A 115,343-nucleotide genomic window follows, 5' to 3' on the forward strand; every position below is an offset into this window, starting at 1 on the left:
ATTAACTATTTGATAATAGTCAATTAACTATTTGATAATATGTAGTTAATGTTTTAATCTGATTTTAATGCGCTACGTAATGTAAATATGCTATTACCGTTAACAATGGCTGTTTTATGGCCCGTTCGGAATTGAACATTATTTGTATCAAAAATGAACAAATGTTATAATATGTTAATGTAATAAATGTTGATGCTGAAAAGTGTAAATACTGGCATTTACTTGGTGTTTTATAGCCGGCATTGTGAAACCCGGATCCATTTAATATTTTCAGCCTTTAAATTAACAGCTACAAATGTTCAGAAACTATCTCAAAATTGCGTGGCGTAATCTCTGGAGAAACAAGGTGTTTTCATTTATCAACGTAATGGGCCTGACAGTTGGCCTGACGGCCTGTTTCTTTATCTTTTTATATGTGCATTTTGAGTTGAGCTACGATTCCTTTCATACCAAAGGAGATCGTATTTATCGTTTAGCCTGTGACGTTAAGACACCCAGTGAAATAATTAAAGGCGGCAGCACGCCCTGGCCATTTGCCCCGAACCTGCAACATGATTTTCCCGAAGTGGAAGCTTTTACCAGGTTTAGCTTTGCCAACCTGCTGGTGAAAAAAGACAATGTTAGTTTTCAGGAAGAAAACACATTGTTTGCTGATTCTTCCTTGTTCAGGGTTTTTGATTTTAAGTTGGTAAAAGGTAATCCGCAAACGGCGCTGAAAGAGAAATGCAGTATTGTATTTAGCCGAACTGCAGCTAAGAAATATTTTGGAGATAAAGATCCCATCGGACAAACACTGCTACTCACAGGCGACTTGCTGCCCTGCACCGTAACAGGTATAATGGAAGATATGCCGGGTAACTCGCAGATAAAGGCGGATATGCTGGTGTCAATGTCTACCAACACAGAACGTTTTAATCCTGGTATAGATCAGCAGTGGGGCAATTTTGGCGCTATTACTTTTTTGCTGTTAAAGCCGCATACCAATATAGCCGCATTGGAGGCAAAGTTCCCTGACTTCATTGAGCGGCATAATGGTAAAGAGCGAAAGGCGGCACAAATGTTTTATACATTATTGCTGGAACCTTTGAAAGAAGTATACCTGCATTCTACACGGGATGGCTTTGAAAGCGGTAGCATCACTAATGTATATATCTTTTCTGTTATTGCCATATTCATTCTCTTTATTGCCTGTATTAATTTTATTAATCTTACTACTGCCAGGTCAGTAGAACGGGCCAAAGAAATAGGCATCCGCAAAGTAGTGGGTGCTACCAAAATGGAATTGATCAGGCAGTTTATTGGTGAATGTGTGTTGCTGTGTTTGATCGCCTTTGCATTAACCATCATATTGTTTGCGGCGTTGTTACCGATGTTTAACCTGCTGGCAGGTAAAACTATCAGTACTGGTATTTTTGAAAATCCCTGGTACATTGTTACGCTGCTGGTGGCGGCCATCGGCATCGGTTTGCTCGCGGGCTTCTACCCGGCATTGGTGCTGTCATCCTTTAAGCCGGTCACTGTATTAAAAGGACGATTTGCTACCGGTACCAAAGGAATTATATTGAGAAAGGGGCTGGTAGTAACACAGTTTGCTATTTCTATAGCCCTGATCATCGGTACTTTGGTGGTATACCTGCAGATGAATTATATGCACAGTAAAGACCTGGGCTTTAATAAAGCGCAGATGCTGGTGATAGACACACATGGAGATAATGCCAAAGAAGCCTTTAAACAGGCCATTAGTGGTCTTCCCAGGGTACAATTGGTGGCCACCTCCTCCAGCGTTCCGGGAGCAGCTAATTTCGGCGCTTATTCAGAAATAGAAAATAAACAGGGGGACATGCAGGTAGCTAACCTCGATCTTTATTCCATAGACTACGACTATCTTAAACAGTACCAGATAAAAGTAGTCGCCGGCCGTGCATTTTCCAGAGATTTTGGAACAGATACTGCGGAGGCAATGATCATGAATGAAGCGGCTGTAAAATTATTTGGCTATGCTTCTTCCGATGAAGCTATTGGTAAACATTTCCGGCAATGGGGCAGAGACGGGAAAATTATAGGCGTAATAAAAAACTTCCATTTCCGGTCCCTGCAGGAAGATATCAAACCGCTCACTATGCGTATCAAACCAAATGAATGTGATATGATATCTGTGAACGTAGCATCCGGTAATTTATCCGGTACTATTGCAGCAATAGAAGGTAAGTGGAAAGCGCTGCTTCCCAACCGGCCATTTAACTACTATTTCCTGGATGAATTTTTTGACAGGCAGTATCGTACAGAGGAAAGATTCGGTAAACTGTTTTTCAATTTTGCAGTACTTGCTATTTTTATTTCCTGTTTGGGTTTACTGGGATTAGCCTCCTACAGCGCATTGCAGCGCACCCGGGAAATAGGTATCCGCAAAGTAATGGGCGCTTCGGTAAGGGATATTGTAAATCTCTTATCAAAAGAGTTCTTAAAACTGGTATTTATCTCTTTTCTGATTGCCACACCAGTCGCATGGTATTTTATGCATCAATGGTTGCAGATATTTGCCTACAGGATAAGTATTACGTGGTGGGTATTTGCGGCAGCAGGCATTATTGCCTTACTGATTGCAATTGGTACCATCAGCTTTCAGGCAATTAAAGCAGCATTGGCAGATCCGGTGAAAAGTATGCGGGTGGAATAGTGTTAAATATAACAATAGGTTAATGTCAATATAACCCGCGTTTAAAAAGCTACTGATAGCTTTACAACAAATTTAAACGCGCTGATGAAGGTACTCCCTATGGTTACTGACATGGAACTTATTGCCGGCATTCAGGCTGACTGTGAGGAAAGTTATGAAGCGTTGTATAATAAGTATGCCAGCCAATTATATGTTTTCACCGCCCATAAATTGCACTCCAGGGAAATAGCAGAGGAACTGGTGCAGGATGTTTTTATTAAATTATGGGAGAAGCGTGCACAGCTTGATATTCAGACGAGTGTAACCGGTTATTTATTTAAAATGATGCGGAATGAAATACTACAATATTTCCGTTCTTTTAAAGATAATGAAGTATTTATAGAAGAGATGGCAGGATTTGATCTGAATACAAAATCACGTACCGATGATAGTATTCATTTCAAAGAGATGGAAATAAGCCTGAAGGCTATCATAAACGCGCTACCTCAAAAGTGTCGCGAAATATTTATCATGAGCCGTGACCAGGAGTTAACGGTGAAACAAATTGCAGGAAAACTGGACCTCTCTGATCAAACCGTGAAGAACCATATTACCAAGGCATTGGCCACACTTCGGAAGGAATTGAAACAAATAACCTATCTTTTCCTTACTGCTTTATTGCTGATAGTGATTTACAGCTACTCCCAATATTAAATCTCAGATTTATTTTATCTCCCACTAGTACCCCGGACAAAAAATTGCATCTTATATTCTAGCTGCGTAACATATCGTGCTACTTTATATGGATCAGGACCACCAGCATCGGATCAAACAATTACTTAAACAATATTTTGATGGTATTGATCATCCGGAAGCAGCAACGCATTTTGAGGAGTGGTACCGGCAGTTGTCATTGGATGAATCACTGGATCTTTCACAGGAAGAACTGGATCTGGCATTGGGCCGGATGGCCGAAAATATTCGTGTAAAAAAACAACCGCGTATGCGGATACTGAACAGGCGTATGCTGATTAATGTGTCTGCTGTAGCGGCTTCTGTGCTGTTGTTGGTAAGTTGTTTGTTGTCATTCAAACAAGGCACTTCTTTTTATAACCTATTCCACCCCATTAAAGAAATACAGCTGGCCACACTTGCAGGCCAATCTAAAACGCTTACACTGCCCGATGGAAGTATTATACACCTCAACGAAAATGCGGCTGTTACCTACACCAACAGATATGATCATGACGGGAAAAGAGAAATATTTTTATGGGGAGAAGCATTTTTTGAAGTGACAAAAAATCCGCAACATCCGTTTATTGTTATTGCCGGAAAAGCGAATATCACTGTACTGGGTACCAGTTTTAATGTGTCCGGTAACCAGGTGGATTCCACGGTGGTGGTGGCTGTGAGAGATGGCCGCGTGGCATTGCAGGACAGCCGGCATGCAGATAATGCAGCCATGGTACTCTCGGAAGGAGAAGCCGGCATATTAAGTAAGGAAGGTGCGCTGACACACTATACTTCTTCCAATGTAGCTAACTACCTGAGCTGGATGAATGGTCAGTTGACATTTAACCGGGCTGCACTGAAAGAGGTAGCGCTTGAACTGGAGCAAATATACCACGTTCCGATACGCCTGCAGGATACATCATTGGAAAAGATCCATTTAACCTTACAGTATCGCAGGACTGATCTGCCTGCGGTACTGGATTTGATTTGTAATTCACTTAACCTGGAACACACTACGCGCAATGGTGTTGTCTGGATTTCTAACATCCGTTAATAGTTAGTATAACTAACAATTTTATATTCTTTTTTCTGAAATAAATGTTATGAATTTAAAATTTACTAAAAGGTATTTTTTATTTTGGGGATTCCTATGCCTGGTATGCTCGTTATGGCTGCCACAGTTTGCAATAGCGCAAAGTAATAAGGTTATTACCATCAGGTCCACTGCCATTACCATCAGGGAAGCATTGCTGGTAATTGTAAACCAGGGCGGATTAGGAGTGGCCTATGATGCAGATCTGATACCTGAAAACACCATTGCCATTACGCTGGAACATGTGACAATAGAACAGGCCTTGGAAAAGGTATTAAATGGTACCAGGCTGAAAGCATTTGTTAGCGCAGATCATACGTTGACGATTAAAAAAAATACACTCCCCCCGGCCATGGGCGTCATAGAAGGAAACATCTACGACGCCGGAAATAAAGAAGTTTTGCCGGGTGCAGCCGTGATCATTAACGGTAAAGCATACACGACAAACGGAAGTGGACATTATCTGGGACATCTGCCTCCCGGCACTTATAATCTGGAGGTCCGCTATATTGGTTATCTCACAAAAAAAATATCCGGTATTGTCGTAAAAGAATCTATCTCTGCAACGCTGAATATTGGCCTGCAATCATCTTCCACCGCATTGAGAGAAGTAAAGGTAGAAGCAAGAAGGAGAGTAGCCAATGAAATTGCGATGCTGAATGAACGTAGAAATGCAGCAGTTGTTTCAGACGGTATTTCTGCACAGAATATTGAAAAAACGGCCAGCCTGAATACCACACAGGCATTGCAAAGGGTGACAGGTGTTACGATCACAGATGATAAATATGTAGCCATCCGTGGTTTAGGAGATCGTAGTGTAATTGCTGAATTAAATGGTGCCCGGCTTTCGTCTGCTAACCCGGAACGGAGTGCGGTACCGCTTGACCTGGTACCGGCGGCATTGCTGGATAATATTACAGTATACAAAACATTGAGCCCTGATCGTCCTGCGGATGCTTCTGCCGGTATTATTGAACTCAAAACGAAATCTATTCCGGAAAAACTCATCATGGAGTTTACCGCGCAGGTAGGATACAATTCAAATGTAGGGCTGGGAGGAAAGTATAACAGCTTTTATAACAGTGATCCGGGATTTTTCGGACAGAAAGTAAAAGAACATAATCTTTCAAAAGATTTCATCAACCTGGGAAATCAATACCCCGGCGGTTTGGTGCAGATACAGGATATGTTTATACAGAGCCGTAAAAGCCCTGCTGCTGCAGCGGAGGCTATGCACGTGAGTAACATCATGCAGGGATTTGATCCGGTACTCACCACTTCCTATCAGAAAGCAGATCCTAACCAGGTGTATACTGTGTCATTCGGCAACACTTACCGGTTTAAACATGACCGTGCTTTAGGAGTAGTAGTGAACGCAAATTATTACCAGCGTACAGAAGATATTTATAATGCGCAACGCAACCAGTATAGCCTCTTTCAGGGCGTAGTTACGGGTTCACCGGCAATCTTTGCACCACTGCATGTGCCCAATTTTATTACACCGGATTATCCGCGCCTGGGTAAATACCTGAGCTATACAGAGAATACCGGAAAAAAGACGCTGAACTACGGAGGGTTAATTGGCGTTACTTATCGCTTTAATGCACGTAATGAAATACAAGCCCAGTTCCTCGGCACCAGGGGCGCAGAAGTGGAAGCCAGTAACCTCACCGGCTCCTGGCAAAATACCGGATTGGTATTTCCTGTGTACAATGTTATCAATCAGCTGCGGCAATCCTATCGTACGTTTGATACTTATAATGTTCAGGGAGAACATCAGTTGTTTAATACTACCTGGTCGCCTAAATTAAGTTACAACCTGAGCTCTTCCAAAAGTTCCCAGAATGATCCGGATTTCCGCTCCAGTGATCTCGCTAACCTGCGCACAGTGCGCTATGCAGACCCCAACGGCGTTGGGATAGGTAGCGATACCTATGCATTTGTAACAGGACTGGTACACGGCGTAAGCGGCAATGATGCCAGTATCATTATTGCTGATCCCAACGGGCGGCAGTTCCGTAAACTGGAAGAAAATAATTACAACGCGAAAGTTGACCTGGTACAGTATTTCCGTATCGGAAAACAGCAACAGCAATTGAAGTTTGGTGGTAACTATCTGAAACGGGATCGCAGCTTTACAGAGAACATTCTCGGGATACCAGGTACTACTTTAGGTGGCGGCAATATCCAGGTAATGAACCAGGTAGGAGGTGATATCAATAAAGTGGTGTCTCCTGCTTATATCGGCCTGCAAAATCCATCAAGCTACGATGAAGAAGGACAGCCCCGCGTAGGTGGTTTCCTGTACCAGATCCGTAAGGCGCCTAATAATTACAACGGCTCCTATGAAACAAGGGCCTTTTATGGTATGCTGGATACGAAGCTGACCAGCACTCTGCGCTTTATTGGTGGGGTACGTTTTGAATCTACTGACATCAGCGCACATGTGGATACCGCTAACGTATACACGCCGTTAAACCTCAATGCATCTTCTGGTTTAAAAGGTAAGGTCAGTTACAACACCAACAGACCCGATACCCGCTATGTGGCCGACTATAAGCCTTATTATTCTTTTAACCTGGTGTATTCCCGCTTCAAAAATATGAACCTGCGCCTGGCCTACAGTACTTCGCTGGCCAGACCTGAATTACGGGAGCTGACTAATATCTACGAGTTTGATCCCTTCCAGTTTGCGGTGATTGGCGGTAATCCTGATCTGAAGAATCAGCTGACCCGGAGCATGGATTTTCGCTGGGAATGGTTTACTGCCCCCGGTGAAATTTTAGCCGCATCTGTGTTTACCAAATCGATAGAACATCCTTTGCAGCGTGTATTCATTTATAAGTCGCAGGGTAACCAGTCCACCGCCCCTGAATTCCCACTGATCATCTACCAGAATGATCCTAACAAAGGGCAGGTACATGGCATAGAACTGGAAGTACGCCGGGATCTGGGTAAACTCTGGCAACCATTGCAGCATTTATTTTTCGGTACCAATATTTTGATGGATGTAAGTACGATAGATAAAAATCCGGAACGCCTGGATGCCTCCCGTATCAATGATCGCCGCTCACCGGCTACCAGCCCGGTGTTTGAACAGGCACCCTATTCTATCAACACTTATATAGATTATGATAACAGCCGTACCGGCACTATTGTTACTGCTAGTTTTAATATGGTTGGAGCAAGACTGATACAGGTACAACTGGATGGTACACCGGATTTGTATGATCGGCCGGCTCCCATACTGGACCTGGTTTTCAGCCAGCATTTAGGTAAACGTTTTCTGCTCAAAGGCTTTGCAAAAAATATACTTGATCCTGCATTTAAGCAGGTGTACACGAATCCCGGTAATAATGGAAAATACCATGGTACCACATATATCTATCGCCAGTACAATAAAGGAAGTGAATTTTCATTGGGCCTCACTTATAAATTATTCTAGTACCATGACAAAAATAAAAACGATAACGGTACTGCTGTTACTCCTTTCAGGAATGTTATTGAACAGTTGTGTGAAAGATAAAGTTGATAACAGGATACCCTTGCTGGATGTGTCCAATAAGTCGGCATCTGCTATCCGCCTGTTCAATTTCTCCGGTACCAGTCTGGATGTTACGGTTAATAATATCCCACTTACGGCCTATTCTTCGGGGAATACCGGAAGCGCAGGGCAAAGTACACAAGTAGGATTATCTGTTTTCCCTACCGGCACATGGCCGAATGCAGATAATGGCAGTCCTTTTACAGTGCCCAACAGCTTACTGGATAAAAGCGGAAAGATTCACCTGCTGCTGCAACAACGGGCGTCTGATGTTAATTTTCCTTTTTCATTGGACACGATCATTGCCAATGATGTGTTACATCCGCTGGATTATTATGTACAGGCAGATGGTACTATCAGGGTGCTGAACAGGGATAATGTGCCGGCCAGCAACGGACAAAATTTTAAAGTACGTATCATCAATCTTGGAAGAGCAAGGGATGTGTTGGGACTAAATGGTCCGGTATCTTTAACTTATTCAGACGGGAGTAAAGTAAATGATCTGCTCAACAATATTGCGCAGGGAAGTATTTCGCCTTATGTAGAAATGCCTTATGGTGCTTACCAGTTTAAGCTTTTTGTTTCCGGAGGGATGAGTATTGATCCCACCAAACAATTGGCAGAATTGCCGCAGCTTCCTAATCAGAATCCCTGTGCTGCCGGTGTGTTATCACAGGAAGGTATTATTAGCCGGGTACGCACATTTAAACCAGGCGGCGTATACAGCATTGTGATCACACCTAATTTTTTTGAATATTTCTCCTGCGACAAGGCATCCAGATACGGCAGCATTGTTAATTCTTACCGCGTGATTACAGAAGTAGATCCCGGTGTAAACTACACCTATGCACGCATGCAGGCAGTGAATGCATTGCCTGGCAAACAGGTAACGGTACAGGTAGATGGACAACCAGCAGGCGGTGTACTGGATTATATAGGTAATACTGCGCAGGATATGGCACAACATCCTGCATATACTATTTACATCCAGGGTCATCACACGGTACAGGCAACAGATGCACAGGGAACAGTGCTGGCAACGGCTGATATCAATCTGTATCCTTATGATAACTACACCATCTGGGTATACGAAAAACCAGATGGAAAAACAGACCTGCTTTTTGAATCAAACGATATGACAGGAAGCCTGTACAGACCTAACAGTCCTAACAGCCCGGTGCCTGATGATGGTACCGATGGTACTATCCGCAGAACCAGGGATAATTATGCAGTGCAGACACGCTTTCTCAACCTGAGTCCTGATCTGCCCTATGCCACTTTTACCAATGACCAGCAATTTTTCCTGCCGGTATCGAACAATGGTTCGGATACTATCCGCTATCCCAGCGCATATATTGCACAGGCTACCGGAAGGATGCCGGAACGGAATCCTGCTATCATCTACTCACTGGGGCCATACCAGGAATTCTCTACACTTGGCGGACAACATTCAGATGGAGGGATCCTGCCCCGCCTGATCCGGGTGTTTAAGTCGGAACCCGGCAACCTGCCGGAGATACCGGGTACTTTGCTGAGCGGCATTGCCCCGCTGGATGCCACTAAAGCCTATATCAGCAATGCGGCGTTATATACACCCGGTAAACTGCCGTTGGGTGAAAATGGCGTGTATACAGTGGCGTTAGTTGGAAAAACATTTGGTAGCAGTGAGCCTGGTGCACATGCACGACTCGTGTTGATTAAACATAACAAGTAAGCCTATATGAAAAAATATATTATCCTGCATTTCCTGTGCCTGCTGACTATTGCCATGACAAGCTGTAAAAAATATGCAGAAGCTCCTTTGCTCTCTCATCCGGCATACCTGCGGGTATTCAATGACATGGCTTATAGTGTGGATTTTTTGCACAACGGACAGGGCGTGCCTTTCCTGACCTTCATTATGGACCCGCATACAGATGCTGCCGGTGTGGCAGATACAGGAGCCATTGTTGGAGACTTTTTAGGAACAAGGCAACTATTCAGTCTTTCTTATCCTATTAATGAAGCTAATAGCTCCAGTGGGCAGACAACCAACGACGGGCGCGGAGGCGTCGTAAACCTGAATCCGGTGAACTTTGAATATCCGGGTAATGCGCATGTATTAACAGCGCCGGCCATCAATGGTTTTGATCTTTCTGCCTGGGCACAGGTGCCTGCAGGCAAACACCGTATCCTGTTTGTGAACAGGCCGCAGAATAATACTTCTTTTCCAAATCTTTCTGCTACCATTCGCAGTAATGTACTGCTGGATACTACCGTTAATTTTGAAGAAGGAGAGGTGTATACGATGGAAGTAGTGGCGCGCGACCTGGATAATAATAAGTATGGCTTGTATTTGCGCCGGGAAGCCTTTGTTCATCAGTCTTTTGAAGAAAATAAGATCTATGCAGGATTTGTAAATCTTTCCGGTGTGCAGCCCAGGTCTTCACAGTATCATTTCAAGCCTGCTTTTTCAGATAATGTGAGCATCTATTATACTTATAATATTTACGATGATATTGCTTCAGACTTCAAACCCTTAGATCCTTCCTATAATCCGTTGCCGGGTTATAATAACATCTATTATACCACGCTGCAAACAAAAATGGATACTGTTATTCCGTACCTGGCGCTCCCAATGCTGCCCCGTAATTATTTTTTCCGGCAGGATACACTGCGTACCTATTTGGATAAAAGTGTTGTTTTAATAGGGGGAGGAGCTACCAGGTATGGATCCATGCCTCATGTACGTTTTGACCTGGCAGATGCCGCCAATGTAGGGCCAACGTTTCCGTTGATCTGTGCCGGTGATCCCACCATCTTTAATAATTACAATGTGAATACTACCTATATTAAAAAATTTACGCCCAATCTTAACCTGGTGGTGAATACCGGCAATGCCTTACACATTTACAGCACACTGAATATTATGGAAATGGTGTACGACAGAGTATACCTGATGCAGATACAGCGAGGATTCAATGAAGTGCCTAAAAACTAATAACATCATGCAAAAAATTTATATCATCCTGCTGGGGGTATTGCTGCTGCAGGCCTGTATTAAAAAAGACGATGTGTTGCCGCCCGTATCAAAAGATACACGGCCACTTGCTGCTGTATTGCAGAATAATTACACGTACGCTATGTTTTATACTGCCGTAGAGCGTGCCGGATTGGATCAGGTAATTACCGGCGATAGCCTGTATACATTGCTGGTACCGGATAACAGCGTTTTTGCCAGCGCCGGCATTACACCGGATAGTTTACAACATATGGATATAGCAGTGCTGAAAAAACTTATCAGCTATCACATATTACCGGGAGCTGTTACCATGGCTACTGTACCACAAACGATCGATTATCCTTTTAAAAGCATAGCAGGGCCCAATGTTTATTTTTCTGTACCTGTGAAGAATGGTGCCATACCTGCATTGCATATCAATGGTGCTACAGTGAAGAAAGCAGATATTATTGCAGGTAATGGTGTGATACATGCTATTGACCGTGTATTGGAATATCCGGCTGCTACCGTAAAGGAATACCTGGTGCGTACGCCAAGGTTTAGTCTTTATACACAGGCACTGAAACAATTTGGGTTGCTGGAAGGATTGACGGCTCCTGGCCCTTTTGTGGTGCTGGCACCTACCAATAAGGCATTTTTGCAACGTGGCTATGACTCAGCAGCTATTGCAGCCATGGATACCCTGCACTATAAAAAATGGTTGTTTGGTGCAGCCATCATGAAAACCGGTTTTTTCTTTAAAACAGATTTTAAGGACGCGCCACTGCCAAATGATGCACCGGTGTATGTAACCCCGGATTGCTTAATGGTATTCCGGTCTGATAAGATAGGCTTGGCACTTTTTGATTATATCCATATCATCAATAATTATACGCCTCCTTATTACGGTAATCCATTTGTATATGGAGATATGGTTACGCTGGATGACCCCGACCATCCCGCGTTGAATGGTGTAGTGCATGGAACAAATAAACTCCTGGCCTTACCGGATAGCCTGATCATTAAATAACTGCCAATACCGCTGAAAAAATATTTATGAAGACAATATTGCAACGCAAACATGTTATAAGTACCCTGCTGCTGTGTAGTCTGCTGTGTGCGTGGAGTGCCTGTTTGAAGCCATCGGATTCAGATATAATTATCTCACATTCTGCGCCCTTCAAAAATGGCGATATCAATAAAGCATTGGCAGGTGAGCCTTCTCTGAAATTATTCTACCAGGCATATACCCGGTTGGGATTATCTGCATGGATCGATTCTACCAAAGGGTATACCATCTTTGCTCCGGTAGATTCCGCGATGAAAGCTGCCGGGCTGGATGAAAACACCATCAGCAGCCTTTCTATTGACTCCCTGCGTAAACTCATCACCTATCATTTTGTTGCCGGCGCATTGGATGATCTGGCCATGACCAGCAGCGTATTAAGTATCAGAGCATTGTCTTTCCGCCAGGATACTGCTTTTGATCCCTATCGTGGACATACCGTATATACGGCACCGTTATACATCCAGGAGGCCGGTCAGCTTTTTTTAAACGGTTTCCCTGTCAGGAAAAATGCACCAGTGATTCCTGCTTCCAATGGTTTTATTTATCCCATCACCCGGCTATTACCGGCACTGCCTGAGCAGCATTTATATGATGTGATTGCTTCGCAGCCGGACCTGAGTTTATTTAAAGCGGCACTGATACTGGGCGATAGTATCCGCGGGGCTTACCTGCAATCATTGCAGGGTGTTAATGATTCGGCTACCAACGATGTTTATTGGCTTTCTCATCCAAAGTTGACAGCACAAGGTGGGAGCCTGCCTACTATACTGGCTCCTACCAATGCAGCATTTAATAAAGCAGGTTTTTTTACGGTAGATGATATCCGTAAATATGACCTGCGTACGCCCACCGGTTATGATCAGAATGCTCCAAAATTCAATTATCCGCCAATGGATAGCGTCGTGAAAAGACATATGCTGTACAACTATGGATTGTACGGAAATAAGATATTCAATGCCCTCCTATTATACAGCGATATGTTGCATCCGGCTATCAATAATAACATCTATAATATTTACGTGGGAAGGATTACAGGAGACCTGGGGAGCGGTGACACTAATATGAAATGGTTAACAGGATTACAGTTTTCCGGGCAACAGGGTGTTGCCAGTGTAAAGTGGAATTCAATAATTGTCAGCATTCCGCAGGATACTGATCCTGCACATCCGGTGCGCAATTTTGTGGCTACCAATGGTGCATTGTATAAAGTAGACCAGCTTTTTTATCCTAATAATTAAATTTTTTTAAGTAATACCACTGATGATGAAAAAGGGATTTATTACTCATCGCAACTGTATACATGCCATGTTGTTGTTTTGCATAACATGGACGATGCTGAGTTGCAGTAAAGATAAAGATGCACCTGCTCCCACTACAGATCCGGGATATAACAGCCGTATAAAATTTGTGTTGCAGGATAATTTTAATTTCAGCGTAGTCAATGTGTGCCTGATGTATGCTGGTTTACAGGATAGCCTGGCAGCACCCGGCCCGTTTACTTTTTTAGCACCGAATAATAATTCATGGGGAAATCTGGGTGTTGGTATCAACGTTACTGTGAATACATTTCTTTTTATCTCTTCGCAGCGGATGCGGAACATGATGCGGTATCATACGCTGTATGGCAGTTTTTCTTTCAGGGGATTGCCGGTAGGCACAGATACAGCTTACACTACTGTTAGCGGTGGTCATCTGTATGTAAAGAAGTTTGTGAATGTAAAAGACACGGTAGTCACTGTCAATGGTGTAAAAGTGGAAAGCCTGGATAATCCGGCCTCAAATGGTATGGTACAGGGACTCACAGCCGTGCTTAACCCTGAGATATATCCAACCATAGCAGGTTTTGTACACAATGAACCCAATCTTACGATGTTCAGTGCTGCACTGCAACGCAGCGGGTTGGATACTGCGCTGTTATCCGGCAATGATGTGTATACCGTGCTGGCGCCTTCCAATAAGGCTTTTATTAATTCGGCAGGTAAATTTCCTGGCATTGATATCAGCAGCATAGATGCCATTCTCCATGCAGCTCCTGATAAGCTGGCCGCCATTCTGAAATATCATATGATCAAAGGCCGGTTCTACCAGGGAGATCTTTACCGTGTTACTGCTACTGCACCCGGCAAAAGCATGATCATGTTAAACAATGGAAAGGTGGCAGTTAATGGTAACGCCTCCGCTTATAATGCCATCAGTTTTCTGGGCAGGGGAAACCAGGGAAATGCAGCCCGTATCTATACTCCGGCGGAGTATAATCCGGGTTTTGACTATGCCAGTATTACCTGCGGCAACGGCGTATTGTATGAAACAGATGCCGTATTAATTCCTTAACACTGTTTACAATAGCTGTATGAAAAATATTTACTTATATAAAAACGCTGCGCTGTATCATTTGCTGCTTTTATTGTTGCTGCTGACAGCCTGTAAAAAAGAGGAGCATACACTGGTAGTTACGGCTAAATCCACGCTGCTGCAGTATGTCAGCAAAGATCCGCAACTCACACTCTTTAAAGCAGCACTGGAACGGGCAGGTATGCTGAATGATACTACCTTTTCTAACGGTGGCCCCTATACGATATTTGCACCGGTAGATTCGGCTTTTAAAGTAGCCGGTCTTACCCTGGACAGGATCAACGCGTATGATCCCAAAGCACTGGCATTCATCCTGCAATATCATTTCGTATATGGTAACCTGAGCAGCAATAGCCTGATCGGGTTTTACACACAGGTGGCCATTTCCCGGAACCCTGTCTACCGGCCCACCATCACCAAAAACTATTTTGGCATTTTCCTGAATGGTATCCCGCTTACAACCGCGAATATTATTTTGGGAGATGGTATTGTGCATAAGCTGGGCAGGGTAGCCTTTCCGCCCGTCGGTAATATGGAAGACGTTATACAGCAGTCGCCGGACCTGACGCTGTTTACTGCCGCCACTCACCTGTTAGGATATGATACCATTTTTGTGAAAGCTAACCCGCTTCCTGGTTATCATGGCTTATATGTTAGCCTGACTGTACTGGCGCCTAATGATGCCGCTTTTGGGGCATATGGATTTGCTGATGTAAATGCTATTAAACAGGCAGACCCTGTGGTGCTGCGGAGCTTTATCCAGTTTTATTTTAAGCCCGGCACCAGTTTAACCTCTTCTTTTTTAGGCGGTACCATACTGGGTGATGCCTTGTTTGATCTTGTGAACCCCCGGATTTATAAGATACAGGCTGATGGTATTACGTTCACCACTTCCGGAAATGTAGTGCCCCCGCATATTGTTCGCCCTGATGTAATAGCCACCAATGGCGTAGTGCAGGTGGTAGACCAGGTGATCATTCCTTAAAATCATTTTTGCTTACTTTTTTTATACAACAAAAAATGAGAATTCATTTACCTAAATATCAGGTGTTAGTGTTATTCCTCTGGATACTATTGTGCGGACTACTTCCAGGGCATGTAATAGCACAGGAAACCAGTGGGGGACTGCGTGGTATGGTGAAAGACGGTACAGGACAACCACTCCCCGGAGCTATAGTAGTGGCAGTACACACCGCTTCCGGTACAACATACGGCACTGCTACCGGTGCTGATGGCCGCTACAATTTACCCGGTTTAAGAGTAGGAGGCCCTTATAGCATTGCTATAAAATTTCTGGGGATGAATACCGAAACCAGGAATATCCCGCAGGTTGCGCTGGGAGAAACACTCACCTTAAATGTAGTATTGACAGATAACACAAAATCACTCTCCGAAGTAGTAGTAAAAGGACAGAAAAAAGGACCAGCCGCTAATACCTATGGTACTGGTCAGAATATCTCCCGTGATCAGATTAATCAGTTACCTATGATCAACCGCAGCATCACTGATGTTACGAAACTGGTGCCACAGGGCTCAAAGGACAACTCTTTTGCAGGTACGAATTTCCGCTATAATAATGTGACCATTGATGGCGCTATCAATAACGATGCAATTGGGTTTAGCCCGTCAGTAGGCGGACAAACAGGTACTTCCGGCATGCCGGGGTCTTCTACCAGAACAAATCCTATTTCACTCGATGCCATTGAAGATATACAGGTATATATTGCTCCATACGATGTGAAGATCGGTAACTTCACCGGTGGTAGTATTAACGCTGTTACACGGGCAGGCACCAACGAAGTTCATGGGGCTGTATATGCCTATGGGCGCAATGCTTCCATAACCGGACCTGACCGCACAGGTACTGAATTAAATAAAAAACTGCCCGCTGCTTTTTACGACTATCAGACAGGTTTCAGGGCAGGCTTTCCTATTATGAAAAATAAGATCTTCTTTTTTACAAATGAAGAAATTACCCGCCGCCAGGAACCCGTGCTGCAGGTAGCCGGAAGCCCCGGTGCAGCCGCAGCATTAAGTTTGCAGGATGCAACAGATATCCGTGATCATAGTCTGCATGATTTGGGATTTGATCCCGGCACCTATGGCCAGTACAACAGCTACTCCCGTTCCAATAAATTTTTTAACCGCCTGGACTGGAACATCGGTACACGCAATCAATTGGCCATCCGCAACAATACTATTCATTCGGAGGCCATCAATATGGAACGTGACCAGTTTGATTTTCGTTTCGGAAGCATTGCCTACAAACAAACCAATAACCAAAGCTCTACTGTTGCAGAGTTTAAAACACGATTTAATAACCAGGTATCCAACAGCTTTGTAGCCGGTTACACAGCTATCCACGACTACCGCGATCCTACCAGTGATCCCGCATTTCCACAGGTACAGATTGTAGGCAGAACACCCGGTACTACCATCTTCCTGGGCACAGACCGTGAAGCAGCGATCTTTAATCAAAAACAACGGACCATCGAAATTACCGATAATATGGTGATCAATAAAGGCGCGCATACTATGACCTTTGGTACGCATAACGAATTATACAAGATCACCTACGGCTTTGTGAATGCGTGGAATGGCCGCGTTACTTACCAGAGTATCCATGATTTTTTAAGCAACAACCCGGAAAGGGTACAGGGCAACTATAATTATAATAATAACAACCGTGATTATATTTTATCTCATCCCGGAGCAGTATTCAACATCAATTTTTACAGTGCCTATGCACAGGATGAATACCAGGTAACAGACAAATTAAAATTTACTTACGGGTTAAGATTTGATTATGCAGATGTACCGCAGAAACAAGCGTTGAGCGAAAAAACACAAAACGCAAAAACGGATCCTTATCTCGGGAATACTTATTTGTATACGCCACTGAATAAGATCGGACAAAATTACCTGGGACAAATACAACTATCTCCCCGTTTGGGTTTCCGCTACGATTGGAGGGGCGATCAAAGCGGGATCCTGCGTGGGGGACTGGGTATGTTCACTTCCAGGATTCCGTTTGCATGGCTGGGATATGCTTATTATAACAACGGTGATACCTATGGCGCCTACGACCAGAAAACAGATGGTAACCCTCCGTATGTATTCCAGGGCAACCCATTGGTGCATGCACCCGGCAGTGCGCCCGGTATTGCGGGTTTTGCGGCTGCTAACGGACAGGAAGTTGGTAACCGGAATGCAGGTAAGACACAGATCGATGTGGTGGATAATGCTTTTAAAATGCCTAAAGTATTAAGAGGAAGTCTCGCCATTGATCTGAAGGATCAGCACGGACTGAAATATACATTGGAAGGCATTTACACTAAAACTATCAAAGATGTGAAATTTCAGCAGGTGAACCTGACGGATAATCCAACATACATGGCTTTTGATACAGCCGCCGCTTTCCGCAGACAACCTATTTTCCCCGGCCAGAATTCCTTGAATCCTAATCTGGCCAATGCGTATGAAATGAGTAATACTACATTGGGGTACCGTTATAGTCTTACCGCGCAGGTGTCGGGTAATTTTAATAACGGATTTGGATTTTCCGGAGCATACACCTACGGCCAGTCAAAAGACCTGGCCAACGGTATCCGTAATTCGATGGAATCTAACTGGCAATTGAACCAGGCACTGAACCCCAACAATCCTTCGCTGGCCAACTCCAATTTTGATATCCGGCACCGGATCGTTGTAAATGTGTCGTACCGTAAAGTATGGTCTAAAACATTTACCAGTAACTTTTCTTTGTTTATAACGGCGCAATCCGGCAGTCCCTTTACGTATGGTTTTGTAAACTACACGCCGCAGAACACGCCGCAGCAGATAGGATTGGCGTACATCCCTGCGCAAGGCGAAACAGCTAATTTTTTTGCACCTGTTTACGGAACAGATGGAAAAGTTATTGCTTCCCCGCAGCAACAGGCCGACGCATTTGATCAATTCATTGATGGTAATAAATACCTGCATTCCCGTCGTGGCAAGTTTACGGAACGCAATGAAGGACGTACTCCCTGGAATAATAATGCTGATTTTCATTTTTCACAGGAGATCTGCTTTAATGCCGGGAAGGCGAACGTATCTCCACATACGCTTACCTTTTCACTGGATATCATGAATCTGACTAACCTGATCAGCAAAGACCTGGGCAAAGTTTATTTCTCTTCCAATACCTATAACTCTACTGCCAGTGTGGGATTACAGCCTTACATTCCGGTGCGTAGTTCACAGGGATATCCACTCTATCAGTTTATAGATCCGGGAACACCATATTCTGTGGATCCGTTTGCCTCGCGCTGGCAAATGCAGCTGGGATTGAGGTATGGATTTTAATGTGTGTAAAAATCTTTTAAAAAGGCCGGGGACTTACGTTTCCGGCCTTTCTATTGTGGTTAGAAATTAACTACATCTGCAGGTGTAAACCTGTTTTTAAAAGTAAACGCAAAAGGTGTACTTCCATTATTTCTTAAATAAGTAAGCCGTTCCTGCGTATCAGCTATAGTGGGCAAATGCCCGGCAGGAACATACCACAGCCCCATGTGCATATCCGACATCTTTTCAAACCATTCCTTTTTTCTTTTGAAAATTTCTACATGATCTGATTGATAAGTGAATTGAAATAATGCATCCACATTTTTCCACACCGACAAATTGACCAGTAAATAGTCATCATCAAATATTTTTATGGAGGTGGCATTATTCTGATCATCTTTCAGTCGCCAGATAAACCCTTCACTGTTCTCTGCTATATGATTGATCCGATCCAGGTTGGCAACAAAGTCGGCCATAACCGGATTGTCAAGCGGGGCAAGCATCTTCGCTATGTTCACCTGGGCTAAATAGTATTCCATCTGTAATATTTTTAAAAATTAGTTATATTAGCTGTTATCTTTTGTAAAAGTAAAGGCAGGTGAAACATGAAACAAGAAGTTACTAAAAGGTTACTGGTAAAAAAGCAGGATGATACACTGGCAGACTATAGCTGTTCTGTGATTGCTACACTCAGAATATTTGCTACCAAATGGAAGCCATGTATTATCTGTTACCTTACAGAGGGACCACTGCGATATAACCAATTGTACAGGATCATACCGAATATCAGCAGGAAAGTGCTTTCGCAGCACTTATCAGAGCTGGAAAGGGATAACGTAATTATTCGTACACAATATGATCCTAAAAAGCAGCATGTGGAATATACGCTCTCTGAAACAGGACAATCTTTACTGCCGCTTTTAACGCAAATACAAAACTGGGGGCTAAATAATTTAACTGGCGTATTATCTATTGAGGAAATGCTCCATATACAAAGATAAAAGCGGCCTTTTGCTACAATACCAACTGACGATGCAGGCGGTTAAGCGTTTCCGCAGCATCTCCGCCACAAAAGCCCGGATGTACTTTTGATGTTTGTACCACACTGCTGCGCGTGGCCGTGAGCCAGCGAAAACGGGAAGCAATATCGAGTTTGCCAATGGGGCCTGCTTCCTTGCCACCATGGCATATTTCTACAAAGGCATCGAGGTAAGCTTTTACCTCTGCTATATCTGTATGAGGGGAAAAAGTGCGTAGCCGTTCTTCATCCAATGTGAATACTGCCTGTAAAAATCTTTGTTGTTTACAATAGAGAATCACTCCAACATTGAGAAATTCCTCACGTTCGACTCTTGGCACAATGCGTATAACGGCATACTCAAATAAGTGATTTTCTTGCATGTTGTGCTTCTTTTACAAAAATTTCGGAGCTGGAGATCCTGGATGTTAAAAATTCAATATAAACCTGTCTGTGTTCCTCTGGCGATTCGTGAGATGATCCGCTGATCAGCCATTCATCAGGGATTAAGGCCACTATGTTGCGGATGCGTTCAGGCGTAAGTATTAAACGAAACGCAGCATCCACCTTATCTATTTCGCTGGCCTGTGGCAGCAGCACATGGTCTTTCACCTGTACAAAAGGCCGTTTGGCCTGTTCTTCCCAGTTGTGCCACGAATGATGGAAATAGAGTGATGCACCATGGTCTATCAGCCATAATTCCTTGTGCCACATCAGCATATTGGTATTGCGGGGAGTACGGTCTACATTGGTGAGCAAACAGTCCAGCCATACAATCTTTGATGCCAGGTCAGGTGCTATTGTACTAACGGTGGGGTCAAAGGTGATAGCGCCCGAAAGGTAATGCAGCGCCATGTTTAAGCCCACGCTGGCTTTGAGCAGGTCCTGTATTTCTTCATCAGGTTCGGTACGGCCAAAGGCGCTGTCCAGTTCGGCAAATACCAGTTCCGGTACCTTCAAACCTACTGCCCTTGCTATTTCGCCACCAATCAATTCGGCGATGAGTGCTTTCACACCCTGTCCTGCGCCGCGAAACTTAAGTACATACAAAAAACCATCATCTGCTTCTGCAATAGCAGGGAGCGAGCCGCCTTCACGCAACGGCGTTACATAGCGGATCACCTGGACAGTCCTGAGTTGCAATTGAATATCATCTATCATTAGTATTCGGTGTTTATATCATCTCCGGAAAAAGATAACCGGAAAATTAGATCAATTTTTTAAGAAATTTGCTATAAATGATCTGTCACGATGCCTAAAAAGAACAAAATAGCTTTTTATGATGCCCCGGCATTCACCGCCAGGTTTATGTTATAGGGGAGCTAAAGACGATATTAAAAGGCCTGTTCTGGCAGTCATCGGTCACGTTGCAGTATACCAGGGCAAAGGGGAACATATTGCCATGCCTGGCCCACAAGAGAGCTTAATGCACAACACGGTTATCATTAATAAGATATTTTCTGATGTGGATAATGAGTAATCCGTTTAAGCTAAATCCACAAAACCGGGAACACAAAGAAAGGCTTCAGGTATAACAACTTTAAGTCTTCCAATTTTCTGTAACCTCAGGAATAGTTTACGATTGAATTGAAATACGGTTATTTAAATCTACCTGATCAACACTGTCAGCATTTTCTGCTGCGCCATGCACGAATATCAATCTTCACCTGACCAGTTCCCGTCTCTTACAAAAAATAAAAAATGTAAAAAGAATTGGGTGTTAATTTTTTTTATTTATATTTATTAGAGTTATTGTATTGAGATATGCTTAAAGTGTTTAGTTGACCAACTCTTATATACAATAAAAGATAAACCAAAATTTGAACTAACAACGGGTCCCTCGGCGAATTTGCAGTAATTGTACTTTATGTGTTAACCTAGTACCCTTTAAGTAATTATAATGCGAAAGAATCATTAATACTTATGATCTATTCAAAAAACAACAGCAGTTGCGCTAGAGATAGTGTGCGGATTCCTCATTGGCTACCAGAAAATAAATCACATGTTAGTAATATCTACCTCAAAAAAAGGACACTATTGTTTGTGTCTGTTTTCATTATTGTTTTTTTACTGAGTACTGTTAATACAGTGGCCCAAATTTCTATTAGCGGAAGGATAGTTGAAAAAGAAGAGAAAGGAATAAGTTTTGCCTCAGTAGAATGTCAGGAAGATTCAACAGTTTTATGTGTTGCCGTTTCGGATGAACAGGGTTATTATCATCTTATCTGCAATACTTCTTTTCCCCGTATGATGATTATAAAAGTAAGCAGGATAGGGTTTGTTAAAAAACAACGCGTGATAGAACCAGGAAGAGATCTTAAAGATACGGTCCTGGGTAATATCATATTGATAAGGGATTCAACCACCACACTTACAGGGGTAACTGTAAAAGCGCAACGACCTTTGTTTGAAAAGAAATCTGATCGCTTTGTTTTTAATTTAAATGGTAATCCCTTATTGTCGGGAAACAATGCCTGGGATATACTTAGACATGTTCCTCTCGTAAGTGCAAATGACCTTGGCGCCTTGTTTATTGCAGGCAAAAAAAATACAGTCGTATATATTAATGGCCGTAAAAATCTTATGGGACAGGAAGCGCTTTATTACCTCCTTAAAAATATGCCTGCTGATAATATCGCGAAGGTTGAAGTAATCACCAACCCTTCCAGTCTTTTTGATGCAGGCGACGGCGCCGGAATTATCAATATTGTTTTAAAGAAACCCGATACAGATGGCCTGCAAGGCCGGGTTTCTGTTACAGATGAACAGGCTGCTTACAACACCCAGCGTACCTTTAATAATATCAGTTACCGCCACGGCAAAATAGGGGCCTCTTTAAATGTCTGGGGCAATAGGATGAAGCACCTGAGAACAGAACATACAGCCGTATTATATAAAAAAAATAACGATGAAAATCTGAATGATATCACCCGGATTCAACCTAAAAATTTCTATGGTGGTACATTACAGTTAAATTATGACATCAATGCGAAACAAACTGCCGGGCTGATCATCAATACTATCAATAATGATCAGCATCACCGCGACTTTACCAGTACCCTTTACCGGCAAAAGGGGAGCGACCATGTGGACTCTTCTCTACAAACACAAACGCTTTCACAACTTAAGGGTCATTCTACCAATATTAATTTTAACTATCAGTTCAATATCGATTCCTTGGGAGGTTACTTAAGTGTGGATGTAGATTATTTTAATTATTATGATTTTATACAACAGGAAAATAAAATACGTACCAATAATAATTTCATTTCCAGGTTACCTCAGAAAATTGACAACTTATCCTGGAAAATTGACTACAAGTACGCTTTTAATGAAAACACTGACATCACTGCCGGTATTAAATATTTTAATACAAAGTCTGATAACAACCTGTTCTTTGGCTTGTGGAATACCGATACTTATAAACAGGACAGCACCAGGAGCAACCATTATAGATACCAGGAGCAGATCAACGCTGCTTTCGCTTCCTTACGCAAAAAATGGAATAGTAAATGGGAAACAACTGTTGGCCTGAGAGCTGAGAATACAAACATAGAAGGAGTTACAGTAAATCTCAATCAATCTTTTCGTAAAAAATACTGGAGTGTATTTCCTTCGTTGTTTATAAATTTTACACCTGCTGCCAACCACCAGTTTGCCTATAGCATTACTAATCATATTGGTCGCCCTGATTTCAATATACTCAACCCATTCCGCTTTTATACCAGCGCTGACATTTATGCAGAGGGAAACCCTTTCCTTCAGGCAGCTAAAGTAATTACACAGGAGCTTTCCTATACCTTATCGGGAAAGTATGTTTTTTTATTGAATCATAAATTCAGCCGGGATGATTATGACCAGTTTATTATTACGGATTCCGGCAATAATACCATGAAATATCAGTATTTCAATTTCGGGCAAAGTAATGACTATACACTCACCTCTTCCATTGCCCAATCATTTTGCAATGGTATAATTGAATCCAATTTTTCATTCACACTTGGATACAGGAAATATCAGGGAGCTGTACCCGGGCAGTATATAAACCGTGGTGCAATGTATGGCAGTGCCTATCTGGATAATACAATTTACATATCAAAGGAAAAAAAGCTGACGGGATACGTTGTATTCAGTTATAATACGCCGCAGGAAACAAGCATGGGCAAGGCAGGGCAAAGCGCAGCGCTGGAAATAAGTATCCGGAAAAAAATAAAGCAGTTCACCTTCACACTATTCTCCATTGACTTGTTGAATACCTCTGTACCCAGTACTGTATTTGATAATGACTATTCTCATAACCGGATCAAACAGGGAAATGATACCCGTGTACTAGGAATGGTAGTGAGTTATGGATTTGGAAATAAAAAAATGAAAACTGTGAAAAGCCGCAATACATCCAACCAGGAAATTATTGACCGGTCTTCACATTAAAAATATTGTTGCGCAACATAGGCGGTACCTGAAAAGCCTGATATTAAATAGAGTAAGGGTAATTGCAAATAAATATGGAAAATAAAAAACTCGAGGAATTACTGTCCTCACTCGAATCTATTGCAGAAAATCAACAAGGTATGTTAACTGGAGGCTTTGCTGCTATTCAGGCATCATCTGCAGTAGTCACTCTTGCCCCCCCTACGAATAACTGTAATGGTGGTAACTGTGCTGCTCATTGTGGTGTATGAGCATAGCTGTAATTCAATGATGATATCAGGACAAGGCTAAGCCCATGTCCTGATATCTTTTCCGGTATCCCTTTTTATAACCGTTAAACCCAGTTCAAATATGAAATATAGCCAGTTTAATACTGTTCTTCCATACAGTGATAAGATGCTGTTATATAATTCTTTTTCAAACCAGTTTTTAATTTTAGAACCCCTTTTAAAGGATTTATTATTTGCAGCTAAAGCGGAAGACATCGATGAATTAAGAAATGTGCACGCCACATTCTTTCAGGCCCTGATAGACGGTGGCTATTTAGTGGAAAATGAGCGGGATGAAGTAGAGGAAGTAAAGAAAGTAAGTCGTAAAACAGACCTTGATCAATCTGATTACAGACTTACCATCAATCCAACCATGAACTGTAATTTTAAATGCTGGTACTGCTATGAAACGCATATCAAGAGTTCCAGGATGAATGAGGATATTATTGAAAGGACAAATATTTTCATCAGCAATCTTGTATCCACCAGCCGTTCCCTGAAAAGAATTAATCTATCCTGGTTTGGCGGAGAACCATTGCTATATTTCTATGATATTGTGCAGCCTATTATGGAGCATTTCAATAAGGCATGCGCTGCGCATGATATTGCCGGTTCCATTACATTTACAACCAATGGCTTTCTGATCAATGAAAAGATGATAAAAATATTTGAAAAAGAGAAAGCTGCTCATTTTCAGATAACAATGGATGGTTTTGGTGAAGATCATGATAAAATACGGTATGTATCCGAAACGAGAGGCTCGTACAAGGAAATTATTCACAATATAAAATTGCTGATACGTAATAAGTTCAATGTTACTATGCGCATTAATTATACTGCTGATAACATTTTAAATTGCGATAGGATCATCGAAGATCTGATGGATCTTGATCAGGTGGATAAGAGCTATATGCTAGTTGATTTTCATAAAGTATGGCAGGAAACAGATGCTAATGCTGACCTTCATTTTATGCAAAAGGCTGATAATTTCCGTAATGCCGGATTTAGAGTATCCTCCCATCTTTCTCCAAATAATGTCCGCGATTCCTGCTATGCTGATAAATTAAACAGTGCGGTGATTAATTATAACGGAGAGGTGTTTAAATGCACTGCCAGGGATTTTACCACCGGTAAGAGAGAGGGATATATTAATGAATCCGGTGAAATAATTTGGGAAAAGGGTTCTCCCACAAGACGTATGGAGGCAAAATTTCATAATAAGCCTTGTCTGTCTTGCCGCATTTTACCACTATGCAATGGGGGATGTTCACAACATGCGATAGAACATCTTAACCTGGAAGACTATTGCGTATATTCCTTTGATGAAAAGGAAAAAGATAAAGTGGTACTTAATAAGTTCAAGGAAATAACTGCCGTACATTAAATGAAATTCCCTTTCTATCACCAGCTCGAGTCCATTGATTGTGGTCCTTCCTGCCTGCGCATGGTTGCTGCCTATTATAAAAAACATATCAGCTTGCAGGAATTGAAAACTTATTGCCAGGCAACGCGTGTAGGCATAACGCTTCAGGATATAGTAGCAGGGGCTACCCGGGCGGGGTTCCATTCATTTCCGGTAAAAATCACGATGGCGGAATTGCTTAAAATTCCGCTTCCTGCTATTTTGTTCTGGCGGCAGGAGCACTATGTAGTGCTCTATAAAATCCACCAGCAACGTAACGGTAAGAAAATATTTCATATTGCAGATCCGGGTTATGGCAAGATTCAGCTGGGGGAAGAGATTTTTTTAAAAGACTGGCAGGGAGACGAAGAAAAAGGAGTAGCGCTTATCCTGCAACCAGGAAACGAGTTTGCCAATAAAAAAGAAGAGGTATCCAGGTTGAAGAGCAGCTATGGTGAGGCTGTTACTGCCTTTGGTAGAATCCTGAATAAATATCGCTGGAATTTTTCAATTGCTTGTATCCTTTTTGCGCTGGCAATGGTCACCAATTGGGCTGCTCCATTATTATTCCAGCGAATGATTGATCAGGGCGTCATGTTAAAAAACATGCATATCGTATGGTTGATCATCCTGTCCCAGCTGATTCTATTTATTGGCAATTGTATCTTCGACAGCCTAAGCTCTGTTGTTTTGGTAAAACTGAACTTTAACATCAGCATCGGTTACCTGTCGCAATTTCTTCAGAAGCTGATCAGGTTGCCGGTTAGTTTTTTTGATACCAGGTTAAACACAGACTTGATTCAGCGGATAGACGACCAGGAAAGAATTCAAAGTTTTCTCACATACCGGCTGATACAATTCATCTTCGCTATTTTTAACCTGCTGGCTTTCTCCGCCATTTTGATTTATTTTAACAGGACGATCTTCGGTGTATTTTTATTATGTACACTCACCGCTGTAATCTGGATTGTTTTATTTCTTGGTAAAAGAAAGATATTGGATTATTCAAGATTTTCTTTATTGTCTGAGAATAAGAACAATGTTTATGAGCTTATCATGGGCATGCCCGAAATAAAGATTAATAATGCACAAACTGCAAAAATTCACCAGTGGAAACATATTCAACTGAAGATAAATAAAATAATTCTCCAGGCGCTTTACCTGAATTATTACCAACTTATAGGAGTAAATTTTATCAATAAGTTAAGAGATATTATTATAACAGGCATTTGCGCATGGATGGTCATAAATAACCAGATGACCATCGGTATTATGATGAGCATCAGTTTTGTAATCGGTCAATTAAGCGGTCCTGTAATGCAGATAATTGAATGTATACGGAGTATACAGGACGCGAAGCTTTCTCATGAAAGGATTGATGAGATACAAAAAAAAGAAGATGAGAATAATGCTTCAAAAATTATCCCCGCGGTAACCCACTATGGAATTAAGTTGAATAACATATCCTTCAAATACGATGGTAGTTTCAATCCTTATATTATCTCAAATCTAAGTTTGTTTGTTCCTAAAGGTAAAATTACAGCCATTGTGGGCAGTAGCGGCAGTGGCAAAACCACATTGATGAAACTGATGCTTGCCTTTTATAATCCTCAGCAAGGGGATATCCTGGTAGATAAAGTAAAATTGAGCGATATTAATACTGATGAATGGAGAAAAAAATGCGGTGTAGTGATGCAGGATGGTTGGATATACAGTGGCACTATTGCCAATAATATTGCCATTGCAGACGAAAATCCGGATATGAAGAAATTAGAGCTGGCAGCTGAAATAGCTTGTATCAAGGATTTTATTCATCATCTTCCTTTAAAATATAACACGAAGATCGGGAAGTCCGGTATTGAGCTGAGTGGCGGACAGAAACAGCGCATCCTCATTGCGAGGGCTGTTTATAAAGACCCTGAGTTAATGTTCTTTGATGAGGCTACAAGTAGCCTGGATGCAAAGAACGAGAAAGAGATCATGGACAATTTAAACGCATTCTTCAGGAACCGCACAGTGGTTATCATTGCTCATCGGCTGAGCACAGTTAAGCATGCCGATCAGATTATTGTTCTGGAGAAAGGAAAAATAATAGAAACTGGTGATCATGAATCCCTTGCCATACAAAAAGGGTTCTACTATGAGTTGGTAAAAAATCAACTGGAACTCGGGCATTGATAAGTTTTTTAAGGTCTTGCCTGGTGGCTGAATGAGAAAGGCCGCATAAATCGTAAGATTTATGCGGCTTTAGCTTTAAATGAAACAGATGAATTTTTAATCGCGCCAAGCGGAATTGAAATTCCCATCCACCTCGCAAGTATTTGCGGAATTATGTTTTTTTATATCGATAGAAAAATTTTATCCAGGATGTGAACAGATGCTATAATGATTTACCCAAAAAATCAGCATAGGCAGTGGTAGCCTTGGTTATAGCGGCAGCGGTAGTTTTATTGGTATTGTTAAACAGTTTTGTTTCGATGATTACCTTTTGCGTTTGTTCCGTACGTTTCCAGGTGCCGGCTATTTGTCCATCTATTACTATGGTTGGTTTAAAAATGCCATAACCTGTTTCTTCTATGTATTCCGGCCGGAGTATATCATTCCGGTCTTTATAGGCAACGGCATATTCATCATAGGAAGGTAGCAGGTAAGTGGTAGGTGTTTGTTTAGATGAGAATTTGGTATCGGCGGCCAACCAATATGCCTGGCCATTTACTACCATATGCGCCAACTGTTTTTTATTCAGTTCAATACCTTTTTTGGCGTCACTGATACTTAATCCGCTCCACCATGCAAGATCCTGCAAGGTTGCCGGTCCTCTGCTGAGGAAATATCTTTTGGATAATTCTGCAATGGCGGCATCTGTATCAATTAATTTAATGACGGGCGCTCTTTCTTCCAGCAGGGCATAAGTAAACTGTTTGCCTTGCCGCGGGCCGCTGCAGATAAGTCCGTCCAGTTCTGCATCCATGATCAGGAAGCTGATCCGGATATCATCTGTATTGATCTTTGCTTTTTTTAATAATACCAACAAGGCGGTGCGGGTAAGTTGTTTGTTGTTGGTTAATGCGGTGGTAATAATTTTTTTGCTGCGTTTGAGATCATTGTCGGTGATCTCCAGTTTAGCGTGTAGCCGTTTATTAAATGCTTTTATTTTAGGTGCTGTTAGTTGCAGCATCCAGCCAATATCTGCCGGTGTTACAAAATGCCAGGTGGGGCGCAGGATATGTGTACGAAGGATCTTTCCGTCGTTGAAGTCCTTTTCTATAGCCGCATCCGTTATACCTTTTATACGGTTGCCGATGCCCCATTTAGCGCCGGCAAAGTCCTGTGCCTGTATACAACCCATCCATCCCACCAACGCAGAAGGGTCTGTAAAATGTGAATCAACCATCTGCTGGTGAAAAAGGCGTTGATGAGCTATATCCTTGCTGGTCATATATTCAGGTGTTGTTTGAATACAAAGCTAACCCGGAGGTGTGACAACAGTATGTCAGTTGTAAAACAGGGCTAGGAGATTATTTCCAGCACCTCCAGCAGCCGGTCTTTGAGTAGTGTTTTTAAAGATGCCGGTTCTATAATAGAAGCCTGATCGGCAAAAGTGATGTACCACCTGGAAAAGGCTTCTATGCAGGGAGCGTTGAAAGTTAGGCGGGTATGGGTTTTGCCCTGTTTCTCGCTCACAAATCCATAGTTGAACTTTTGTTCCTGCAGGTAGCGTACCATCTCATTTTTTACGTCGATAACTGCCGGGAAAGAATGCTGTTGTTCCTTTTCCTTCTTTTCCAGGTACTCACTGAGGGAGGGGTGTTGCTTGTGGAAAGGCTTATTGGTAAAGGATATTGAAAAGATACGTTCCATCCTGAAATGACGATACACTTTTTGCAGATGACAAAATGCGATGGCATTCCAGGTACCGTGTTCATGGAAAATACCGATGGGTTCAATATCTCTTTCGGTGGTACCTTCTTCAGATGCATACTGCAAGTGGAGTGTTTTTTTCTCCCCTACGGCTTTAATAAGCTGGGGAAGGGTATCGTTTACCAGGTAATTATGTTCGGAGTTTTTATGTTTTACGGTAATGCTCTCTTCCAGGTCTTCGAGTACTTTCTTTTGTGCATTGCGTAAAACGGCCTTCACCTTGAACATGGCAGATTTGAATCTTTCGCTGTTTTGAAGGTCTGCATGATTTTCAAGGATTTTTTCTGCCATTAAAAAGGCAATCACTTCTTCTTCTGTAAACATCACCGGTGGCAGGCGATAGCCTTCCATAATGGAATAGCCGAGTCCTTTTTCGCCTATCACCGGTACCCCGGCCTGTTCCAGGGAGCGGATGTCGCGGTACACAGTACGTAAACTGATATCAAAGCGATCGGCCATTTCCTGAGCCAGTACCAGCTTCTTTGATTGCAGATGGATCAGGATAGCGGTTAAGCGGTCAAAACGGTTCATGATGCGGTTAATTGGTACGGTCGTTGGAATAGTATAACAGCGCCGAATTTAAGCCTTTTTAAGGGCAAAAGAATTGATCGGGGAAGATGCCCGGTTTATTTTTTCAGGCTTACATTGAGCTCCTGCAGTTTTTCTTCCTTATCAAAACGGTTGAACTGAACAGCTACCCTGTAACTGTTATGGTAGTAGTCTGATTCATCTTCCTCATAATAAGGCTTCTTAGGATCTCCATGGGCATTCTTAGGACCAAATAGTTGCTGCTGCCGTTTGCCGTTATCTTCCCATTGTAATCCGAATGGCAACAGGAGCGGTTTTTCAGGAACTTCAGGCTGGGAAAAAATATTATAGGCTTCAGGTTTGGAAAAAATAATATGGTCGAGGTAAAGCGGACCATCACCTACCGGGTTTTTAATACGGAAATCTTCCGGATTAAAATTGTGGCTGCCATCAGGATCGCTCCGGCGCAATTTCTCTGCCTGCTCCGGATAATCCCTTTCAAATACTAATGTAATACCCCGGTATCTGAAGTAGACCTGCTTCTTTTTATCCAGCTTTTTATCTGGTAAACTTAGATCGGGTAACTGGTGTATATCTATTTCCTGCGCTTCTAAAAACGCCAGCAGATCAGGATGATTAGAAGAATATCCCAGGTATTTTATGAGTTTATCACCATTCATGTTTTTGGGTCATTATAGTTATCCTTAATAAATTACATTTGCATCCGCATTTCAATGGACTTTCACAAAGTAAAGATAAAAGTACATGACCAATGCATAAAAACAATTTGATCTCTAATTTAAGCATGCATGAAACACCTGTTCCCCTTTTTGTTATTGAGTGTTAGCCTGGCCACCACCAGCTTCGCACAATCCGGCGATGAATCCCTGATAAAGAAAAACGTGAGTGACACCATTTTACAAAACCGTACGCTCACGGTGCCCGACCCTTTTGACGGACAAAAAGCTTTGCTACAGCTCTTTCCGGGTAAACATTATAAATTGGTGAGAAAAGATTACACCAATGAATTAATCAACTGGGAATGTAAAACCTGCAAGACTAAAATATACCCGGATGTGAATGAAGATGCCAATGGGGCCTTTCCTTATGAAGGGGGCGTAGCTACCCGTTTAATGAATGTGATGGATTTCAAAGATTCGTCGGGTATGCAATATAAGGTCATCAGCTTTAACCATTCTGCGTTTGATGAAGACGGTGCGCAGACTTCCCGTTTTACAGGTGGCTTGCTGGGGCTGGCAAAATTTGTTTTAACCGATAGTGGCTGGAAGCTAAGAATGTTTCAGCCAGCCATTGGGGCCTATGGTGCATTTTCGCAATGCCCGCACCCCAAACCTTTGCTGATTGGGCAGGACCAGTATGCCTTTATGATCAAGCACAGCAATGGCGGTGGTGGCGGCCCTTTTGACGGTGCTTATTTCCTGATTGCCGGCGCCAATGGTAGCTACCAGCAGGTAATGGCGGCTTATGGTATCGAAAAAACAGTTGATAGTGACCAACCAGACCTGTGTTCCTGGACAAGCGAATACAGCGTGCCGATGAGCGATAAAAAATATTTCCGGGATATTGTCATCACCATAAAAGGAATTTACAAATCTACCGATATCGAAAGTTTACCTGCTGAAATCCAAAGCCTGGTAAAGGGTAAGAAGAAAGGCAAGTTTACTATAGAACAACGATACGTGTATAAAGGCAGTAAAGGTTATGAATTGCAGTTGCCGGTAAAGGCAGCGGTGAATTAACTCACACATCATACAAGACAAAGCAGGCACGGATATACATCGGTGCCTGCTTCGTTTTGTATGATATTTTCCGGAAAGATTTGGAAGGGAAAACTGTGGGGCTTAACCTAAAAAGAAAGCTGCTTAATTTTTATCCGTCAGGGCCTGGATAAATGCAATGATATCTTTGGTTTCCTGTGATGAAAGTCCCAGCGGTTTGCCGGATAATGTTTGATCAGGAATAACCAGCCCCAGGCCAGCGCCACCACCTGCGTTGTAAAATTCCATTACCTTTTCCAGGTCCTTAAAGACGCCATTATGCATGTAAGGTGCTGTCATCGCTGCATTTCGAACGGTTGGTGTTTTAAAAGCACCCTGATAAAAACTAATGGAGAAGAAATCAAATCTTCCGGCGTCATTATCTTTTTGAGGATGCTGAAAATTATCATTTGCAGTAAGCCCTGTATTTTCATATTCTGTGAGCTGATATAGCGGAGGTGTTAGTCCATTGAAAAGCGGTGCAAAATGACAGGTGCCGCATTGTGCTTTCCCCATAAATAAATTGAACCCGTTTATTTGCTGTGGCGTTAATGCATTTTTATTGCCGGCAAAATAATCGTCCAATGGAGCGCTCATAGGAGCCAGGGTATTGATGAATGCTGCAATAGCAACAGATAAATTTTGCATGGTAACCGCATCTTCTGTAGCAGGGAATGCCTGTTTAAATGCCTGCTGATAACCAATACTATCTTTGATCCTGCCAATCACCACCTGGTGTATACCATTCATTTCCGTTGGGTTACGGATCACATTTTCTATCTGTCCGGTAAGATTTTTTTCTCTGCCATCCCAAAACTGTGCATACTGAAAGCCCGCATAATACAGGCTGGGTGCATTTCTCTTAACATGACTTTTCCCATCAAATGCAATGCTGGTTGGAAGGCCATCACTGAAGTATTTCTCCGGCTGATGGCAGGTGGCACAATTCCGGTGCAGGTTTCCGGATAGTGCTTTTTCGAAAAAGAGTTTTTTGCCTAATGCTACCAGCGGTTTGTTAGTGGGTAAAGCATTTGGGAAAGCCGTAGGGTTCAGTGCATTTTTACTGAATAAATTTTTAGCATCGTAATTTAAGGCGCTCCTGGTATGTAAGTATAGGTGCCGTGCCTGTATGAGTATACTAAGGTTTTCCTGCAATGGTAAGGCGAAGTCAGATAAAAATTCGAGCCGGTTAAAGGTGTCAAAATCCGGATGTTGCTGCAGGTATTGTATACATTGCGCGAGTCCTTCGGATACGCGTTTGGTTGCAGGGTCTGTTGCCTGCAAAAAAGGTTGTAAGCAGTATTGAATAGCTGTCATAGCCTGATACGCTTCCTGGATACCGCTTTTCAGTTCCGGCGCATCGTAGCCGGTAATGCTCAGTGTATAAATACGTACCAGTTCCAGCCGGAGGCTTTCCATGATTTCTTTGTCGGTGGCCGTAAACTGGTACAACAATGCACCAAGATCTTTTGAAGAAGAGGTGATTACCGCTGTCTGTGCCAGTAATTCCTCTTTTTTAGAAAAGGGATCTTTATCAAAGAGCAGTGCGGCTATTTGCTGGAGACCGGTGGGCTCCTGGTATTCCATGTAAGGTTCTTCCACTTCTATTTTGGGAGGTCTGTTATACACTAAAGACGAACTATAAAAGAAGTAGTCCATGAAACACTCCATCTTTTTATATTCCTGGCGGCATGCTCTCAGTGCATTTTTTGCGGAGGTGATGCTTTGGGGTTGATGCGCATCCATAGCGCTGATAGCATCCTGTAATTTCAGGGCAGCCGCCGCAAAAGTTGCGGAACCTGCCCTGAAATATTCAACTGTATTTGTAAGACCAATATTATCCTGCGTTGGCTTCAGTGTCCATGCCATACATAACACAGACAAAAAAAAGCAAGGCCAGATGATATTTTTTTTACTATTTGGAAACATATACGCTGAAGGTATCTTTTATATTGTTGAACTCATCTGCAACAGTGTATTTGGTGACGCCAGTACCGGGCGTTACCGTAATGCTGCGGGTATTAGCATTGCCATTGTTCCATTTGTATTTTCCAACAAATGAGGCCGTTAATACTGCCTGCTGGCCTTTTTTTATTTTGATATCCGTATGTTTATTTACGTTCTTCATCATGGTAAACTGATCGCGAACAGTACCATCTGCACAAATCCATTTCAGATCGAGGCGGTTGTCCTGTATTTCCAGCATGCTCGCCCCTCCGTGGTCTGCGTCAGAGAAATACATGGCATTATGCGGATAGGTGGTTTGTTTGCCGCCCAGCTTTCCTGCTGAACCGCTCACCACGTATACCGTTCCATTATTGTGCACACTATCCTTTACATAAGGAGCGGAATTATCTGCACCATCGTACCGGCCGGAAGATGCGCTGATATTGTGTTTGGCGGCATCAAAAGAAGCGGCGGGGCCATAATGTCCTTTCATCATTCTTGATCTTTCGTAATCGTGACTGTGCCCGTTCAGTACCAGGTCTACACCATATCGTTCCAGTATCTGAATAAAATTTTCACGGATCTTAATCAGTTCTTCTTCCTGATCAGAATTATGAGAACCCATGGTATATGGCGGATGATGCCAGTAAGCAATTACCCACCCTTTATTTTTATTTTCTGCCAGATCCTTTTTAATCCAGGTTACCTGTGGCCCGGTGGTGTCATACAGGCGGTAAGCGCTATCTTCTTTACCATAAGAATCCAGGGAGAGAAAATGTACATTGCCAAGATCAAAGGAATAGAACGCCTGCGTTTTGGAAGGTACGCCACCAGATTCGCCTTGGGCGGGCATGGAAAAATTTTGATAATAGGCTGTTTGATGTGTTTCCTGCGCATGTTGGGCAGATAGATCTGTATCATGATAATCATGGTTGCCCGGTGCGGGGAACAGTGGATTTCTCTTCAACAGATCATCTTTATAAATATTGAAAAATTTACTCTGGAATTCAGCATCTGTACCATCGGAGTAAGCATTGTCTCCCAGTAAGATCCAGGCATTCATATAATTATCTCCCAGGTATTTGATCACCTGCTCTTTTACCTGTCGCTGATTAATGGAGTTATCACCGCAATCACCTAATGCACCTATGCGATAAACACCAGTCTGGCCAGCCTCCGGTAAGGTGATGAAATAATTTTCATTGTCGCCTTGCAGCACATCCTGAAAGCCACCAATAGAATAATAATATTTTGTAGCAGGCTGCAGGTTGGTTAAACTCACCTTATGCTCTGTAACCAGGTTGGCATCATCCGCCTGTTGCGTTAACTGACCAGGCGCTGTACCATACTTAACGCGACTTCTGGAAGATACATCTGTGCGCCAGCGGATTAATATACTATGGCTGCTGGCCACCTGTAAATAGGGTCCCCGGATAAGATTTACCGAGGCGACACTTTTTGCTTTTTTCTCTCCGGTTTTAACGGCTGCTTCCTGCGCTTGTATGGTTGTTAATCCAGTGACGAGAAAAGAGAAAATAATTAAGATTGATTTCATATAGTGATAACTATTTTTTAGTTGTTTCTGAATAGCCGGTAGCTTTCAAAGGGAAGGTGTTTGGCAGCATTTCATGGTAGCGCACTATAATTAAACTTAAATGATCCACAAATAATGTTTTTTAGTATTAACTGTGTGTTATCAAATGGAAATTACTGGTTGGAGGGTTAATGTTGAGGGGTATTGAAAGAGGGGGAATAATTATTAGATTTGTTGGGAGGGATTTTTAACCGCACCAAGTGGAATTGAAATTTAAGTATCTTAAGAGCATAATAGATCTGTTTTTTCTTTTAATCGCACCAGTGGAATTGAAATATTATTAAAGGTTTTCAGCTTTGGCCACCGTTAGTCTTTTAATCGCACCAAGTGGAATTGAAATAGTTGGTTCGGGAGGGCAATGAGGAGGAGATGAAACTTTTAATCGCACCAAGAGGAATTGAAATTATAGCCCCGGATGCCCTTGATGATGACCAGTTAGCCTTTTTGATCGCATCAAGTGAAATCTCTAACTTAATGATTCGGTCGGGCAATTATCTATAAAAAATGCTTGCGATAGTATAATAATTTGTATATTATTGTGACCAGGATTCCACGTGTTTTGCCTTTGAGCAGGAAATTATGCCCGCCAGCGCATACTGGAACCTTTGCGTAAACAAGGAACTTAGTCCAGTTAAAAATAGATTATGAAAAGAAAATTCTTACTAACCTTGCTTTTAGCAGGGGGATTTTGTGCAGTAAATGCGCAGGAAAAGGCGAAGCCTGAAGATACAGAAGTATATACTCCTGTGCCTCCGGTAGTAACAGCAAGCAAACAATGTGGCGGTGCGCCATCAGATGCAATCATATTATTTAATGGCACCAACCTGGATCAGTGGGTAATGGCTGACGACAGGAATACCGAAGCCAAATGGAAAGTAGAGAAAGGACTACTCACTGTAAATAAGCAGGTGGGTAATATAGAAACGAAGAAGTCGTTCAATAATTACCAGCTGCATATCGAATGGCGTGTACCGGCAAATATCACCGGCAGCGGACAGGCGCGTGGTAACAGCGGTGTATTCCTGGCCTCCCTCGGCAAAGGCGATGCCGGCTATGAATTACAGGTATTGGATGCTTATAACAACAAGACCTACACCAATGGTATGGCCGGTAGTATTTACAAACAGTTTGTTCCACTGGCTAATCCCGCTGTTAAACCAGGTGAATGGCAAACCTATGATGTGATCTGGAATGCGCCCGTTTTTGGTGCAGACAGCGCATTGGTTAAACCAGCTCATGTAACGGTGATCTTTAACGGTGTAGTGGTACAGAACAACGTAGAGCTGAAAGGACCAACACAATACATCGGAGCACCGGCCTATCGTCAGGCACATGGTGCAAGTCCTATTAAACTGCAGGCACACGGTGATAAAAGTGAGCCGATCAGTTTCAGGAATATTTGGGTAAGAGAATTATAGGAGCGTATATATTGTATGATATTGAAGAGGAGTTACCAGTGATGGTAACTCCTTTTTTGTTAGCTGTTGGCCTTACCTTCAAATAATCTGATAGCATGTTTGCTGATGGTGGTTGGAAACCGGGCTTTTAATTTTTCCGGCACAGGATCCCGGTATGTACTTGACCGGCCTTCAATATGCAGCCATCCCGAAGGATCGAGCGTTACAAAGGCAAAAAGCGCATCTTTATAGAAATGTGCTCCGGAGTCGGTGTACACGTAGCTGGCGCTGTTCAGCAGGAAATAATGTACGCCGTTTCTTTCTCCATACCGGTCGTCGTGGTCAAGTGGAATTGAAATATAAAAGTGGGAACATTAAACACCCCCATCAATGCGCTTTTAATCGCACCAAGTGGAATTGAAATACCTCTTTGTAGATAGCCATCGCTTCATTCGTTTCTCTTTTAATCGCACCAAGTGGAATTGAAATGAGATACTAGCATCTAATAACTGTTGCCCGGTACTATCTTTTAATCGCACCAAGTGGAATTGAAATACGGATCTGGATGAAGCAATTCGAATACTTACTTTCTTTTAATCGCACCAAGTGGAATTGAAATACGGATCTGGATGAAGCAATTCGAATACTTACTTTCTTTTAATCGCACCAAGTGGAATTGAAATGAAAATAATTTACCATTGGCAAAAGCCAGTGTGTCCTTTTAATCGCACCAAGTGAATTGAAAAGATTCATAACAGAGTGCATTTACAGACGGCGGGGATGTAGTATATTTTAAATGCATTAAGAGGGAGAATAGGTAATGCACAAGCCGCAAGCATTGCATCCAGGGCAGAAAATTCAGCAATGTTAGCCACATATAAGTTGTATGCGAACAATCCAACGATTGGAGATATTACCTTGAGCCAATACTTTATAGCCCAAATGAATGAATATATGAGCACCTGGGGAGGTCGTGCAACAATTACACCTCCAATGAATCTTGGTGTTCCAATTAATTCGGCAGTATATGGCTGCCCAAATGGATTACCTTAGTGTATTAATTATTCTCAAATGAATATTATAAAAATATGTTTCCAATGTACATTTAAATATCTTCGTAAAGCGAGCTGCATTTGCATGATACTTTTAACGATATGCACCATATAAATCTATGGCACAAATTAAGATTACTAATTCCGGGATAAACGATATTAGGCTTGGAATGAATATTCAAGATGCCTCAAATATTATTCCGTTTAGCTCCTTCAAGGATAAAGGTTTATTTGTTACACGGCCAAATGATAGCTCATTTTATGTCTTACAAACATCAGATTCATTGATGCAATCGATCAGCATTCCATATATTTTCATTTCCACGAATGAAAATAAAATCATTAACAATATAATTCTCTTTGTAAATGATACAGACAATAAATTGGAGCAAGCAATAGTCAATCAATTTGGTCATGTCGGCATTAGAAATTACGATTCACCGGAAGAACCAAGGAACTTAGATTTACTTATATGGGCTATGAACGAAGAAAATACAATTGTCTTAGTACGAACTCCGAACGTAGATCCGGTTTTAAATTTTAGGGTCACAGAAGTGCATATTTACAAGACAAAATCCGTAGAATATTTTGGAAATTATTCTATAGAGACAAGAATGCCTTATCATGATTTTATGATAAAATAAAATGTAAGTTGCAAATTATCATATGTATAGAAAAATGCCTTCCCTATAAAGAAAAGACATCAAAAGTCCGAAATAGCTTATTTCAAAAAACGTTCATTATGGATATAGAAAAAATCGAAATTATTACGCACCCATTTTAATATGGATGACACCCACATTGAGCGCCTGCAGCCTGTTTTAAGTGCAGAAATTGATCAGGAAGAGTTGCAGCAAAAAATATCTGTAATCCACGCTTTAGTACGTGCCTCGGATGGAACAATCAGCAACATTCCTGAATATGTTGTTAAATCTATCCTCCACCATTTTTCATTACCTGAAATGTAGTGTTTATTACAATATTTCAAAAAACACTGGTTTTTTGAAACTATTTTTACCATCTGTGTAAGGTGAAGCCTGATCTAGTTTTTATTATTGTCAGGTCAAATATCGACTTTTACAACTAATGTTACTAACTTTTAATCGCACCAAGAGGAATTGAAAATCGGTTCCGGGAAATGGCCCGTAAGTCATATCAAACTTATAATCGCACCAAGAGGAATTGAAATGGTATAATACACGCGATATACACGATATACTTAAAACCTTATAATCGCACCAAGAGGAATTGAAATAACAATTCATTTGGGCGGGCCTGGCCTGCCAATGTCCTTATAATCGCACCAAGAGGAATTGAAATGGTTACCATGGTGGTGAGTATTACAGGCGGAACACCTTATAATCGCACCAAGAGGAATTGAAATAATTACAATGGGTCGTTTCATGGTAACCTGAAACGACTTATAATCGCACCAAGAGGAATTGAAATGAATAAATACAGAACTAATGCAACTTCCCGCAACACGAGCGCTCTGGCCTTAAAAAAAATTAGCTACCCTTTATAAAAAAGAATAGCCAATTAAACTGAAACTAAAACACTAAAAAATTAACAATCATACGTCCTGTGTGTTGTAGTGGTAAAGATCGTATGATCTTTGTTGATACCTTTCCCCTCGTTGGAGATGTTCAATTTGGCAACTTTAATTGAACCCAGTTTCATTTTTTTCTCGTTTTTCTTTTTCATACTAATATGTGTTTAGAGGATGTAGAAAATACGGAGAGATAATTTTAGCGGTTATTTTTTGCGGGTACCGGCTCTTTCGCCTGTTTTTTAAGGATGGCTGTCATAGAGTCATAGTACCTGCTGAGGAAATGATATATAACCAGCTCATGTTTGCGCTGGTTGGATAATAGTATTCTGTTAAGGAACATATGAATATAGCTGGAGAGCAGATCATCGCGGTTGATGATGCCTTTTTCAGCAAGTACTGTTTTTATTTGCTGAGATCTGATAGTGAAAAGTGCAATGGCTTCTTCTATGCCATTTTCCTCATCCTGGGAAGGATCAAGTATCCCACTCACTTTTCGCATCTCTTCCCGGTATTTGTCGTTTAGTTGGAGGAGTAAAGGTTTGCCGCCACCAAACTCGTCAAAGAAACCTTTTTGCAGCATTTTTAGTAATGCTGTTTTTTCGGTCAGAGAGTACCCAAAATCATTGAGCAGCATGTCTACGCCCCTGATAGCCAGCAGCCAGCGGTAATTTTCTCCTTCTTCTTCATCCAGCAGGTTGACGATATTAATTACAGCGGCACTGTCATAATAAAAAATGGTTTCACTGAATGCCATCGTGTTTGCGCCATAACGTTCTATTTCTCTTTCGTAGGTATCTGTTTGTATCCTGTATACCATGTCTTTGTCGGCAAAGTGTTGCATGGCATTGTACAATTTATCCAGTACTTCTTTCCAGAATTCTTTATTGGTATCATTGTGAAACCTGATCCGCAAATGATGTTCCGGGTCTGTATAGCGTAAGAAAAACCATTTATCAATGACGCCTGCTGCTATTAATTCACTTGTTAACGGACACAATACTTCTTTTAATATATTTTCTGCACTGCGGGTACCGCAATAAAGTTTTACGTATAGCCATTCGCTACCGGGAATGAATTGCCTGGCAGGCATTTCATGAGAAGACGTTATAACAGTACCAATGGATGGTTTATTGGTTTCCGGCGGAACATTTTTCAGCGGAATGATGAACTCGTTGGTATGTTTTCCGGCCGGACCAGTTATCCAGCAGTTTTCTTCCGTACTTAAAAATTCCTGTAGGGTAACCTGGTCTTTCTTGAGCAGGGTGGCGGCCAGCAGGTGAAGGGCCGCTTCGTTTTCCAGGTCAATCAATAGCTCATTATCTCCTTCCATAATCACTACATAACGGGGCAATTGCAGTTGGTGGCGTATCTCATCAAATATTTCCCTGTAAGGTTTGGTTTGTTCTTTGGAAAGTGCGGGATAATCTTTTTTGCGCAGTATCCAGGTGCATTTACTCAGGATAATTTTACCATAACGTACCTGCGGCAGGAAGACTTCTTCCGTGGGGAGCTGCCATTGCCAGCCGATGCCGGCATGGTAATCCTGGTATTGCAGGTCGCACAGGAATTTATATACCGGTAAGCCATTACGAAAGTTGTGTGCGGTACTGAGTCGGGGAATAATTATTTTATTCAGCCTTTTAGAACGCAATACGATTTTGTTGTTTTGTACACGTATCATCAGATCTGCCAGTGGGATCTGGTAGGCGTCGGGGGTATGACTGTTGGCTAAATATACAATTTCATAGTCCCGCAGCCGGGGACGCATGAGTATGTTGCCGGTGCGGGCCTCCGGCAAATGAATGATTTCCGCATAGATCTTATCGGGATCATTTGCTTCTTCTGCTTTAAGACAGGCCAGCACTTTATCTGTCAACGCCTCATCACCATGACAAAACCTGCCCAGCAGGTTGGCCGCTGAAGGGCCGCTGCAGCCAGTCATATCAAAAAGGTAATCACCAGCATCTATGGCCGTTGCGCTGCTGCCCAGGAGGCTGCCCATCAGGTACGTGCTGTATGGCAATGTAGGGACGTCTTTATCTTTCAGGTCTTCGAGTTGCTGATCTGTTATAACGATTTCCTTGTGCTGCTGCCGTAAACATTGCTGTAGTTGTGCTGCCTGAAATGCCTGTATTTTGTTCCGGGTAATTGTATCTGCTTTGGCTTCAGGTGTGGGGTAAATACCATCTACCAACGGAGTATGGTCTGTATTGCTGTTACTATGATCGGCATAACCTATACCTGATTCTGTATCCAGTGCCAGGCTAAGCGGTATTTCCCGTTCTTCATAACGCTGACGGAAAGCATTGCAGAAATTTTGCAGGTCGCTGTTGTTATTAGCCCTGGCAAGTTTCCATAGCTGTGCTGTTTGCGAAGTGATGTCGTTAATGATGGTGCTACTGAGCGTATTCTGTGTAGTAGACAGAAAGAGATCTGTTTGCACAAGATCTTTATTACTGGTATCCGTAACAATAGAGGTAACCAGTGAATGTGTGGTGGTATATTTTTCTATTCCTGCCTGCTGGTCACGTAGCAGTTCCTGTATACGATGCAGCGGAGCCTGGTATGCCGCAGTGTGTTGCAGGGTATCCAGCCTTTGAACAAGGTGGGAAAAAAATTCTTCTCCTGTAACGGTAGGTTCCAGTTCACTTACCAGCAGCTGGTTTTGCAACAGTTCATCTGTAAATGCGGCGGCCTCTTCTGCACTTATATTATCTTCTTCATTTACAATACTATTACGTATAGCCGGGAGCGTAGCTCCTTTTTCCGCTGTGCGCAGCATCTTATCGAGATAGTTGCTGCTGTTAACGGAGGTGAGGTAATAATTACGGATCTTATTTTTAATGGTGTATGCAGCATAACGATACCGGCTGCCTATTTTATACAAAGAGTTGTTAGGGAAATAAAGCAGTTGTTCTTTTATTTCAGGGATGGCAGTGATAGCAGCAGCTAATTCTGCTACATAGTTCATGTCCAGCCGGCAGTGTTTTTTATGCTGTTGGCGGCCAGCCAGTGTAATAGCAGAGTGGTTGCCCGGTGCGCCGGTGGCGCAGCCTGCAAAAAGCCCGTAAGGAGTACACCGGCTGCTCATACGCAGCAGATAGCGAAATAGCGCTGCCGCCAGTTTATTGATTTCTTTTTCATTTTTAAGTGAGCCCTGTTGCCATTTTTCCAGTTCCTGGTATAATTCAGGGGAGGCAATATAAATAGCTTCCTGCAGGTAAGCATCCTGAAAAATTTCTTTTATGGCAGCTGCAAGGGTAGTGTTGGAAACATTCTTTAACTGATCCGGAAGGCTAATTGATAAAAGTGGCGTTCTTACGATATAAAAATTTTCGGATTGGGTCATAGCTCAAGCGCAACATTAGTGGATGAAGGTAATTGTTTATACTGTTGAAGGATATCACGGAAAACCGGTAAATTCTGTGTTTTAACATACACATTTAAAAATCACGCTTTTCCGTGATCTATATTTTCTGACTTTCTACCTACATTTATAATGGAACCCGTTATTTATGTAAACCTATAATTTTTAATATCCTCAAAGAACCTGGCCTCGCTTTCTTTTATTATTCAACAAATAAATTTGTATCATGAGAAAAACACCTGAAAAAAAACTTGTACTTAGCAAAGTTAAAGTAGCAAAATTAAGTATCAGCAGCCTTGAAAAAGGAGATGGAAAAGCCCCAACCTACACTGGTTGCAGTCTTTTTATGAAGTGTACACCACCGATTTCAAAAGATCCATGTTTTTAAAAAATGATCAGGCATGAAAAAGCCATCTGAAAAAAAATTGTATCTCGGAAAAATTAAAGTGTCCGCTCTCAGCAAAACCCAAAGTGATGCCGTACAACTGACGACAACATGGAATTGTTCGCTGAAAATTATTTGTCACGGACCATCCAGGGATATTATTTGTATCGATTGAGTACCCGTAATTTTTAAAATATAAGTGTTATGAAAAAGCTATCCGAAAAAAAATTAAGTCTTGGCAAAATAAAAGTAGCCGGCCTTTCTAAATCAACAAAAAATGAACTGGCAGGATCTTTCGCCTGTGATTCATTCCGTATTTGCACGAATAATATGAGCCAGGGTGCCCCTATTTGCAGTGTGGATTCCTGTCGTTTCTAATTAATATTAAAAAACTTTTTACCCAATGGCAAAGCACGTACTTTTGAATAGTATGTGTTTTGCCATTACCTGTTTTTATAACGGCTTTTAATATATGGATCATAAAAAAGAAACAGCATCGCTGTTACAGCAGATCAGCGATGAACTGGACCAGTTTACAACAAACGATACCAACACAGGACTATTAGGTGGATATGCAGGCTGTGCCTTGTTTTACGCCTATTATTACCAGATCACCTCCCGGGATGAACACCTGGTTAAAGTACATGAAATTATACAAAAATGCCTGCAGGCATTATCTGAAGAACCCATGAATGGTTCTCACTGCAGTGGGATCGCAGGCGTGGCCTGGTGTATACAGCATCTCATTACAATGGGGTTCATTGAAGAAGATGATATGTCGGATGCCTTCGTGGATATCGATGTCATTGTCAGTGATTTTATGGAGGCAGAATTAAGCGTAGGCAGAAACGATTTCCTGCACCAGGGATTAGGCACCGCACTTTATTTCCTCGAAAGATTGCCGAACCCTACTGCGCAAACACATTTGGAAAAGATAGTATCGCATCTTAAAAATACAGCTATCACTGTACCCACGGGTATTACCTGGAAAGATCAGTTTTCAAGCAACAGCCTGGAACAAAAAGACCGCAACTTATTTAACATGGGGCTGGCCCATGGAGTGCCAGCCATTATAGCTGTACTGGCAAGGATCTATGAAAAGGGTATTGCGGTGGATACCATTGCCCCGCTTATTGAAGGCAGTGTAAAATGGTTGCTGGCTGCAAAAAAACCGGGTGGTGAAAAAGGACATTCTCTTTACCCTGTCATGGTAGATGATGCCAATGAAATTGTGAATGAGGCACATAGCCGGCTGGGCTGGTGTTACGGCGATCTTGGCATCGCTACAACGTTATGGGGTGCCGGTGAGCGCCTGCAGCGGAATGATTATAAAGAAGAAGCGCATAATATATTCAAAAATATTGCACAGTTCAGGGATGTAAAAAACGGGGCAGTACATGATGCCTGTATCTGCCACGGTAGCGCGGGTATTGCTCATATCCTGCAACAGGCTGCTATAGCTACCGGTGATCCTTTATTGAAAGAAGGCGCCACCGACTGGCTGCAAACAACCCTGCAAATGAATACCTGGACCGACGGCCCGGCAGGATTCAAGTTTTATCATCATCCTAACTATACCAACAGCTACAATGTACTGGAAGGAATTGCCGGTATTGGGTTATCCCTGATCAGCTTTCTTGATACAGACACTAAACCTGCCTGGGGAAACTGCTTACTCATATCTTAAACCTTTCATGAAGCGTTTGCCCTGAGATTTTTTTATTATATTACAGATACTAGTAAATGGACATTTTAATTGTGTTCACCCGTGATTGTTATGCCAAGACATACCAACATGCCAACGTTACAGCAAACCTGAAAAACCATGATCCGATTATATTTTGTTGATGATCATCCATTAATTTTGGAGGGGTTGCGCGCCTTACTCAGCCTGGAAAAAGATATCCAGCTGGCAGGGGAAACGCGTACCGGCGTATCATGCCTTAATTTTTTAGTAAACCATACAGCAGATGTTATTCTTTTAGACACCCTGTTACCGGATATCAGCGGTGCTGAACTATGCGCTATCATAAAAAAATTATACCCCGGAGTAGTAGTGCTGGGACTGAGTTATCATAAAGACTACAGCAACATCGCAGGGATGCTGGAAAGCGGTGCCAGCGGCTGCCTTATGAAAAACGCCGACAAAGAAGAACTGCTGAAGGCCATTCACGAAGTGTATGCCGGTCATACTTACCTCTCCGCTGAACTGGAACACGCACTGAAAGCAGAAGGCAGGGTCTCCAAAACACAACAACTACATATTACCAAAAGAGAAAAGGAAGTGTTGTGGCTCATCGCAAACGGACATACTAACCATGAAATCGCTGAGAAACTGTTTATCAGCGCAGATACGGTAGACAGCCACCGCAGGAACCTGCTGGGCAAGTTCCATGCCCGTAATACAGCCATGCTCATCAAATGTGCTATCGACTACAAACTACTGGCCCCCATGCAAACCTGATATTTTTTTTACCAGGCATTAGTTATACCTCCCGGTTTATTCGTCTTACTTATAGCGGATTACTTTTTTGCTGCGCATAAATTATGGTAAACGGGGATGTCAATGCATGGAAATTCCTGGTAGCACAATACCTGGACAATAAGATTTCGGAAGCCGATCTTAAGGAAATGTTGCGCAAAGCGGGACACGAAGAAGATATGGAAGTCCTGAGTGCTGTGCTGAAAGCACACTGGGAAGAGGCAAAAAACGTGGAAGATAAGAGTGGTATAGACTGGGACGAGAAATTCGCCACCATGATGGTGACTGCTCCCGGTACCCCGGTAAAGAAAAATATACGCAGGATACCGGGTATAGCTGTTGCAGCTTGTATTACCCTACTTATAGCCATCAGTGGTTATTGGCCGTTATTTAAAAAAACACCGGCACCACCGGTGACAGCTTCCGTAACTAAACAATTCGATATCGCTCCCGGCACAGTGGGAGGAGTGCTGATATTAGCCAACGGCAAACAAATTAAACTGGATAGCGCCGGTAACGGATTGCTGGCGGTGCAGGGCCAAACAAAAATCACTAACCGCCAGGGGCGTATTACTTACAATACCGCCGACAAAAACAATGAACAGTTATTATATAATACAATAACAACCCCAAGAAGCAAACAGTTTCAGCTGGTATTAGCTGATGGAAGCAGCGTTTGGTTAAATGCTGCTTCTTCTGTTCGCTTTCCCACGGCTTTTACCGGAGATGTAAGACGGGTAGAAATAACCGGGGAAGCCTATTTCGAAGTAGCTAAAGCCACCCGTAACGGAAAGAAAATTCCTTTTGTTGTACACGCCAATGGTATGGATGTGCAGGTACTGGGCACACACTTTAATGTGAGCGCCTATCCTGATGAGCATACTATCAAAACTACGCTACTGGAGGGAAGTGTGCTGGTATCCAAAGGCAATGCAAAACAACTTCTGAAACCAGGAGAACAAGCGCAATTAGACCAGGAAGGAAACTTGTCATTATATAAAGATATTGATACAGAAGGCGTAATGGCCTGGAGAAACGGTTATTTCTCCTTTGATCAGGCCGACTTACCCGGCGTTATGCGGCAAATAGCCCGCTGGTATGATGTAGATATTGTTTATGAAGGAAACATTGCCAACCGCCGCTTTGGTGGAGAGATTTCACGTAATACCAATGTTTCACAGGTATTAAAAATACTGGAAGAAAGTAAAATACATTTTAGAATTGAAGATAAAAAGATTGTCGTATTGCCTTAAATAGAAGAGCAGCTACTAAACGCTGCTTATAGATATAGACAACCAAAACGGAACAGACAACCAAAATACCGGGATTTCAAAATAAAAACCGCCCTGAGGTGAGAGTCAGGACGGTGGCTGGTTTTGATTCCCCAAATGTGACAATCATTTTGACAAACTGCATTATTGTTCAACCAAAACCTTTACAAAAGTATGCAAACTTCTCTTTGTATACGCCGGTATTTTGACCGTCGTACACTAACCAAAACACTGCTCTTTATGAAGTGCACAGCCATTATGCTATTGGCCGCCTGTCTGCAGGTGAGTGCTCATGCCTACTCTCAGAAGGTTACCCTTTCTGAGAAAAATGCTTCTCTCGGGAAGATTTTCCGCGGCATAAAAAAACAAACAGGTTACGCTTTCTTTTTTGATGAATTATCGATGAAGGAAGCAACCAGAGTGACAATAGAAGTAAAGGATGAAACGCTGGAGAAAGCACTGGATATGTGTTTTAAGGACCAGCCGTTTACCTATGCTATTGTAGGAAGTACAGTAGTAGTAAAAGAAAAAGATAAGATCTATAAAGAAAATCTTACCAACAGCATTTCCGTACGAAAGGAAATAACAGGGGTCATTACCGATAGAACGGATAATAAACCACTGGCTGGGGTGTCTATAAAAATTAAAGGCACTAATAAAGGAACCACCACCAATGTGAATGGTGAGTTTACCATCAACGCTAATCCCGGCGATGTGCTGGAAATTAGTTTTATCGGTTTCCAAAAACAGGAAATTAAGATAGGTGAAAGCAATAAGCTGTCGATAGCCCTGGAAGCCAGTACCAGCGGATTGGGAGAAGTTGTGGTAACGGCATTGGGTATTGCCAAACAGGACAAAAATTTAGGTTATGCCCTCACCACCGTTAAAGGAGAAGAACTGACACGTACCAACACCGTGAATCCGATTACGGCGTTGCAGGGTAAAGTGGCAGGTGTTAATGTGAGTGTAATGACAGCAGCCGGTGTACAAACTTCACCATTTATTCAAATCAGGGGCGCTAAGGTACTGGGTACTCCCGGCAATAACGTGAACCAGCCAATTTTTGTGGTAGATGGTAACGTGTTAAGTAATAATGTATCGGATGCAGATAATGCTGATGCCGGCTCACAACTAAAAAACTTAAATCCCGATGATTATGAGTCCATTACCGTATTAAAAGGGGCAGCCGCCACTTCTATTTATGGTTCAAGAGGTATAAATGGTGCCATTGTAATCACTACCAAGAGAGCAAAGGCCGGACAAGGTTTCCAGGTAGAAGTTAATTCTACTTACCAGACCCAAAGGATATACAAAGCGCCGATGGATTACCAGAATGTATATGGTCAGGGAGATTATTTTGAAAGAGAAGGTAATTTCAGACCAGATGGCACACAAACTAAAACAGACGCCAGCTGGGGCCCGGTAATGGATGGCAGCATGCACCCTGCTGCATATAATCCTAAGAGAATGTTGCCATATTCTCCACAGCCCAATAACTGGAAAACTTTTTATCAAAACGCCAATTACGTAAATAATAACGTTGCTATCAGCAGTGCTACAGAGAAATTTAATTATCGCTTGTCATATTCAAATAACTATACCAATGGATTATTGCCAAACAATGCGATGAAGAGAAATTCACTTGATTTAAAAGTGGGCGCCAAATTGAACAATGTATTTTCTACTGATTTTGGTATCAGCTATGCTAATACGGTTGCCAAAAATTTCTTCTCCCAGGGAAGGTACTACTATAGCGGCGGACAAAACCTCGCATTTAACAGCTATTATTTACCAAGAAATATAGATTTTGCGGATTGGCATAATACTTATCGTGCAGCAGATAACACACCGGATTTTGCTGATACATATGCCAACCTGGGAGCAGCTGTAAATGCTTTCTCCAGATTTGATAAAAATAATTATTACAGACACGAAAATTCATTCCTGGGATATCTGCAACTTAAAGCCCAGGTAAATCCATGGTTAGATTTTTCTGCCAGAGGTAATATCAATTTCTACAAAATACGGACAGAAGAAAAAGATTATGGCAATGGTACTAACAATGTTGGTGGCTACTATGCTTCCGGCGGTACCTATTCCGGAGATTACACCTTGTTATTTATGGCGCATGCCACTAAAGAAGTGATGAACAAGGATTTGAATATCGACTTAAGATTATACAATGAAGACTATGGCGATATGATGGGAGAAAATTATGGCGCCAGTATTAACGGGCAGCTGAGTGTTCCTAATCGCTTCTTCCTTGGCAACTCTTCCATGAATATTCAAAACCAGTATTATTATGGATATAATAGTATCCCCGGTCCTAAATATCCTTCTCAATTAACCATTGGGGTGGGAGGAATATTAAACCTGAACTATAAACAATTCTTAAACTTAGAAATAACAGGACGTAATGACTGGAGATCTACTTTAACTTATCCTGTAGCTGCAGTAGGAGCAAAAAATAACTACTCTATATTTTATCCTTCTGTCAACCTTTCGTATTCCTTCTATGACCAATTCCAGAAATGTATGCCAGGTTGGTTATCTTCCGGCAGACTGAGAGCTTCCTGGGCAAATGTAGGAAACTCTGGTATTGCAGGCCCTTATCAAACAGGTGTTGGTTATTCTCCGGCTACCATTTTTAATCAGAATGGTGCTTCCGTTGGTACAGCCACCCAATACAATGCTAATATCAAACCTAACCTCGATCTGAAAGCACAGATATCACGCACAATAGAATTGGGTACCAACTTCAGCCTGTTTAAAGACCTGATCAATGTAGATTTTGCCTGGTATAAAACAAATACCTTCCACCAGTTAATCAGCCTGGATGGTGTACCGGAAACAGGATACAGCCAGGTGTTCTTTAACGCTGGTAATATTCAGAATAAAGGATTGGAACTGCTCGTAAATGTATCGCCTATCCGTGGAAAAGACTGGGGACTGGATTTCGCTATTAACATGGCACATAACAAGAGCAAAATAATTGAATTTGGAAATGGCATTAAAGACTGGAACCTGAGTGGTAATTATGAAGGGGTAAGCGTACATGCCTATGAAGGCGGAGATTTTGGTGTGTTGACAACAAACATAGGTGATGCTGCTGCCAGTACCAAAAACGATCCTAAAACAGGGTGGCCGTTAATAACATTCGGAAACCGTTTTACAAATGCTGCCGGACAATATGACCTGGCTAATTACAACCTCACCCTGCTGCCTGCCGGTTCTGAGAACCCCCGCAAAGGCAAGGTGGAACCAGATCTGACAGGTGGTATCAGCGCTACTTTAAGATATAAAAACTTTAGTTTATTTACACAGGTAGATGGACGTTTTGGCGGATATGTATATTCAGAGTCCTATGCATACGCAATGGGTCAGGGAACACCATTGCAAACCCTGCAATTCCGCGATCAGGCACATGGAGGCGTAGCACGTACGGACCCTAACTGGGACGGTGGAAAACCAATTTATGATGGTGTTATTCCAAAAGCAGTATTTGATGAAGGACAAATGAGTCCTTTGCAGCCAACGGTTAGTATTGCCGGTATGACTTTCCAGGAAGCATATGATAAAAAATTAGTAGAGCCTTTTAAAGCCTCTTTATACTACAATACTTTTTACGGATGGGAAACAAATCTTAACAACAACGAATCTATCAGCAAAAATTCCTGGGTGATGTTACGTGAAATTACGCTGGGATACAGATTACCGGTTGCTATCATTAATAGAATCCATTTAAAAGGAGCAAGATTAACTTTAACGGCCCGTAATATTGGTTACATGTACAGAACATTAACAGGAGGTCAGAACCCGGAATCTATACAAAGTAATGATCCATTCAGGCCCTTCATTACAGGTGGAGTACCGTTCTCCCGTAATTATGCTGCTTCCATTCACATTACTCTGTAAAATGTTAAAGATGAAAAAGACTACTAATTATATACTAGGATTACTTGCACTGGCTACTTTAAGTCAGTCGTGCAAAAAAACACTGATCGACATTAACACCAATCCAAATTTGCTGCCTGATGTAAATCCGGAGTACCTGTTTACCGGCGCTACTGCTGATATTAACTTTGGTGATCGTGATCACGTATCCAAAAGATATGGAACTACTTTGTCTTATTTGCAATATGTTGTTCCTGATGCGGTAACCACCAGTAGCTTATCCGCTAAATATTGTGACCCGACAAAAGCAACAGGCGCCGATCCGGCATTGCCTTTTTATACCGATTATTTTAATTCCACCGGCAGAGATATGCACCGCATTATTGATAAAATTGACGGACTGCCGGATGCACAAAAAACTACTTACCAGGGACTCAAAGCAATTTGTGTTATTGTGGATGTTTATCACGCATGGCGGGTGGCAGACATTTTTGGTGCATTGCCCTACAGTCAGGCGTTTAATGATGCCAAGTATCCGCTCCCTGCATATGATTTTGATTATGATCTGTATAAAGTTTTTGATCAGAAATTAAAAGATGCAGCCACTTTGTTAAAGAATAACACAAATGGTCAGATCGCATTAGGCAACCAGGATTTGTTTTATGGAGGTGATTATGGTGAGTGGTATGGATTAGCGAATACATTGCGCATCAAAATTGCACAGCGTTACGAAAAACGCGATCCTGCCCAGTTACCGGCTGTATTAACTGATATCGCAACAAACTTCGACAGTAAGCTGATTGCACCGTCAGTAACAGATCCTACAAACGATGGCTCCTTCGCTATTAATCATACCCGCGACTGGATGAATAATGTGGATGATATTAATGTGATCCTCTTTAATTACAACGCTTGTTATTCATTTGTAGAGTTTTTGAAATCTACACATGACCCTCGTATTAACTTTATGTTGCGTCAGAATGATTTTGGAGATAACTCCAATCAATACCTGACAACGAAGGTAAACGGTAATGCAGCCACTCAGGCTGCTTTAGCGCTACCGGAAAACAAGGTGCGTTACTGGGGTAAACATGCATCTCCCGCTTCAGCAGGAGATGCCACCTACGGCAGTACCGGTTTGGATAGAAATAAAACATTTACCCTTAACGATGGTACAAATCAAACCTTAGGTTTTTTATCTGCCATACAATCCCGCCTGTTTGTTAAGAACGGTGGTTTTGGAGGATTTGATCAAAGGTCTAAGCAGAACCTGATGCATACAGATGAAGCTTTTTCTGATGGAGCTACCATTAAAATGAAATCATATTTTGTAACCTATGCGGAAACTTGTTTTATGATGGCGGAGATAGCCGCAAAAGGTGGAAACGGATTGGGGCAAACAGCTTCGCAATGGTATTATAAAGGTGTGCAGGCATCCTTCAATCAATACCAGGCTTTTGCGGTGGCTACAAAAGTTCCTAAAGCAGATACCGTAAGCATTGGCGCTTTTGCTACGCCGGCAGGTATTCCTTATTTAGGTTTACAGAGTATCTATTCACAGGCATGGGTGCATTACCTCATGCAACCGGATGAAGCATGGGCTACCTGGAAACGTACCGGTTATCCTCAGTTTACAGATGTGAGAGCTGGTAACAATGGCCATATCGGCGACGGATCTTCTATTGCATACCTGGAAAATCTCTGGGATGGTAGCAGGAATCTGCTCGTTCCGCGCAGAAATAATTTTAGCGTAAGTTCAACGCTGAATCTGACCAATTATACTGCAGCTGTTCAGGCTATGATGGCAAAAGATGCGAATTATGGTGCTGGTGCACAGGATACTAAAGGAAGGATTTGGTGGGATAAGTTTTAATAATTAGTAATTACGAATTGCGAATTACGTATCGAAGCGATCTTCGCTCATAAACGTAATTCGCAATTCGTAATTCGTAATTATTTAGATGGGATCTGTTTTACTATCCGGAAACCTTGATTGCTGAAAGAGGCACGTTTATTAACACGACCAATATCATAAGAATTAAAAAAATGACAGGAAGCTTTGCTGCACCACCAGGAGCCGCCGCGGGCATGGGCAAGCGTACTGCTTTCTGTTGCTTTAATCTTACCGGAACAGAATTCAAATACATTCCCATACATATCATACAGCCCCCAGGGATTAGGCGAAAAACTGCCTACAGGCGCCGTAAACACATAACCGTCTGAACTATCGGCCTGTAAATGATTGCGTTGCTGCCAGATATTGGCGTACCTGCCTATTTCATCGTCTTTTTCTCCGAAAAAATAATCAGTGGCAGCACCGGCGCGACAGGTAATCTCCCATTCTTCCAGCGTAGGGAGCCTTACATCCGCCCATTGACAATAAGCCAGTATATCCTGGTAACTGATACAGGTAACAGGATGATTCATTTTATTTTCAATGCCACCCCGACTTACGCCATTAGGAAATCGCCAACAGGCGGTTGAATCGTTTGCCCATTCAAATTCCTGCAGCCCCGGTCTGAAAACGAGGGCATCATGTTTTTTTTCGGCATCTGTGATATAGGCAGTAGCTGATATAAAACGTGCAAATTGCTGGTTGGTTGTTTCATATACAGCGATATAAAAACTATCTACATATACTTCGCGCAGCGGGTTGAGCAGATGATGTTGTTTCCCCACCCAATAGCGACCTTTGGGTACTAAAACAACATCCGGCTTATCCTGCGCCTGCATGATGTGCAGGCATGTCAACAGTAAGATGAGGGTGCAGCTAATTTTTTTTCGGAAGTCCATTGTAAAAACTGGTTGCCCTGTTGATGATCAGCTCTTCATTAGGGGTATTGAAATTTAAGAATGCCTGGTAACTTGTTTCCTGGTTGGCAAATAATTTTTTGTAAGAGGGGGAAACGAGGAAAGGGGCATATTCGTTGTTTTTCATCAGCAGCATCAGCACTGTAAGTATATCGTGGTCTTTATGATCCGTATTATAAGTGCTGATCAGTAAGGGAATCATTTCTGTTGCGTTTATATCAGTAATAACTTTTTTAAAGTTAACCCCGATCCTGTTAGTTCTCCCGATAGAAGCGCTGATGTATGCAACCACTGAATCGTGGTTGGCGCTGAAAAACTTTACCTGCCGTTCACTCCAGCTATATTCACCAAATGCATCAGGTAATTGTGCGAAGATCTTTTTATCCTCATCCGGTATAGGTGGCATAGCATCACAGTTCTGGCTATAGGACTCAGGATGAATTACATGATAAGTGAATTTTTCGCGGAGAGAAAGAGACAGATAGATTTTTTGATTAAGCACGGCATTTTCATTGTCATCAGATTTGATTTGCTCAATCAGGGTATTGATCTTTTGGAGGTTATAGGGAGGCCTGGTGATCTTCTCTCTGTATGTATGATAAGCCTGGCTTTCTTTACCGGGTTCTTTCCATTCATCTGATTCCTGCGCGGAACAAGTACAGTAAGTGGCCAGTAAAGCAAGGAAAACAACGGTTTTTTTCATATAATAATTTACAATAAGTGGGTTGGACAATTAAAAATTTTTGCTAAGGTAAGCCAAGGACCTGTGAATTTCCGGATGTATAACGATTTAATTAATAGGTTCAGAATAAGCATTAATCGTTTTACTGAGAATTTTACTGAAAATAATTATTTTACAGGTGTAGATAACTGTTTTACTGTATTTAATACCCATAACAATATACAGGTATAAAATTCATAAAAGAAATGGTGTTCAGTTTCTATCCGTGGCCGGATAAAAAGCTGAACACCATTTCTTTTATACTAACCAGTTATTTTTCTACTACCAATATTTTTCTCCTTTCTTCATTTTCTCCAGCGTCACCTCATAAGTTTTCTTTTCTTCATCACCGGCCTGTTTCATTGCTTTTTCTTCCCATGCGAGGGCATCTGTTTTTTTACCGGCTTTATAAAGCAGGTTGGCGTAAGTGTCAAGGAAAGCAGGTATTTCTGCGTCTTTGAAAGAGCGTTTACTCCATTCCAGTGCTTGTTCTATACACTGCATGTCATTACATTTTTCGAAGATGGTCCAGGCGTATTCATTCAGTTGTTGTGGAGCGGCCTTATGCCCGTATTTTTTCATATAGGCCACGATGTTAGCAACTACATTATCTGCATCTTTCACGTAAGAGTAATATTGTACTTTGGTTTTCAGCAGTAATTCTTCCGCCAGTGCAGGATATTTGGCCTTAATGGATTTTTCTATGCCTGCCCAGTCAGGAGTACTTTGATCATTCTTCATCAGCTGTGGAAAAACCTCTTCCTGTGCTACAATCTCCATCACTATATTTTCGGCCTTACCATCGCCGAGCACTTTATCTACTTTATCGGCATGATGGAGGAACATATCAAAACCTACATCCTTACTGCTTTTGGTGAATTTGCCGATAAATTGCAGGTTCTCTTCCGTGTAGAGATCTTTCTGCTGATCGAGATATAATTTGGAAAATGCAGCTGCATTTTTCTCGTCATATTTAGATAAGGCCAGCAGTGCTAATTCCCGGAGGAACGGTGCATCTTTTTTTCCTTTGTTATATTCTTCCAGTTGGGTGTAGTATTGTTTTGCAGGTACAAGTGCATCTGCGCATCTTGCAATAAATTGTTCCGCTTCACCACCACCTACCTGCCGGTCTACAATGTGGCCATCTGGTCCAAAGATAAGGAAGGTAGGATAAGCGCGTACGCTGTAGTCCTTTTCGATTGCTTTGGCATCGGCATACCATTTTTTCACTTCTTCATTATCCTTGTCAGTCTGGTCCATCTGCACTTTTACGCTGATGTATTTATCGTTCATAAAGTTGCCTACGTTTTCCAGCGGAAAAATGTTGGCCGACATATATTTGCACGGACCACACCAGGTAGTGAAACAATCTATAAAAATATATTTGTTTTCAGCTTTTGCTTTGGCCTGTATGTCGGTCCAGCTGAGTCCATGTTCAAAATGGATACCCTTATCCTGCGCTATAGCCAGCATAGGAAGGAGTAACATGCATAGCAATACTTTTTTCATAATGGTTTAAAATTGGTTTTGATGAGTGTAGGGTAGATGTTGTTATTATTTGCTAATGTAAGTTTAGTTAGAGAAGAAGGGCATCATAAAAGAGAAGTTTTTGAACTAGAGAAGTTTATTGGCTTATATCTTTTATGATTTCCCAGGATAACGTTATACAACATCGCAAGGGAAAGGCAGCTGGAAGGGGATATAATAACAATTCAGCCATTAATTCCGGCGTAAAATATTTTATATTTATGGGATGAAACACATTTCCATCCTCGTCCCACTAGGACATAGCAGCTTAGTCAATATTGAGGGTAGTTATCAGATACTCTCAGAGGTAAATGCTTTTCTGGCTGAAAAGGGGAGAGCGCCAATGTTTAATGTGCAGCTGGTAGGGCTTGCTAGCGAAACCAGTCAACGAAACAGACTATTCACAATAAACCCGGACGCACTGATCGGAGCGGTGAAAAAAACAGATCTGATCATTATTCCTTCTTTGCATGGTGACCAGTCAGCAGCCGCGGCGCTGAATAAGGAATTTATTCCATGGATAGTAACGCAGTACCAGCAAGGGGCGGCAGTAGCCAGCTTATGCATCGGTGCTTTTTTCCTGGCAGCAACAGGTTTACTGAAAGGCAGACCCTGTGCTACCCACTGGAAATTTGCCGAAACGTTCAGGACTATGTTTCCGGATGTACGCCTGATGGATGATAAGATCATTACTGAAGAGGATCGAATCTATACGAGTGGCGGCGCCTACTCTTATCTCAACCTGATCATTTATCTGATCGAAAAGTTTGCAGGCAGAGATATCGCTATTTCCGCGGCAAAAGCATATGCTATAGAAATAGACAGAGACAGCCAGTCGCCTTTTATTATTTTTCAGGGACAAAAAACACACAACGATGAGCCGATAAAAAAGGTACAGGAATTTATTGAAACAAGTTACCAGGATAAACTTACGATTGAGCAACTGTCTGATATGTCAGCCATCGGGAGACGAAGTTTTGAGCGGCGATTTAAAAAATCAACGGGTAACACCGTGATGGAATATATTCAACGGATAAAAATAGAAGCTGCAAAAAGGGATTTCGAAACGAGCCGTAAAAATGTGAACGAAGTAATTTATGATGTGGGTTATACCGACACCAAAGCATTCAGGGTAATTTTCAAAAAAGTTACCGGGCTTACCCCACTTGAATATCGGAATAAATACAATAAACAAGAGATGAGTGTATAAAAGACTTTATCTGAAAGCAGCCCGCGTAACCAATCCATCACACTATTCAACAGCTAACAGGTCTTCCAGTTTATAATAAATAGGAAGACCTCTTTCCTTTGCAATCCTGACATCCTCATCTGCTCCTTTGGAAGCCCCTGCTATCCTTAAAACAGCATCGCATTTTGTAATTAAACGTCCGGCAACAGGATATAGGATTTCTTCATACACTTCATCACCCGGACGTGTAGAACCTCCTGCTCTTAACAGTGGCAAGGCAAACCATTCCCCGATTACCGGAATATGTCCTGCTCTGAATAAAGGCAAAGCCATGTCTTCCAGTTTCCTTAAATTCTGTTCCATTAATACAGGATCATCATTGGTGCCCGACCGGTATGGGCCGGCAATTAAAATAGTCAGCATCTTTTTTTCCATGATATCAGTTTATTTATTGCAGTGTTTTTTTAGATGATCATTTATGATCGTTTACGATTATTTATGATCAATATAGAATTTGTTTTACTAATTATCAAATAATGGAGCAAAAAATATTGGTACGAAGGAATATTATATTTGCATCTCTGTTAACATAGTTCAAATACAAAACACAATGCGTTATATAACAAACAGACTGCTAGTAGCCATCTTAATTATTGCAGGGAGCACAGGTTCGCTGATGGCGCAATCTAAAAAGAAGGTGCCCTCCGGGCTTTATATGGTAGTGAAGAAAAGCGCATATGCCTTTAAGGACTCGGCCTCTAATAAAATAGTGTACATAAATCCTGCACCAGTGATCAGCGTAAGCCAGATCGAAAAAGTAACTACTGTAATAGAAGCACAGCAATTACCAGCCTTAAGTTTAGTGCTTGATGCCACCGGCACCCGTAAACTCAGTAAGGTAACTACCCGCATGACTGGCAAAAGAATGGCGGTGATCATCAATAATCATCTGCTGGCGGCTCCGTTAATAAGAGAGCCTATTAAAGGTGGGCAGCTAATGATCACCGGCACCACCACTGCTGCGGAGGCGGAAAATTTCAAAAGACTTTTGCAGAAAGAGATGGATGCAGCAAAGGTAATTAAACACTAGTTGGTGCAATATCACCAGACAGCATTTTATCAATTTATGTTCAGGGAAGAGCGCATGATTTTTTTTTGGTTATTGATATGTATTTGTAAAAGCATTAGCGTGACTTTCGGAAATAATCAAAATAATTGAAGACGTTATTGCGATATAGCAGCAGTGAAATTAAATACTCCTTAAAAAGCCTATGCTGTTATTCAGAATCCGTAAGAAAGAATTAAATTCCTTAGTGTTTTTATTTTTTTATCTAAACCTGATCCAGTATGAAAAAAGAAGCATCTAAAAAACTCAGCCTTGGCAAAATTAAAGTTGCCAGCCTGAACAAGACAAGTCAACAAGGTAATGTAAATGCGAACCTCAGCAACTCCAGCTGTCACCACGTTTGCCCTACTATTTGTTCACAGAATTGCCCTACAGGGCCGTTTATTTGCTTATAGCTGTAATTCATTAACGTTAATCGAATTTTTTGAGTTGCCCCTGGTTGTACAACCAGGGGCAATCTTTTTATACAGCTGCTACATACTTAACAATACCGGGTTTGGAAGTTAGCTGCTGCGCATCCTGCAGCATACGCTGCCGGGCTGCCGCAGTGAAATTAAATGCTCCTTAAAAGGCCAATGCTGCTATTCAGAATCCATAAGAAAGAATTAAATTCCTTAGTATTTTTATTTTTTATCTAAACCTGATCCAGTATGAAAAAAGAAGCATCTAAAAAACTCAGCCTTGGCAAAATTAAAGTTTCCAGCCTGAACAACACAAATCAGCAAGGTAATGCAGGTCTCAGCAACTCCAACAGTCACCATGTTTGCCTTACTTTTTGTTCATTTAATTGCCCTACCGGAGCACGTATGTGTTTCTAGTTGTAATTCATTAACGTTAATCGAATTTTTTGAGTTGTCCCTGGTTGTATAACCAGGGACAATTTTTTATACAGCTGCTACATACTAAACATGCTGTTTGTGAGGTAGTCTGTTTGATTTCCCCGCCATATTTTTTAGCTGAATGGCTTGTTGGAGCAGGTGTTCCGGAAATCCGGACTGCCGGACAGCCGCAGTGAAATTAAATGCTCCTTAAAAGATCAATGCTGCTATTCAGCATCCATAAGAAAGGTTTAAATTCCTTAGTGTTTGTATTTTTTTATCTAAACCAAATCTAGTATGAAAAAAGAAACATCTAAAAAACTCAGCCTGGGCAAAATTAAAGTTGCCAGCCTGAGCAAGACAATTCAAAATGATAATGCAATTGCTGGACTCAGTAACTCCAGCTGCGGCCATATGTGCCCCACTAATTGTTCATTTAATTGCCCTACAGGGGTGTTTGTATGTTTCTAGTTGTAATTCACTAGCGTTAATCGAATTTTTTGAGTTGCCCCCGGTTGTATAACCAGGGGCAACTTTTTATATAGCTGCTCATACTTAACAATACCGGGTTGGGAGTTGGTGGCTGTGCATCTTTCAGTATACGTTTATCCGTTCAACCTGGTAAGCCGCGACAGTTCGTCAAAATCAGCAGTGATATTATTCCCGTTTTTGGTGGCAGCTAATTTGTCGCTGTCTGCTGTAATTTCATAGCCCCTTGCGGTCAGATAATGCTTTAATGCAAGTTGGTGATTCATCTCAAATAATGAAATCAGTTGCGGAAAAACAGTTAGTATCCTATGATGATTTTCTGTATGAATGTTGTCTATTAAATCACTCTTGATAGTTACCAGCAACGCGCCTTGTCCATAGTCCGCAACATAATAGGCGCTGGAACGGAACATGCCGGAAGCCACCATACCTAAAAAATGAAGGTCATTGATTTCAGCATTAAACGTCCTGTTTGTCAGGTAGTCGATTTGATTTTCCTCACCATATTTTTTTAGCTGAAGGGCTTGTTGGAGGAGGTGTTCCGGAAAACCGGACTGCGTGTTGGCCCATGCCCAGAGATAAGTGCCGGAGGTGTGAGATAAAGTACCGATTATCTGCATAGGAAATACGAGGTGATCGCCAAAACTAATTTCCCCTTTGGTCACCTCTACATTCCAGTCGTTATCCCCAATTACATCACTCAGGTCATTTTGTTTGTCAAGTCCTATCCCTCCATATCTCTCAATAAGTTCCTGCTTTGATTTGCAGGCTGGCTGCTGCTTTGAGTTATCTTCCTGTTCCGGTGTTTTTTTAAAGGTGTTCATATTGATGATGGGTGGATTGTTTTTTATGAGAAAAATGTATCTGCGCGGGCAGATAAAATAACTAATCTTATTCTGCCTTCATCACCGCCGTTTTTGCAGAAACGCCGTTTTCATTAATCGCTTCTATGCAAAAATAATACACTTGTTCTTTATCCATCCCTTTAAAATAATAATCGTTGGCATTATGTACCATAATGCAATTGTATAGCTTATCCGGAGCAACGCCCACATATATATTATACGCATAAGCATTATCAACAGGCTGCCATTTTATCCAGGCGCTGCGCTTATCCTTTTCTGTACGAAGTACTACAAATGTTTTAACCGTATCCGGCGTAGGCCCGTTACCGTTACCAAATACACGCAGGCCACTGATAGCAAATTTACCGGTTGGCATATGAATGTTTTCCAGCCGGATATACCTTGCTTTCACAGGTTTTGAAAGCTCAACGTAATCATGCGGAACATCTGTGTCGTTGTTACTTTTATCTACCAGTATCTGCCATTTTTTACCATCGGTGGAATAGCGTAATATGTACTGGTGCCGGATATCCTGCTGTTTCCCTAAAAAAGCAGCATCCTGATCGGCATAATTGATCTGTACTGCGTTGACGGTGCTGTTGGTGCCTAAATCAGTTTGTATCCATTCTCCCTTGTCACCGGTAGCTGCACTCCAGTAAGTCTTTATATTTTCATCTACAGCATTGTTAGGGAGATACCCACCGAGTGTGGAAGAAACCATAACAGGCTTATTATAGTTCAGCAACATCCAGCCGGTAAAAGATTTGGTGTCATCGGTGAAAGAGGAGGTGCCGGTTGTATTGGTGCCTCTCGACAAATAATGTGGATAGTCACCAAAGACAGTATTACAATACAAAACACCATCTTTATCAAAACCTGCCGGCCAGCAACCTATTCGTCTTTCAAAGCTGTTCTTTACCGATATAACCATGGTAGACACATGCCACCAATTACCTTTGGTATCCTCAAAAGTGCTGCCATGGCCTGCTCCCCGGGCAAAGCCTCCCGGCTTGAAGGAAAAAGGATTATGTGCCTGCGGCGTAAAAGGTCCCAGTGGATGATCACTCACCACCACGCCATCCGCATAGCCGCTGAACTCCGTTCCCGGTGCGCCGTATTGCAGGTAGTATTTGCCGTTATGTTTGGTCATCCATGCACCTTCAATAAAAGGATCTAGAAAAGTGTTATCCATGTATTCACCAAAACGTTGCCACCCATAACGTTTATCGTTGAGCAGGTACAATTCTTTTCTTGCTCCTTTCAGCTGCATGGTGTTGCGGTTCACGGCCGCACCATACAAAGGATAACTGTTGCTGCTGCCATTATACTGATAGAGATTACCATCATCGTCCTGAAAAAAATCCGGGTCCCAACCACCTGCCTCAAAGGAATCCACGGCTACTTTCCATTGATTGCCTTTGGGATCAGTACTCATCCAGACAGGAAAATCGCTGGTATAGGTGGAGCCGAATACCATCATGGTATCGCCTGTTACCCATACGGCGGGGGCGCATAATTCATCATATACATGGTGCCAGGGTTGCAGAAATTTTCTGGAGATAAAATGCCATTTGCTGAGATCATGACTCCACCAGTATCCCCACTGGTTAGTAGAAAAAAGATAAAAATCTCCTTTGTAGGTTACAATCACGGGATCCGCAGTGGCCCTGTGTTTGCCCCATTCCGTAAAATTTGGAATGGGGCAATAACCATAGTCAATATTTACCGGGTTGCAGTAAGTGGTTTGCGCGTGTGATAATCCGCATAACAACATCGCTACAAATACAAGGGCGAATAATTTCATATCCGGTCACTTTAATTGCGGACTGGTAAAGTCCAGTTTTTTTAATCCGTTTTGTATTTCAGGGCAGCTCATAAATAGTTTCCACAATAAACCGCTGCGATAATTTTCTATCATCACAATGATAGGGCCCTGGTCAATGGCAAGGTGTGAAGATGCGTACCATTGCCGGGTTTCATTGAAGGCATCTGTAAAACCATATTGGCTCCATATTTTGTTGCCCAGCTTATAATAAAAATACTTCAGCGCCTGCATAGAATATTCAGGTGTGTAAGGAAAGGCCGACAAAGCTGCCGTAGGCGTAATGGTACCAAAGTCGTTTTCCGGCGACTGTGCATTGTAACCATCGTAAGTATCACTGGCAGTAAGCCCCCAGCAATCGGCACCATACCCTTTAAAGCCTTTGGGATTCCGTACGCAATGTTCCCGGTTGATCAGCGTATGATTTTTATTCTGTTCCCAGTAATCAGCGTAGCGGTCTTTCAGTCCGCGTGGATCAAGTCCGAGAAATGAGTAGTGCGAAAAAAAGAGCGGGCCACCATAATCAAATCCAAGCGGGAGGTGTATGCCATAGAACTCGCGGTCATTGCGGAAATAGGGGCTGCTGGTCCAGCCCTGGTGATACACTTCCGGTTTGATGGAATGGTCAGGAGATGATGCAGCGAGTACATACGTAATCAGGCATTCGTTCCATCCTCTTATTTCGTGGTTCATACTCCAGCCGTTGTTGGGGCTCCAGTGCCAGTACAGCACGTTGCGGCCATCGCGGGTATACCAGTCCCATTCTGCTTCGTTCCAGGTCCGGTTGATCTTATTACGCAGTTCATTTTCCCGCGGCGTATCATGGTTAAAGTATTGGCGCACGGTTAACAATCCCTGGAAGAGAAAGGCGGTTTCTACGAGATCGCCGCCATCATCCTTGCGACTGAAAGGAATCGTTTTACCGGTGCTGCCATTCAGCCAGTGAGGGAAAATACCATGATAGTTATCTGCTTTCTGTAAAAAACTGATCATCTTCAGCAGGCGTGTCAGGGCTTCATCACGCGTAATCCAGCCGCGTTCTGCGGCTACTACCATCGCCATTACACCAAAACCTGTTCCGCCGGTAGTTACCACTTCATCACCGTAATCAAAGGCTTTGTTACTGCGTTCCCTGGCCATCCCGGAAACAGGATGGCCAAAATCCCAGAAATAACGGAAGGTCTGTTGTTGCACCAGTTCCAGCAATGCAGTATCTGAAAGATGCTGATGATTCCCCGCTTTTTTTTGTTTTACCTGCGCCTGCACATTGAATGCAAGTGCGCAAAGCAAGCATATATAATTGAAAAATTTCATCGCGTATTGTTTATAATCATCAATATCCCGTATTCTGTATCAGCTTACCTGCGCTGATATCAATTTCGTTTTGCGGGATAGGCCATACTTCATTTTTACCGGCTACAAATCCAAGCGGTTTGAATATTTCCGCTGCTCTGCCCTGACGGATTACATCAAAATAGCGATCGTTTTCCATGGCCAGTTCCACTCTTCTTTCATGCCAGATAGCCTGCCGTAATCCCGATTGATCCGTGATGGTTACATCCGGCAGTATTCCCGGATTGCCGTTCCTGGCGCGTGCCCGCACGGCATTTAAAGAAGAGAGTGCCAGTCCTGAATTGCCTGTTTCATTGGCGGCTTCCGCATTCATCAGTAATACTTCTGCATAACGGATCACGCGGATGTTCTGACCAGCTCCTTCGTTATAACCTGATACGTACAATTTGAAAGGAACATACGACTTCTGATTAAACATCGGGTTAACGCCTATTTTGGAAATAGTATCGCCTTCCGGTGTTATTTCACCACGAAAAATAATGGTGGCATCGCGGCGTGGATCGCCGGCTTCATAAGCATTGGCCAAATCTTTAGTGGGGGTATTAAATCCCCAGCCGCCGCCAATAGCGTCTTTCACACCCTGTATCTGCGAATACTGTGAGTTGGAAGCATCCTTATTACCGGGAATCAGCTGCGCCTGAATTTCGAAAATGGATTCGGGAGCGTTTTCGTTTGGAATGCGGAACAGTTGTTCGTAGTTCGCAAACAGGCTATAACCCATTGTCATCACCGTATTGGTGTAAGTGAGTACGTCTGTCCACTTTTTCTGGTACATGGCTACCTTGGCGTGTAACGATAGTGCAGCGCCCTTTGTGGCCCTTCCGATATCAGCGGGGCCATAGCTCTGCGGCAATCCTGCTGCGGCTTCTGTCAGGTCTTTTTCAATGGCTGCCCATACCTCCGCTTTTGGTGTTCTGGCAAGATTATATTCTCCTGCATTTTTCGCTAAATGTAATCTTAGTGGAACATCTCCAAAAGCCCTTACCAGTCTGAAATACGCGTAGGCCCTTACAAATTTGGCTTCTGCGAGGTAACGTGCTTTCAGTGCATCATCCATGGTAATAGCCGGAATATTATCCAATACCTGGTTACAGAAATTGATCTCCTGGTACTGGCCCTGCCAGAAATCCAGTATCTGTCCTTCTGTAGGAGAGGCGCTGAAATTATCGAAATTGGTGAGGAAGCTGGCATCGGAGGGAGTACTACCTTTTTCGGTATCATCAGACCCCAGGCTCTCAATAGCAATGGAGGCAAAAGCTACCTGTTTCCATTCCCGTAAATTGGCATACATGGCATTCACTGCTTTGGTGGCATCAGCTTGTGATTGCCAGAATTGTTCGCTGGGTTGTTGTCCCTGTGGGGGGACGTCCAGAAAGCTTTTGCTGCAACCGGCGGTAACGGTGAAAATGACCGGTATAACGTAACCGGCTATACGCTTTATATAAAGTTTATCAGTATTTTTCATGATCGTAGTCGTTTAGTTAAAAGGTGACATTTACACCGAAATTATAAGTGGCATACAGTGGATAAACATTATTGTCGATACCCACATTGTTTGGTGTGCCGCCTATTTCAGGAGAGAACCCTCTGTACTTAAAAAAGTTGAAAGCATTTTGCGCATTCAGGTATACGCGCAGTTTTTTCATTTTCCACCGGTCTGTAACCATTGCTGGCAGGCTATAACCCAATTGCATGGTCCTGATCCTGAAGTAACTGCCGCTTTCTACGAAGAAGGAGTTGGGGAGATAATTTTGTCTGCCACCAATAATAGCAGAAGGATAGCTGTTGGAAGTGCCTTCCCCATGCCATCTCTTATCATAAAAATCTTTGGTAAAATTTTCATTGCCATACCGCAGTCCAAGGTTGGCATTATATACATCTACGCCGGCTACTCCCTGGAAATCGAGGGTCAGATCAAAGTCTTTGTACGTGAAGTAAGTATTGATGCCATAAGTATATTTCGGATTAGGATTACCCAGCGGCACACGGTCGTTGAAATCTATCTTACCATCCGGTTTGCCATGGGAGCCGCTAACATCGCGGTATTTGAAGTCACCCGCTTTTGCGTTGGGTTGTGCGGAGGCCGCAGCTTCTGCATCTGTTTGAAAAATTCCATCTACCTGGTAACCGAAGAACTGGCCTATAGGCTGACCAACTATTGTGCGGGTACCCAGTGCACCGCCTGTAGCTGCATTGCCACCACCATAGATAGGATTGCCGCCGGTTTCAACAGACAGCACCTTGTTGTTATTGATGCCGAGGTTAGCACCAATAGCATAGCTGAATGATTTTTTTCCGATCCCGTCTTTCCAGTTCACGCTGAACTCCATACCACGGTTTTGAAAATTGGCCTGGTTGGTGATGATAGTGCTGGACTTTGTGCCTACAGATCCCGGAAAGGGTACATCAAAGATAGCCAGCTCTGTTCTCTTATTGTAATAGCCTGCTTCTACATACAACCTGTTATTCAGTACGCTGGCTTCCAGTCCGATGTCTGTTCCTGCAGCCCTTTCCCAATAGGTAACCGGAGCTACAATAGAATTGATGCTGGCACCGGTATTAACATTGCCACCCAAAATAGCGGTGAGATAAGGATCCTGCGCTACTCTTAAAACGGACAGATTGGAAGGTACAGAAGCATTGCCTATTTTACCCCAGCTACCGCGCAGTTTAAGGTTATCAAATATGCGGGTATTTTTCAGGAAAGGTTCTTCACTGATCACCCAACCCACCCCAACGGATGGGAAATAACCCCAGCGCTGATTACCGTAGAATTTGGATGATCCGTCTGCGCGCATGGAGGCGGTTAACAGGTATTTGTTTTTGTATGCATAGTTAACGCGGCTAAAATAAGAAGACACTGTATACAGATCTCCTTCATCTTTTACCTCGCGTCCGTCTGTATTACCCAGTCTCAGGTAATGATCTCCTTCGCTGTTGTTAGGAACGTTTTGTGCAGAAGCAATCAGTTTGTAGAATTTGTATTGTTGTGCAGACTGTCCGGCTAATACCCGCAGACTGTGATCTCCGAATTTGTTGTCATAAGTGAGGGTGTTTTCTACAATCCAGCTCTGACGGTCTGTGTTGGTGCGCATCAGCACACTGATATCGTTCCGTTGTTTAATGGTGGCTGCATACACAGGCGTATAGTTTCTGATGATACTATCACCATATTCTCCGCCTGCGCTGGTATGAAAGGTAAAGTGTTTGGCAAAACGCAGATCAGCATATACGCTACCGGTAACCACATGTCTTTTGGTAGTCTGGTTGTAAAAATCCAGTGTTGCCTGTGGGTTGTTAGCAGGACCGTCGCCCAGGTTGTATTTGCCGGGATCTCCATACGAGCCGTCTGCATTGTGCACCGGCACTACAGGAGCAGAGTTATATAGCTGCGTAAAAATAAACTCTGGTATATCATTGGAACTATACACAGAGGCGGTAACTGTATAACCAATTCTTAACGGTTCAAATACCTGGAAGTCATTTTGCAAACGGGCAGTAAAGCGGGAAAAGTCGTTGGTTTTTACGATCCCTTCCTGTTTGAGATACCCTACTGAAAAGTTATAGGTAGATTTTTCTGAGCCACCACTTACTGATACCTGGTGGTTGGTAACGAGGGCATTCCGCAGCGCTTCATTATACCAGTTGGTGCCCTGGCCAAAATCATTCGGATTTAAAACATCGGTGGTCTGCCCGTTTTGTTTGTTGAGTTCATTCACCAGGATAGCATATTCATGGGCATTGGCCATTTTCACTTTGTTGGTCACCCGTTGTATGCCTACAAATCCGTTGTAGTTGACCACTGGCTTACCTGCTTTCCCTTTTTTGGTAGTGATCAGCACCACGCCGTTAGCCGCGCGGATACCGTAAATAGCTTCGCTGGAAGCGTCTTTGAGGATGCTCATATTTTCAATATCCGCCGGATTTAAGAAGCTGATATCGTCGTACCAGACACCATCTACTACATAGAGTGGATTAGGGCTGCCATATATGGTGCCGGTTCCTCTTATTTTTATACCGGGGGAAGCACCTGGTTTTCCGCTGTTGATGATCTGCACACCGGCTACTTTGCCTTGCAAACCGCTTACTGCATTGGGTACGGGCTGTTTGGAAATTTCTTCTCCTTTTACCTGGGCAATAGCACCAGTGATATCTACCTTACGTTGCATGCAATATCCCACTACCACTACTTCTTCTACCTGGTTCACTGTTTCTGACATGGTTATATCTATCACGGCTCTGTTGTTAACAGGAACTTCCTGGCTGGCAAAGCCGATGAAAGTAACAACCAGCGTACTGTTTTCAGGAGCGGTGAGGGTATAGTTACCATCGTTATTTGTAACAGTTCCGTGGGAACTACCTTTGATGCTGATGGTAACGCCCGGAAGTGGCTGTCCGCCTTTATTGCTGGTAACTTTTCCCGTGATCTTTATATCCTGTATCTGCGGGGCATCAGACATGATCACTACCAGGTTATTTTCTGTTAACTTATACCGGAGGGTAGTGCCGGTTAATATGGTATTCATCAATTCCTCAATACTGGAATTGGTGACATTTACATTTACTTTTTTACGGATTTCTGTTAACGCATTATTGTACAGAAACCGGTAATTACCCTGTTGTTCAATACTGCTCAGTACATGCGCAATCTCCACCTTCTTCAGTTTCAGGGTAATGGTAGCCTGACCTTTCAGTGTAGCAGATACCTGGAGAAAACACACGAGTAGTAATAACGCGGTGAGTTTCATAATTAAAAGAGCTTTTTTCAGGGCATAAAAATTCCGATCCCTAAAGATTAGCGATTTTTTCATACATTTAAATATAGATGTGATAGTAATGGAAGCTTTGCTGCTTTTGATTGTAAGCAAAATTTCCTTTTCGCTTCTTCGGGAAATGTTGGCGCATTTCCCGTTTTTTATATTCCCTGTTTTATGAGCTGTTGTAAATACGTTTTTTCATAACGGAGGATTTATTAGTTGATAGTAATGTCATTGTCGTGCATGGAATAATGGAAAGCGGCGGTCATTTTTAAGGCATTTAATGCCTGTTGCACGGTTTCATGTGCAAAGATTCCGGTAAACCGCAGTTCTTCTTTTTGTTTATCTGTAAAATGAATGGTAACGCCGTAGAACCGTTCCATATGTTGCGCCAGTTCTGCAAAGGACTCATCTTTAAATACCAGTTTATGATCCAGCCAGGAGGTTTCCGTGATCGCGTTTTCTTTGGCTGCATAATGGCTGACAGGCTGAATAATGACAGCCGTTGCGGTATTGGCATTGCGCGCAGCAGTTGGAATAGCGGCTACTTCATTTAGTACTACAATCTTTTCATTGGGCTTCAGAATAACGCTTGCTACCGTTCTGTTTTTCGGTATCGCTTCAATGCTGCCCGATATCAATGCTGCTTCTGTTGTTTTATCATCCGGATATGATCTCACGTTGAATCTCGTGCCCAGCACCCGGATATCCATAGTAGCGGTGTGGATAACGAATGGATGACTGGCCTGTTTTACCACATCAAAAAAAGCTTCCCCGATAAGGGTAACGGCCCTGTTGCCATTGCTGAATTGTTTATCATAAATGAGTTTACTGCCTCCGTTTAGCCATACCCGTGTACCATCGGGTAGCACCAGACTTGTGCGGGAGCCGTTGCGGGTGGCTACCTCACTGAGTGCGGCGGGCACTGCTTTGCGTACCGTAACAGCGCGCCATAATGATATGGTTACAATAATGCCGGCTACCGCTGCTGCAGCCCATAAATACCGGCGTAAAGGACCTTTTATGGCTACCAGTTTGCCAGGTACCTCTTTGTTCATATCACCTATCGGGATACCTTTTTCCTGCATCCGGAGGATATGCCTTTCATGGGCAGCAGCGGCATTATCTTCCTGCTGAGGAGGCAACGTTTTTTGCCAGATATCGGTGAGTGTATTGGCCGGAGAATGAAGTTCGGGATGGGATTGCAGTAACTGCTCCAGCTCCTGCAATTCTGCTGCAGATGCCTCGCCGGATAGTTTTCTCCCTATAAGTTCCCATATGCGCCTGGTTGTCATAACGTGAAAAAGGATGCTCTGCTATAAGGATCCCGTTTCTTTTAAAATCTACTAAAAGAAAATAAAAAAAATTATGGAGGCAGCCGGATTATAAGCGGACAGGCTTTTTCAGGGTGGTATTAATGGCCCGGGCAATCTTTGCCAGCGCAATGGACAGCTGGCTATCTATTGTTTTAACGGAGATATTTAATATTTCTGCGATCTCCTTGTACTTCAGGCCATCTTCCTTTATAAGCTTAAAAATGAGCTTGCAACGTGGCGGCAGTGAGCTGACCGCCTTTTCATAGGAGGCTATCAGTTCAGCATTTACTATGAGTTCTTCGGGATTATAATCAGGACTTTCTATGTCCACAACTACCTCGTCGATGGAAATGGCTGCTTTTTTTTGTTGTTTAAGTAAATATTTCAGGGAGAGATTTTTTGTACTGACATACAGATACACTTTAAGATGAGCTATTTCAGGCAGCCGCCGGCGCATCTCCCAGATATTGATGAAAACATCAGATACCACTTCCTCCGCTACCTGGTTGGAGCGTACAAATGAATTGGCAAACTGTAGTAATGGATTGTAGAAATGGATGAACAGTTCTTTGTATGCTGCTTCATCATCGTACAAGGTAATACGGCGTTGCAATTCCTGTATGTGAGAGACGTGGAACATCAGATGTTGGCTGCTTTCCCTGCCAAGATAAATCAAAAATCAATATGAGCCGTCAAAGCCGAAGGTTGTTTGACGGAGCGGGCGTATTGATTTTTCATCTCGTTGTTTTATCAGGTGAAAGCAGCCACAATGATGGCATCAACAAAATTTTGAGCTTCTTATTCTGTTCTCAGATTTTTAACCGGATTGGCAAGGGCCGCTTTAATGGCCTGGAAACTTACGGTCAGCAAAGTAATGATAGTTATCGTAGCCGCTGTTATGAGGAAGATATCAAATCCAATGTGGATGCGATATGCAAAATAATTCAGCCAGTTATTCATGAGCCACCATACAAGCAGGAAAGCTAATACCACAGCAATCAGCACCAATTTGAAAAATTCCTTTGATACCAGGAAAGCAACACTGCTTATCGAAGCACCAACAACTTTGCGGATACTGATTTCTTTTTGTCTTCTTTGTGCGGTAAATGCTGAGAGGCCAAATAAGCCAAGACAGGATATAATGATGGCCAGGCCCGCAAAGTAACGGGATAAAATACCCACTCTTTTTTCTGAGGAATAAAGTGCCTGGTAATCATCATCCAGAAAACGATAATCAAACGCCATCCCGTGATTAAAAGCTAAGTAAGACTGTTTTATTTTTTCTATCGTTTGTTGTTCCATGTTGCCGTTAATTTTAACGATCACATTAGGCATAACAGGGAAAACCTGGAAGAAGCATGGTTTCACCGTTTGGTATAATGATTCAAAGTTGAAGTCGGCAGCAATGCCTACAATTTGTCGCTGCTCACCCCAGAGTTGAATGGTTTTTCCTACAGGATCTTTTAACCCCATGCTTTTTATAGCAGTTTCATTCAGGATAATCTCTTTATGCGAATTGACATTGCCGGAAAAATTTCGCCCTTCTTTAATATTGATACCAGCAGTTTCAAGGAAATTATAGCCTACTTCAAGATTGGAAAAATCAATATTTGTATTTTTATTTTTCCCTGGCCATTCGAGTGCGGAGGTGCCACCATGGTCGCCCAGCAGGTTATGATAATAGCTGGAAGTATTGATTACCCCCGGGATATTTTTTAGTTCATTTACAAAAGCAATGGCATTATTCATTTTTACAGTATCCATCGCCAATGGAATTTCAAAATGAATAATATTATCCCTGTTATATCCCAGGTTCTTTGATTGTATATAGTTTAATTGTTTGTAGACGATTAAAACAGCGGCAATAAAAAGAACAGATAAAGTAAACTGAAATACTATCAAACCTTTACGTATCAGCAGTTCTCCGAAGGAAGTATTTAATTTGCCTTTTAATACTTTTAACGGGTTAAAACGGGAAAGATAGAAAGCCGGGTAGCTGCCTGCTAGAAGGCCGGTAAGTATTGTAATGCCCAGAACAACGGAAATAAGCATGCTATTAACATGCAGACTCAATTGTTTACCGGCAATTTCATTAAACACCGGTAATAAAAAAAAGATGAGGATAATAGCAACGAACAGGGATAAAAAAGCCATTAGCGTGGATTCGCCTAAGTACTGCAAAATAAGCCCACCGCGACTGGCGCCCATTACTTTTTTAATACCTATTTCTTTCATCCTCCGGGAAGCCTTTGCTGTAGACAAATTCATGAAATTGATACAGGCAATCATCAGTATCAGTATCGCGATAATGGAGAACAATTTTACATAGGTGATCCTGCCACCTGCCTGTACACCGTTTTCATAGTTCCCATGAAGATATCTGTCGGAGAACCGTGTAAGAAATAAGCTGCTGGCGGCATCTTTATCTTTTTGTTGTACAAAACCTTTCATCTTATTATTGAGCAGATCAATATTGGTCCCGTTTTTTACAATTACATAAGTGCTCGGGTCATTGTTCCCCCACTGCAATAATTCGGGTCTTTTTTCCAGGAACAGGCTGTAATTGAACAGGAGGTCAAATTGATCAGTGGCGGATGAAGGATTTTTTTTAAAGATGCCGGAGATCGTAAACAAGCCACCAAACTCCTGTTGATCCCATTTTAATGATTTGCCAACAATATTTTCTGTTGTATGGAAAAGTTTTTTTGCGAGTTCTTCGGAGATAACAACAAAAGATTTATCAGTGAGCACCTGGTCTTTGTTGCCTGCTATAAGATGACAGGTAAAAACATTGAAATAATCTTTTCCAACGTACTGCCCGCTTGCTTTGATATGTGTATCCCCATTTGAAAGAATACCTTTATACGGAAACCAGGAAGCAGGAAGTACAGATACAGCATGCTCAACTTCCGGTATTTCTTCCCCTAATGATTTGGCCAACAGCCCCGGCGTAGCCGGCATTGTTTTGATGCCACCATCCGCTTTCTGGTTAGCCATCACCTGGTAAAGCTGTGGATCTTTTTCATTGTACTTGTCTACATTCAATTCATCCGAGATCCATAACCATATGAATAAGGAGCAGGCCAAACCTGTAGACAATCCTAACAGGTTAAGAATGGTAAACTGGCGGTCTTTAAGAAGATTACGCCATATAATACTGATGTTGTATTTAAACATTACATCTTTGTTTATAGAGAAATGAAATAGTGAGTGACGTGTGCTGTACAAATACAATACCTGATAGCTAATACCTGAAAATCATGAATTTACAGGAAAATTATAATACTGTTTGTCCGCTTTTGATACAGCAGGTGTTCATTTCCGATCGCCTGCTGTAGTTCAGCAGTTCAGGGTATTTTCCTGCTCATAAAATGTGCGTACCTTTAATTGACCCCAATATCCCCCGAAACCGCAATCCCATTCACCCTAAAAATTCTTTTTATGGCAAAAGCAAAAGCAAAACAAACAACGCCCGTAAAGTATAAAATGGGTTGGCTCCCCGACTTACCTGATGCCAGGGATTATATGTATGCCGCCCCATTAAAAGTAATGCAACAACTTCCTGCAAAAACTGACCTGAGCAATGGCTTTGGTAAAATTTACGATCAGGGAGCGCTCGGCAGTTGCACCGCCAACGCTTTATCCGGCGCATTTCAGTTCGACCGGAAAAAACAAACCAACAAATTATTTTACCCATCCCGGCTTTTCATTTACTATAATGAACGTGCTTTGGAGCATACAGTAAGCACAGACAGTGGTGCTTTTTTGCGGGATGGTATTAAGTCGCTCAATAAACAAGGCGTTTGTGATGAAACACACTGGCCCTATGACGATACTTCTGCCCCCGGAGCAAAGTTCGCTGTAAAGCCTCCAAAATCTTGCTACACGAGTGGTTTGAAGAATCAGATACTTGGGTACCAGCGTCTCATATTAAATCTGAATACACTCAAAGGTTGCCTCGCAGAAGGTTATCCATTTGTTTTCGGTTTTACAGTATACACCAGCTTTATATCTGATGCAGTGAGGACTACCGGGATAATGCCAATGCCTGATCTGTTAACAGAACAAGTAGAAGGTGGTCATGCAACAGTGGCTGTAGGCTACGACGACGCGCGGCAGGCAGTGCTGGTGCGTAATTCCTGGGGAGAAAACTGGGGATTAAAAGGTTTTTTCTGGATGCCATACGCCTATATTTCCAGCGCAGCATATTGCAGTGATTTCTGGACTATCCGGGTAGTAGCATAGCAGCCTGGTCACAAACTAAAAAGGCATCGATACAAACCGATGCCTTTTCAGGAAATTAATATTGACCTAAATAAGCAGCTATTACCTGCAATCGCATTTTATTCAGATCAACCGTATTGGTATTTGATAATAAAATAAATGTCAGATCTTTATCTACCAGGTGCACCCAGTTGGAATGATGCCCATAACCTCCTCCTTGTCTTTCAGCAAAAACAGTATTTACATTACCGAATTTTCTCGGATATACCCAAAGGCCAAATGCTGCATCACCAAGGTTTTTATAGGAAGTAAGCATGAGGTCAACCGTTTCTTTTTTTAGTATAGTGTGGTTGAAAAGGGCCTGATCAAAAATTAACAGATCTTCCGGTGTAGAATACATCGCCCCGGCTGAATAGAGGTTATCTATGTAATAATTAGTAGGCATCGTTAATTTGGTGTTGCTGCTGTCTTCTGTAGCATAACCTTCGGCCATACCCTTTATAATATCATTATGATGCAGATAATCTGTATGCTGCATTTTAAGCGGAATCAATATCTTTTCTCTTAATACATCTTCGTATGGTTTTCTACAAATATTTTCAATTATTTTACCCAGTATAATGTAATCGCCATTGTTGTAATTAAATTTAGTGCCGGGCGTATCGATCAATTTTTCTGAACAGTATTTTGTAATAAAAGTATCCACCGTCCATATATCATTACTGTATACATCCAAAACGTCCTTCATCTCTTTGGTATCTCTGCCGCTACTATAGGTAAGGAGGTTTCTGATAGTAGCTTTTTTACCGGCTTCGCCTTTGTATTCAGGATAGTAAGTGGATATAGTAGCATCTAAATTGATCCTTTTTTGTTCATACAGCTGCATGATTAAAACAGCTGTAAATGTTTTAGTAACAGAAAAAATATGAAATCTTGATGCTTCAGAGAATTTGATGTCATAGTGTCTGTTGGCAATTCCTGTATATTTCAGATAATCTATTTTCCCGCTTTTTGCAATCAATACCACACCATTAAAATTGCTATTGGTGACGCAGGAATCTATCACCTTATTGACTTTGCTTATTTGCCCGTACGCTGTATTTCCCAATGCAAGTACCAGTATAAGGATAATGTTTTTCATCAAAATTTAAGTGTTAAAGTGATGGGTATTTTGCATCTAATCTATGTTTTTTTTATCATTAGTTAATATAATAGAAAATGGGACGAATGGCATAATTGATAGTCATGACTATCATAAGCCTTTAATCTTCTTCAATAGTTTCACACAGGATCTTTTTATCCCAAAGATATACTGCCATTTTTGCTGCCAGCGGGAAAGACAGCAGCTTGCTCCATTCCTGTACCAGGTTACCAAATGTGTGCGCCTGATCTGCGATCACCAGTAGTGGTAGGATTTCTGCTGTTTCCAGGAAAGCTATTTCCCGTTGCAGGTTAGGGTGTTGTATGGCCGTTTTCATTTGTAAGCGGTCGTTTATTACACAGGGCGATTGCACATAGGTGATGGCAGATGAAATATGCATTTTGCCGTTCCATAATCGTTGCAGTTCATGTTGTATATCTAAGGTTTTTTCAGGAGAAGCGGGTGAAATATGGTGTTGCTGATGCAAAGCGGTTGTTAACTGCTGCGCGAAAGGACCATGTTTGTGCTTATCCTGAAGGAACAGATGGGATCGTTCTTTCCAGAAATGATGTGCTTCACCGGGCCATGCCTGTGCATAATATTGTGCTGTCCATTGTGTATGATTTACTACCGATGTTATCAGTCGCTCTTCATAAAAATTTTGTGCCAGCTCCTCTTCCCCGTTTTTCAAAACAGTGTTGATGGCAATGACGGCCTGCAGGGAAAAGCGCATGGCTTTTTCTACGCCGGTAGATGACAGCGGATCAATAGCGAATGCAGCTTCTCCCAGTTGCAGCCACCGGTTATGCCAGGGTCGTGTGTGTGCATAGGAAAAAACATTGCAGGTTTGGATATCGTGTAGTGGTCCATGTTTGAGCCCCTGTTGGAATAGCTGTGTTTTATCCAGCATATTGTTGTACAACAGCGGAGCAGCTTGTTGCTTTATCGCTTTGGGATCAATGAAGGTAATGATCCTGTACCGGCCATCGTGCATAGGAGAACCCCAGCACCATCCGTTTTCAACCGCTTCTACACAGGTAGCTGCCGGCATATGAGCTGCCTGTGTGTAAGCCCACAAGCCTACCATAGGAGGTGCCGTGAGCAGGCGTTGCTGTTGACTGATACCCCGTCGTCCACGTGCATCCAGCACAAATAAAGCCGATAGGGTGATGGAAATATCATCTTGCCGGATGTTTACCTGCCAGGTATTATCATTGTATTGACAACGCTCATACCTGGCAGGTTGATATAAAATTAATCCGCCTGCTACGGCAAGGTCCAGTAGTCCTTTATCCAGCAAACCTCTGTTGACCATTCCTCCATTGCCACGAAGCTGCGCTGTAAGTATAACGGGTGTTTGCGATTCCCATATCACCTGCGCCGGCAGTTGATGCAGACAGTAATCCTGTTGTAACAGATGCGCAGCGCCGAGGTATTCAAAAATATTATGTATGCCCGGTGAAAGCGACTCACCTATCTGCGGCCGCGGAAAGGATTCGTTTTCCACCATGGCAACGCGATAGCCGAGCGAGAGCAGGCGCAATGCAGCGCATGTTCCTGCCGAGCCTGCGCCGATAATCAGTATGTCAAATGTTTCCATGTAATTGTTCCTGTTTTGCGCTAGCGGTACCAATCCGGTGCGAGCCTGGTCATTCGTTCATGTGCCTGCATCGTATAATGCAGCCATCCCCTGATATAATCGCAGGCATGGCGGCCTTTTTCCAGCACTTCATGATGACAACCACCTCCGCACAGATATTTGGCCCAGCAGCTATTGCATGGCAGCTGGTTATGCACATGCCTGGATTGCAGCCAGTTATTCTGCAACGTGGCATCTACACCCTCATAGATATTGCCCATACTGCCGGCGGCTTCATTCACAAAACGATGACAGGCAAACATATCGCCATCAGCAGATACGCCCATATAGCCGGCGCCTGCTCCGCAGGGATAAGGACGATGGGTGCCTTTGGCAATTTCTTTTAAAGCATTTACCATATTCAGAAACGGAAAGCGCTTGCCTTGCACCACATGCTGTTCAAACATCAGCCCGCATGTTATCATGCCCTGCAGCATCCCTTCCAGATCCTGCTTCGTCATTTCATCACGGCCATTTGCAGACCGCAGCAGCGGAGAGAAGCCAACACTGTGAAAGCCCATATCAATAAATTCCAACAGCGTTTCACCCAGGTTGATATGGGTAGGCGTAACCGTTACCCTTGCCGATACCTGCATGCGCCGCTGCGCAGCGAGCAGCGGTTGTATCTTTTCAATGATCTGTTCATACGTACCGGCACCGTTTTTCAGCGGGCGTTGTTTGTCGTGCTGTGCGCCAATACCATCCAGGCTGATAGTGACAGCAAAGCCATGTTCTTCAAAGAAAGCGGCATCATCTGTTTTCAGCAATGTACCATTGGTGGTAATGGAAAAGTTGACCTGTACATTATTTTGTGCACCTGCCGCCGCTGCATACACAGTGGCTTCACGCAGGGCCTTACGATTGATAAGTGGCTCTCCGCCCAGGAAAGTAACCTGTACTTTACTACCTGGTGTGCAATCTTTCAACAACAGGTCTATGGATTTTTTTGCCGTATCTATCTGCATGTTTTTTGCTGGTCCGCCGAAGTCGCCCTGGTCCGCGTAACAATAGGTACAGCCCATGTTACATTTTTGCGCAATGGCCAGGGAGAGGGCATAAATCCCCGGGCTTTTCAGTGGTACATCATCTATCAGCGGGGTGGTATCCAGTCCCAATGCTATCAGTTCTATGTTAATGGCAGCTTCATCCTGCTGTGTTATCAGCTGTAGAAGGCGCTGTTCCACGGCTTCGGAGATCTTATGTAACCGGCTGCCATTGCTAACGAAGAGCTGTGTGTTACCTGTAGAGGGAACAATATGTATTTGAGAAGAGCCAGGCAATGACTGCCTGGCTATCTGCGACGCCAGTTCAGCGGCAATCGCGGTGAGTGAATGTTTTGTTACAGGAGCGTTAGGGGCGTGCATCATTGTTTGTTTTTGTTGTTATTGATGGAAGCCTCCTTGTTGTTTGTGTTACCACTGCTCAGCGCATCACGGCCGTTGATGATGAAGTTGAGTTCACCTTCCCAGTTCTGGAATAGATCGTTGTAACTGAACAGCCGTGTATCTACGCGGTTATCAGGTACATATTCACCGGTGCGTCTTTTTGCCAGCCACATATCTCCTTTACTGAGACCATTATCGCCCGGTTCTACGTTTACATAATCCGGACGGGTAGCAGCCCAGTAGTAACAGGCACACTCCCGGTAATCATTTTGCCAGGGGGCACACAGACCTTGTGTGAGTTCTCCCGGGCGCAGTAATGCACGCGATATTTCTGCTTTATTGGGCGTAAAAATTTCACGCATGATAAAAGTATAGGCCGGGAATGCTGTGGTGTCTTTCAGCTGTTCGGCTGTTACCAATACCGGTAGTGTTGCTTCCCCAGGTGTAAACTGTAGCGTAAGGGTATCGCCACCTTTCACACCCAGTGAAGCAAAGAAATTGGACCACTCCATAAATGCGGCGCCATTCGGATTGTCTTTCGTTGTGAGCGGAACACTGTCGCCACCGGGGAATACCGGGCCTTCTCCCATTACCATGGTAGGCTTACCATTGATGCCTACAATACGGCGTCCCTGCAGTTTTCTATCGGTAGAATCGTGCAGCACATAGTTATCATTTTCGCTGATAGTAAGATCTAAAAAGATATGACGCCAAAGGTTTCTGAAGTCGGACTCCAGGCCGGGAAAGCAGTTGGAAATAGCCGCTCTTGACAGAACACTGTAAGGGTTGCCATGTCCACGGTAATGTAACTGAGCGTTGAAGTCATTGGCTTTGATGGATTCCGTATGCTGTGTAGCTTGCGTAGAGGCGTTCACGTTATCCCGGAACATAGCAGATGCTGCGGCCTGTATAACTGTGTTGATCATGCGGTAAGTAAGTGTAAGACCGCGGCCATCGGCGCCACGCATCAGTCCCGGCATTTTGCGTCGTTCTTTATCGGAGAGGTCACCTATTTTATCTGGTCTGCGCAATGCATCGGCAAACCAGGCAGCCATACCGGTACTCAGTCCATTAAAAACCCTTTCATGCAAAGAACGCAATGCCAGGTTGTCTACGATGGAACTGGCCATGATTGGCTCGAATAGTCTGCCAAAATCATTGGTATCCTGGCGTACCATTGTGCTGGCCACGTTCCATCTGCCATTGATAGGATTACCATTCATGACAGCGGTATTCATCAACGTGATGGATTCAATGGCCCGGCGTACAATTTCTTCTGCTTCATCAATAGATACTTCTCCTTCTCTGTCCGTGCCCATAAGAATTTGTTCCAGCTCATCAGAAATAGCACGGATAGGCAATATATCCGGCGCAAATGCAGGGGGGCCGGCACATACATGAGCAGATGCAATCAATATTGGTCGTTCTGTGGGTCCTATATTAAAAATGATAGTGCCGTCGCATTCATCATCAATATATCCCCAGCTGTGCTGATTACCTGCGTTATCTGCATAACCTGCAAAGATCTGTGCGGGCATCGTGTAGTTGGGATTAAAATCGGGTGATTCGCTGTAACTGGCCCAGGGTTTAGTTGGATCATACAGTACATAAGACGCATTTTTTATATTGGGATCAGGGGTCGGTGGCTGTCCTTCGGCTTTTATGCTATTGAGAGAAGAGCCGTATACTTTACCGCCGCCCGGCGTATAACGAAAACGGATCTGTGGAAATTCTTTGCTGGGTTTAATGAACTGCACCGTACCCAGTGGGAGTTTTTTACCGGGTAGAAAATTAGCGCAGGCAGCCATCACCTGTCTGGGTGCAAAATCGTTATGGATAGCCACTGTAGCCATGATGTTGTCGCCATCGTTATTTGTTCTGCGCATTATTTTGGAGTTGTACAGATAGACAATCCAGACGATATCTTCCACGTGGTAACCCGCCAGTTCCAGCAGATCAGTAGTAAGGGGCACCAGCACTCCCGGTTTTTCGTCAGTGATAGCAAATACCTCCAGGAAAGGGGCTACCGGGCGTATAGTGCCACTGGTGTCTTTGGTATCCTGTGCATCTTTGAAAATAATTTCCGTCGGTTTATCTACACTTATTTCATGCGTAGTGGGGTCTACTGTAAACGTGGGCTGAGGTACTATTTTGCGGAAGCCCAGTGGTTTGTCTGCCGGTATTTCAAGATCATAAGCCGCCAATGGAGTAGGGGATGAACCCAGTCTGGCTACGGCAAAAGGAGGTAGTATACGTATTTCAGTGATTTTCATAGCTGTTATTTTGAGGTGATGTTAAGCGTTGATCTGTAGCATGTCATTGATGATCTGTAGCAGTTTATTATCTGCTTCATGTAATGCGTACAGGTAACGATGATTTTTTTCCGGGGTAGTTACCAGCAATGTGTGTATCATTTTAGCGGATGCTTGTATAAGATCGGCATGTGTGCGCCATCTGTTATGCTCGCCGGAAGGCAGCGATAATGTATACGGAATGAGGAAAGGAGGACCTGCTGTTTTGTTACCGGTACCTACGTTGAGCGGCAGTTGTACCAATACAGTGGCAATGCTGCGCAGATTATACATCTCACCGAAGGTGGAATTAATGATAAGTCCTCTTGGCGTAATGGCACCGGCACTATTGAGTCCGTCTTCCAGTACAAAGCTGTGGGTAAGGAAATTCAGCAGCATCCGATACCGCAGGTTAAAGAGATGGCCCCAGTTCTGTGCTTCCGGATTGGTGATCTTATCTCTTTCTTCATCTGCTGTTTGTCCTTCAGAAGGATCGGTGCTGCCATCTTCCACATCATCCGGTATATAAGGGTTAACGGCCACATTCCTGGCAGGTGTCCAGGCACCGTTTGCCTCATGCACTACATCACGCATTTCTTTATAAACATTCAGAAAACGAATAAAGTGAGAAGGTTCTGCTGACTCCACTGTATTATCTTCTCCCTGTTCAGCAATAGCATTGAGGGCATTGTAAGCATCATCTCTGCTGGCCAGTGGCATTACCAGTACATCCGGGCTGCCGGCGGGACTGCCTTTTTTGGTGTTGCCACGTTGACCGCCTTTGTATCCACGGCCCCACTCATCAAATTTGGCCTGGAACGGATAGGTGTCTGCCTGGAATATTTCATCACTGATTACCTCCGGATCCTGTATCAGCTGCAGCAATACATGGAAAAGCGCACCTACTGTATTGGCTTTTGGCACTTCTGCATTCACCCTGTCTTTGATCTCTTTTGCCAGCGGATCATCACTGTTTATAAATGATACCGGCGCTTCTGCATACACGTATTTAGCCAGTGAATTGAGTGTAAGCGCTTCCAGCTTGAAAGGGAACGGATAAAAAGGAGTATCCCAGGGGTAATCCTGTCTTTCAAAATGAAGTGGTCCGCCAATGAGTTTCAGTACATTCTGTACAGAAACAAAATGCCCCATTTCCTCTTTGGCGATGCCCAGGATCACTTCCTGCCAGGAGCTGATCTGATCCCGGTACTTTTCAGGGACCTGTGGTCCGCCGAGACTATAGGCTGCATACAGGTATTGCAGCATCAGGCCATGTTCAATTTCTGCATCTATGTGTAACAGAAAGGTAACATAGTCTTTGCCGTTAAATTCCGGGGGCACAATAATTTTTTGTTTGTCATCGTACAGTTCTTCGTTGTAGAAAGTATGGATTCCTTCCTTTCCGCCAAGGAGTGCGGATTGCCTGTTGAGTTCTTGCCGGCGTTCTTCTATCCGGGCTCTTTTAAATACAGGGCCGAGGAAACGTTGGTAATTACGTTGCATACTGGTGCGTGTTTTAATTGATTGTGATGAGTGATTGGAATTACAGCAGATAGCCACTTAAGGGCATGAGGGGTGTTTCATGAAAGACGTTTTGAATGGTTATTTTGTCGTTGTCGTCTTTGTGGTTAATGAGGTTAATAAAATAACTACATTTTTATGAACTGACAAAATGAATTTAAGTCAGGGATGCTTTATGAGATGTTATATGCTTATTTAAAAACAATTTTTTTTTAAAGATCAATTTACTTATCTTCAAAATCACAAAATCTCATAAATAACCTGGCACACTATGTCTCTATTCACATAAATCATTTTATTTCCCTTCATCAATTTCTTACGCTGAACAACCGCCCCATGGCGTTACTGCTTCGTTAAAGACAGGGGAGGACTGTAATGAAAACGTATGTTATGAAAAAGAAAAAACTTTCTTTAGAGAGAAAGCTGTCTTTTACTAAAAAGACTGTTGCCACACTCAGCAAACAACAACAAAACCAATTGGCGGGTGGTGCTGCTTCACAGTATTGCAATACCTATGATCCGCAAGATACTTGTGAAAGTCACCCCAGACCTGGATATATGTGCCTGTAGCCCTGCATTTTGTTAGACCCGAACTATTTTGATGGCTGTTAACCCGGCTTCAACAATGGTTACTTCCAAAATATAATTGACCCGTAAACCCTCCTCTTATGAGAAAGAGAAAAATGCCTTTAGAGAAAAAACTGTCTCTTAATAAAGAAACGATTGCTGCACTGAATACGCAGCAACAGGCTGCTATAGCCGGTGGATTACAGCTCTTTACACGACGATTTCCCTGTGAATACACGCTGTATGAAACCTGTGCAACCATACCGCCTCATCAGCAGGCATGTGTTGCTTGTTAGGATAGTATCTATTCTTTAATCCCGGATGACTTTAATCCTGGCTGTTGCCCAACAGCTACAGGGAGAGGTATGTCCAACAAAATCCACTTTTTATGAAGAAGAAAAAACTCGAATTCAGCAAAAAATTAATGCTGAAAAAAGAAGCCCTCGTAGAACTGAATCAACAGGAAACATCCAAATTAGTAGGCGGTATGCCATTGACCTGGTGGAGCACCTGCTGCGTGAACACCAATGAACTCACCTGCCCGGACGCTTGTGTGAGAACGCATTAATAAATAAGCTGAACAACCGCCCCATGGCTATAGACAGGGGAGGATTCTCATTTTTTTATTTACAGTATGAAAAAGAAAAAACTCGAATTCAGCAAAAAATTGATGCTAAAAAAAGAAACCCTTGTTGAACTGAATCAACAGGAAGCATCCAAATTAGTAGGCGGTATAAGGACCATGTGGAGTGCCTGCTGTGTAAACACAAATGAACCTACCTGTCCGGATGGTTGCGTTTTTACCCAGTAACAAATAAGCTGAACAACCGCCCCATGGCTATAGACAGGGGAGGACGCTAATCTTTCCATTTATAGTATGAAAAAGAAAAAACTTGAACTCAGCAAAAAATTAATGCTGAAAAAAGAAGCCATTGTAGAACTGAATCAACAGGAAACATCCAAATTAGTAGGTGGTATGCCATTGACCCGGTGGAGCGCCTGCTGCGTAGAAACAGATGAAACTACCTGTCCCGCAGGTTGTGTAAGAACTCATTAATCAATAAGCTGAACAACCGCCCCATGGCTATAGACAGGGGAGGGCCCTCATTTTTCTATTTACAGTATGAAAAAGAAAAAAATTGATCTGAGCAAAAAACTGTTGCTCAACAAAGAAACAGTAGCACAGCTGACTGTTGAACAACAAGATCAGCTGCTGGGTGGTTTTGCCACAGCTTTCTGTACAGATGATACCCGCCAGATTTCCAGCTGCAGAGCTACCAGTCCTGCTCCTGGCCGTCCTTGCTGCATGATACCTTGATAACAGCAGGTATGTGGGATCAATTAAGGAGCAGCTGACTGTATCAGCGCATGAGCATCATCTGCATCCATTTCATACAACCGGGAAAGCAACTGCTTTTCCGGTTGTACACTTCAAATAGTTTTTGAAAATGAATAATACAACATCACAGTTACAGCATATTTATAACGACATGATTCTCCTGCTCAGCCATGATAAATATGATCCGGGCTATAGCAACAGTTTGTTCAAAGGCCCATGGGGTGGATTACTGTTTATGTTTTATTATGAACAATATGTGGATGAGCAGGCAGATAATGCTGCTGCACTGCTGGAAAAATTATACACCGCCTATGCACCGGAAGAAGGTAGCAATTATTCTTTCTGCTCAGGACATACAGGCCCGTTCTGGTTATTGGATCATCTCAACAGACACGAATTCCTGGACATAAACGTGGATGACCTGGCAGCAGATTTTATTACTTCAGCTATCGTACAAAGTAATTTTCATATCGCTAACAAAAATTTCGATTTCCTTCATGGAAGTGCCGGCATCTGTAATTTTTTACTGAGCTTCACAAAAAGAACAGATGTTGTAGCACACCTGGAACACTTCGTGCATACAATCACTGAATTAAGCGAAATGACAGATAAAGGCAGAAGCCTGCCATTTTTTTTTACGCATGATAAGCCCCAGGGGATCTATGTAAACTCCTTCAGCCTCGCGCATGGTTCCTGTGCCGTATTAATTATACTGGCAAAAATATACGAGGCCGGCATCGCCCGTGAAGCATGTAAACAACTTATTGCTGAAAGCATCACTTTTATCCTTCATCATAAAAATAAAGTTACTGCTGCGTCCCTGCATGCATTGTATCCGGCTATACTGGATGGTAAATCCAGCAGCAGCAGGCTGTCCTGGTGTTATGGTGATTTGAATGTAGCCATAGCCCTATGGCACTGTGGTAAAACATTGGCAGAAAAAAGCTGGATGGACGATGCCATAAATATCATGTATTACAATATCCGTCGCGATACAGATGAAACTGCCGGTATCATGGATAACTGCATCTGCCATGGCTCCGGTGGTATCGCTGCATTCTACCGGAAATTCTGGTTCGAAACAAATGATATGGCTTTTTATAAATGCGCCACACACTGGCATAAAAGGGCGGTAGAAAAAATTTCCTTTTCAGAAGATGGAAGTCAACATGGTATTAAAGTATGGCAAGGAAAAGATAAACAATGGGATTATTCCTGGGATCTGCTGGACGGCGGCAGCGGCGTAGGATTATCACTGTTATCACACCTGCACCAGCAGCCATTATCATGGGATGAATGTTTTTTGCTCTCCTGAAAATATTTCCAATAAATTAAATAAAGGATCACCTATGGCATTGTCACATACAGGATTCTTCTTATTAAGAAGTCCGCTTTTTCCTATAAACAGGTACAGGGAGGTCTTGCAGGGCAGTTTACCCGAATTGGCGCACAACAATCCTTTATTCATCTATGCCCTGTACATCGCTTCAAAGGACCTGCTGAAGGAACTGGAAAGATATATCAGCGATCCCGCAGCCTTCAACCAGAAAAAGACAGATAAGTTGCGTAAGTCGCTGTACAAATACTGGGTGCGGGCATGTACCAGGAGTACGCCCTATGGCTTGTTTGCCGGGTGTACTACCGGAATTGTGGATAAGGCTACCAGTCTGCAGCTCAACAGTATCCACGATGCACACCAATACGTGCGCCTGGATATGGATTATTACACCAAAATATGCAATCATATTCAGCAGCTGCCGGCTGTTAGTAATGTATTGTATTATTACCCCAATAACAGCATTTACAAAAGCGGCGATAAATACCGCTACGCAGAATATACCATCACCAACAACAGACGCAAATACCTGCTCACCGCTGTGGAAGATTCCGTGTTTATAGAGAAAATAATCCGTGAAACAGCAAGTGGCCTCACCATACCGGCTATGGTACAAATAATTCTTACGGAAGACAATACCATCCCGGAAGAAGAAGCTATAGCCTTTGTCAGGGAACTGATTGATGCGCAGCTCCTGATTGCTGATATTGAACCGAAAATAACAGGAACTGATAACCTGGAAGTTTTAATCAACCGCCTTTCATCTATTGAAGATGCAGCTGCATTGCGCGACGGACTTATTGCCCTGCAACAGCTGTTTCAGCAGCAGGATTATGAACAAACACGGCTGGCTGCCATCCACCAAACCTGTGAAACAGCATTCCCTTTAAGTGCACCGAAAGATCTGTTGCAGATAGATTTGTTTAAGACAGCCTCGCAATGCACCATGGGAGAAACACTCATGCAGGGTATTGTTACACAGGTAAATAGTTTGCTGGCGCTCTGTCACGGCTATACGAAAGGGCAGTCAGATATGTCCGGTTTTGCCACCCGTTTCCGGGAACTGTATGAATCGCAGGAAATGCCACTGAACCTGGTGCTGGATGGAGAAACAGGTATCGGTTATGGTGCCGGCATTGAAAGCACCGTGCATGCTCCTTTTGTGGAAGATGTGGCTAGTGCAGCACCTGCTGAAAATACAACGGTGAACTGGTCGCTGCTGCAACAGTTAGCCCTCGATAAATACGAGGAGTTTCTCCGTGAAGGCAAAGACACGGTGATGATAACAGATGAAGACCTTAACAGGCTGGGAGATCCGGAAACCGTACAAATGGCCAGCAGCGTTTATTTGTTTGGCACTTTGCTGGCTCCGGCTGCCGGAGAGGCAGACAAAGGTAATTACTTATTTGCCTTACATTCAATGGGAGGCCCCTCTGCGGCCAATTTATTGGGCCGCTTCTGCAACGGCGATATACAACTGGCAGAAAAAGTGAAAACAGTACTGGAAGCCGAGGCTGCTGCCAATCCGGATGTGGTGCTGGCGGAAGTAGTGCATTTCCCGGAAGCACGGGCTACCAATGTGTTAATAAGGCCAGCCTTGCGTCCTTTTGAAATTCCTTATATTGGTGTTGCCGGTGTTGCCGGGGCTTACCAGATACCTGTATCTGATCTGATGGTGTCTGTAAGAAATAATGAAGTAGTTTTAAGAAGCAGGCGTTTGAATAAACGGGTAATTCCACGTTTAAGTTCTGCGCATAACTATAGCTTTAACAGTCTGCCCATTTATAAGTTTTTATGCGACCTGCAACACCAGTCTGTAGTATCCAGCCTGCACTGGGATTGGGGCGTTTTCGCTTCGAGGCAACGCCTGCCACGCGTAATGTATAAAAACATTATCGTAAGCCGGGCATGCTGGACCATGATTGCCAAAGACATTGAACAGCTGGGTGAAGACGAAGCCGCGCAATTACTTTTCTTTGAGCAATACAGGGCTAAACAGGAAATGCCCGAAAAAGTATTGTTGTCAGAAGCAGATAATGAATTAGTGATAGACCTTACACAACCGGCAAGTATACAAGTGCTGCTGGATCAGATACGCAAGTCATCTACCGTGAAACTGAAAGAGTTTTTATTTGAAGAAAAAGGCGGAGTGGTACGTGATCATGAAGACAATATATATGCCCATGAATTATTGATTCCGCTAACCTGTACGCTGACGTCGGACAAGCCGCGTCCTGTTGCCGGAAAGGATATGGATATTTCTATGGCACGGCTTACACCCCGCAATTTTGCTCCCGGAAGTGAATGGTTATATGTAAAAATTTATTGCGGCTTCATGATAGCAGAAGAACTATTATCCGGTTATTTTGCAGAGCAGGTACCGGAATGGCAGGAAGATGGTTTGTTTGAGCAGTTTTTCTTTCTGCGTTATGGCGACCCGCAACCTCATATAAGATTAAGATTTTTAAATAGTGCCCATCCGTCTAATAACGATGTGCTCCTGCACCTGATAGAAACAGCACTGCAAAAATATATACGCACCGGCCAGGTGCAAAAAATACAATGTGATACCTACGTGCGTGAAATAGAACGTTATGGTGCAGACACCATCATGTATAGTGAGCAGCTGTTCTGTGCCGACAGCATCGCGGTGCTGGGCATATTAAATATGCTGGAAGGGGCCGAAGGAGAGATGTACCGGTGGAAGCTGGCTATGCGGGGGGTAGATATAATGCTGGATGATTTTGGTCTTACCCTAACGGAAAGAAAGCAATTGCTGGCCACTTTGCGGGAAAGTTTTACCACCGAATTTGGCGGCGCAAAATTATTACATAAATTACTCAACGATAAATACAGAAAACATCAGCAGGAAATTTTATCTTTTATGAATATTGCAGCAGATGAAGCCAATGAGATTACGGAAGTAACCGATTTGTACCGGCAGCGGTCTGCTGTTACAGCAGCGGCGATAGCTGAGATCAGGCAGTTAACTGATGAAGACAGCCTGCAGGGAGGGCGTTACCTGAGCATCATCGCCAGTCATATACACATGTTCCTCAACAGAATATTTGTAGCTAAACAACGGAAACATGAACTGGTACTGTATCATTTCCTGGAAAAATATTATTTATCACAATTAGCAATGGTAGCAACGGCAAAATAATGGCATTTTCTTTCTACAAACAAATGGACGCAATGGACTGCGGACCTACCTGTTTACGCATGGTAGCAAAGCATTATGGCCGCAGCTATTCCCTGGAGTACCTGCGGGAGCAGGCAAACATTACCCGCGAAGGTGTGAGCTTACTGGGAATCAGCGAGGCCGCCGAAAAAATAGGTTTCCGTACCAATGCGGTGAAGATCAGCTTTGAACAGCTGGATGAAAACGTGGAATTACCCTGTATCCTGCATTGGAATCAGCAGCATTTTGTAGTGTTGCCACCGCAGGAATACAACCGGCATAAAAAAAATGATAAAATCCTGGTAGCTGATCCCGGACATGGAATAGTGAAAGTTGATAAGGAAACTTTTTTACGTTGCTGGCAGGGCAATAATAATTTCGGGGTAGTATTGATGCTGGAACCCGGTGACGCTTTTTATCAGCAAAAAGGCACCTCATCTGCACATACCGGTTTCCGGTTTTTATTCAAATACCTGCGCCCTTACCGCAAATATGTGGTGCAGCTATTTCTGAGCGTGCTGCTGGCAAGTGCATTGTCGCTGATAACTCCTTTCCTCACGCAAAGCCTGGTTGATTATGGTATCAACCGGCAGAATGTTGGATTTGTATACCTGGTATTGATTTCACAGCTGTTGTTATTTGCCGGCACTACCGCTATTGAAATGATCAGAAGCTGGATACTGCTGCACATGAACAGCCGTATCAATATCAATATCATCTCTGATTTTCTGATCAAATTAATGAAGCTGCCTATCCGGTTCTTCGACACCAAAATGATAGGTGATATCCATCAACGCATCGGCGACCATGCACGCATACAGAGTTTTTTAACCGGAACTACGCTTTCAACGCTATTCTCTTTTGTGAACCTGTTTGTATTTACCATCGTGCTGGGTATTTATAGCCTGAAGATATTATTGGTATTTGTATGTTTCAGTGCTGCCGCCATTATCTGGATATTCTTTTTCCTTCGCCGCCGTAAAGCACTCGATTATAAACGTTTTCAACGTATGAGTGATAATGAGAACATCCTCTTTGAATTAATTACCGGCATGCAGGAGATCAAGCTGAATAACTGCGAAACAGCGAGGCGTTGGGAATGGGAGCACGTGCAGGCGGGCCTGTATAAAATAAGTGTGAAAAGCCTGGCACTGGGCCAATACCAGCAATTAGGATCCGTGTTTTTTAATCAGCTGAAAAATATCCTGATCTCTTTTATCAGTGCCCGGGAGGTGATGAACGGACATCTCACACTGGGAATGATGTTATCAGTCAGTTATATCATCGGGCAAATGAATAGCCCACTGGAGCAATTACTGACATTTGTACAGTCGGCGCAGGATGCCAGGATTAGCCTTGACAGGCTGGGAGAAATACATAACCGTGAGGAGGAAGAAACAGGTGAACAAATGGTGGTATCTCCACAAAACAAAAGTAGCAAGGATATTCATCTTCAGCAGGTGTCCTTTCAATATGGCGGGAAACAATCACCTTATGTGTTGAGAGATATTGACCTTATCATTCCGGAAGGAAAGGTGACGGCTATTGTGGGCACCAGTGGCAGCGGCAAAACCACGCTTATGAAATTGCTCCTGCAGTTTTATGAACCCACAGAAGGGGAGCTGTTGGTAGGTAACCAGGAACTCCGGCGGCTCTCTCCCAAATGGTGGCGCCGTCAATGCGGTAACGTGATGCAGGATGGATTCATTTTTTCAGGAACCATCGCTAAAAATATTGCTATCAGTGATGAAAAGATAAATAATAACCGCTTGATCCATGCCGCAGAAGCAGCTAATATCCGTGACTTTATTGAGGAACTTCCACTGGGATATCAAACCAAAATAGGCAATTCAGGCAGTGGCATCAGCGCCGGTCAGAAGCAACGTATCCAGATAGCCAGGGCTATTTATAAAGATCCGCATTACCTTTTCTTCGACGAAGCTACCAGCGCCCTGGATGCCAATAATGAACGGGTGATTATGGATAACCTGGAACAGTTCTTTAAAGGAAAAACAGTGGTCGTTATTGCTCACCGGTTAAGTACTGTAAAGAATGCGGATCAGATCATTGTACTTGAAAAAGGATGTATTGTGGAAACAGGTACACATGCAGAACTGACTGCTCATCGCGGAAGTTATTTTGAATTAGTAAAAAATCAATTGGAACTGGGAGGTTAACAATTATGTCAAAAAATAAAGCCGCAATAACAGCATTCCTGAACGGAATAACACAGTCGGATGGCCACCAGCGCCATGCATCACTGGAAGAGGTACGTAGTGAAGAAGTGCAGGAGATCATGGGTAAAATGCCACCCTGGATTGTGCGCAGTGGCATCACACTGATAGGCATCCTGGTATTGTGTGCTTTTGGCAGCGCCTGGTTTTTCCGCTATCCGGAAGTCGTTCCCGCTAATGTTGTTATCACACCGTATATGCAGACATATGCCGTGCGTGGGGATGTAGCAGCTGCAGACACCTGGAAAATTAAGGCCGGACAAAAAGTATTGATCAAATTAACCGCCTATCCTTATGACGAATTCGGGATGTTGCAAGGCACTGTTACATCGCGTGCAGGTGTAATGACTGATAGTACCTTCTACGTGGAAATAAAACTGGATAATAACCTGTTTACCAGCACCGGCAAAGAAATTCCTCCTCAATTCAGGCTGGAAGGAAAGGCGGAAATTCTGCAGGAAGACAGGAGCATACTACAGCGACTATTCGGGAAATTATTTTGAGGGTTATATCTTTCCTGACATAGGGTTGTCAGTATGCACTATTAAATTTGAGCCATATTGGGAAATCATCTTCATTAATGGCTTAACTTAGACGAATGCAGGCGGAAATACAAACGCTTTATAACTCATCAATTTGCACAGTACATAATTTTTTATGCCGGTGTCAGCAGTGTACCGTGTCTGAAAAAGAATACCAGGAAAGCTTTGCGATTGCCTATATACGTAAAGGTAACTTCCAGTTCAAAGTTTTTAGAAATGATCTGGACGCCTATAACGGTTTATTTTTACTCTGTAAACCAGGGTATGAACACCAGGTGGGGCATGTGCATGATATGCCGGATCAATGCACCATTTTTTCTTTTCCGGCAGAAAGTATAGGACTTTTAAAAGAACAGGCCGGGGAATTCTCCTGGTTCTTTAAAAATCCAGATATACAGTCAGTGCTGGTGAAGGCGACTCCGGAAATGGAATATCTTCACCATAGTATATTTGCGCTGTTGTCAAAACCTCATTTCCCGCGTCTTTGGGTGGAGCAATTAATGACCGAACTTTTTCTGCTGGTATTGTCATCCGGCAATAAGGGGAAACCACTGCCGGTTCTTAATGATAAGCATAAAAGAAATTATCTTCCCGTTATAGAATCGGTAAAGGAATTTATCAATGGAAATTTTGAAGATGATATTACCTTACCACAATTAGCGGCGCTGGGGAATATGAGCCCATTTCATTTCAACCGCATATTCAAACAGATCACTTCGTCTACTCCCTACGGTTATATGCTGGATATAAGGCTCAAACAAGCCAACCTCCAGATCTGTAACACCAATCTCCCTGTAACAACCATTGCTTTTTCTTCCGGATTTAATAGCCTGGAGCATTTTTCTGCTGCTTATAAAAAACAGTTTGGAAAACCGCCGTCTGCTATGCGATTTTAAAAACAGCAATTTTCCTTAAATCTATTGTATTCCTGCTGGGTAGTTTTGCTTATCAAACTTAATATTATGAAAGAGCAATTATTAACTACACTGGAAAACGCTAAAAATTATACATTAAGCGTTGCCGCCGCCATGCCACGGGATGCTTACGATTTTAAACCGGCAGATGCTATCTGGACCTTTAACGAGCTGCTTCATCACATAGGCTACGGGATTTATTGGTGGGAAGAGAACTTCATAAAACAAAAGGAATCCGACTGGAATCCTCCTGCCATAACAGCAGGTAAAGATGAAACAACCGCCTACCTTACAGGTGCCTTCCGCGCATTAAAAGAAAGCATCGGGAACATTGCCCCTGGTGATAATGGGATAAAGGGATTTTATGCTACTATGGATCATATCACGCACCACCGGGGGCAGGCAACCGTTTATTTACGTTGCAAAGGCATTACACCACCGGAATACACTTATTAATATTAAAAGCCCGGTTCAAATGGCAGTATATTATATCAATAGTTACGATATCACAAACATGGAAGAATTTGAGAAATATGGTCCACCGGTAACCGCTTTGTTGCATAAATATGGAGCAGTTGTACTTGCGGCCGATTTAGCAGGAATCGCCGTAGAAGGTGCACCAAAACACATGAATGCGATCATTAAATTTCCGTCGGAAGAAGCGGCATTAAATTGTTATAACGATCCGGTGTATCAACCCTTAAAGGCTATCAGGCGGCGTTCTACCGACAATTGCACAATGGTGTTGGTAAAGGATCTTAATCGGTAGTGTGTAATGGAATTATAACAAAAGCGGGTGTTTCATAAGTAGGAGACACCCGCTTTACTGATATTAAGTAATTATTAATCTGTTAACGCCATTGGTTTTAATTCGCCATTTCCCGCTACAGCAGTAGATGCAACAAGTACAGGTATCAACTGAAACAAATCTTCCAGCAGGTATTTACGTGGTAATTCGCGTCCGTTGATAAAAATGGTGGGCGTACCTTTTATATCAGCGGTTTTCATCCATTCAGCATGTTTTTTCATGAGCGCTGTTACATTTTTATCCTGCACAGGTGCCCATTTAAGTTGCCATTTTTCTAAATTCATCCATTCAAACCAGTCAGATAACATCTGTGCTTTGTGTGCATCTGATTGAAGTATGGTGGCCTGTTCCAGGATAGCTTTTACAGCTATTGTTTTTTTGTCGGTGGGGTGATCGGGATCGCAGGTAAGACGTATTTGTATGTTAATAACTTCTTTGTATATATGATGCAGCTTGTCAAGTACTTTATGCGTATTTGCGCAGGGGCCGCAATAGGGATTGCAGGCAATGGTAAGCTGCAATGCAGCTTCCGGGTTACCTAGTTGTAATTCTTCTTTCCAGGTATTGGTATTGATATATGGGTTTTTATTCCACTGAAATGCAAATAAGTCACTGTCTCTTTTCCATTTCATTAAATCCTGTGCAGCGCTCATTTGTTCGCGAATACTTTTTATGCCATTTTTCACCGGTACCAAAGATGCACAGATTAACGCCATGGTAATAAAGTAGGCGATTATATGTACAGCCTGAAAAGATGCATAAACAGCAGAGAAATTAAGGACGGTAACCAGGGATTGCACAGCCAGTACCGCTACTATGCCCAAACAAAGGGCACACCATTTTTTCACAATAAATTTTTGTGAATACAAACTTATACCTGCTACTATTATCAATGGCAATGACACCACCATACCTGTGTATAACAAGGCGGGTGAGCTGCTGCTGAATATGAAAAATGCAAATTGCGCTATAAAATAGGAGAGTGCTGCATGTGCCACTGAGATGCCTCCTACACCTTTCGCCTCCTTACTTTTTAATACAGCATCACAGCCCCGGGGACTAACAGAATTACAAACTTCTTTTACCAGTTTTATCTGCATACCCAGTTCTGTTGCAATGGTCATTATACTTATAGCTACGCCGGTAAGTGATAATAAGCCCCAGCCAATTGTTAGCGGTTGCAGGTTATTTCTGAATACATAGCCAATGGCCAACAGGATAATTAAAACAGTAGCTGCTGCAAATAATTTTAAAATGCGTTCCTGTTTTATTATTTGAGTATTCGCTTCATACTCCCAGCTGGGATGCTCATCAGGGATTAATACTATCCCCGACCATCGTGTTGCCAGGATTTCGTTTTCATCCCATTCATGCGGTGTATTTACCTGGATCAGGTATCCTTTTCCTTCCGCCTCTTTTATGTGCGCCAGTACCGGGTAATTGAATTCAGTGATATATTTTTTTTCACTTTCCAGTGCATAATATTTCATGCCACCCATATCCAAAAAATCGATCAGAGAGGTGAGTGCCGGATAGTCGGGATGTGCCTGGAGTTCCTGTGTAATAAAATCTTTATTAACAGCAATACCGAGTTTTTTCATCCATTTGTGTGCGAGGTCTTCAAATACAGGGGAAGCAACGTTTTCTTTCATAAACGTATAAAGGAATTTAGGTGACGGTTGATGAGGAAAAAATTATAAGAATTCAGGTTTATTTGTACAAATTACTTATTAGCATTGCGGTATTTTCGCACTGAAAATATTTTTTTCTCCAATAGTAATAACATACCAGAGAAAGGAAATCATTTGTATTTTTATAAAAATATCGACATTGCAGGCTACCTTAATTACACATGAAAAGACAGCACTCATCACCCTTTTTACTGATTTTCTGAAAGAGATTGGTTTACATGTAGTACTCGAATCGTATGATGCTCCTTCTTTTTTGCCTGGAGTAAGAATTAAAATGGGAGGATTGAGTATTGATTCCGATCGCTTATTATATCCTGGTGATATACTTCATGAAGCAGGTCATCTGGCTACACAGCCTTACCACATCAGATGTGAACTTGACGGGGACTTGCCCGATACTGATTTGCATAGAGGTGGAGAGCTGATGGCCCTGGCATGGAGCTATGCCGCTTGTTTACATCTGCAAATTCCTGCGCAAATTGTTTTTCATGAACACGGGTATAAGGGAGAACACGAGCACCTTATCCGTAATTTTGAAGCCGGGAGGTATATAGGTTTGCCAATGTTGCAATATCATGGAATGGCTTACGACGAGAAAAACGCGCTGCAACTAAATACAAAACCTTTTCCGCATATGGAGAACTGGCTTTGTTTAAAAGGACAGGATGCTTAATGGGGGATCATTTCCCGGCTTTCAGTTTGGCGATGAGATCTCTGGCTGTTTCGGTATTCATTTTCTCTAACTCCTCAATGATCCTGGCGTTTGTAGCTGCATCGTAGCTTGCAGGCAGGTCTTTTTCTGTAAGTTGATACCCATGCTCCGCGAACAATTTATCTGTCCATTCATTTCTTATTCCGTCAATAATCAGGTGAACCCTGCTGGTATTACCTTCGTTAACAATACTGTGCGTGTTGCTAAAGTCAATATACCAGCATTCTCCTGCTTTCAAATGCAGCTGTTCTTCCTCAATTGTAAAATATACCCCCTGATTGGTCAGGACAGGAATATGGATTCTGAACGAGCCATCGCTATAAGCGCAGCCAGGATCCCTGTGAGGCTTGATGATACTCCCCGGAGCAAGGGACAATAAACGAATGGATTCTTTATCGCAATGCCAGGAATCTATGATCTTTTTTGCATATGGCATCCGGTTGAGAGCTGGTGTATTCTTATAGGTTTCGCCTGAATGAGCGTAAATGTCATGGCTGTTTCCACTTGCAGAGCGAAGGGAAATGCTTCGCCAGTCCCCGTTAAAGTCTTTGGTGTTAAAATGTGCAGGCCATTCTTCTTTTAAAACCTCGTCCAGATCAGCACAAAGCTTTTTTACATCATAAAAGATAGCAAACTTTATATAATTCATATCAGCTTTTTATGCCATCGCAAAAAATGATGGTTTTCATCTTATTTACCTGAATGTAAGATAATATTTATGTCTTGGCATAATACACATCTGTTTAAGGAATGATCTCAACAAATTATAGGTTGATGGCTTACCTTATCTAGTGAATAAAAGAGCAGGTTTGTGTGGTTAAACAAGCAATCAGCAGGTAATCAAAAAATAGCGTTCACCTTGCTAAATCTAAAGAATGGTCACATAAATATATTGTAAACTGACAATAAATATCTAATTTGCAATTCTTGACATTAATAATGCGTTAATCGCTGGGTCTAAGGCAATTAATAACAGGGCTTATTTACATTCAGCAGCAGTATCTCCTTTCCCTTGCCGTTCAAAACTTTGAAAATATTGACTCGTAAAGAATTATCTCCATTGTAACATCAAAATTATTAAATGAATGTGTGGCAATCCCTTACGCACTGAGAAATCACCGCTCTATTCATCATCCAGCAATGGTGGTCCCTCTGATAGCGAAATAAAAAACACCCCGGTTGCTATTAAAGCAGATGGTTGTTTCATAAACCAATTATTGGGATTCAGCAAAGAACTTAACACCACACTTGATTATGTGCTGCTTACTGCATTTCAAATCCTTTTATATCGTTACGGCAATCAAAAGGAGAGCCATATTGCATCCCTGATGGATGATAAACTGATACCCGTATATGACGAACTAAGCGGAGAACAGACCTTTACCGAATCTTTACATCGGTTAATTGCTATTGTAAAAGCAGCAAAGGAACAGAACGAAAAATCGTACGAAGATTATACTGCTGTCTTAAGTGGCGTGTTTGTTATCAAACCGGCATCAGCAGCACTGACTATTGATGCTTTTAAGCAAGTTGCTTTAAATTATGATATCGGGCTTGTTTTATATACAAGTGATGCCGGTATGGAGGGGCAGCTGCTTTATAGTGCTAAATTGTTTAATGAAGCAGCTGGTTTAAAAATCGCTACTCATTACAAACAATTGCTGGTAGCTATATTAAACCAACCCAATCAAAAAATAGGTACCTTATCGATGCTTACTGATGATGAGTTACGTGAACTAGCCATGTTCAATGATACGACAGCGCCTTATCCTATGGATAAAACGCTGCATACACTGTTGGAGGAACAGGTAGTAAAAACCCCCGATAATATAGCGTTACAGCTTGGGAATAAGTCAATAACCTACAAGGAATTAAATGACCGGGCCAATCAATTGGCCAGACTGCTTGTTGAACACGGCATAAGACCAGGCGACAACGTCGGCTTGCTCGTTGCGCGTAGTTTTGATATGATTACAGCCATGTACGCTATATTTAAAGCCGGAGGCGCATACATACCTGTAGATCCTGATTACCCGATTGACAGGCAGCAGTATATACTCTCAAACTCTGCCGTAAGCCTGCTGATAACCGACCAGGAGTACCCGCTTAACTCCCTGATGCCCGATGCAGAGGCTATTAATATCAGCACTGCTGAGCTTAGCAAATACGATACAAGTAACTTAAACATATATATTGATAGCCGGCAACTGGCTTATACCATTTATACTTCAGGCTCAACCGGCAAACCCAAAGGGGTAATGATTGAGCATCATTCAGCGGTGAACCTCATTTTATGGGTAAACAATCGTTTCGGAGTCGGAGCCGATGACCGCTTACTCTTTATCACTTCCATGTGTTTTGATCTTTCTGTTTATGATATATTCGGAATCTTAGCTACCGGCGGATCGGTGGTAATTGCAACGCAAGCGGAAGTAAGTGATATTAATCAATTACAGTTGATGCTTCAGCGTTACCGCATTACTTTTTGGGACTCCGTACCTTCTACGTTGGATTATTTAGTGAAGGAGTTAACATTAACGAACAATGATTATAAACAGCATTTTTTAAGACTTGTATTTTTAAGCGGCGACTGGATACCAGTAAGCTTGCCTGATAAAATAAAACATTTTTTCCCGGTAGCTAATGTGATAAGTCTTGGTGGAGCTACAGAAGCCACTGTTTGGTCAAACTATTTTGTTGTTGAAAAAACTGAGGCAAACTGGAGAAGTATCCCTTATGGTAAACCTATTACCAATAACTTTTTTTATATTCTGAATGATCAGCTGCAACCTGTACCCACCGGAGTTACAGGCGAATTATTCATAGGGGGCGTAGGCGTAGCCAGAGGTTATGCCGGCGACCCTGAGAAAACAGCCGCATCGTTTTTAACCGATCCTTTTAATGCGGCCCATGGAGCTAAAATGTACCGCACCGGTGATCTGGGGCGGATGCTGCCGGGAATGAACATGGAATTTATCGGTCGAAAAGATAACCAGGTAAAAATACGGGGATTTAGAGTTGAATTGGGTGAAATTGAAAACATACTTTATCAGGGCGGACAGCTGGAAAGCGCAGTAGTGCTCGCAAAAGAGGATAAGGATGGTAAAAAAGATCTGATAGGTTATGTAGTGCCAAAAGGAACTTTTGATAAACATGTTATCATTGACTATTTAAAAGCTAAGCTGCCGGATTATATGGTGCCTATCATATGGGTAGAAATGCAAAGCCTGCCCCTGAATATTAATGGTAAAATTGACCGGAAGGCTTTACTGAATATTGAGATTCCCAGGCAAACTGCTCCATTGTATACAGCATCTTTAACACAGGATGAAAAAATAATGACAGCTATCTGGCAAGAGGTATTTGGTATTGAAAAGATAGGGACTAACGATAATTTCTTTGAACTGGGAGGGCACTCCCTTATGGCCCTGCAGATCATGTCGCGTTTTGAAAATAAAACCGGGATAAAGCTTCCTGCGGCAATTTTATTTAAAAACCCAACTATTGCGTCCTTATTAACGTCTATAGAAAAGGAGAATGCAACCACCAACTGGCAATCACTTATTCCTATTAAACCCACAGGAAATAAAATGCCTTTGTATATCATCCACGGCGATGGTCTTTATACTTTTAATTTTAAGGAGCTGGCAAAGTATGTGGATGATGAACAGCCATTATTTGGCCTGCAGCCCTGGGACCTGAAGGAAGTTAGTAAAGCCACTGAAACCATGGTCGATATTGCCGGACATTATGTTGGTGAGATATTGGAACATAATCCGAATGGTCCGTATGCGATAGCTGGTTACTCCTTTGGCGGATATGTTGCCGTTGAAATGGAAAGACAATTAACTGCGTTGGGTAAAGAGGTGAAAATGCTTGGGATTTTTGACACAGACGCAGAAAATGCAATCTTTAACAAATCATGGCATGTAAAGCTCCCTAAAAAGATCATGCGGCAATTCCCTAAGTTTCTCTGGATAATCAAATCATCTATCAAAGACCCTTCCACTACACTTAATTATCAATACAACCTGTTCTTAAAAAAGATGAACGGATTAGGCCACAGGCTGGGTATATTGAAGGAACCCAGTGTGGAAGGGATTTATAGCCAGATCAGGTTAATTAATCAAAAACATCATACGGCTTTCAAAGCTTATAACATCATGCCGTTTAACAATTTTGTTTATCTTTTTAAAGCCAAAAGCCGTATCAATTTTGTAGGTGATGCTAAATGCCTGGGTTGGAGAAAATATGCACAAAAAGGGGTGAAAGTTTTTGATGTTCCAGGAGATCATGTCACGATGCTGCAACAACCAAATGTATGTGAATTCGGGAAAAAATTACAGGATGCTTTAAATAATTGTTAAGATGAGTACCTCAAATATGACCATTAAACCAATCAATAAAAGTGATATTGAAGTTTATACAAAGGTATTTGTACAAGCCTACAATCAGCCTCCATGGAATTACCACTGGAAGTTTGAAGATGCGGTAAAATATTTAAACGAATATATAGCATCTCCCCATTTTAAGGGCTTTAGTTTGTACGATAATAATGTTTTTATAGGCGCAATATTCGCACATACTAAAACATGGTGGACAGGTGAGCAACTGTATATTGATGAATTTTTTATTGAGCCTGATTTGCAAAAAAAAGGATATGGAAAGTTTTTAGAGAAGCATACGGAACAATATGCACTTGAGCACGGATTAGGTACCATCACGTTAATGACCCATAAATTTATGCCGGCGATGAAGTTCTATACGGGTATTAATTTTATGCATGCACAGCCCTTTGTAATTCTATTTAAACAAATGACTGATGGCATGTAAATGAAGACGGAAGACGTCGTGTTGGTTGTCATTTGCGAATAACCAAACTAAACTAAACAAAACGAATTGACTGGATGAAACAAATAGTAGGATTAGTAGTTTTACTTTTAACGACGTTTTTCACAAGCGGACAAACACTTTATACAAAAGCTTATGGAAGTAGTAAAAACAAACCTGTAATTTTTATTCACGGTGGACCAGGTAGCAGCTCAGTAGCCTTCGAAGCGACGACCGCTCAAAAACTTGCTGACAATGGATTTTATGTTATTCTTTATGACAGACGGGGCGAAGGACTTTCGAAAGACGAAAATGCGAAATTCAATTTTCAGGAAACTTTTGACGACTTAAATGGCATTTACAAAAAATTCGGCATTAAAAAAGCTACTTTAATTGGCTTTAGTTTTGGTGGCATTGTATCGACGCTATACACTGAAAAATATGCAGACAATGTTACATCTTTAATCCTTGTTAGTTCCCTGCTTTCGCAACAGGAAACATATAGTACAATATTAAAGAGATCTAAGGTAATTTATCAAACCCAAAAAGACAGTGCCAACCTTAACAATATTTTTAAGGTGGAAAACATGGACAAAAGCTCATTTGAATATAGAGCTTCCTGTTTTAAACACGCTTCGCAAAACGGTTTTTTCGCTACAAAAAATCAAAATGATCTGGCCAAAAGTTTATACTCGAAACTTCAATCAGACTCTGGTTATATGAAGTTTTCTTCTCAAAAGAATAATGATGCAGTGGTAGGTTTTTGGAAGAATGAAAAATATTCCACTATGAGTATAATGCCTGTTTTGAAACATTTACAATCAGAGAAGATAAAGATTTATGCTTTATATGGTAAAGATGACGGAATTTTTTCAACCGAACAGGTAATGAACTTGCAGGACCTGATTGGAAACGACAAACTAAAATATCTCGACAACTGTGCTCACTATTTATATACCGACCAACAAATAGCATTTATAGCAGCATTAAAAACGTGGATAAAGTAAACAAAGCGCTGAAACTATTTTTATTATGGTGCTGAAACCTTTTGTTGTTTCTTCCTTTTGACCAGCAAATAACAAAGGTATAAAAATACAATCCATCCCGGGATCAGCGCCACAGAAAGCTTCATCCCCGTGATCCACATCAGGATCAGAATGCTGACGAGGAACACCAGGCAAATGTAATTCGACAGGGGATAGATAATGGAAGGGAATTTGGTTTTAATCTGTTCTTCCTTTTTATTCTTCTTGAATTTCAAATGCACAACACTAATCATCAACCAATTAATCATTAAAGAAGATACCACCAGTGACATCAGCACCTCCAGTGCTTTTTCAGGCATCAGCTTATTTACAACAATACAAATGGCCACAAACAATCCGGATACCAGGATGGCTTTTACAGGTACATGGTTTTTGTTGAGGCCTGATAAAAAAGCAGGAGCATTCCCTTGTTCAGCCAGGCCAAATAACATCCTGCTGTTACTGTATACGCAGCTGTTGTAAACTGATAGCGCAGCCGTTAAAACGATCAGGTTCAACACATTTGCAATCAAACTGGTAAAATAAATGATTTTGCCCCCCAGGCTGAATTGAAAACCCTTTAAATTTTCAAAAACCATTACAAAGGGACTACTGTTTGTTGTGATACTTTTCCAGGGTGATAAAGAAAAGAGGATGACCAGTGCGCCTACATAAAAGATCAGGATACGGTAAATAACCTGGTTGGTGGCCTTAGGTATTGTTTTTTCAGGCTGGTCGGCTTCTGCAGCGGTAATCCCAATCAGTTCCAGTCCGCCAAAAGAGAACATGATCAGGGCAATGGCCGCCAACAAGCCCTGGAAGCCACCTTTCCCGTCTGTATCAAGCAAGCCTTTTGGGAAAAAGCCTCCATCGCTCCAGAGATTTTGTATACTGGCCTGTGTTCCACCGGTTCCACTAATCAATAAATAAGTGCCAAAACCAATCATGGCTATAATGGCTACTACTTTTATGATCGAAAACCAGAACTCTGCTTCTCCATATACTTTAACAGAGCCCAGGTTTAAAATATTAATGGCGATAAAAAAGAAAAGGCTGGAAGACCACAAAGGGATTTCCGGCCACCAGAAGTGTACATATATCCCAATGGCAGTTAATTCGGACATGCTGACCAGAATATAAAGTACCCAATAGTTCCAGCCAGAGGCAAAACCGGCGAATGTCCCCCAGTATTTATAAGCAAAATGACTAAAACTACCCGACACAGGTTCTTCAACCACCATTTCGCCCAGTTGACGCATGATAAAGAAAGCAATGATTCCGGCTAGTGCATAACCTAAAATAACAGATGGACCTGCCAGCACAGCAGCTGGGCCTATCCCCAGGAATAACCCTGTTCCTATGGCACCACCAAGAGCGATCAGCTGGATATGCCTGTTTTGTAATCCTCTTTTAAGCCCTTGTTCTTCGGTTTTTTCGTTTGTTGATTTCAATGTTTAGGTGCTAGAAACTAGAAATGGGTGTAAGATGAGTTAATTTCAGCAAAAGTGCAAAGTTAGCACATAGATATAGATATAAAATACAAGGGCAAACACAAAAACAAATACAGTTTTAACGGGAGGTTTTATTCATCCTGAAAAGAGTGTGAAAACTTTGAAACATTATTCCTTACCTAACACCGCTGTACTCAACATTTCCAAAAATGGTAAAGCCGCACCATAATTCAAATCATCATATTCAAGTCCCAGCAACCTGATATTATTATAGTATTCCTGGTGATGTTGATAATAATACTTTTCCGATTGTACAAACCATGTTTTGGGGCCAAGGTGTTGCGCAAGAAACCACTTTTCCAGTAACCTTTCACTTCTGCCATTTCCATCATTCCATGGATGTATTTTTACAAATACCAGGTGAATCATACTGGCAAAATAGAATGCAGCTGTTATATCAAGTTTGTTTTGTAAAAGTGTAGAAATATCATTGTACAACTTATCCATTTCAGCAGTAACCATAAATGGTGATGCTGCTACATATTCAATCCTTCCATCGTCTGTAGTAACATACATATTTTGATTTCTGAAGCGCCCCTGCCAGTTTTTAGCTACAATGTGTTTAGTTGGTATACCATGGGCTTTTGAAATGTTTTCTTTATTGGGAATATGTTCTTTCGCAAACTGGTAGGCAACGTAAAGGTCATCGATCTTTCTTGTATAATCAGGTGAAAACTCAATGCCAAATCTTTTGTGTTTAATATAGGAATCTAATTCAATAGTTTCACCTTCAATTTTACTTGAATATACAGAAGCGACGGAAGTATAAAAGCTGAAATCGGAAGTGGATATCTCAGCATCCTCCAATTTTGAAAAGGTTTGTGATAAAGCGATTGCATCAATTTTCTTACTGAAACTCCCAAGTAAATCATCTTTTACTATTTGAAGCTGGTAAGTATTCATATGATGCAAAGAGTGGTTAAATAAAGTCAGATATGTAATGAATTGAATATAGTAATTCTATTACAAACAAAAAAGGCACCGATTTTCATCGATGCCTTTTCTTGTACCCCGGAACGGAGTTGAACCGTCACTCGCATTGCTGCGAACGGGATTTTAAGTCCCGCGTGTCTACCAATTCCACCACCAGGGTTTGTGAGGGAATAATCAGAGCGAAAGACCGGGCTCGAACCGGCCACCCCGACCTTGGCAAGGTCGTGCTCTACCAAATGAGCTACTTTCGCATTATTTTAAGAACTTTCAACGCTTTTTTGCCATTGGCTTTTTTCGTTGGGATTGCAAAGATAGTAATCTTTTTGAAGCTGCAAAATTTTTTTCATGTTGAATGAAAATATTTTATGCATCTTATAATTTTAACATGCTGACTATTGGTTGAAAACATAATTGTATTTCACCGTTCCCAGCAATTCATTACCCTTGCCATAACACTCCTCGTTCAAAGGTAAACCATTCGACTGGTAGTTGTATTTCCAGATACTATAAGAAGCTTGCTCCGCATTCACTGTTGTCATCTTGCTTAACCGCTGCTGATCATCATATTCAAAAATATAATCTGGCAACATCCGCTTCTTTAAAGGATGATAACGGAACACATCTGTGAGATGACCCTGTTTATCATAATTATAAAAAGTCCTTTTGCCCGGCATGTCTTTGCGGGTTTCCAGCTCTTCAATTACATTGCCTGTACTATCTGTTTTAAAGGTAACAAGAACAGAATCGCTGTTATTCCCTTTTTTCTGTATCATGGTCAACAGATGCCCGGTGGTATCGTAGGCATAGCTGCGTGTTTCATCGAAGCGCATTTTGCTGTCACGTGCGCTAGAAGTGCTGCTGATATATTGCAGCCTGTTGCCGGCATCATACCGGTAAAGGGTAATAGTAACGCTGGCATCAGTACTATCAGTGGTTTTGGTCAGCAACCCTTTGGGTGAAAAAGAAGAAGTGGTAACGGAATAGCCGGTGGCACGCGATTGTGATACAGCCCGCATCTGGTGATAGGTAGGGCTCAGCAGTCGTTCGCAACGGAAGTCATTATCGGTGTCCATATTGGCATCCATACTTTGCACTACCTGTACTTTTACCTTGTTGGTTTTCAGCAACGCCATCGTGGCAACGGTTTGCTGCGTATTATAGATGTCCTGGAAAAAGTATTGACTGCGGGCCTTTCCTGCTAAGGCAAGTATTCCAAGTGCCAGTAAGATCGTTTTCTTCATGTAGGTAAATCGCTGATTTTTAATGGTAGTAACGATAAAGTGCATTTTACAAAAGTAAAACGTAAAAATCATTTTAAAATTTTTCAAATGTATGTTTTTGTGAGGGGAGATTATAAAGTAGGATTTTTTTCTATCTTTAGCAGTCTTTAACCTGATTACATTTGAAAACACAGCCTTTACGTAAGGAGAAACAGTGCCTCAACTGCGGCACGGAAGTCCCTGAAAGATATTGTACCCACTGCGGTCAGGAAAATACCGTCCCCCATGAAACATTTGGGCACCTGGTAAAACACTTTGTGGCAGACATTTTTCACTATGATTCCCAGTTCCTGACTACCCTGAAATACCTTTTATTCCGGCCAGGCTTCCTCACAAAGGAATATATGGCAGGCAAAAGAGTACGGTATGTCAATCCTATCAAACTCTATGTATTCGTGTCCTTCGTTTTCTTTTTCGGATTATTTACGTTACAACATGAGGACGGATATGAGGGGCCAGTCATCAAGACCCAGGTAATGGGAGATAGTGTGAAGGTGTTTAGTGGTCCGGAGAGTGTGCAAAATGCTTTGAAGAACGACACCTCCAAATCAGGGAGAAGGATGGTGAGAGCGTTTGATGAAATGAAAGGATACAAAACTGTAGCGGAATATGATGCTGCATTGGCAAAGCTGTCACCGCAGGAGCGTCCGGAATTGGGCGAACGTATAATGACCAGAAGAATGATCGAATTGCGCCGGAAGTATGGAAATGATCAGCAAAAGGCAATCATCGAAATGTTCAAGCACAATGTGCCCAAAATTATGTTCCTGCTGCTACCGCTCTTTGCCCTTTTTATGAAATGGATGTACCGCCGGAAGAAGCAATGGCTTTACGCTGATCATGCTATTTTTGCCATCCATTTCCATGCATTTGCATTTATCCTCGCGCTGGTGGGCATCATCTTCGAATATTTTTTGAATTGGGAATGGGTGATGAATACAGCTAGTTGGGTAATTTTTGGTTACCTGGTATTAGGACTCAGGAATATCTATCAGCAATCGTTTGGGAAATCGTTGTTGAAAGCGGGGATACTAACGTTTACCTACGCAACGGCTGCCGTGTTTGTATTTATCATATTCCTGGGGCTTATCTTTGGCTTATTTCTTTAACTTTAAAATATGCAGCCAGAATACATCATTATACACCAGCAGGTGGCGCCCTATGTGGCCCACATACAATTAAACCGGCCTAAAGAATTAAATGCGCTCAACCTCCAGTTGATGGGGGAGTTACGCGATGCATTGAAAATATTAGACGCAGATGAACAGGTGCGTGTAATTGTACTGAGCGGAAATGATAAAGCTTTTGCGGCAGGTGCAGATATTAAGCAGATGGCGGAAAAGTCGGCCATCGACATGTACAATATCGATCAGTTCAGCACCTGGGACGCGATCAAAAAAATCAGAAAGCCTATCATCGCAGCGGTAAGCGGCTTTGCACTGGGCGGTGGTTGCGAGCTCGTGATGTTGTGCGATATGATTGTGGCCAGTGAAACGGCCCGCTTCGGTCAGCCGGAAATCAAACTGGGTGTGATGCCCGGAGCCGGTGGTACCCAACGCCTTACCCGCGCGGTAGGAAAAGCCCTGGCCATGGAAATGGTACTTACAGGTCGCTTTATTACAGCACCCGAGGCTTTGCAGGCAGGTTTAATTAATCGGGTGGTACCGGTAGAGCTCTTCCTGCAGGAAGCTATCAAATTGGCTGCAGAAACGGCTGCTATGAGCCCTTTGGCGCTTAAAATGGCTAAAGAAGCAGTGCTGAAAGCTTTTGATACAAGCCTGGAAGAAGGATTACATTTTGAACGGAAAAATTTTTATCTTCTCTTTGCATCGGAAGATCAAAAAGAAGGTATGCAGGCATTTATGGAAAAAAGATCGCCCATCTTTAAAGGCAAATAGCACAACAACAAATTGAAAAACCATTAAACATTTCTATTATTCGAGTTGTTAACCTTCCATTGGCGATGCCTTATTGTACGTACTGTAGCTGGTCATACAGGAAAGTGGTGCCTGTCAGCTTTGGAAACCCTTAACTATGAAACAAAAAAAATTAACCATGAGTGTGAGAAGGATTTCTGCAACATCACTATTATCATTCACTATTTACGCCCTTGCCTGTAACGGGCCTGCGCAAAGTGTAAGAGCTATTGTATTGGCAGATGAGATCAATTTACCTCCTACAGATACAATGATCGCCGCCGGCGATACTATTCAAACAGATATGTTGGCGTCCTGGAACGCGTTCGTTAGTTTCAATGGCAAATATGCCGTGGAGGCGGGCCTCTTTGAAAAAGAGCCTTTAAAAAGCCGCTTTGAAGCACTCCTGAATAAAGCTAAAAAATCTTTCCTGGAAAGATATAAGGTCACCCCACCGGTAGAAGTGGAAAATAAAATCCTCTTTAACGAAGGCTACATGCCAGGTAAATCCGGCTTCGATGAAGCGGCTATAGCAGTGGATATGGATAGGGACATTATTTATCTCGGCTTCACAGTAAACAGAAATCTTATGCTTTTCAGTGAAAAAGGAGATACAGATTACCCGGAGAAATTCCTGCAATGGATGCAAAAGTTTGACCGTTAAAGAGGGGACGTTTGTCTTTCTCAGGATTAGACTGATTATGCTGATTACCCTGATTTTATTTTTTTGATTTAGATAGATTTAAAAAGATTAGCGAAGATTAAAGCGAATATATCCGCTTCGATCTTCGCTAATCTTTTTAAATCTATCTAAATCAAAAAAATAAAATCAGGGTAATCAGCATAATCAGTCTAATCCTGGGAAAGACAAACGCCCCTCCGCTGAGCTTAATTAAATTTATTCCTCAACGCTGCCAATTTCGCCTGGAAATCGTTCACTGGCGGTTCTTTTGCTGCCGGCTTATCTTTCCGCGGCTGTTGTTGCTCTTTCCGTGGAGCTGACTGCTGCTGGTTCGGCTGATGACTACCACCGCCTTTCTCATTATCTTTCATCGATAAAGAGATACGCTTGCGGGCTACATCAATTTCCAATACAGTCACCTGTACCTGCTGATTCAACTTCACCGCCTCATTGGGATTGCTGATAAATTTATTGGAGAGATGGGAGATATGTACAAGCCCATCCTGCTTTACACCGATATCTACAAACGCCCCAAAAGCGGTGATATTGGTTACTACACCAGGCAGTACCATCCCTGCTTTTACGTCCTCTATTTTGTGAATGCCTTCGGCATATTCAAAGATAGAAATCTCATCACGGGGGTCACGACTCGGCTTAGCCAACTCTTTCAGGATATCTTCCAGCGTTAATAAACCTACTTCTTCACTCACGTAATCTTTTGGATTGATCTTCTTGCGAAGCTCTTCCTGTCCGATCAGTTCAGGAATAGTACAGTGTTGCTTTTCCGCCATCTCTTTAATCAGGCCATAACGCTCCGGATGCACCGCCGAATTATCCAAAGGATTGTCACCGTTCTCAATACGCAAAAAGCCCGCGCACTGCTCAAATGCTTTTTCACCCAGGCGATGCACCTTTTTCAACTGCATACGGTTGCTGAATGCACCGTTTTCCTTGCGGTATTTTACAATGTTTTCTGCGAGAGACGGACCCAGACCTGAAATGTACGCCAGCAAATGTTTGGAGGCTGTGTTCAGGTTTACGCCTACATTGTTCACGCAGCTGACTACTACGCGATCCAGGCTCTGTTTCAAAGACGACTGGCTCACATCATGCTGATACTGTCCTACGCCAATGGATTTAGGATCAATCTTTACCAGCTCAGCCAGTGGATCTATCAGCCTGCGGCCTATAGATACAGCACCACGAACGGTTACATCATGATCAGGAAACTCTTCCCGCGCCACTTCTGAAGCAGAATACACGGAAGCACCACTCTCATTCACCATAAACACATTGATCTTCTTCCCGAAATCAATCTTTTTCACAAACTCCTCTGTTTCACGACCCGCAGTACCATTACCAACGGCAATAGCAGCGGTATCATAACGCTGGGCCCATTTCTTCAGCAGGGCTTCTGCATCATCTTTCTTATAATTTTTTTCCAGCGGATAAATAACATCATTATCCAGCATATTACCCTGGTTGTCCAGTGCTACTATCTTACAACCTGTTCTGTAACCCGGATCTACCGCAATCACCGGTGTAGGTCCCAATGGGGCCGCCAGTAACAGCTGACGCAGATTTTCGGCAAATACATCAATGGCTTCGGTATCTGCTTTTTCTTTTGCTACTGCCCTGAATTCATTTTCCAGGGAAGGACGCAATAAACGCTTGTATGCATCTGCGGCGGCTTTGACCACCTGTTCAGCGGCTTTACCTTTACCTGCCACAAATTGTTTATTAAGGATATCCACTGCATCTTCTTCTACCGGCGCTATGGAACTGAACAAAATACCTTCGTGTTCAGCACGCAGTATGGCCAGTATACGGTGAGATGGCATCTCCCGGAGATCTTCGGAAAACTCGAAATAGTCCTTGTATTTATCGCCTGCAGCTTCTTTACCTTCCACTACTTTAGAGGTCAGCTTGCCGGTATGGGTAAATAATTTACGCAGTTTGTCGCGGCATTCTGCATTTTCATTGATCCACTCTGCTATGATATCACGCGCACCTTTCAGGGCTTCTTCTGAAGTAGCTACCTGTTCATTGAGGAATGTTTCTGCTGCGGAAGTATCACCGTCCTGTTGGTCAAACAGCAGTTTGGCCAACGGTTCCAGCCCTTTCTCAATAGCCACGGTAGCACGTGTTTTACGCTTAGGCTTATAAGGAAGGTAAATATCTTCCAGTTCAGCCAGCACCCACGAATCTTCCAGCTTAGCCAGTAATTCCGGGGTCATTTTCCCCTGCTCCGTAATAGTTTTGATAATAAACTCACGACGATCATCTACCTCTTTGTAACGCTTCTGCAGGTCTTCAATACGGCCTATCTGCACCTCATCCAGGCTACCCGTTACTTCTTTACGGTAACGACTGATGAAGGGCACCGTAGATCCTTCAGATAACAGGTTCATGGTATTTTCAGCTTGTCTTGCTGCAATACCTAACTCCGATGAAATAAGCGCAATGTGTTTCGGATTCATAACTCAATACATTTTGGGATTTTTTGATAAAGAGATTTAATGATTTAAGCGCAATGGAAGTACTTCCTCCGGCCCGAAAATGTGACATCTCAAAATCAAAAAAAATCTATATTTAAACAGCTCGCAAATGTAATTAAAATGGCCTTTTTACCAAGAAAAAGAAATTAACAGTCAATTTACCGTTTTTTATTTTTTTATGTAGAGATTCCCCCTGCCGGATAGCCATTCCAGGGAAACCGCCTGCCAAAATTCCAAAATACCGAAATCCCAAAATGTATGGCTATTTTTACAGCATATGGAAAAGACAGCTACATTCGATCGACTCTTACAGATCATGGACGATTTAAGGGAGAAATGCCCCTGGGACCGCAAGCAAACCATCCAGACACTGCGTCAGCTAACCATAGAAGAAACCTATGAGCTCGCAGATGCCATTACGGACCAGGACTGGCAATCCATTAAGGAAGAACTGGGCGACATCCTCCTGCATATTGTGTTCTACGCCAAAATAGGAGCAGAGCAGCAAAAATTTGATATCAACGATGTAATCAACGGGGTTTGTGATAAGCTCATCCACCGTCACCCGCATATTTATGGAGATGTGAAGGCAGATACAGAGGAAGAAGTAAAACAGAACTGGGAAAAGCTGAAACTGAAAGAAGGCAAAAAATCAGTGCTCAGCGGGGTCCCGGTATCACTGCCGGCACTGGTAAAAGCCATGCGCCTTCAGGAAAAAGCCAAACAAACCGGCTTCGAATGGGACAATACGGCACAGGTATGGGAGAAAGTGAAAGAGGAAGTAGCCGAACTGGAAGAAGCTGCCAACAGTGGCAACCAGGATGCTATGGAAGATGAATTTGGAGATGTGATGTTCTCCCTGGTCAACTATTCCCGCTTCCTGAAAATAGATGCCGAAAATGCACTGGAACGAACCAACAAAAAATTTCAGCGCCGCTTTCAGGAAATGGAAGTACTCGCACTGCAACAAGGCCGTACACTCAATGACATGACCCTAACGGAAATGGATACACTCTGGAACCAGGTGAAAGTTACAGAACAGTAATTATCTGTTTAGATATTGTCTTCTACAGCAACAAAGTATCTGCATAACAAAATTCCGAACAGCATTGATCGATACTAAAGAAATACGGCTCTTCTTTCTGCGCCACGGCTATCTCCTCATTATTGCGGCATGGTTATTCACCTTTGCCTTCCTGTTCAGTAATTACTGGTCTTATTACTCTTCTCCGCAGGGTGTAAAACGCAGCATGGAAAAGAGTATCCATCAGCGGGAAAAGGATTTTGAACAGCTGGCAAGGGATACAACAGTAGCCTTTAGCCTCTTTCAGCGCAATTATGATGAACGTACGCTGGATCGTCTTACGGGCCTCAACTACTACGTATTTGCCTATGATTCCAGTGGTACCGGTACCTGGCTTACCTTCTGGAGCACCAGCCAGGTACAGCCGGAAGAACTGCAGATTTCCCTGGAAGAAGGGGCACGGTTCATGAAACTGAAAAACGGATATTATGAGGTGATTACCCGCAAAGTGAAGTCCACTGTCGCTCACCACCGGTACCTGGTAGGCGTTATTCCGGTACGACTGGAGTATGCGATTAAAAACAGTTACCTCGTTAATCACTTCTACCATAAAGAAGAGCTGGGAGAAGAATACAGCATATTGCGGGAACAACCTGCACTGGCGCTGCCGGAGCATATCATCCTGCCGGTGAATAGTGAGCATGACCAAACACTGTTTTACCTTGATTATAATTCAGGCATGCATGCGCATCCGCCTAATACATTAAGTGTTATTCTGCGTGTATTGGGTTGTGTTTGTGTACTCATCTTCCTGAACCTCTTTGCCACGCTGCTGGCTAAAACAACTAATCCGCTGTATGGCTTCCTGTTCCTGTTTCTGATTGTATTTGGCCTCAGGGTGCTTAGCTACGTATATCCGTTCCCGTTTAACCTGCGGGCGCTGAATGTTTTTGATCCCAGGATCTATGCTAAAGATGAAATATTCTACTCGCTGGGCGATCTGCTGGTAAACGTATTACTCGCTTTCTGGATGATCCTTTTCTTTCGCGAGCACGTGAAAACCATCAATCCGCCGGTCATCAAAAAACGCTGGCAGCAGAGTGTGGTCATCATCTTCGCCAGCCTGATATTATATGTAGTAGAGCAATTCCTGACAGATCTGATCCAGAGCCTGGTAATAGATTCCAAAATATCTTTCGATGTTACCAACCCTTTCAGTTTAACGGAATACAGCTTGATAGGATTTATGGTGCTTGGTTTCATCGCTTTTAGCTTTCTCTTCTTTTCGCAAATCATCAATTATCTGTTGAATGAACTGACTAATTTTCAGTATCGTACCAAATACATCTGGCTGGCCGCAGTAGGCATCATCTGGCTGCTCTTCCGCATGCATAATCCTGATCTGCCATTTTCACTCAGCATTGTGATCTGGTTGCTGCTGTACATCGTGTTGCTGGATTTCCTGGCAGATCGTTTCGAAAGCAGTGTAGCCACAGTACCGTTTTTGTTCTGGCTCTTCCTGCTAACCATTACCACTTCCGGCGCACTGGTATATTATAACAATCAAAAAGAAATATATGCCCGTCAGAAGTTAGCGGAGGATCTCTCTAAACAAAAAGATCCTTACCTGGAAATGTTACTGAATGATATCGGAAAAAAAATAGAGCATGATGAATCGATACAGTATTTTTTCCAGGATAAAACCGGTAAACCCGGCAGGAAATCAACATTTGATAGCCTGTTGTTACAAAAGTATTTCCAGGGATACCTGAGTCGTTTTAAAGTAGCTATTTATGCTTACGATGAAAATGGTGTCTCCCTGTTTTCAGGAGATACTGTTAGCCTCATGTCGTTTAACAAGCGCATGTTTTTTGAGTCGGAAGCCTCGCCCATGCGGGTAACGGGCAGCGATCTCTATTATTATGAGCGTAGCTTCAATGATTATAGTTACATCGCTAAAAAAGAATTTCACAACGCAGATTATGCCGTAACAGGGTGGTTGGTATATACGTTATCTCCCAATGTTATCAGTAATGAACGGATCTACCCGGAACTGCTGGTGGAAGGAGATGTGAATGATCCCGGCAGGGAATCGGCTGCAGCATATTCTTATGCGGTGTACGACAAAGGCATCCTGGTAAGTAATAACAATGATTTTCCCTTTCCCATTCGTTTATATTCGCATGATGTACCGGCAGCAGATGTAACGGTGAAATCAATAAAAGGTTATTCCGAATTGATTTATCGCGCATCAGCCGATAAGGTGGTAATAGTAGTAAAGGAGAACAGGGCTTTTGTAGAGTTCATCACCTTGTTTGCTTACATGTTCTGTCTGTTTCTGCTCATTATTGTGGTGTATAAAGCATTGGACCTGCTCATCAAAGCAAGGATGCGCCTCAGTAATCTGAGGAGTCTGATCAGCGTGAGTATCCGTAAAAAAGTACATGGCACCATCATTTTTGTAGTAGTATTTTCCTTCCTGATATTGGCTATTACCACTATCAAATTTTTCATTTATCGCTCTGAATCGCAGAACCGGGAAAGGCTTAGCAAAACAATGCGGGAGGTAGCAAAAGATGTGGAGAAGGTATTTGAAACACAAAGGGATCTGGATCAGGTAGGGGATATTTATGATTCGGAATTGTTGAAGAAACTGTCTGCTTCCTTATCTAATATTGCAGAGGAGCGCGCACTGGATATCAACGTATATGACCGTGATGGTAACCTGCAACTGACCACCCAGCCGCTGATGACCGACAAGGGACTCATTTCCTTTAAAATGGATCCGCAGGGTTATTACAAGTTGTTCAGATTAGAGCAAATTCAATTTATCCATACAGAATATATAGGAGCGATGCCGTTCCTTTCCGGCTACATGCCTTTGCGTAATCGTGATACGCACGAAGTTATTGCTTATCTCAATGTGCCTTATTTTGCAACGCAAACAGAGTTGAAGCAACAGATCTCCAACTTCCTGGTAGCATTGATCAACTTCAACGCATTTATTTTCCTCATAGCAGGCATGGTGGCGTTGCTGATTACCAACTCCATTACCAGGTCGTTCTCACTGGTAACGGAAAAGCTGCGTCACGTTAATCTGGGCCAGCGCAACGATGAAATTGAGTGGGAAAAAGATGATGAGATTGGCGCACTGGTAAAAGAATATAATAAGATGGTACGTAAGCTGGAAGTAAGTGCTGCCAGATTGGCCAAGAGCGAGCGTGAAGGCGCATGGCGTGAAATGGCCAGGCAGGTGGCGCATGAGATTAAAAATCCGCTTACCCCTATGAAATTGAGCATCCAGTACCTGCAGCGTGCTATCGCCGGCGATTCGCCCAATGTGAAGGAGCTGTCCCGTAATGTGGCTGGTACGCTGGTAGAGCAGATAGAACATCTTTCTAACATCGCTTCGGACTTCTCCGCTTTTGCCCGCATAGGAGAGCCTAACAATGAAGAGGTGCTGATCAATGAAGTATTACATTCTCTTACAGGGCTGTACCAAAATCATGAGGATTGTGAGATAGATTATATCGCAGCAGCGCAGGATTATTATGTGTATGCAGATAAAACCCAGATGAATCGGCTCTTTACTAACCTGTTACTCAATGCTATTCAGGCTATCCATGAAAGCAGGAAAGGTCATATTGTAGTGCGGTTGCAGGCTACCGCAGATCACTATGTAATAGTGAGTGTGTCGGATAACGGAGAAGGCATTTCTCCGGAGGTCCAATCCAGGATATTTGTGCCTAATTTCACCACTAAATCTTCCGGTACTGGTCTGGGCTTGGCCATGTGCAAGAATATTGCCGAGCAAACCCGTGGTGAGATCTGGTTTGAAACCAAGCTCAATGAAGGCACTACGTTTTATGTGAAGTTGCCGTTAAGAGGGTAGAATTGTCTTACCCAGGATTAGGCTGATTATACTGATTACCATGATTTTCTTTTTTTGATTTTAGAAGATTTTAAAGATTAGCGGAGATTGTCTGAACTGTGATTAGTATGATTTTTATGATGATCCTGATGAGCGAAGATTTGAGCGGATATCTCAGCGGATGTTGTCTGAACCAGGATTTTTAGGATTGAATGGATTACCCTGATGGGTGTTATGTTGTTTTTTTATTTGAAAGATATACGCTAATATCTTTGCTAAGTTCTTCGGCACCCATCAGGGTAATTCATTCAATCCTAAAAATCCTGGTTCAGACAACATCCGCTGAGATATCCGCTCAAATCTTCGCTCATCAGGATCATCATAAAAATCATACTAATCACAGTTCAGACAACATCCGCTGAAATCTCCGCTAA

At 42.5% G+C, this 115,343-nt stretch carries 90 protein-coding genes, 2 tRNA genes and 2 CRISPR repeat arrays; of the genes, 56 read left to right on the top strand and 36 right to left on the bottom strand.

Features of this window, described 5'->3' with window-relative positions:
• Positions 1 to 295: 295 nt before the first annotated feature.
• The 11 genes from CLV51_RS12595 (at position 296) to CLV51_RS12645 (ending at position 18,773) form a co-directional block, all read left to right on the top strand.
• Positions 296 to 2,677, top strand: coding sequence for an ABC transporter permease (locus CLV51_RS12595; protein WP_106528381.1), 2,382 nt, complete (start codon positions 296 to 298; stop codon positions 2,675 to 2,677).
• Positions 2,678 to 2,761: 84 nt separating this feature from the next.
• On the top strand, positions 2,762 to 3,370 hold the full coding sequence (locus CLV51_RS12600) for an RNA polymerase sigma factor (protein ID WP_106528382.1): 609 nt from the start codon (positions 2,762 to 2,764) through the stop codon (positions 3,368 to 3,370).
• A gap of 88 nt (positions 3,371 to 3,458) precedes the next feature.
• On the top strand, positions 3,459 to 4,442 hold the full coding sequence (locus CLV51_RS12605; RefSeq protein WP_106528383.1) for a FecR family protein: 984 nt from the start codon (positions 3,459 to 3,461) through the stop codon (positions 4,440 to 4,442).
• Between the two features lie 49 nt (positions 4,443 to 4,491).
• Positions 4,492 to 7,926: a TonB-dependent receptor gene (locus CLV51_RS12610; RefSeq protein WP_106528384.1), complete on the top strand. Its 3,435-nt coding sequence runs from the start codon at positions 4,492 to 4,494 to the stop codon at positions 7,924 to 7,926.
• A gap of 4 nt (positions 7,927 to 7,930) precedes the next feature.
• Positions 7,931 to 9,739 (top strand): hypothetical protein, encoded by a 1,809-nt coding sequence (locus CLV51_RS12615; RefSeq protein WP_106528385.1) that lies wholly within the window; start codon positions 7,931 to 7,933, stop codon positions 9,737 to 9,739.
• Between the two features lie 6 nt (positions 9,740 to 9,745).
• Positions 9,746 to 11,005 (top strand): hypothetical protein, encoded by a 1,260-nt coding sequence (locus CLV51_RS12620; protein WP_106528386.1) that lies wholly within the window; start codon positions 9,746 to 9,748, stop codon positions 11,003 to 11,005.
• A 7-nt stretch (positions 11,006 to 11,012) separates the two neighbouring features.
• Positions 11,013 to 12,035 carry a fasciclin domain-containing protein gene (locus CLV51_RS12625; RefSeq protein ID WP_158266988.1) on the top strand — a complete coding sequence of 341 codons (1,023 nt, stop codon included), beginning with the start codon at positions 11,013 to 11,015 and terminating at the stop codon, positions 12,033 to 12,035.
• Positions 12,036 to 12,061: 26 nt separating this feature from the next.
• Positions 12,062 to 13,312, top strand: a complete 1,251-nt coding sequence (locus CLV51_RS12630; RefSeq protein ID WP_106528388.1) for a fasciclin domain-containing protein — start codon at positions 12,062 to 12,064, stop codon at positions 13,310 to 13,312.
• Between the two features lie 22 nt (positions 13,313 to 13,334).
• Complete coding sequence (locus CLV51_RS12635; protein ID WP_106528389.1) at positions 13,335 to 14,405, top strand: fasciclin domain-containing protein; 1,071 nt, start codon at positions 13,335 to 13,337, stop codon at positions 14,403 to 14,405.
• Between the two features lie 19 nt (positions 14,406 to 14,424).
• A complete protein-coding gene (locus tag CLV51_RS12640; protein ID WP_106528390.1) occupies positions 14,425 to 15,411 on the top strand; it encodes a fasciclin domain-containing protein in 987 nt (328 codons plus the stop codon).
• A 35-nt stretch (positions 15,412 to 15,446) separates the two neighbouring features.
• The gene (locus tag CLV51_RS12645; protein ID WP_106528391.1) at positions 15,447 to 18,773 is read left to right on the top strand and encodes a TonB-dependent receptor; all 3,327 of its coding nucleotides are present in this window, start codon (positions 15,447 to 15,449) and stop codon (positions 18,771 to 18,773) included.
• Between the two features lie 59 nt (positions 18,774 to 18,832).
• On the opposite strand, the gene CLV51_RS12650 is transcribed toward CLV51_RS12645, so the two are convergent.
• Positions 18,833 to 19,291, bottom strand: coding sequence for a DUF3291 domain-containing protein (locus CLV51_RS12650; RefSeq protein ID WP_106528392.1), 459 nt, complete (start codon positions 19,289 to 19,291; stop codon positions 18,833 to 18,835).
• Between the two features lie 66 nt (positions 19,292 to 19,357).
• Here CLV51_RS12650 and CLV51_RS12655 point away from each other — a divergent pair, with 66 nt between their 5' ends.
• Positions 19,358 to 19,753 carry a winged helix-turn-helix transcriptional regulator gene (locus CLV51_RS12655; RefSeq protein ID WP_106528393.1) on the top strand — a complete coding sequence of 132 codons (396 nt, stop codon included), beginning with the start codon at positions 19,358 to 19,360 and terminating at the stop codon, positions 19,751 to 19,753.
• Positions 19,754 to 19,766: 13 nt separating this feature from the next.
• On the opposite strand, the gene CLV51_RS12660 is transcribed toward CLV51_RS12655, so the two are convergent.
• Together CLV51_RS12660 and CLV51_RS12665 are read right to left on the bottom strand one after the other, a co-directional pair.
• Entirely contained in the window at positions 19,767 to 20,153 is a 387-nt protein-coding gene (locus CLV51_RS12660) for a DUF3037 domain-containing protein (protein ID WP_106528394.1), read from the bottom strand.
• Positions 20,131 to 20,931: a HipA family kinase gene (locus CLV51_RS12665; protein ID WP_106528395.1), complete on the bottom strand. Its 801-nt coding sequence runs from the start codon at positions 20,929 to 20,931 to the stop codon at positions 20,131 to 20,133. The genes CLV51_RS12660 and CLV51_RS12665 overlap by 23 nt, the downstream gene beginning before the upstream one ends.
• A gap of 118 nt (positions 20,932 to 21,049) precedes the next feature.
• Between CLV51_RS12665 and CLV51_RS12670 the strand changes: the two genes are divergently transcribed.
• From CLV51_RS12670 to CLV51_RS12685, 5 genes are all read left to right on the top strand, one after another.
• Positions 21,050 to 21,250 (top strand): hypothetical protein, encoded by a 201-nt coding sequence (locus tag CLV51_RS12670; RefSeq protein ID WP_106528396.1) that lies wholly within the window; start codon positions 21,050 to 21,052, stop codon positions 21,248 to 21,250.
• A gap of 563 nt (positions 21,251 to 21,813) precedes the next feature.
• Complete coding sequence (locus CLV51_RS12675; RefSeq protein WP_158266989.1) at positions 21,814 to 24,201, top strand: TonB-dependent receptor domain-containing protein; 2,388 nt, start codon at positions 21,814 to 21,816, stop codon at positions 24,199 to 24,201.
• A 74-nt stretch (positions 24,202 to 24,275) separates the two neighbouring features.
• Complete coding sequence (locus CLV51_RS29115; protein WP_158266990.1) at positions 24,276 to 24,452, top strand: hypothetical protein; 177 nt, start codon at positions 24,276 to 24,278, stop codon at positions 24,450 to 24,452.
• Between the two features lie 100 nt (positions 24,453 to 24,552).
• A complete protein-coding gene (locus CLV51_RS12680; protein ID WP_106528398.1) occupies positions 24,553 to 25,854 on the top strand; it encodes a radical SAM/SPASM domain-containing protein in 1,302 nt (433 codons plus the stop codon).
• The gene (locus CLV51_RS12685) at positions 25,855 to 28,050 is read left to right on the top strand and encodes a peptidase domain-containing ABC transporter (RefSeq protein WP_106528399.1); all 2,196 of its coding nucleotides are present in this window, start codon (positions 25,855 to 25,857) and stop codon (positions 28,048 to 28,050) included.
• A 202-nt stretch (positions 28,051 to 28,252) separates the two neighbouring features.
• On the opposite strand, the gene CLV51_RS12690 is transcribed toward CLV51_RS12685, so the two are convergent.
• From CLV51_RS12690 to CLV51_RS12700, 3 genes are all read right to left on the bottom strand, one after another.
• The gene (locus CLV51_RS12690) at positions 28,253 to 29,311 is read right to left on the bottom strand and encodes a winged helix DNA-binding domain-containing protein (RefSeq protein WP_106528400.1); all 1,059 of its coding nucleotides are present in this window, start codon (positions 29,309 to 29,311) and stop codon (positions 28,253 to 28,255) included.
• A 71-nt stretch (positions 29,312 to 29,382) separates the two neighbouring features.
• Positions 29,383 to 30,324, bottom strand: coding sequence for a helix-turn-helix transcriptional regulator (locus CLV51_RS12695; protein WP_106528401.1), 942 nt, complete (start codon positions 30,322 to 30,324; stop codon positions 29,383 to 29,385).
• Positions 30,325 to 30,419: 95 nt separating this feature from the next.
• Entirely contained in the window at positions 30,420 to 31,001 is a 582-nt protein-coding gene (locus CLV51_RS12700) for a hypothetical protein (protein WP_106528402.1), read from the bottom strand.
• Positions 31,002 to 31,130: 129 nt separating this feature from the next.
• On the opposite strand from CLV51_RS12700, the gene CLV51_RS12705 reads away from it, so the two are divergent.
• A complete protein-coding gene (locus tag CLV51_RS12705; protein ID WP_106528403.1) occupies positions 31,131 to 32,081 on the top strand; it encodes a hypothetical protein in 951 nt (316 codons plus the stop codon).
• Positions 32,082 to 32,204: 123 nt separating this feature from the next.
• On the opposite strand, the gene CLV51_RS12710 is transcribed toward CLV51_RS12705, so the two are convergent.
• Both CLV51_RS12710 and CLV51_RS12715 read right to left on the bottom strand, forming a co-directional pair.
• On the bottom strand, positions 32,205 to 33,968 hold the full coding sequence (locus CLV51_RS12710; protein WP_106528815.1) for a cytochrome-c peroxidase: 1,764 nt from the start codon (positions 33,966 to 33,968) through the stop codon (positions 32,205 to 32,207).
• A 46-nt stretch (positions 33,969 to 34,014) separates the two neighbouring features.
• Positions 34,015 to 35,601, bottom strand: coding sequence for a purple acid phosphatase family protein (locus tag CLV51_RS12715; protein WP_106528404.1), 1,587 nt, complete (start codon positions 35,599 to 35,601; stop codon positions 34,015 to 34,017).
• A 683-nt stretch (positions 35,602 to 36,284) separates the two neighbouring features.
• Between CLV51_RS12715 and CLV51_RS12720 the strand changes: the two genes are divergently transcribed.
• On the top strand, positions 36,285 to 37,058 hold the full coding sequence (locus CLV51_RS12720) for a 3-keto-disaccharide hydrolase (RefSeq protein WP_106528405.1): 774 nt from the start codon (positions 36,285 to 36,287) through the stop codon (positions 37,056 to 37,058).
• Positions 37,059 to 37,117: 59 nt separating this feature from the next.
• On the opposite strand, the gene CLV51_RS12725 is transcribed toward CLV51_RS12720, so the two are convergent.
• Positions 37,118 to 37,315 carry a hypothetical protein gene (locus tag CLV51_RS12725; protein WP_106528406.1) on the bottom strand — a complete coding sequence of 66 codons (198 nt, stop codon included), beginning with the start codon at positions 37,313 to 37,315 and terminating at the stop codon, positions 37,118 to 37,120.
• A 117-nt stretch (positions 37,316 to 37,432) separates the two neighbouring features.
• Positions 37,433 to 37,784: direct repeats of the CRISPR family, unit length 29 nt; unit sequence CTTTTAATCGCACCAAGTGGAATTGAAAT.
• 424 nt (positions 37,785 to 38,208) lie between these two features.
• Here CLV51_RS12725 and CLV51_RS12730 point away from each other — a divergent pair.
• Both CLV51_RS12730 and CLV51_RS12735 read left to right on the top strand, forming a co-directional pair.
• Positions 38,209 to 38,733 (top strand): hypothetical protein, encoded by a 525-nt coding sequence (locus CLV51_RS12730; RefSeq protein WP_106528407.1) that lies wholly within the window; start codon positions 38,209 to 38,211, stop codon positions 38,731 to 38,733.
• Positions 38,734 to 38,874: 141 nt separating this feature from the next.
• Positions 38,875 to 39,057, top strand: a complete 183-nt coding sequence (locus tag CLV51_RS12735) for a hypothetical protein (RefSeq protein WP_106528408.1) — start codon at positions 38,875 to 38,877, stop codon at positions 39,055 to 39,057.
• A 128-nt stretch (positions 39,058 to 39,185) separates the two neighbouring features.
• Positions 39,186 to 39,538: direct repeats of the CRISPR family, unit length 29 nt; unit sequence CTTATAATCGCACCAAGAGGAATTGAAAT.
• A gap of 117 nt (positions 39,539 to 39,655) precedes the next feature.
• Here CLV51_RS12735 and CLV51_RS29120 read toward each other — a convergent pair.
• Positions 39,656 to 39,793, bottom strand: coding sequence for a hypothetical protein (locus tag CLV51_RS29120; protein WP_158266991.1), 138 nt, complete (start codon positions 39,791 to 39,793; stop codon positions 39,656 to 39,658).
• Between the two features lie 44 nt (positions 39,794 to 39,837).
• On the bottom strand, positions 39,838 to 42,990 hold the full coding sequence (locus CLV51_RS12740) for a lantibiotic dehydratase (RefSeq protein WP_106528409.1): 3,153 nt from the start codon (positions 42,988 to 42,990) through the stop codon (positions 39,838 to 39,840).
• 244 nt (positions 42,991 to 43,234) lie between these two features.
• On the opposite strand from CLV51_RS12740, the gene CLV51_RS29125 reads away from it, so the two are divergent.
• From CLV51_RS29125 to CLV51_RS12765, 7 genes are all read left to right on the top strand, one after another.
• Positions 43,235 to 43,396 (top strand): hypothetical protein, encoded by a 162-nt coding sequence (locus tag CLV51_RS29125; protein WP_158266992.1) that lies wholly within the window; start codon positions 43,235 to 43,237, stop codon positions 43,394 to 43,396.
• 201 nt (positions 43,397 to 43,597) lie between these two features.
• Positions 43,598 to 43,771: a hypothetical protein gene (locus tag CLV51_RS29130; RefSeq protein ID WP_158266993.1), complete on the top strand. Its 174-nt coding sequence runs from the start codon at positions 43,598 to 43,600 to the stop codon at positions 43,769 to 43,771.
• Between the two features lie 94 nt (positions 43,772 to 43,865).
• Positions 43,866 to 45,080, top strand: a complete 1,215-nt coding sequence (locus CLV51_RS12745; RefSeq protein WP_106528410.1) for a lanthionine synthetase C family protein — start codon at positions 43,866 to 43,868, stop codon at positions 45,078 to 45,080.
• A 138-nt stretch (positions 45,081 to 45,218) separates the two neighbouring features.
• Positions 45,219 to 45,857: a response regulator gene (locus CLV51_RS12750; RefSeq protein ID WP_106528411.1), complete on the top strand. Its 639-nt coding sequence runs from the start codon at positions 45,219 to 45,221 to the stop codon at positions 45,855 to 45,857.
• Positions 45,858 to 45,940: 83 nt separating this feature from the next.
• Positions 45,941 to 47,128 (top strand): FecR family protein, encoded by a 1,188-nt coding sequence (locus tag CLV51_RS12755; protein ID WP_106528412.1) that lies wholly within the window; start codon positions 45,941 to 45,943, stop codon positions 47,126 to 47,128.
• 192 nt (positions 47,129 to 47,320) lie between these two features.
• Entirely contained in the window at positions 47,321 to 51,061 is a 3,741-nt protein-coding gene (locus CLV51_RS12760; protein ID WP_106528413.1) for a SusC/RagA family TonB-linked outer membrane protein, read from the top strand.
• A 10-nt stretch (positions 51,062 to 51,071) separates the two neighbouring features.
• Positions 51,072 to 52,913 (top strand): SusD/RagB family nutrient-binding outer membrane lipoprotein, encoded by a 1,842-nt coding sequence (locus CLV51_RS12765; RefSeq protein ID WP_158266994.1) that lies wholly within the window; start codon positions 51,072 to 51,074, stop codon positions 52,911 to 52,913.
• Positions 52,914 to 52,993: 80 nt separating this feature from the next.
• Here the strand turns inward: CLV51_RS12765 and CLV51_RS12770 are convergent, their stop codons facing one another.
• From CLV51_RS12770 to CLV51_RS12780, 3 genes are all read right to left on the bottom strand, one after another.
• Positions 52,994 to 53,833 (bottom strand): formylglycine-generating enzyme family protein, encoded by an 840-nt coding sequence (locus CLV51_RS12770; protein WP_245898701.1) that lies wholly within the window; start codon positions 53,831 to 53,833, stop codon positions 52,994 to 52,996.
• Positions 53,811 to 54,554 (bottom strand): hypothetical protein, encoded by a 744-nt coding sequence (locus CLV51_RS12775; RefSeq protein ID WP_146151276.1) that lies wholly within the window; start codon positions 54,552 to 54,554, stop codon positions 53,811 to 53,813. The genes CLV51_RS12770 and CLV51_RS12775 overlap by 23 nt, the downstream gene beginning before the upstream one ends.
• Positions 54,555 to 54,854: 300 nt before the next feature.
• Positions 54,855 to 56,081 (bottom strand): thioredoxin family protein, encoded by a 1,227-nt coding sequence (locus tag CLV51_RS12780; protein WP_106528416.1) that lies wholly within the window; start codon positions 56,079 to 56,081, stop codon positions 54,855 to 54,857.
• A gap of 244 nt (positions 56,082 to 56,325) precedes the next feature.
• Between CLV51_RS12780 and CLV51_RS12785 the strand changes: the two genes are divergently transcribed.
• Positions 56,326 to 57,309: a GlxA family transcriptional regulator gene (locus CLV51_RS12785; RefSeq protein WP_106528417.1), complete on the top strand. Its 984-nt coding sequence runs from the start codon at positions 56,326 to 56,328 to the stop codon at positions 57,307 to 57,309.
• A 42-nt stretch (positions 57,310 to 57,351) separates the two neighbouring features.
• Here CLV51_RS12785 and CLV51_RS12790 read toward each other — a convergent pair whose 3' ends face one another.
• Positions 57,352 to 57,723 (bottom strand): hypothetical protein, encoded by a 372-nt coding sequence (locus CLV51_RS12790; protein WP_211301987.1) that lies wholly within the window; start codon positions 57,721 to 57,723, stop codon positions 57,352 to 57,354.
• A 175-nt stretch (positions 57,724 to 57,898) separates the two neighbouring features.
• On the opposite strand from CLV51_RS12790, the gene CLV51_RS12795 reads away from it, so the two are divergent.
• The 4 genes from CLV51_RS12795 to CLV51_RS29145 all read left to right on the top strand — a co-directional run bounded on the left by CLV51_RS12795 (position 57,899) and on the right by CLV51_RS29145 (position 59,703).
• A complete protein-coding gene (locus CLV51_RS12795; RefSeq protein ID WP_106528418.1) occupies positions 57,899 to 58,378 on the top strand; it encodes a SecDF P1 head subdomain-containing protein in 480 nt (159 codons plus the stop codon).
• Positions 58,379 to 58,635: 257 nt separating this feature from the next.
• Positions 58,636 to 58,809, top strand: coding sequence for a hypothetical protein (locus CLV51_RS29135; protein WP_158266995.1), 174 nt, complete (start codon positions 58,636 to 58,638; stop codon positions 58,807 to 58,809).
• 255 nt (positions 58,810 to 59,064) lie between these two features.
• Complete coding sequence (locus CLV51_RS29140; RefSeq protein WP_158266996.1) at positions 59,065 to 59,232, top strand: hypothetical protein; 168 nt, start codon at positions 59,065 to 59,067, stop codon at positions 59,230 to 59,232.
• A 297-nt stretch (positions 59,233 to 59,529) separates the two neighbouring features.
• Positions 59,530 to 59,703, top strand: a complete 174-nt coding sequence (locus CLV51_RS29145; protein WP_158266997.1) for a hypothetical protein — start codon at positions 59,530 to 59,532, stop codon at positions 59,701 to 59,703.
• 134 nt (positions 59,704 to 59,837) lie between these two features.
• Here CLV51_RS29145 and CLV51_RS12800 read toward each other — a convergent pair whose 3' ends face one another.
• The 8 genes from CLV51_RS12800 to CLV51_RS12835 form a co-directional block, all read right to left on the bottom strand.
• Complete coding sequence (locus CLV51_RS12800; protein WP_106528419.1) at positions 59,838 to 60,545, bottom strand: DUF6882 domain-containing protein; 708 nt, start codon at positions 60,543 to 60,545, stop codon at positions 59,838 to 59,840.
• A 67-nt stretch (positions 60,546 to 60,612) separates the two neighbouring features.
• Complete coding sequence (locus CLV51_RS12805; RefSeq protein ID WP_106528420.1) at positions 60,613 to 62,370, bottom strand: family 43 glycosylhydrolase; 1,758 nt, start codon at positions 62,368 to 62,370, stop codon at positions 60,613 to 60,615.
• Positions 62,371 to 62,376: 6 nt separating this feature from the next.
• On the bottom strand, positions 62,377 to 63,702 hold the full coding sequence (locus tag CLV51_RS12810; RefSeq protein ID WP_106528421.1) for a glucoamylase family protein: 1,326 nt from the start codon (positions 63,700 to 63,702) through the stop codon (positions 62,377 to 62,379).
• Between the two features lie 19 nt (positions 63,703 to 63,721).
• Positions 63,722 to 65,206, bottom strand: a complete 1,485-nt coding sequence (locus CLV51_RS12815) for a RagB/SusD family nutrient uptake outer membrane protein (RefSeq protein WP_106528422.1) — start codon at positions 65,204 to 65,206, stop codon at positions 63,722 to 63,724.
• A 16-nt stretch (positions 65,207 to 65,222) separates the two neighbouring features.
• The gene (locus CLV51_RS12820; RefSeq protein ID WP_158266998.1) at positions 65,223 to 68,489 is read right to left on the bottom strand and encodes a TonB-dependent receptor; all 3,267 of its coding nucleotides are present in this window, start codon (positions 68,487 to 68,489) and stop codon (positions 65,223 to 65,225) included.
• Positions 68,490 to 68,713: 224 nt separating this feature from the next.
• Entirely contained in the window at positions 68,714 to 69,793 is a 1,080-nt protein-coding gene (locus CLV51_RS12825; protein ID WP_106528424.1) for a FecR family protein, read from the bottom strand.
• An 88-nt stretch (positions 69,794 to 69,881) separates the two neighbouring features.
• Positions 69,882 to 70,454 carry an RNA polymerase sigma-70 factor gene (locus tag CLV51_RS12830; RefSeq protein WP_106528818.1) on the bottom strand — a complete coding sequence of 191 codons (573 nt, stop codon included), beginning with the start codon at positions 70,452 to 70,454 and terminating at the stop codon, positions 69,882 to 69,884.
• Between the two features lie 158 nt (positions 70,455 to 70,612).
• Positions 70,613 to 72,991 carry an ABC transporter permease gene (locus tag CLV51_RS12835; RefSeq protein ID WP_106528425.1) on the bottom strand — a complete coding sequence of 793 codons (2,379 nt, stop codon included), beginning with the start codon at positions 72,989 to 72,991 and terminating at the stop codon, positions 70,613 to 70,615.
• Positions 72,992 to 73,255: 264 nt separating this feature from the next.
• On the opposite strand from CLV51_RS12835, the gene CLV51_RS12840 reads away from it, so the two are divergent.
• A complete protein-coding gene (locus CLV51_RS12840; RefSeq protein WP_106528426.1) occupies positions 73,256 to 74,059 on the top strand; it encodes a C1 family peptidase in 804 nt (267 codons plus the stop codon).
• A 55-nt stretch (positions 74,060 to 74,114) separates the two neighbouring features.
• Here CLV51_RS12840 and CLV51_RS12845 read toward each other — a convergent pair whose 3' ends face one another.
• From CLV51_RS12845 to CLV51_RS12865, 5 genes are all read right to left on the bottom strand, one after another.
• Positions 74,115 to 75,179 (bottom strand): serine hydrolase domain-containing protein, encoded by a 1,065-nt coding sequence (locus tag CLV51_RS12845; protein WP_106528427.1) that lies wholly within the window; start codon positions 75,177 to 75,179, stop codon positions 74,115 to 74,117.
• Between the two features lie 121 nt (positions 75,180 to 75,300).
• On the bottom strand, positions 75,301 to 76,779 hold the full coding sequence (gene qhpG / locus CLV51_RS12850) for a flavin-dependent monooxygenase QhpG (protein WP_106528428.1): 1,479 nt from the start codon (positions 76,777 to 76,779) through the stop codon (positions 75,301 to 75,303).
• A 20-nt stretch (positions 76,780 to 76,799) separates the two neighbouring features.
• Positions 76,800 to 78,185 (bottom strand): radical SAM/SPASM domain-containing protein, encoded by a 1,386-nt coding sequence (locus CLV51_RS12855; RefSeq protein ID WP_245898704.1) that lies wholly within the window; start codon positions 78,183 to 78,185, stop codon positions 76,800 to 76,802.
• On the bottom strand, positions 78,182 to 80,476 hold the full coding sequence (locus tag CLV51_RS12860) for a hypothetical protein (RefSeq protein ID WP_106528429.1): 2,295 nt from the start codon (positions 80,474 to 80,476) through the stop codon (positions 78,182 to 78,184). The genes CLV51_RS12855 and CLV51_RS12860 overlap by 4 nt, the downstream gene beginning before the upstream one ends.
• Before the next feature lie 21 nt (positions 80,477 to 80,497).
• Complete coding sequence (locus CLV51_RS12865; protein ID WP_106528430.1) at positions 80,498 to 81,997, bottom strand: ferritin-like domain-containing protein; 1,500 nt, start codon at positions 81,995 to 81,997, stop codon at positions 80,498 to 80,500.
• A 408-nt stretch (positions 81,998 to 82,405) separates the two neighbouring features.
• Here CLV51_RS12865 and CLV51_RS12870 point away from each other — a divergent pair, with 408 nt between their 5' ends.
• The 13 genes from CLV51_RS12870 (at position 82,406) to CLV51_RS12925 (ending at position 92,897) form a co-directional block, all read left to right on the top strand.
• Positions 82,406 to 82,585, top strand: coding sequence for a class I lanthipeptide (locus CLV51_RS12870; RefSeq protein ID WP_106528431.1), 180 nt, complete (start codon positions 82,406 to 82,408; stop codon positions 82,583 to 82,585).
• 98 nt (positions 82,586 to 82,683) lie between these two features.
• Positions 82,684 to 82,878, top strand: a complete 195-nt coding sequence (locus CLV51_RS12875; RefSeq protein ID WP_146151278.1) for a class I lanthipeptide — start codon at positions 82,684 to 82,686, stop codon at positions 82,876 to 82,878.
• 92 nt (positions 82,879 to 82,970) lie between these two features.
• Entirely contained in the window at positions 82,971 to 83,150 is a 180-nt protein-coding gene (locus CLV51_RS12880) for a class I lanthipeptide (protein ID WP_106528433.1), read from the top strand.
• A 66-nt stretch (positions 83,151 to 83,216) separates the two neighbouring features.
• Positions 83,217 to 83,393 (top strand): class I lanthipeptide, encoded by a 177-nt coding sequence (locus CLV51_RS29150; RefSeq protein ID WP_158266999.1) that lies wholly within the window; start codon positions 83,217 to 83,219, stop codon positions 83,391 to 83,393.
• Positions 83,394 to 83,459: 66 nt separating this feature from the next.
• Entirely contained in the window at positions 83,460 to 83,639 is a 180-nt protein-coding gene (locus CLV51_RS12885) for a class I lanthipeptide (protein ID WP_106528434.1), read from the top strand.
• 66 nt (positions 83,640 to 83,705) lie between these two features.
• Positions 83,706 to 83,900 (top strand): class I lanthipeptide, encoded by a 195-nt coding sequence (locus CLV51_RS12890; protein ID WP_106528435.1) that lies wholly within the window; start codon positions 83,706 to 83,708, stop codon positions 83,898 to 83,900.
• A 130-nt stretch (positions 83,901 to 84,030) separates the two neighbouring features.
• Positions 84,031 to 85,236 carry a lanthionine synthetase LanC family protein gene (locus tag CLV51_RS12895; RefSeq protein ID WP_106528436.1) on the top strand — a complete coding sequence of 402 codons (1,206 nt, stop codon included), beginning with the start codon at positions 84,031 to 84,033 and terminating at the stop codon, positions 85,234 to 85,236.
• A 34-nt stretch (positions 85,237 to 85,270) separates the two neighbouring features.
• A complete protein-coding gene (locus tag CLV51_RS12900) occupies positions 85,271 to 88,420 on the top strand; it encodes a lantibiotic dehydratase (protein WP_158267000.1) in 3,150 nt (1,049 codons plus the stop codon).
• Complete coding sequence (locus CLV51_RS12905; RefSeq protein ID WP_106528438.1) at positions 88,420 to 90,615, top strand: peptidase domain-containing ABC transporter; 2,196 nt, start codon at positions 88,420 to 88,422, stop codon at positions 90,613 to 90,615. Before CLV51_RS12900 ends, CLV51_RS12905 begins: the two co-directional genes overlap by 1 nt.
• 5 nt (positions 90,616 to 90,620) lie before the next feature.
• On the top strand, positions 90,621 to 91,175 hold the full coding sequence (locus tag CLV51_RS12910) for a putative HlyD family type I secretion protein (RefSeq protein WP_106528439.1): 555 nt from the start codon (positions 90,621 to 90,623) through the stop codon (positions 91,173 to 91,175).
• A 176-nt stretch (positions 91,176 to 91,351) separates the two neighbouring features.
• Positions 91,352 to 92,110 (top strand): helix-turn-helix transcriptional regulator, encoded by a 759-nt coding sequence (locus CLV51_RS12915; protein WP_158267001.1) that lies wholly within the window; start codon positions 91,352 to 91,354, stop codon positions 92,108 to 92,110.
• Between the two features lie 66 nt (positions 92,111 to 92,176).
• Positions 92,177 to 92,584 (top strand): DinB family protein, encoded by a 408-nt coding sequence (locus CLV51_RS12920; protein WP_106528441.1) that lies wholly within the window; start codon positions 92,177 to 92,179, stop codon positions 92,582 to 92,584.
• Between the two features lie 19 nt (positions 92,585 to 92,603).
• Entirely contained in the window at positions 92,604 to 92,897 is a 294-nt protein-coding gene (locus tag CLV51_RS12925) for a DUF1330 domain-containing protein (protein WP_158267002.1), read from the top strand.
• A gap of 74 nt (positions 92,898 to 92,971) precedes the next feature.
• Here the strand turns inward: CLV51_RS12925 and CLV51_RS12930 are convergent, their stop codons facing one another.
• Positions 92,972 to 94,588, bottom strand: a complete 1,617-nt coding sequence (locus CLV51_RS12930; protein ID WP_106528443.1) for a vitamin K epoxide reductase family protein — start codon at positions 94,586 to 94,588, stop codon at positions 92,972 to 92,974.
• A gap of 178 nt (positions 94,589 to 94,766) precedes the next feature.
• Here CLV51_RS12930 and CLV51_RS12935 point away from each other — a divergent pair, with 178 nt between their 5' ends.
• A complete protein-coding gene (locus CLV51_RS12935; protein WP_106528444.1) occupies positions 94,767 to 95,300 on the top strand; it encodes a hypothetical protein in 534 nt (177 codons plus the stop codon).
• 7 nt (positions 95,301 to 95,307) lie between these two features.
• On the opposite strand, the gene CLV51_RS12940 is transcribed toward CLV51_RS12935, so the two are convergent.
• Positions 95,308 to 95,988 (bottom strand): aspartyl/asparaginyl beta-hydroxylase domain-containing protein, encoded by a 681-nt coding sequence (locus tag CLV51_RS12940; RefSeq protein ID WP_106528445.1) that lies wholly within the window; start codon positions 95,986 to 95,988, stop codon positions 95,308 to 95,310.
• Positions 95,989 to 96,424: 436 nt separating this feature from the next.
• On the opposite strand from CLV51_RS12940, the gene CLV51_RS12945 reads away from it, so the two are divergent.
• From CLV51_RS12945 to CLV51_RS12955, 3 genes are all read left to right on the top strand, one after another.
• Positions 96,425 to 99,706: a non-ribosomal peptide synthetase gene (locus tag CLV51_RS12945; RefSeq protein WP_106528446.1), complete on the top strand. Its 3,282-nt coding sequence runs from the start codon at positions 96,425 to 96,427 to the stop codon at positions 99,704 to 99,706.
• 1 nt (position 99,707) lies between these two features.
• Positions 99,708 to 100,172 carry a GNAT family N-acetyltransferase gene (locus tag CLV51_RS12950; RefSeq protein ID WP_106528447.1) on the top strand — a complete coding sequence of 155 codons (465 nt, stop codon included), beginning with the start codon at positions 99,708 to 99,710 and terminating at the stop codon, positions 100,170 to 100,172.
• Positions 100,173 to 100,246: 74 nt separating this feature from the next.
• On the top strand, positions 100,247 to 101,176 hold the full coding sequence (locus CLV51_RS12955; protein WP_106528448.1) for an alpha/beta fold hydrolase: 930 nt from the start codon (positions 100,247 to 100,249) through the stop codon (positions 101,174 to 101,176).
• A 23-nt stretch (positions 101,177 to 101,199) separates the two neighbouring features.
• Here CLV51_RS12955 and CLV51_RS12960 read toward each other — a convergent pair whose 3' ends face one another.
• From CLV51_RS12960 to CLV51_RS12980, 5 genes are all read right to left on the bottom strand, one after another.
• Complete coding sequence (locus tag CLV51_RS12960) at positions 101,200 to 102,645, bottom strand: amino acid permease (RefSeq protein ID WP_106528449.1); 1,446 nt, start codon at positions 102,643 to 102,645, stop codon at positions 101,200 to 101,202.
• 168 nt (positions 102,646 to 102,813) lie between these two features.
• Complete coding sequence (locus CLV51_RS12965) at positions 102,814 to 103,608, bottom strand: Fic family protein (protein WP_106528450.1); 795 nt, start codon at positions 103,606 to 103,608, stop codon at positions 102,814 to 102,816.
• 104 nt (positions 103,609 to 103,712) lie between these two features.
• Positions 103,713 to 103,798, bottom strand: a tRNA-Leu gene (locus CLV51_RS12970).
• Between the two features lie 18 nt (positions 103,799 to 103,816).
• Positions 103,817 to 103,889: transfer RNA gene (locus tag CLV51_RS12975), tRNA-Gly, on the bottom strand.
• 141 nt (positions 103,890 to 104,030) lie between these two features.
• Positions 104,031 to 104,879 carry a hypothetical protein gene (locus CLV51_RS12980; protein ID WP_146151279.1) on the bottom strand — a complete coding sequence of 283 codons (849 nt, stop codon included), beginning with the start codon at positions 104,877 to 104,879 and terminating at the stop codon, positions 104,031 to 104,033.
• A 161-nt stretch (positions 104,880 to 105,040) separates the two neighbouring features.
• Here CLV51_RS12980 and CLV51_RS12985 point away from each other — a divergent pair, with 161 nt between their 5' ends.
• From CLV51_RS12985 to CLV51_RS12995, 3 genes are all read left to right on the top strand, one after another.
• Positions 105,041 to 106,027, top strand: coding sequence for a DUF3667 domain-containing protein (locus tag CLV51_RS12985; protein ID WP_106528452.1), 987 nt, complete (start codon positions 105,041 to 105,043; stop codon positions 106,025 to 106,027).
• Positions 106,028 to 106,036: 9 nt separating this feature from the next.
• The gene (locus CLV51_RS12990; protein WP_106528453.1) at positions 106,037 to 106,816 is read left to right on the top strand and encodes an enoyl-CoA hydratase-related protein; all 780 of its coding nucleotides are present in this window, start codon (positions 106,037 to 106,039) and stop codon (positions 106,814 to 106,816) included.
• Positions 106,817 to 106,952: 136 nt separating this feature from the next.
• Positions 106,953 to 107,498 (top strand): hypothetical protein, encoded by a 546-nt coding sequence (locus tag CLV51_RS12995; RefSeq protein WP_106528454.1) that lies wholly within the window; start codon positions 106,953 to 106,955, stop codon positions 107,496 to 107,498.
• Between the two features lie 224 nt (positions 107,499 to 107,722).
• Here the strand turns inward: CLV51_RS12995 and CLV51_RS13000 are convergent, their stop codons facing one another.
• The gene (locus CLV51_RS13000; protein WP_106528455.1) at positions 107,723 to 109,996 is read right to left on the bottom strand and encodes a Tex family protein; all 2,274 of its coding nucleotides are present in this window, start codon (positions 109,994 to 109,996) and stop codon (positions 107,723 to 107,725) included.
• Between the two features lie 295 nt (positions 109,997 to 110,291).
• On the opposite strand from CLV51_RS13000, the gene mazG reads away from it, so the two are divergent.
• Positions 110,292 to 111,059, top strand: a complete 768-nt coding sequence (mazG, locus tag CLV51_RS13005) for a nucleoside triphosphate pyrophosphohydrolase (protein ID WP_106528456.1) — start codon at positions 110,292 to 110,294, stop codon at positions 111,057 to 111,059.
• Between the two features lie 64 nt (positions 111,060 to 111,123).
• Complete coding sequence (locus CLV51_RS13010) at positions 111,124 to 114,930, top strand: sensor histidine kinase (protein WP_106528457.1); 3,807 nt, start codon at positions 111,124 to 111,126, stop codon at positions 114,928 to 114,930.
• Positions 114,931 to 115,343 lie beyond the last annotated feature (413 nt).

The sequence above is a fragment of the Chitinophaga niastensis genome, assembly GCF_003014755.1.
GTDB classification, from domain to species: Bacteria; Bacteroidota; Bacteroidia; order Chitinophagales; family Chitinophagaceae; genus Chitinophaga; species Chitinophaga niastensis.

What these genes read in the sequence shown, in the direction of transcription:
- CLV51_RS12595 (WP_106528381.1), top strand. Translation starts at nt 296, where the DNA reads ATGTTCAGAAACTATCTCAAAATTGCGTGGCGTAATCTCTGGAGAAAC.
- CLV51_RS12600 (WP_106528382.1), top strand. Translation starts at nt 2,762, where the DNA reads ATGAAGGTACTCCCTATGGTTACTGACATGGAACTTATTGCCGGCATT.
- CLV51_RS12605 (WP_106528383.1), top strand. Translation starts at nt 3,459, where the DNA reads ATGGATCAGGACCACCAGCATCGGATCAAACAATTACTTAAACAATAT.
- CLV51_RS12610 (WP_106528384.1), top strand. Translation starts at nt 4,492, where the DNA reads ATGAATTTAAAATTTACTAAAAGGTATTTTTTATTTTGGGGATTCCTA.
- CLV51_RS12615 (WP_106528385.1), top strand. Translation starts at nt 7,931, where the DNA reads ATGACAAAAATAAAAACGATAACGGTACTGCTGTTACTCCTTTCAGGA.
- CLV51_RS12620 (WP_106528386.1), top strand. Translation starts at nt 9,746, where the DNA reads ATGAAAAAATATATTATCCTGCATTTCCTGTGCCTGCTGACTATTGCC.
- CLV51_RS12625 (WP_158266988.1), top strand. Translation starts at nt 11,013, where the DNA reads ATGCAAAAAATTTATATCATCCTGCTGGGGGTATTGCTGCTGCAGGCC.
- CLV51_RS12630 (WP_106528388.1), top strand. Translation starts at nt 12,062, where the DNA reads ATGAAGACAATATTGCAACGCAAACATGTTATAAGTACCCTGCTGCTG.
- CLV51_RS12635 (WP_106528389.1), top strand. Translation starts at nt 13,335, where the DNA reads ATGATGAAAAAGGGATTTATTACTCATCGCAACTGTATACATGCCATG.
- CLV51_RS12640 (WP_106528390.1), top strand. Translation starts at nt 14,425, where the DNA reads ATGAAAAATATTTACTTATATAAAAACGCTGCGCTGTATCATTTGCTG.
- CLV51_RS12645 (WP_106528391.1), top strand. Translation starts at nt 15,447, where the DNA reads ATGAGAATTCATTTACCTAAATATCAGGTGTTAGTGTTATTCCTCTGG.
- CLV51_RS12650 (WP_106528392.1), bottom strand. Translation starts at nt 19,291, where the DNA reads ATGGAATACTATTTAGCCCAGGTGAACATAGCGAAGATGCTTGCCCCG.
- CLV51_RS12655 (WP_106528393.1), top strand. Translation starts at nt 19,358, where the DNA reads ATGAAACAAGAAGTTACTAAAAGGTTACTGGTAAAAAAGCAGGATGAT.
- CLV51_RS12660 (WP_106528394.1), bottom strand. Translation starts at nt 20,153, where the DNA reads ATGCAAGAAAATCACTTATTTGAGTATGCCGTTATACGCATTGTGCCA.
- CLV51_RS12665 (WP_106528395.1), bottom strand. Translation starts at nt 20,931, where the DNA reads ATGATAGATGATATTCAATTGCAACTCAGGACTGTCCAGGTGATCCGC.
- CLV51_RS12670 (WP_106528396.1), top strand. Translation starts at nt 21,050, where the DNA reads ATGATGCCCCGGCATTCACCGCCAGGTTTATGTTATAGGGGAGCTAAA.
- CLV51_RS29115 (WP_158266990.1), top strand. Translation starts at nt 24,276, where the DNA reads ATGGAAAATAAAAAACTCGAGGAATTACTGTCCTCACTCGAATCTATT.
- CLV51_RS12680 (WP_106528398.1), top strand. Translation starts at nt 24,553, where the DNA reads ATGAAATATAGCCAGTTTAATACTGTTCTTCCATACAGTGATAAGATG.
- CLV51_RS12685 (WP_106528399.1), top strand. Translation starts at nt 25,855, where the DNA reads ATGAAATTCCCTTTCTATCACCAGCTCGAGTCCATTGATTGTGGTCCT.
- CLV51_RS12690 (WP_106528400.1), bottom strand. Translation starts at nt 29,311, where the DNA reads ATGACCAGCAAGGATATAGCTCATCAACGCCTTTTTCACCAGCAGATG.
- CLV51_RS12695 (WP_106528401.1), bottom strand. Translation starts at nt 30,324, where the DNA reads ATGAACCGTTTTGACCGCTTAACCGCTATCCTGATCCATCTGCAATCA.
- CLV51_RS12700 (WP_106528402.1), bottom strand. Translation starts at nt 31,001, where the DNA reads ATGAATGGTGATAAACTCATAAAATACCTGGGATATTCTTCTAATCAT.
- CLV51_RS12705 (WP_106528403.1), top strand. Translation starts at nt 31,131, where the DNA reads ATGAAACACCTGTTCCCCTTTTTGTTATTGAGTGTTAGCCTGGCCACC.
- CLV51_RS12710 (WP_106528815.1), bottom strand. Translation starts at nt 33,968, where the DNA reads ATGGCATGGACACTGAAGCCAACGCAGGATAATATTGGTCTTACAAAT.
- CLV51_RS12715 (WP_106528404.1), bottom strand. Translation starts at nt 35,601, where the DNA reads ATGAAATCAATCTTAATTATTTTCTCTTTTCTCGTCACTGGATTAACA.
- CLV51_RS12720 (WP_106528405.1), top strand. Translation starts at nt 36,285, where the DNA reads ATGAAAAGAAAATTCTTACTAACCTTGCTTTTAGCAGGGGGATTTTGT.
- CLV51_RS12730 (WP_106528407.1), top strand. Translation starts at nt 38,209, where the DNA reads ATGGCACAAATTAAGATTACTAATTCCGGGATAAACGATATTAGGCTT.
- CLV51_RS12735 (WP_106528408.1), top strand. Translation starts at nt 38,875, where the DNA reads ATGGATGACACCCACATTGAGCGCCTGCAGCCTGTTTTAAGTGCAGAA.
- CLV51_RS29120 (WP_158266991.1), bottom strand. Translation starts at nt 39,793, where the DNA reads ATGAAAAAGAAAAACGAGAAAAAAATGAAACTGGGTTCAATTAAAGTT.
- CLV51_RS12740 (WP_106528409.1), bottom strand. Translation starts at nt 42,990, where the DNA reads ATGACCCAATCCGAAAATTTTTATATCGTAAGAACGCCACTTTTATCA.
- CLV51_RS29125 (WP_158266992.1), top strand. Translation starts at nt 43,235, where the DNA reads ATGAGAAAAACACCTGAAAAAAAACTTGTACTTAGCAAAGTTAAAGTA.
- CLV51_RS29130 (WP_158266993.1), top strand. Translation starts at nt 43,598, where the DNA reads ATGAAAAAGCTATCCGAAAAAAAATTAAGTCTTGGCAAAATAAAAGTA.
- CLV51_RS12745 (WP_106528410.1), top strand. Translation starts at nt 43,866, where the DNA reads ATGGATCATAAAAAAGAAACAGCATCGCTGTTACAGCAGATCAGCGAT.
- CLV51_RS12750 (WP_106528411.1), top strand. Translation starts at nt 45,219, where the DNA reads ATGATCCGATTATATTTTGTTGATGATCATCCATTAATTTTGGAGGGG.
- CLV51_RS12755 (WP_106528412.1), top strand. Translation starts at nt 45,941, where the DNA reads ATGGTAAACGGGGATGTCAATGCATGGAAATTCCTGGTAGCACAATAC.
- CLV51_RS12760 (WP_106528413.1), top strand. Translation starts at nt 47,321, where the DNA reads ATGCAAACTTCTCTTTGTATACGCCGGTATTTTGACCGTCGTACACTA.
- CLV51_RS12765 (WP_158266994.1), top strand. Translation starts at nt 51,072, where the DNA reads ATGAAAAAGACTACTAATTATATACTAGGATTACTTGCACTGGCTACT.
- CLV51_RS12770 (WP_245898701.1), bottom strand. Translation starts at nt 53,833, where the DNA reads ATGGACTTCCGAAAAAAAATTAGCTGCACCCTCATCTTACTGTTGACA.
- CLV51_RS12775 (WP_146151276.1), bottom strand. Translation starts at nt 54,554, where the DNA reads ATGAAAAAAACCGTTGTTTTCCTTGCTTTACTGGCCACTTACTGTACT.
- CLV51_RS12780 (WP_106528416.1), bottom strand. Translation starts at nt 56,081, where the DNA reads ATGAAAAAAGTATTGCTATGCATGTTACTCCTTCCTATGCTGGCTATA.
- CLV51_RS12785 (WP_106528417.1), top strand. Translation starts at nt 56,326, where the DNA reads ATGAAACACATTTCCATCCTCGTCCCACTAGGACATAGCAGCTTAGTC.
- CLV51_RS12790 (WP_211301987.1), bottom strand. Translation starts at nt 57,723, where the DNA reads ATGGAAAAAAAGATGCTGACTATTTTAATTGCCGGCCCATACCGGTCG.
- CLV51_RS12795 (WP_106528418.1), top strand. Translation starts at nt 57,899, where the DNA reads ATGCGTTATATAACAAACAGACTGCTAGTAGCCATCTTAATTATTGCA.
- CLV51_RS29135 (WP_158266995.1), top strand. Translation starts at nt 58,636, where the DNA reads ATGAAAAAAGAAGCATCTAAAAAACTCAGCCTTGGCAAAATTAAAGTT.
- CLV51_RS29140 (WP_158266996.1), top strand. Translation starts at nt 59,065, where the DNA reads ATGAAAAAAGAAGCATCTAAAAAACTCAGCCTTGGCAAAATTAAAGTT.
- CLV51_RS29145 (WP_158266997.1), top strand. Translation starts at nt 59,530, where the DNA reads ATGAAAAAAGAAACATCTAAAAAACTCAGCCTGGGCAAAATTAAAGTT.
- CLV51_RS12800 (WP_106528419.1), bottom strand. Translation starts at nt 60,545, where the DNA reads ATGAACACCTTTAAAAAAACACCGGAACAGGAAGATAACTCAAAGCAG.
- CLV51_RS12805 (WP_106528420.1), bottom strand. Translation starts at nt 62,370, where the DNA reads ATGAAATTATTCGCCCTTGTATTTGTAGCGATGTTGTTATGCGGATTA.
- CLV51_RS12810 (WP_106528421.1), bottom strand. Translation starts at nt 63,702, where the DNA reads ATGAAATTTTTCAATTATATATGCTTGCTTTGCGCACTTGCATTCAAT.
- CLV51_RS12815 (WP_106528422.1), bottom strand. Translation starts at nt 65,206, where the DNA reads ATGAAAAATACTGATAAACTTTATATAAAGCGTATAGCCGGTTACGTT.
- CLV51_RS12820 (WP_158266998.1), bottom strand. Translation starts at nt 68,489, where the DNA reads ATGAAACTCACCGCGTTATTACTACTCGTGTGTTTTCTCCAGGTATCT.
- CLV51_RS12825 (WP_106528424.1), bottom strand. Translation starts at nt 69,793, where the DNA reads ATGACAACCAGGCGCATATGGGAACTTATAGGGAGAAAACTATCCGGC.
- CLV51_RS12830 (WP_106528818.1), bottom strand. Translation starts at nt 70,454, where the DNA reads ATGTTCCACGTCTCTCACATACAGGAATTGCAACGCCGTATTACCTTG.
- CLV51_RS12835 (WP_106528425.1), bottom strand. Translation starts at nt 72,991, where the DNA reads ATGTTTAAATACAACATCAGTATTATATGGCGTAATCTTCTTAAAGAC.
- CLV51_RS12840 (WP_106528426.1), top strand. Translation starts at nt 73,256, where the DNA reads ATGGCAAAAGCAAAAGCAAAACAAACAACGCCCGTAAAGTATAAAATG.
- CLV51_RS12845 (WP_106528427.1), bottom strand. Translation starts at nt 75,179, where the DNA reads ATGAAAAACATTATCCTTATACTGGTACTTGCATTGGGAAATACAGCG.
- qhpG (WP_106528428.1), bottom strand. Translation starts at nt 76,779, where the DNA reads ATGGAAACATTTGACATACTGATTATCGGCGCAGGCTCGGCAGGAACA.
- CLV51_RS12855 (WP_245898704.1), bottom strand. Translation starts at nt 78,185, where the DNA reads ATGATGCACGCCCCTAACGCTCCTGTAACAAAACATTCACTCACCGCG.
- CLV51_RS12860 (WP_106528429.1), bottom strand. Translation starts at nt 80,476, where the DNA reads ATGAAAATCACTGAAATACGTATACTACCTCCTTTTGCCGTAGCCAGA.
- CLV51_RS12865 (WP_106528430.1), bottom strand. Translation starts at nt 81,997, where the DNA reads ATGCAACGTAATTACCAACGTTTCCTCGGCCCTGTATTTAAAAGAGCC.
- CLV51_RS12870 (WP_106528431.1), top strand. Translation starts at nt 82,406, where the DNA reads ATGAAAAAGAAAAAACTTTCTTTAGAGAGAAAGCTGTCTTTTACTAAA.
- CLV51_RS12875 (WP_146151278.1), top strand. Translation starts at nt 82,684, where the DNA reads ATGAGAAAGAGAAAAATGCCTTTAGAGAAAAAACTGTCTCTTAATAAA.
- CLV51_RS12880 (WP_106528433.1), top strand. Translation starts at nt 82,971, where the DNA reads ATGAAGAAGAAAAAACTCGAATTCAGCAAAAAATTAATGCTGAAAAAA.
- CLV51_RS29150 (WP_158266999.1), top strand. Translation starts at nt 83,217, where the DNA reads ATGAAAAAGAAAAAACTCGAATTCAGCAAAAAATTGATGCTAAAAAAA.
- CLV51_RS12885 (WP_106528434.1), top strand. Translation starts at nt 83,460, where the DNA reads ATGAAAAAGAAAAAACTTGAACTCAGCAAAAAATTAATGCTGAAAAAA.
- CLV51_RS12890 (WP_106528435.1), top strand. Translation starts at nt 83,706, where the DNA reads ATGAAAAAGAAAAAAATTGATCTGAGCAAAAAACTGTTGCTCAACAAA.
- CLV51_RS12895 (WP_106528436.1), top strand. Translation starts at nt 84,031, where the DNA reads ATGAATAATACAACATCACAGTTACAGCATATTTATAACGACATGATT.
- CLV51_RS12900 (WP_158267000.1), top strand. Translation starts at nt 85,271, where the DNA reads ATGGCATTGTCACATACAGGATTCTTCTTATTAAGAAGTCCGCTTTTT.
- CLV51_RS12905 (WP_106528438.1), top strand. Translation starts at nt 88,420, where the DNA reads ATGGCATTTTCTTTCTACAAACAAATGGACGCAATGGACTGCGGACCT.
- CLV51_RS12910 (WP_106528439.1), top strand. Translation starts at nt 90,621, where the DNA reads ATGTCAAAAAATAAAGCCGCAATAACAGCATTCCTGAACGGAATAACA.
- CLV51_RS12920 (WP_106528441.1), top strand. Translation starts at nt 92,177, where the DNA reads ATGAAAGAGCAATTATTAACTACACTGGAAAACGCTAAAAATTATACA.
- CLV51_RS12925 (WP_158267002.1), top strand. Translation starts at nt 92,604, where the DNA reads ATGGCAGTATATTATATCAATAGTTACGATATCACAAACATGGAAGAA.
- CLV51_RS12930 (WP_106528443.1), bottom strand. Translation starts at nt 94,588, where the DNA reads ATGAAAGAAAACGTTGCTTCCCCTGTATTTGAAGACCTCGCACACAAA.
- CLV51_RS12940 (WP_106528445.1), bottom strand. Translation starts at nt 95,988, where the DNA reads ATGAATTATATAAAGTTTGCTATCTTTTATGATGTAAAAAAGCTTTGT.
- CLV51_RS12945 (WP_106528446.1), top strand. Translation starts at nt 96,425, where the DNA reads ATGTGTGGCAATCCCTTACGCACTGAGAAATCACCGCTCTATTCATCA.
- CLV51_RS12950 (WP_106528447.1), top strand. Translation starts at nt 99,708, where the DNA reads ATGAGTACCTCAAATATGACCATTAAACCAATCAATAAAAGTGATATT.
- CLV51_RS12955 (WP_106528448.1), top strand. Translation starts at nt 100,247, where the DNA reads ATGAAACAAATAGTAGGATTAGTAGTTTTACTTTTAACGACGTTTTTC.
- CLV51_RS12965 (WP_106528450.1), bottom strand. Translation starts at nt 103,608, where the DNA reads ATGAATACTTACCAGCTTCAAATAGTAAAAGATGATTTACTTGGGAGT.
- CLV51_RS12980 (WP_146151279.1), bottom strand. Translation starts at nt 104,879, where the DNA reads ATGAAGAAAACGATCTTACTGGCACTTGGAATACTTGCCTTAGCAGGA.
- CLV51_RS12990 (WP_106528453.1), top strand. Translation starts at nt 106,037, where the DNA reads ATGCAGCCAGAATACATCATTATACACCAGCAGGTGGCGCCCTATGTG.
- CLV51_RS12995 (WP_106528454.1), top strand. Translation starts at nt 106,953, where the DNA reads ATGAAACAAAAAAAATTAACCATGAGTGTGAGAAGGATTTCTGCAACA.
- CLV51_RS13000 (WP_106528455.1), bottom strand. Translation starts at nt 109,996, where the DNA reads ATGAATCCGAAACACATTGCGCTTATTTCATCGGAGTTAGGTATTGCA.
- mazG (WP_106528456.1), top strand. Translation starts at nt 110,292, where the DNA reads ATGGAAAAGACAGCTACATTCGATCGACTCTTACAGATCATGGACGAT.